Source organism: Saccharopolyspora taberi, assembly GCF_039534165.1.
Taxonomy (GTDB): domain Bacteria; phylum Actinomycetota; class Actinomycetes; order Mycobacteriales; family Pseudonocardiaceae; genus Saccharopolyspora_D; species Saccharopolyspora_D taberi.
Genome location: NZ_BAAAUX010000019.1, coordinates 1 through 111,505, shown reverse-complemented (window position 1 = coordinate 111,505; position 111,505 = coordinate 1). Strand labels below are relative to the sequence as shown.

Here is a 111,505-nt window from a genome sequence, read left to right as displayed (position 1 = left end):
GCAGCTGCTCGTCCAGCGGGATGGTCGGCGCCAGCCCGGCGGCCTGGTGCAGCAACCACAGCAGGGTCTCCATGAAGTTGTCCGGTTGCACCGGGCAACCGGGCACGTTGACGATCGGCAGCCCACCGGCGGAGCGGAAGTCGCCGCCGAGGTAGTCGGCCAGCCCCATGCACCCCGTCGGGTTGCCCGCCATCGCGTGGATGCCGCCGTAGGTGGCGCAGGTGCCCGCCGCCAGCACGGCCCACGCCTTCGGGGCGAGCCGGTCGAGCCATTCGTTGAGGGTGCGCGGTTCACCGGTCTCCGGATCGTTGCCCATGGAGGTCCAGTAGCCGTCACCGTTGATCCGCTCGTTGGGGATCGAACCCTCCACGACGAGGATGAACGGCCCCAGCTCGCCGCGGTCGGCCTGGTGGAACGCGGCCATGAACTCCGCGCCGGTCTCGTAGGAGAGGACCTTGTTGTGCAGATGCACCTTCGGGATCCCCGGAACCGTTCCCCGCACCACGTCCTCGATGCTGGGCAACGTCGCGTTGGTCACCGACACGGTGTCGCCGTCGCAGCTCATGCCCTCCGAAGTCCAGAGGATGTGGACCTCGTCGAGGTTGGGCGATGCACTCATACGCCACCCCGGATCCTCCGGTCCTCGCCGCGCGCTCCGCTGGGTCGGCTCCCCCTGTCGGCCGACGGCGGCGGCGAGGTCACCGACACACCGTAAGGCCGTTTGCCCGGCGCAGCAGCGGGATCATGCCTCCTGGGCGACCGAAGCGACGAGGTTCCGAACGGTGATCACGGCCGCGGGCACCGATTCCGCCACTTGTTCGGTGAGTCCCCACCGGTACGAGCAGTCCGCGGGTTCGCAGCCGACCACGAGAACCCTGCCCAGCGGAACGCCGAGTCCTCGGCAGCAGGTGAGGACCGAGTCCGGGTTCATGCCGTGGGCGTCCATCCCGGGCGAGGGGTCGATCGCGGCGAGGTCGGGCTCGATCACCGAGACGGTCCCGGGCACCTCGCCCCGTGCGACCGCGTCGACGAGGACCAGCACGTCGTACCCGTTCATGAGTTCGTACGCGAGATGCACTCCCCGGATGCCGAAGTCCTCGACCCGCGCGCCCGCGGGAGGATCGCCGGCCAGCCGGTCGGCGACGGCGACGCCGAAGCCGTCGTCGCCGAGGAAGACGTTGCCCACGCCTGCGACGAGGATCTTCATTCCGGGCTCTCCGGGTACCGGAGCGTGCCGTGCATCTTCAGCAGGGACTCCGCGGTGAGCTGTTCGGCCCGGTCGACGACGGCCGCCGCTCTGGGGTCGGTCTGCCGGGCCTCCCGCTTCTCCTCCTCGGTGAGGGTCAGGGTGCGCAGGGTCAGGATCTCGTCGATCTCCGTCGCGTCGAAGGAGTCTCCTGCGCTCTGCGGTGCGATGGCCGGGTGGTCGTAGAGGATGATCGGCGCGGACAACATGACGTCGCACTGGCCCGGTTCCCCGACCAGCACCGGCCAGGTGTGCTCGTTGCGGCACGCCTGCGTGGCCTCGCGAGCTGCCTCGGGCGGATCGACGAGTGAGAGGAAATGTCCACCGCGCAGCGCAAGAACCACATGCGTCGAGACCAGCGAGCGCCGCAGCATCTCCTCGCGGGAGGCGGGTTCGTATCGGGTGCGGTTCTCAACGACCACGGTGAGCCGGTTGAAACCTCCTGCGACTGCGGTCAGGTCGATTCCGATCGCCCCGGACAGCGGAAGCCAGCGCGAACGATCGTCCGCCCCGCCGGGAATCCCGAACAGGATTTCCCTTCCTTGCTGGAGAGAATCGAGCTCGACGGTCGCGTCGACCTCGCGCAGTTCGCCTTCGTCCCAGCTCGGTTCGTCCCGACGAGTGCGCAGTTGCAGGCACCGCACCAGAACGTCCAGCTTTGCACCGGGATCCGCGACGCACAGACATTCGGTGCGCGCGAACGACGGCTCAGCTTCCTCGTCCTTCGGGGCGAGAACGCCGAACTGCCAGCGCATCCGGTTCTTCAACGCCGAAGCCCGGTACGGGTAGAGCAAATACCCTTCGAGCAGAACGGCATCGGCCACCGCACGTGCGTTGTCCACGGTCATGACCACTCCGTCCGTTGGCAGCACGGACTTGGAGTGTCGGCCAGATTTCGCCGCCCGGCACCTCAGCGCGCTCCGGTCGGTTGTGATGGCCGGGCGCGTGGCAATCCCTCGGCAGTCGGGCAGGCTGGACCAAGCACTGCCGCTACCCGAACGGATCCCCGCCCGAACGTGGTCCGCCGATGAGCCGAGAAATCACCGCCGAATCTCGGCCTCGATGACGTGGCACAGCGCGGAGGCGATGGGCGCGGAACCGGTGTAGGCGAGCCCCGCCTGCTCGAACAGGTCCGCGAACTGCGACTCGTGGCGCTCGCCGCCGCCGAACCTGACGAACATGTCGAGATCATTGAGCGCCTGCCACGAGGACGAGTGCTCGTCGGAATCGAGAAGCATGTCCAGGGCGATGACGCGGGCTCCCGGACGTCCCGCCTCGGCGCACTGGGAGAGGATGCGCACGCAGGTGTCGTCGTCCCAGTTGTGCAGCACGAAGGACAGCAGGTACGCGTCGGCGCCGGTCGGCATCGCGATGCGTGCGTCACCCGCCACGATCTCGCAGCGATCCGCGAGCGGCCCGCTGCGCAGTTCCGGCACGGCGGCCTCCAACGTTTCCGGCAGGTCGAACAGCACTCCCCGAACACCGGGGTGGGCGACGAGGATGTCCCGAAGAAGGTAACCGCGGCCTCCGCCGACGTCGACAATTCTGCTCACCCCGCGGAGATCGAGGTGCTTGAGCAGTTCAGGTGTCTCCTCCAGAACCGCGCCCAGGCCATCGTGGAATTCCGAGAGCCGTTCCGGTCTGGTGGCCAGGTAGGCGTAGAAGTCGACGCCGTGCGTCGTGGCGAAGGGGCTCTTGCCCGTGCGCACGCCGTCGGCGAGATTCCCCCACGCCTCCCACAGCTTCTCGTCGGTGACCACGTCGTTGAGCAAGCAGCCCTTGGCGGTGGACATGAGCTCCCGGGAAACCGGGTTGTGCTGGTATCGGCCATCGCCCGCGTACTGGATGAATCCGCAGGCGCTCATCGCCGTCAGCAGCCGCGCCAGGGTGCCGGGGTCGGTGTCGGTGCGGCGGGCGATCTCGGCCACCGGCAACGGCTCGTCCGCCACCGCGTCGGGCACCCCCAGCTGCAACGCCGCTCGCAGCAGGTACGTGGACAGCAGGTGCTCCATCACATCGTCGGCGACCTGAACTGATGGGTCCGCACTCATGGCAATACCTCCGAAAATCATTCCGATTCAGGCGCGGTGTTCGAACAGAGCAGAATTTCTCCCTATCGGGGTAACGAATTCGTGTTCGGGCTTACCCTCGATCAGGCAGTGTTTCGAAGCGGCGCTTTCGAAATTTCCCGCCAATACTAAGGTTTCCCCTGCTGGCTGTCGCGTGTCCCCACCCTGAGGAGAGTTTCGATGGCGGTTCCGCACGTGGGCGATGGACTCGCCCCCGCCTCCCTCGCGGGGATTCCGACCTGGCATTTCCCGATGCTCAACGACGGGGAGCGGAATGCGTGCTACGAACGGGCGATTCGCGCCGCCGTGCGGCCGGGTGACCTGGTGCTTGACATCGGCGCGGGCAGCGGTCTGCTCGCGATGATCGCGGCCTCCTGCGGCGCGCGGCAGGTCGTTTCGTGCGAGGTGGTTCCGCAGATCGCGGACGTGGCGCGCGAGATCGTCCGCGCCAACGGGTGCGACGACGTGGTGACGATCGTGAACAAGCGCTCCACCGATCTCGTCGTGGGCGAGGACCTCCCGGCGAGAGCCGATGTGGTCGTCACCGAGACGGTGGATTTCGGGCTTCTCGGCGAGGGAATCCTCCCCGCGATGCGCCACGCCCGGACGTGTCTCGCGGGTCCGGACGCGAGCATCATTCCTTTTGGTGCGACGCTCATCGGTGCGCCGGTGGAGAGCGCCGCCCTGTGCGGCCTGAACCACGTCACGACCGCGTGCGGTTACGACGTGAGCCTCTTCAACGAGTTCGCGCAGCCCGGTTACATCGAGGCCAGGCTGGCAGAGCACGTGCACCGGCTGATCGCCGAGCCGCGGCCGCTGGCCTCGTTCGACTTCGGCTCGGACCCGCTCACCGCGGATGTGCGGACGACGGAGTTCACCGCGGAGACCAGCGGGCGGTGCGACGGAGTCGTGTTCTGGTTCGAACTGGCCCTCGACACCAGAACGGGTCTCAGCAACAGCCCGGAACGGCACGACTCCCACTGGCCCCAGTCGTTCTTCCGGTTCGCCGAACCGCTCGCGGTCGAGCTGGGCACCCGCGTGGCGGTCGCCGCTTCCTGGTCCGACCACTCGATCGCCTTCGAGCCGGTGGCTGCCCCGCAGCGGTCGACGGCAGGAGACGCCACGTGAGCGCACTCGCCGGTGCGGTGCGGGAATGGCGCGACGTCGTGGGTGATTCGCACGTGAGCACCGATCCGTCCGTGCTCGCCGCGATGGGAACGACAACCTACGCCACCGAGCAGGCGGTCACCGCGGTCGTTCACCCGGGTTCACGCGACGAGGTCCGGGAGTGCCTGCGCATCGCCGCTCGCCACCACGTCCCGGTGTACCCGGTCAGCACCGGCAAGAACTGGGGCTACGGCTCGACGGTCCCACCCCGGGACGGCTGCGCGCTCCTCGGTCTCGGCCGGCTCAACCGGATCGTCGACTTCGACGAGGACCTGGCCTACGTGACCGTCGAGCCGGGCGTCACCCAAGCCGATCTGCACGCGTTCCTGCGCTCCCGCCGCTCGCGGCTGCGTCCGAGCGTCACGGGCAGCAGCCCGGATTCCAGCCTGGTGGGCAACGTGGTCGAACGAGGGCTCGGGGAAGGGCTCTACGGCGACCGGTTCTCCCACGTCTGCGGGATGGAGGTCGTCATCCCCACCGGCGAAGTGCTCCGGATGGGTTTCACCCGCTACGCCGGCGCCCGGACGGGGCCGCTGCACCGCTGGGGCGTGGGGCCGTGGCTGGACGGCCTGTTCACCCAGTCCAACCTCGGTGTGGTCACGCGGATGACGCTCTGGTTGGCGCCTCGGGCGCGGAACTTCCTGAGCTTCCGGTTCGCCGCCGCCGAGACCGATCTGGGCGCGCTTGCCGACGCGGTGCGTGAGCTGCGGTTGGCCGGAGTGCTCGGCAGTGGGTTCGTCATCGCCAACGACGTCCGCGCTCTTTCCGGGCACCAGCAGTACCCGCGGGATCTGTGCGGAAACCAAACCCCGTTGCCCGAATCCGCGCGTCGCAAGCTTCGCGAGCACTGGGGCCTGTCCGCCTGGAACGGCGAAGGATCACTGCACGCGGTCGACGCGGCACATGGCCGCGCGCTGCGCGAGGTGGTCAGCCGATTCCTGGGGCCGCACACCGAATCCCTGTCGTTCGAGGCGGGCGAGCGGGACACGATCCAGTGCGGCGTACCCGTTGAAGACCACCTCGCCATGGCTTACTGGCGCAAACCCGCGCCGCGCCCCGAACGCGATCTCGATCCGGACCGCGACCGGTGCGGGCTGATCTGGATCACCCCGGTCGTGCCGATGACCGGTCGCGACGTCGTGGCGGCCGTGGCCACGATCGAGCGCACCAGCACCGAGTTCGGCTTCGAACCCAACATCGGCCTGAACCTGGTCTCCGAGCGCACCGCCACCGTCACCACTGCGCTGGTCTACGACCGGGACGAACCCGGGCAGGACGACCGGGCACGCGCCTGCCACCGGCGGATGAGCTCCCAGCTCGTCGCGCAGGGCTACCCGCCGTACCGGTACACCGCCCACTCGGCTCCCGAGCTGACCGCCACCGACGACTCCGCGTCGGTCATCGCACGGCTGAAGTCCGCGGTCGATCCCATCGGAGTGCTGGCACCCGGCCGCTACGAGCTCTTGTCGCCGAACGAGTACGCGTCGCATCCAACCCGGTAGGAGGTTCCATGCTCAACAGTTTCGACGAGTGGTCGCCGCTCAAGGAGGTCATCGTCGGTTCCGGGCTCAACCACGGCAGCCACGAGATGGAGCTGTCGTTCAAGCTCTTCTTCCACGACGAGGCGTACGCGGCCTTCTACTACCCGACGTACCAGGTGGCGAAGGAGAAGGAGGCGAACAACGGCTCGCGCCGGCTCAAGCAGCGCTACGTCGAGGAACTGACCGAGGACGTCGAGGAGTTCGTGGCGGCGCTGACCGGTCTGGGTGTGAAGGTGCGGCGCCCGCTTCCGCTGTCGCGGCCCGCCACCTTCAACACGCCGTACTGGAGCGGAACCTGCCTGCCCGCGCTCAACGTCCGCGACCAGGCGATCGTGTTCGGCGACGAACTCATCGAGACGCCCCCGCAGGTGCGCACCCGGTACTTCGAGAACGACCTGCTCAAGCCGGTGTTCTACGACTACTTCCACGCCGGGGCGCGGTGGACGACGATGCCGCGGCCGGTGATGACCGACCGGTCCTTCGACACCTCCTACGTCTCGGGGCAGAACACCCCGGCGCTGCAGGAGATCGCGGAGCCCGCGGAGTCCGAGTTCGACGTGGGCCACGAGATGATGTTCGACGCCGCGCAGTGCATCCGGTTCGGCCGCGACGTCCTGGTCAACGTCGCCACCCGCAACCACGCGCTCGGCGTCGAGTGGCTGCGCCGCCACCTCGGCGACCGGTTCCGCTTCCACGTGCTGGAGCGCTTCGCCGACAACCACATCGACAGCCTCGTCCTGCCGCTGCGCCCGGGCACGCTGCTGCTGCGCCACCCGGGGCTGGTCGACCACCTGCCGGAGAAGCTGCGGTCCTGGGACCGGATCTACCCGCCGGAGCCGAACGAGAACATCTTCCCGACCTACGAGGACGACGACCTCGTGCTCACCAGCAAGTACATCGACCTCAACGTGCTGTCGGTGGACGAGGAAACCGTCATCGCGAACTCGCTGTTCCCGGAACTGGTCAAGACCCTGGAGAAGCAGGGGTTCACGGTCGTCCCGGTCCGCCACCGGCATCGGCGGCTGTTCGGCGGCGGCTTCCACTGCTTCACCCTCGACACCGTCCGGGAGGGGTCGGTCCCCGAAAGCTACTTCGACTGACCGGGAGAGCTGCCCATGAGCCTCGACGACCAGTTCACCTTCCCGTTCGGCGACTACGAAGCCGACCTCTCGCCGGTGTGCGAGCGGCTCGTCAGGGAGGAGCCGGTGGTGCGCGTGCGCCGCCCCGACGGCGACACGGCCTGGCTGGTGACCGGCTACGAAGAGGCCAAGCAAGCCCTCAGCGACCCGCGGCTGAACCTGCTGGAGGTGAGCACCCCGGGGAGCAGGAGGCTGGAGTCCACCGAGGTGGGCCCGTTCGAGGTCGATCTCATGGAGGTGGTGCAGGGCACCTCCCTGCGCAAGCGCATCGCCCAGTCATTGACGCCCAAGGCCGCGGAGACCTACGAGCGCCGCTTGGAACCCAGGATCGCGGACCTGATTGACGCTCTCGTCGCCGCGGGGCCTCCGGCGGAACTGCTGCACGGCCTCTACGCGCCGATCACGGCGGAGTTCGTGTCGGAGTGGCTCGGCGTCGACCCGGCCGATGCGCGAAGACTCCACGACCAGGCCCACGTGGCGATCAACTTCGACACGCACTCGGATGACGAGCTCGACTCGGTGTTCGCGACGGCCGACGCGTTCTTCCAGGACCTGATCGCATCGAAGAGAAGCACTCCGGACGGCCGGCTCTTCAGCGATCTCGTCGCGGACAACGACGCCGAGGGTTCGTTCAGCGACGAGGAGATGGCCAAGCTGGGTTTCTCCTTGCTGACCAACGGTTACGACACGCCGTTGAACGCTGTCGTGCTCCTGACGATCCGGTTGTTCGCCGAGCCGTCCGCGTTCGGTCATCTGCGGCAGAACCCCGACGAACTCCCGGACGTGCTGGAGGAGATGATGCGGCGCACTCCGCTGGGCCCCAGCGGGGTCACGGTCCAGCGGGTCGCGACCGAAGACGTGGTGCTGCACGAGAAGCTGATCCGGCCCGGCGAGCTGGTGCTCATCGCGACCGATGTGGCCAACCGCGATCCCCGGGTGTTCGCACCGTCCTGCCCGGCCAGGAACCCGGACCAGGCCCAGCTCTGGTTCGGCCACGGCCGTCTTTCCTGCCCGGGACGCGCGATCGCGCGGATGTTGCTGGAGATGGTCCTGCACCACCTGCTCCGGCGGATACCGGCGATCGAACCCGCCAAACCGCTCGACTCGCTGCCATGGCGCCGCGGACTGCTGCTCCGAGGAGTAGGCGAGCTTCCCGTGACCTGGTGACTCCACTTAGGACAGGAGAACGACATGACCGAACCCGACCGCGTGGAACTGTTCCTCACCCTGGACTCCTGCGACACCGGGATGGACGAGCACCGCTACCAGGAGTCCGACGAACTCACCGGCAGCGCGCTGGACCTCTTCGGCGAGGGGCCGGAACCGGCATTGCGCCTGGAGTTCGCCGAGGACAGCCAGGTGATCTGGCAGCGGCGCGGAGAACAGCCGCAGAAGGCCCGCTACACCTCCGCGGAGCTGCGCCCGGACCTCTACTTCATCGACTGGCTCCTGCCCGACGACTCGCGGTCCTCCGCGTCGATCATCCTGGACCGGAAGGAAGGCAACGCCACCGCGCTGTGGCACAGCCTTCCCGAACCGGCCCGCGCCAAGCCCAACCTCTACGAGCGCATCGTGGAGACCGGCGACCTCAGCGCCGCACGGGTTCACCAGGAGCATCTGGGAGTGGGCGGTCCCCGCAGCCGCCCTGAACCGCCGTTCACCAGGGACCTGATCGGCAAACGCCTGCTGTGCGACTACGGAACCGACGTCTACGAGCACATCTACCTCAACGAGTGGCTGTACTGCTGGCACTGCATCAGCGGCGTGGGCGGCGGAGCGGCCGAAGTGGACGAATGCAGCTACCACCTGATGGCTGAGAACCTGTACTTGCTGATATGGCGCGAGAAACTGGCGCCGGCCGTCGGCATCGTGCTGCTCGACCTGGACCGGATGCGTTCGACAGGCAAGCTGCACTACCAGAAGCTCACCCGGCACGAGTCGTTCGTCAACTGCGTGGTCGGCGCCCGCCTGGAACTGCTCAACGAGACCCGCTACCCGGCGCCCCGGAGCACGTGATGCTGTTCGACCCGTTCTCCGAGGAGTTCATCGCGGATCCGTTCCCGGCTTACCGGGCACTGCGCGAGCAAGGCCCGGTCTGCTACCACGAACCGACCGGCACCTGGCTCGTCGGCCGCTACGAGGACGTCAAGCGATTGTTGCGCGACCACCGGCTCGTAGCAGCGCACCGCGGCGGGTCGCTCTCGGCGCCGGGCGCGCCACCTGGCCTCCAAGAATCCCTGGATCAGCTGCTGGCCGGATGCCCCACGGTACGGCCGGAGCAGGCGGACCGGTCCATGAAGCTGGTCCGGCACGCGTTCTCGGCTCCGCAGGTCGCAGCACTGCGCTCGCGTTGGGAACGAGTGGCCGAGGAACTCGTGGACGGACTCGTGCGAGCCGGCGGGGGCGATTTGATGGCGGGTGTGACCCGTCCGTTGGCGCTGACCGTCATGTCCGACCTGATCGGTGTACCCCGGGACGATCGCGAGCGCGTTGGGCGGTGGGCATCCCTGATCACGGCCTGCTTCGGAATCGGTCCGCAGGTCGACACCGCACTCGCGGTGAGCACGTCCGCCGAGTTCACCGACTACATGCTGGAACTGGTCGCACACCGACGCACGGCTCCCGAGAACGACCTGCTCAGCGCTCTCGCCGACGCCGAGCGCGGCGGAGGACTTCCGGACCAGGAGATCGCCTCCGCCGCGGCCATGTTGCTCGTGTTCAGCGTGACCTGCCCGAATCTGTCGAACGCGATCGGTTTCCTGACCCTGCACCGGCATCCGGACCAGTGGGCGCTGCTCCGGCGGAAGCCCGAGCTGATGCCCACCGCCGTCCAGGAACTGCTGCGGTTCGACGCCTCGGTCCACAAGTTCGACCGCACCGCGCGGGAGGACATCGCCGTCGGCGACGCGCGGATCGCGCGCGGTGCTCAGGTCGGCATCCTGTTCGCCTCCGCGAACCACGATCCCGCGCGGTTCACCGAACCCGACCGACTCGACATCAACCGCAGTCCCAATCCTCACCTGGCGTTCGGAGCCGGGCGCCACCACTGCCCCGGCGCGCACCTGGCGTCCGTGCAGATGTCAGCCGTGTACTCCGCCCTCATCCGCAAAGCTCCGAACTGCCGCGTGATCGCCGAACCGCAGTGGGACGACGCGGCAGGCATTCGCGGCCCGCGGGAGCTGTCAGTGGCCGCCTGAGGTCGGAGCACCGCATCTGCCGGTGTGCCGGGAGAAACTCGCGCCTGTCTGGAACTGCTCAACGAGATCCGCTATCCGTCCCCCCTGGAGCACGTGATGCTGTTCGACCCGCTTTCCGAGGAGTTCGTCGCCGATCCGTTCCCGGCGTACCGGGAACTGCGCGAGCAGTACCCGGTCTGCTACCACGAGCCGACCGACCAGTGGCTCATCTCCCGCTACGACGACGTCAAGGCGGTGCTGACCGACCGCCGGATCGTGCACACCTACCGCCACTGCGCGACCGACGAGGAGATGGGGCGAACGCCCCCTCCGGAGTGGCAGGCGCCGTTGTGGCGGGTCGTCTACGGGAGCCTCGCGGCCGAACCGCCGGTCCACGACCGGATCCGGCGCCAGCTCAATCCCGCGTTCCAGGCGCGCAGAACCGACCGGTTGCGCGCGCGGAGCGCGGAACTGGCGGACCAGCTCGTGGACCGGTTCGTCCGCGACGGCGAGGGCGACCTGATGGCTCAGGTCACCGAGCCGCTGGCGCTGACCGTGATCGGCGAGATCATCGGGATTCCGGCGGCCGACCGGAGGATGGTTCGGGCGTGGGCGAAGGACCCCATCGACGTCGCGTCACCGAAGACGACCGACGACGACCTCGCGCGTGCCGTGAACTCGGCGAGCGAGCTCGAGCGCTACCTGCTGGACCTGGTGGACTGGCGCCGGAACCGCCCCGCCGAGCCCGATCTCCTCGGCTCGCTGCTGGAGGCCGAGGCCGCCGGGAAGATGGAGGCGGTGGAGATCGCGCACAGCGTGGCCATGCTCGCCATGGGCGGCGTGGATTCGGTGCACAGGTCGAACGCGGTGAGCTGCGTCAGCCTGCACCGCCACCCCGACCAGTGGGAACTGCTCCGCGACGATCCGGGTCTGCTGCCGAACGCGGTGCGGGAGCTGATCCGCTACGACACGTCGGTGCACAGCTTCGAGCGCTACGCCCTGGAGGACTTCCCGCTGCGCGGCAGGAACATCCCCAAAGGCGCGCAGTTGGCGGTCCTGTTCGTCTCCGCCAACCGGGATCCGGCCAACTTCGACGATCCCGATCGCCTGGACATCACCCGCGAGCCGAGCGCGAACCTGGCTTTCGGGGCCGGACTGCACTACTGCCTCGCGGCACGGCTCGCCGAGGTCCAGATGGCAGCGCTGCACTCGGCCCTGCTCCGCAAGGCGCCGCAGTGGAAACTGCTGAGCGAGCCGCAGTGGGGGCCGACGTTCGAACTCCGAGGCCCGATGTCCCTGCACGTGTCGACCTGATCGACCGCGGCGGACGACAGGGGACGGCTCGATGACCGGACGCCGGGTGGGCGTGCTCGTGGTCCTGTGCCTGAGCATGCTGCTGATGGCGGTGGACATGACGGTCCTGTTCACCGCCCTGCCCACGATCGCGCGCGAGCTCGGGCCCAGTTCCACGCAGTTGCTGTGGATCGTCGACGTCTACGCCCTGGTCTCCGCGCCGCTGCTCATCACGTTCGGCACGCTGGGCGACCGCTTCGGCCGTCGCCGGGTGCTGCTGATCGGTTATGTCGTGTTCGGCGCGGCCTCGGCCCTGGCCGCGTCCGCGGGGCACGTGGTGGTGCTCATCCTGGCGCGCGCCCTGCTCGGGCTCGGCAGCGCGATGATCATGCCGATGACGCTGTCGCTGACCCGGCACACGTTCCCCGACCCGGGGGAGCGGGCCTGGGCGGTCAGCGCGTGGTCCGCCGTCGCGGGATCCGGGATGCTCATCGGTCCGCTGCTCGGCGGGGTGCTCGTCGAGCACTTCGGGTGGAACTCGGTGTTCCTGATCAACGTGCCCGCCATGGCACTCGCCGTGGTGGCCGCCCGGTGGCTCGTACCGGAGTCGCGCAACACCGGCGGAGGTCGGTGGGATCTGCCGAGCGCACTGCTGGTCACCGCCGGGGTCCTGGGGGTCGCCTACGCGATCAAGGAGTCCGGCCACGGTGCTTTGCTCGCGCTGCCGACGCTGGGCTGCGGGGTGATCGGTGCGGTGCTGCTGGTGCTCTTCGTCCGTCGCCAGCGTCGCTTGCGCCACCCGCTGCTCGACCTGGGGCTGTTCGCCGATCCGATGCTCAGGACGGCGGTGATCGCGGTGTTCGTGGCCGCGGCGTCCACCGTGGGCGTTGAGCTGCTGATCACCCAGTACCTCCAGCTGGTGCTGGGGGAGGGGCCGCTGGGAGCGGGACTGCGGATGCTTCCGCTGGCCGGCGCGATGGTCCTCGGCAGCCTGGCCGCCGCCCCGCTGCTGCGGCGTGCGGGCTCGCGGGGCGCGATCACCGCCGGTCTCGCAACCGTCGCGGTTTCCCTGGGGATCCTGGTCCTGCTGTCCGTGCAGGACAGGCCGGTGCTGTTGGCGCTTTCCCTGGCGGGGCAGGGGCTGGGCACCGCGGCGGCCCTCGCGGCCGCGTCGAACGCGATCATGAGCGCGGCGCCGAGCGACCAGGCGGGCCAGGCGGCGTCGATCGACGAAACCGCCATGAACCTCGGCGAGGGTTTCGGAGTGGCGATCCTGGGCACGATCGCAGCCGCGAGCTACACCGGTCTCTTCCCCGCCCTGGCCCAGGTGCCACCGGATACGCGCCACCACGCGGCGCAGTCGTTGCCCGAAGCCGTCCAGGTCGCCGCGACCCTGCCCGAAGCACTCGGCACCACGGTCCTGGACGCCGCGGAGAAAGCCTTCGTCGGCGGTCTGCACACGACGGCCGTGGTGGCCGCGGGACTCCTCGTCCTGACCGCGTTGGCCACGCTGCTCCGCCGGTCGTCGCGTGCGCTCGGCTGGAGGAGCGTGACGGCCGAGCCCGACAACACCGGGCGAGGCGAACCGTAGGGCGTTGGTGGTGACGGCGTCGAGCGCGGTGTGAGCCGTCTCCGGCATATCAGGGCAGCGATCGGATGCCCCAGACCTTTTCGAGCACCTGCGGGGTCAGGACATCACCGGGCGCGCCCGCGGCGGTCAGCTGTCCATCGTGGAGTACCAGGCAGTGGTCCGCGCGCATCGCTTCGGCGAAGTCGTGGGTCACCTGGACCACGGTCGTCCCCAGTGCTTTGGTGTTCTCCAGCGCCTCGGTGATCAAGCGCCGTGCTTCGGCGTCCAGTCCCGCGCCCGGTTCGTCGAGCAGGAGCAGTTCGGACTCCTGGGCCAGCCCCTGCGCCAGCAGGGCGCGCTGGCGCTGGCCGCCGGACAGCGAGCCGAGCCGGCGGGCGGCCAGCGGGAGGAGTTCCAGGCGGGCCATGCACTCTTCGACCACGGCCCGGTCCTGGGCGGTCAGGCGACGCCACGGCCCGCGATGCGCCCACCGGCCCATGGACACGGTGTCGCGGACACTGATCGGCAGGGAATCCGACACCGCACTCCGTTGCGCGACGAACGCGGGAGAGCTGCTGGTCGCGCGTTCGACCGAGCCCGCGGCCGGGCGCAGCACGCCCGCGATCACTCCGAGCAGGGTCGATTTCCCCGAACCGTTCGGACCGACGACGGCCGTCATGCGCCCGCGCGGGAACGTGGCGCTCAGGCCGTGCAGCACCGGTTCGCGGCCGTAGCCGACTGTCAGGTCGCGGATGGTGATCTCCGGTTGGTCGCTCAAGGCACTCCTCGCGCAGTGGTCGGTGTCACCCGAATCTAACTACAGTGATAATCATTTTCACTATAGGGTGTTTCGTCATGGACTGGTTATTCGTCCCGTTTGAGGTGTCCTTCGTGGCGCGGGCGCTGTGGGCCGGGGTGTTGGTCTCGGCGATCTGCGCCCTGGTCGGCACGTGGGTCGTCCTGCGCGGCATGGCTTTCCTCGGCGACGCCATGTCGCACGGCATGCTCCCCGGGGTCGCGCTGGCCTCGCTCCTGGGCGGAAACCTGCTCGTCGGCGCGGCGCTCAGCGCCGGCGCGATGACGCTCGGCGTGACCGCGCTCGGCCGGTCGTCGCGGCTGTCGCAGGACACCGCGATCGGGCTGTTGTTCGTCGGGATGCTGTCGCTGGGCGTGATCATCGTCTCGCATTCGCAGTCCTTCGCGGTCGATCTGACCGGCTTCCTGTTCGGCGACGTCCTGGCAGTGCGGGTGCAGGACCTCGGCTACCTCGCTGTCGCGCTGGTCGTCGCCGCCGTGGTGTCGGTGCTCGGCCACCGGGCGTTCGTCGCGCTCGCCTTCGATCCGCGGAAAGCGCACACGCTCGGCCTGCGGCCCCGCCTCGCGCACGCCTGCCTGCTGGGCCTGGTCACGCTGGCGATCGTCGCGTCGTTCCACGTGGTCGGAACGCTGCTGGTGTTCAGCCTGCTCATCGCGCCGCCTGCCGCGGCTGCCCTCTGGGCGGGCCGGATTCCCGCGATCATGCTCGGCGCAGCGGTGCTCGGCACGGTCGCGACGGTCATCGGGCTGGTCGGCTCGTGGCACTGGGGCACCGCGGCCGGAGCGACGATCTCGGCGGCTGCGGTCGCGCTGTTCTTCCTCTCCGCGCTCGGTGCGGAACTCCGCCACCGCATGCAGCGGATCCCAACCACGTCAGGCGGAACCGAGAGGTGATCGTGAACCGAAGGAAGAAATCCGTCGTCATCGCGGGATGGTCGGTGGCGGCGATGGTCCTGGCGGGGTGCGCGCAAGCGCCGCCCCCACCGGCCGAAGAAGTCCCGCACGGTTACGTGGAAGGTGCCGAGGAGGCCGCCGAAGCGCAGTCGCGCCTGGTCGTCACCGACGCGGATTCCGGCGCCGTGCGCGTGCTGGACCTGATCACCGGTGACGTCACCGAGGCCGGCCACGCGCACGGTGTCGAGGAGATCGCCGGTGACGGGCGATTCGCCTATCTGGCGTCGGGTCCGGAGGTCCGGATCGTCGACAGCGGTTCCTGGATGGTCGATCACGGCGATCACGTGCACTACTACCGCGCTGCCGTCCGCGAGGTCGGCGCGATCGCGGGAACCGGGCCGGTGCGAGCGCACAGCGATCCAGCGGTCGTCGCCGTGTCGTTCGCCGACGGCACGGCCTCCTTGCTGGATCGCGCCAAGCTGGATGCGGGCACTATCACCGAGACCGGCAAGATCCGGGACGTGGCGCGCGGGGCCGCGGTGATGCCCCACGACGGCCACGTCCTCGTGCCGGTCGAGGCGGGTGCGGTGCAGGTTCGGAGCCGGGACGGGGGCCCGGTCACGACCATCGACCAGCCCTGCCCCGGCCCGGCCGGTTCTGCGGTGACCAGGCGGGGTGTCGTTTTCGGTTGCGCCGACGGCGCTCTGCTCGTCAGCTCGAAGGACGGTGTGTTCAGCGGCGAGAAGATCCCGTATCCGCGGCCGGTTTCCGAGCACGAGCGCGCGCGGGAGTTCGACCACCGGCCGGGAAGCGACACGCTTGCGGCGAAGGCGGGGGAGAACGGCGTCTGGTCGCTCGACGTCGCACACCGCGCGTGGACGTTCGTCCCCACCGGGCCGGTGCTGGCAGCCAACGCGGTCGGCGCGGGCGGGCCGGTGCTGGCCCTCACCGCGGACGGCGCTCTGCACGCGTTCGACAGCGAAACGGGCCAGGAGACGGCAGTTGTCCCGCTTTTGAGCAATCCCGGTGCCGCGCCTGCGATCGAGATCGACACCAGCCGCGCGTACGTCAACGACGCGACTGCCGGCGTCGTCCACGAGATCGACTACAACGACAATCTCCGCCGCGCTCGCACCTTCGAACTCGGTGGCCGGATTGCTCACATGGTGGAGACAGGACGATGAGCGGCGCATCGTGGAAGGGCGGCCGACTGCTGGTCGCTTTGGGAATCGCAGCCCTGCTCGCACTCACCGGCTGCACGGCGGCGGACCGTGATCGATCGGGTGTGGTCGTCACGACCAACATCCTCGGTGACATCACGCGGAACATCATCGGTGACCAGGCCGACGTGACGGTGTTGATGAAGCCCGATGCCGACCCGCACTCCTTCGGGATTTCGGCGCAGCAGGCGGCGAGTCTGGAGCAGGCCGGGCTCGTGGTCCACAACGGACTGGGGCTGGAGGAGGGCGTTGCCCGCAACGTCGAGGCGGCGCAGGCGGCCGGGGTTCCGGCCATCGCGGTGGGGGCCGAGGTCGATCCCCTCCGGCACACCGCCGCGGGTGCGGACGGCCAGCTCGACCCGCACTTCTGGACCGACCCCCGGCGGGTGAGCCGGGCGGTCGACGTGATCGCCGAGCAGGTCATCGCCCACGTCGACGGCGTGGACCCGCAGGCCGTGCGTGCCAACGCCGCGCGGTACCGGGCCGAGGTGGACCGGCTCGACGCGGAGATGGGGCAGCAGTTCGCCGCCGTTCCCGCCGAGCGCCGCAAGCTCGTGACGAACCACCACGTGTTCGGATATCTGGCTCAGCGGTACGACTTCCAGGTCGTCGGTGCGGTGATCCCCAGCGGAACGACGCTCGCCTCGCCCAGCGCGTCGGACCTGAAATCCCTCGCGGACACGATCCGCGCGGCCGGTGTGCCCGCGGTCTTCGCGGACTCCTCGCAGCCCGACCGCCTCGCGCAGGTCCTCGCCGACCAGGCCGGACTCCACGTCGCGGTCGTGCCGCTGTTCTCCGAATCGCTGAGCCCGCCGGGGCAGGGGGCCGGCGACTACCTGGAAATGATGCGGTCCAACACCGAGTCGATCGTCCGCGGGCTCGGCCGAGGCTGAACCGCGCATCCGTCCGTCCGAAATGGAATGGTGATGATGAGTACCAGTTCGAGCAAGAAGATCGCGGCCGGGGTCCTGTCCCTGGCGGTCGTGCTGGGGGCCTGCGGCACCACGCAGGCTCCGTCCCAGGCGGACGTAACACCGCCCACGGTGGCTGATCCGATTGCCGTCACCTACGACGGCGGCATCCACGTCCTCGACGGCACGACGCTCAAGGTCGTCAAGGACCTGCCGCTGGAGGGCTTCAACCGCCTCAACCCGGCGGGCGACGGCAGCCACGTCCTGGTCTCCACGGCAACGGGTTTCCGCGTGCTCGACGCGGCGAGCGCGACCCTGACCGACGTCGAGTTCAAGGGCGCCAAGCCCGGCCACGTCGTGCGGCACGCGGGCAGGACCGTGCTCTTCTCCGACGGCACCGGCGAGGTCACCACCTTCGATCCGAAGGCGCTCGGCTCCGGCGTGCCGCCGACCGAGACCTACCGCGCGCCGGAACCGCACCACGGCGTCGCGATCGAGCTGGCCAACGGTGAACTCGTGGTCACGGTCGGCAACGAGGAGGAGCGGACCGGCATCGTGGTGCTCGACGCCGCGCGCAAGGAGATCGCCCGCAACGAGGACTGCCCCGGCGTGCACGGCGAGGCGACCGCGATGGGCGAGGCCGTCGTGATCGGCTGCGAGAACGGGGTGCTGATCTACCGCGGCGGCACCATCGCGAAGGTCGCCAGCCCCACCGAGTACGGCCGGGTCGGCAACCAGGCGGGCTCCGAGGCGTCGCCGATCGTGCTGGGCGACTACAAGAAGGACGAGCACGCCGAGCTGGAGCGCCCCGAGCAGGTCTCGCTCATCGACACCACCAACGGCAGCCTGCGGCTGGTCGACCTCGGCACCAGCTACACCTTCCGCTCCCTGGCCAGGGGACCGCAGGGCGAGGCGTTGGTCCTGGGCACCGACGGGAAGATCCACCAGATCGACCCGGTGACCGCCCAGGTGACGCGGACGATCCCGGTCATGGACCCGTGGCAGGAGCCGCTGGAGTGGCAGCAGCCGCGGCCGGCGATCTTCGTCCGCGGCGGTACCGCCTACGTCACGGACCCGTCGAAGAAGAAGATCCACGCGATCGACCTGGCCTCGGGCAGCATCCGCACCACCGGGGACCTTCCCGGTGTCCCGAACGAACTCAGCGGCGTGCTCTCCTGACCTTCCGCGGCGGTGAGGGCCCGGTGGCCGGGCCCTCACCGCTGATCACCCCTCGCCGAGGTACCAGTCGCGCGGCGGGTTGGACACGCTGGGCGCGGCCCGGTCGACGCCGGGCCGCGCGGCCCACCGGATCCCGTTGGCCAGGACGCGGCGGATCTCCGGCCGGTTGTAGACCGGGTAGCGCTCGTCGCCGGGGCTGAAGTAGAACAGGCGCCCCTTGCCGCGCCGGAACGTCACCCCGGAGCGGAACACCTCGCCGCCGCTGAACGAGCTGATGAAGACCAGCTCGTCCGGTGCCGGGATGTCGAAGAACTCGCCGTAGGTCTCCTGCTCGGGGATCACCAGCGGGCTGGGCACGCCCTCGGCGATCGGGTGGGTCGGGTCGACCGTCCAGACCAGCTCGCGTTCGGCGGCGTTGCGCCAGCTCAGCGAGCACGTGGTGCCCAGCAGCCGGGTGAAGATCTTCGAGAAGTGCCCGGAGTGCAGGACCAGCAGGCCCATCCCGGACAGGACGTGCCGCTGGACGCGGTCGACCACTTCGTCGCAGACCTGCCCGTGCGCTTTGTGACCCCACCACAGCAGGACGTCGGTGTCCTCCAGCACCGGCTCCGGCAGCCCGTGCTCGGCGTCGCTGAGCAGCGCGGTGCGCACGGTGGCGTCCGGGATCTGCTCGCGGACGCCCTCGGCGATGGCGCCGTGGATGCCTTCGGGGTAGTACTCGGACATCCCGGCGGGGTCCTGAGTGGACTCGTGGACGCCTTCGTTCCAGACGGTGACGCGCAGCGGGCTCATTCGACCGTGATCTCCCTCTTCTCGGCGGCGGACTGGTAGCAGGCGTCGATCACCCGGGCGCGCTTCAGGGCGAGCGAGCCGTCGTTGGCGGTCCACTCGGCTGGAGTGCGCAGGACGCGGACGAAGTTCTCCACGACACCGGCGTGCGCCAGGCCCGGTTCGGCCGTCGGCGTGTAGTCCGCGATCTCGCCGTCGACGTCCCGGTAGACGTGCAGGTCGCCGACCACGGCCTTGGTCGCGCCGACCGCCTTCAGCTCGGCGCCGCCTTCGGTGCCGAGCACGCTGAAGTCGATCAGGTCGGTCGGGCTGCGGAACGCCGCCCACGAGGTCTCCAGCGCGAGCGTCCCGCCTCCCTCCAGCCGGATGAAGGCCGCGGCGAAGTCCTCGACCTCGAACTTCGAGTCCGTGCCGGTCTTGTCGCCCGCCTTCGTCTCGCCGATGTTGCGGGGCCCCAGCTCGGAGTAGGTGACCGCGTTGACCGACGTGACGCGCGGTTCGCCAAGCAGGAACAGCGCGTAGTCGAGCACGTGGACGCCGATGTCGGCCAGCGGGCCGCCGCCGGACATCTCCTGGTTGGTGAACCAGCTGCCCAGGCTCGGGATGCCGCGCCGCCGCATCCAGGACGCCTTCGCGTAGTAGGCCCGGCCCAGCTCGCCGCGGTGGATGATCCCGGCCAGCGCCTGGATGTCGCCGCGCAGCCGGTGGTTGAACACCACGTCGAGCACCCGGCCCGCCGCGCGGGCGGTGTCGACCATCTGCTGGCCTTCGACGGCGTTGCGCGCGAGCGGTTTCTCGCTGAGCACGTGCAGACCGCGCTTGAGCGCGGCGATCGCGATCGGGGCGTGCAGGAAGGTCGGCACCGCGATGCTGACCGCGTCGAGGCCGGGCGCTTCGAGGAGTTCCTCCCAGTTCTCGAACAGCAGCGCGGCGCCGTACTCCTCGCCCAGCGAGTCCAGGAGTTCGCGTTCCTTCCCGGCGATCGCCACGATCTCGACGTCCGGCAGCGCGCGGTAGGCGGCCAGGTGCTGCTGGCCGGCCCAGCCGACGCCGATGACTCCGACCCGAAGCGTGGGGTCATTCATGTGCGGTGCTCCTTCGTCCGTGACAGGTTGGGGTTCAGCCCTTGATCGCGCCGGCGGTGAGACCGGCCACGATGCGTTTCTGGAAGACCAGCACCACGACCAGCAGCGGGATCGTGACGAGCACCGAGGCCGCGCTGATGGTGCCGACCGGCTGGTCGAACTCGCTGGTGCCGGTGAAGAACGCGATCGCGACCGGGACGGTGCGCGCCGCGGGTGTCGAGGTGAGCGTGACGCCGAGCAGGAACTCGTTCCAGACCGAGATGAAGACCAGGATCGCGGTGGTGGCGATGCCGGGAACGGCCAGCGGCAGGATGATCTTGCGGAACGCCTGGAACGGGGTGGCGCCGTCGATGAGCGCTGATTCCTCCAGCTCGAACGGGATCTCGCGGAAGAACGAGGTGAGCACGAAGATCGCCATGGGCAGCGCGAAGGTGAGCTTCGGGATGATCAGCCCGGCCAGGGTGTCGTAGAGGCCGAGGTCGCTCCAGATCTTGAACATCGGGGCCGCGATGGCGATCACCGGGAACGTCGTCACCGACAGCACCGCCGCGAGGATCAGGCCCTTGCGGGGGAGCTTGAGCCGCGCCAGGGCGTAGGCGGCGAACGACGCGAGCACCAGCGCCAGCGTCGTCGTGACGACACCGACGATGACGGAATTGCCCAGCGCGGTCAGGAAGTTGCCGTTGTGGATGACGTCCAGGTAGTTCTGCAGCGACGGGTTGGTGGGGTAGAGGGTGCCGGAGGACAGGTCGGCACCGGCTTTCAGCGAGGTGTTGATCAGCCAGTAGAACGGCACCAGCGAGGCCAGCATCACCAGGACCACGAACGTCAGCGTCAGCGGGCGCAACCTGTTGGTGCTGCGGCGTTTGCGCGGTGCCGCCGTTGGTGCCGGAGCGGGCTTCGCGGTTTCGAGGATCGTCATCACTTCTCCCCAGCGACGTCGCGGATGTTGCCTCCGCCGAACCGGATGTAGACCAGCGAGACGACCATGACCGTGGCGAAGGTCAGGATCGACAGCGCCGAGCCCTGCCCGATCAGCCTGCCCTCGCGCAGTTCCTGGTAGGCGAGCATCGACATGGTCTGCGTCCCGTTGGCGCCCTTGGTGAGCACGAACGGCAGGTCGAAGATCCGCAGCGCGTCGAGCAGCCGGAAGATCGCGGCCAGCGCGATCGCCGGGCGCAGCAGCGGCAGCGTGACCTGCCAGAAGGTCTGCCACCGCCCGGCCCCGTCGAGGTCGGCGGCCTCGTAGACCTCGCCGGGGATGACCTGCAACCCGGCCAGCACCAGCAGTGCGACGAACGGAGCGGTCTTCCAGACGTCGGCGACGATGATCACCGCCATCGCGTGGCCCGGTTCGCTCAGCCACACCAGCTCGCCGCCCGGCAGGCCCAGCGCCCGCAGGACCCCGGTCACCAGGCCGAGGTTCGACTCGAACATCGCCTGCCAGGTGATCGCGCTGACCACGGTGAGCACGGCGTAGGGGACGAGCAGCGTCGAACGCAGCAGCCCCCGCCCGCGGAACGCCATGTTGAGCAGCAGCGCCATCGCGGTTCCGAGGACCACCTCCAGGCCCACCGAGACGAACGCGAAGAAGAACGTCTGCCCGAACGCCTGCCACCAGGCCGAGGAGATCAGCGCCTCCCAGTAGTTGCTCAGGCCGACGAACTTCGACAGGCCAGCCTGCCGCACGCTGTAGACGTTGAGCGACAGCCAGATCGCGTAGCCGATCGGCACGGCCGCCACCAGGAACATCACGATCAGCGCGGGGCTGACCATCCACACCGCGGTGCGTCGCTGCTGGAAGTCGACGCTCTGCTTGTTCTGCTTGGTTGCCATGGTGATCAGAACGTCTCCTGAGCGGTCTTGATGTCGGCGGCCATCTTCCGCACCGCGGTCTCGACGTCGACCTCGCCGGCGAGCACCGGGTAGACGTTGCTGTGGATGGCCTTCGAGATCTGCGCGTACACCGAGGACTTCGGGCGCGGTTTGGCGCTGAGCACCGACTGCCTGAGCTGGTCGATGAACGGGATCTTGGCCCGGACCTCGGGGTTGTCGTAGACCGAGGCGACCACGGGCGCCTGCGCGTGCTTGACCGCCATCGTCTTCTGGAACTCCGCGCTGGTGGCGTAGTCGATCAGCGCCACGGCTCCGCCGGTGTTGTCCGAACTCGCGGCGATGGCGAGGTTCCAGCCGCCGAGCACGGCCGCGGGCCTGGTGTGCTCGTCGAAGGCGGGCAGCGGCGCGACCGCGGTGGCCGGACCGGCGCCGGTCTGCTGGATCAGCTTGTAGGCGCTGGGCCACTGGCGGAGCTGCCCGGCCGCTCCGGACTCGTAGGCGCGCCGCGAGCCGTCCTCCTCGTAGGTCAGCGACGCGCGGTCGACCGCGCCGGACCTGATGCCCTCGGCCATCGTGGTCAGCACCGCGCGGGTCTGCGGCGAGTCGACGGTGATGCCGCCCCGCTCGTCGAGCACCGAACCGCCCGCGGAGTACAGCATCTCCAGGAAGTTCACCGTCAGGCCCTCGTACTGCTTGGCCTGCATCTCGACCTGGTTCTGCGGGTGCAGCCGGGCCTGCTCGTAGACCTGCTTCCAGGTCGTCGGCGGCGGGACGCGGTCGCTGCGGTAGAACATCAGGCCCGCGTTGGTGTAGAAGGGCGTGCCCCAGTGGCGGCCGTCGTAGCGCGCGGTATCCAAAGTGGACGGTATGAGGTCGTCCCCGCGCTGCTCCACCAGCCTGCTCTGGTCCTGGACCCAGCTCTGGGCCGCCCACTCGCCGGTCCAGGTCACGTCCATCAGGTAGAGGTCGCACTCGGCCGAGCCGCCTTCGAGGCGCTGGATGGCCTGCGCGCGGGTGATGTCGGTGTCCTGGCCCAGCTCGACGTAGCGGGCGGTGACGCCGGTCGCCCTGGCGTTGAAGGAATCCGTGAGCGTCTTGAACACCCCGGTGTCGCGGTGTCCGCAGATGGTCACGTCGCCGCTGGCGCCCCGGGCGGAGGCGGGGTCGGTAACCGTGCCTTCCGGGGCCCGTTCGGGGGCCGGGGCGGTGGTGCCGGTGCCGACGCAGCCGGTGAGCGCGATGGACAGGGTGGTGAGGGTGGCCAGTGATCTCGCACGGGCGAACTGCATGGTCGTCTCCGCTTCGCGTTCCTCGTGGGTGTGTCGGCCGCGCGAGCGCGGTCGGTTGCCGGTCAGAACTGCGGCGTGAGACGGGTCAAATATTCAGCTGCGCGACGGGAAGTGTCAAGCCTGAGCGGGTATCAGGGCTCGGACCTCGGGCGGTGGCATCATCCGCGGCAGTCCACTGTGGTCCTTTTCGAGGTCCGCGACCGTGTCCGATTTTTCGCCGATTAATGACTGGAAAGAAAATAAATCACAGATCTTGCCGCTTTAATACCGACGACCTAGTTTTAACCATGACGAAATTCGGGCGTGAGACACCCGTCCTTGTCAACCGGTCCGACCGAACGAGCCCGCCCGGGTGTTCGACCGGCCTCGCCGGTGGTGTACTCCTCGAGTGCTGACCGTTCTGCTGAACGGGCTATCGAGAAGATCGTTCGTTTCGACGAACGACCTGGGAGGGGTGCTGAGTGGAGACCGAGTCGGTGCGGGACATGCTGGCGGCGAACCTGCGCCGGGCCAGGGTCGAGCTGGGGCTGTCGCTGTCGGAGGTGTCGCGGCGGTCCTCGATCGGCAAGTCGACGCTGTCGCAGCTGGAGGCCGGGACCGGCAACCCGACCATCGAGACCGTGTTCAGCCTGTCGCGGGCGCTGGAGCTGCCGATCTCCGAGCTGCTCGACGCCCGCGGCGGCAGCGGGATGACCGTGGTGCGCGCCGCCGACCTCGACGTGCTCAGCGGCGAGGCCGTGGATTTGCGGATGCTGCGCCGGATCGAGCTCGACGACGCGATCGTCGAGGTCTACGACCAGCAGGTCCGGGACGAGGGCAGCCAGCGCTCGCTGGGGCACGTCGGCACCGAGCACACCATCGTGCAAGCCGGCAGGCTGCGGGTCGAAGTGCAGGGCAGCGCCGCCGACCTCGGGCCGGGCGACTGCGTGGCCTTCGACGCCACCCAGCCGCACAGCTACACCGCGCTGGACGGTCCGGTGCGTTCGGTGCTGCTGCTCCAGTACCGGCCGGGCAACCGGCTCGACCTGTCGGGCAGGCACGGCCTGGTCGCCGAACAGTGACCGTTGACACTCCCGTGAGTTGAGCCATAGCCTCCCGTCGTTCGTTTTACAGAACGTCGGGGGTTTGATGAACCGAACGCGGATCGTGGTGCTGGGTGCCGGCGTCGTCGGTTCGGCCTGCGCACGGGAGCTCGCCGCCGGCGGTTTCGAGGTCGTCGTGGTGGACCGCCACCGGCCCGCCGGGGCCACGACCGCGCACGGCGAGGGCAACGTGCTGGTGTCGGACAAGGCCGACGGCCCGGAGCTGCGGCTGGCGCGGCTGTCCCGGCGGCTGTGGCCGGAAGTGCTGGCCGAGCTGGACGCCGACATCGAGTGGGACCCGAAGGGCGGCATCGTGGTCGCCACGACCGACGCGGGCGCGTCCGACCTGGCGGCCTTCGCCGCCGGACAGCGCGCTGCGGGCGTGACCGCCGAACCGCTGGACCCCGCCGACCTGGCCGCGGCCGAACCGCACCTGACCCGCGAGGTGGCCGCGGCCTACCACTACCCCGAGGACGCCCAGGTGCAGCCGGTCGCAGCGGCGACCGCGCTGCTCTCGGCTGCGATCGAGGCGGGCACGACACTGCGCACCGGGTGCGAGGTGACCGGCGCGATCACGCGCGGCGGCCGGATCACCGGCGTGCGCACCTCTCAAGGAGATGTGCGGGCCGACGCGGTGGTCAACGCCGCCGGTCCGTGGTCGGGGGAGGTGTCGGCCGCGCTGGGCGCGCCGGTGGACGTCCGCCCGCGCCGGGGCGAGGTGCTGGTGACGACCCCGCTGCCGCCCACGGTGTTCCACAAGGTCTACGACGCCGACTACGTCGGTGCGGTCGGCAGCAGCGACGCTGCGTTGCAGACGTCGGCGGTCGTGGAGTCGACGCGGGGCGGAACGCTGCTGCTCGGTTCTTCCCGCCGCCAGGTGGGTTTCGACGACCGGATGAGGCCGCACGTGCTGTCGGCGATCGCCTCGCGCGCCCTGCGATTGTTCCCGGGACTGGCCGGGGTTCCGGTCATGCGCGCCTACGGCGGGTTCCGCCCGTACGTGCCGGATCACCTGCCGCTGATCGGGGAGGACCCGCGGATTCCCGGGCTGTGGCACAGCACCGGGCACGAGGGCGCCGGTATCGGGCTGTCCGTCGGGACGGCCCGGGTGCTGCACGACCTGATCAGCGGCCGGGCTCCCGAGATCGACGCGGAGCCGTTCCGGGTGGACCGGCCCGCGGTGCTGACCGAAGGAGGAGCGCGGTGAGCCCACGTCTCGTACCCGGCCGCGACGACCGGGTCGGCAGGAATGACGTGCCGGTGCGGATCAGCTTCGACGGCGATCCCGTCGAGGGCATCGACGGGCAGACGATCGCGGGAGTTCTGCTCGGATCGGGCAGGCAGACCTGGCGGACCGGGGTTTCCGGCGGTGCCAGGGGCGTGTTCTGCGGCATCGGAGTGTGCTTCGACTGCCTGGTCACGGTCAACGAGGAGCGCGACGTGCGCGCGTGCCGCCGCCGCGCCCGCGATGGCGACGACGTGCGGACGCAGTCCAGGGCGGAGGACGCCCGATGAGGCGCGTGGTCGTGGTCGGCGCGGGGCCCGCGGGCCTGGCAGCGGCGGAGAAGGCGTTGCTCGCGGGCGCGTCGGTGACCCTCGTCGACGCCGCCGACCAGCCCGGCGGGCAGTACCACCGGATGCTGCCCGAGGCGTATGCCGCGCGCTACCCGAAGCGGTTGCACCACGGCTGGGACTCGTTCGACCGGCAGCGCCGGTTCGTCCTGGAGCATCGCCGGTGCACGTGGTTGTCTCGGACTTCGGTGTGGGCGCTGGAAAAGCTCGACGATGGCCCGCCGTCGGTGCAACTGCTGCGCGGCGGGGTGGACGGCGAGGGGCGCACCCGCGAGACGATCAGGCCGGACGCGCTCGTGCTCGCTCCGGGAGCCCACGACCGGGTTCTTCCCTTCCCGGGCTGGGATCTGCCCGGTGTCCACACCGCGGGCGCGGCCCAGGCGCTGGCCAAGGGAGAGCGGATCGTCGTCGGCGACCGGGTGGTCGTCGCGGGGACGGGACCGTTCCTGCTCCCGGTCGCGGCATCGCTGCTGGAAGCGGGATCGCGGGTGGTCGAAGTGCTGGAAGCGAACTCACCATCCACTGTGTCCAGGGGATGGCTCCGGCGTGCATGGGAACTGCTGCCACAGTACGGAAAAGCCCTCGAACTGGCCGAGTACGCGGTCGGCCAGCTGTGCCACCGGACGCCGTACCGGATGGGCCGGGCGGTCGTCGAAGCCAGGGGCGACGGCCGGGTGGAGGAGGTCGTGACCGCCCGGCTGCGGCCGGACTGGTCGCCGGTTCCCGGCACCGAACGCACGGTCCCGGTCGACGCGCTCTGCGTCGGGCACGGCTTCACCCCGCAGCTGGAGCTGTTCGTCTCCGCCGGGTGCACCCTGCGCGACGGGTTCGTCCAGGTCGACGGCAACCAGCGCACGAGTGCCGCGGGGGTGTTCGCCGCGGGCGAGGTCACCGGGATCGCCGGTGCTCCGGCCGCACGGGCCGAAGGCGCGGTGGCCGGATGGGTTGCGGCCGGCGGTGATCCGGCCGCCATCCGGGCCGAGCGCAGGAAACGCGACGCGGGCAGGGATTTCGCGCGGCGGCTGGAGCGGGCACACCCGATCGGCGCGGCGTGGCCGGACTGGCTCCGGCGGAACACGGTGGTGTGCCGCTGCGAGGAGACCTCCTACGGCGACCTCCAAGCGGCGCTGACGCAGCCCGCCGGGAGCGGGTCACGGGCGGTCAAACTCGGCACGCGAGCCGGGCTCGGGCCATGTCAGGGGCGGGTGTGCGGGACTAACGTCGCGGAGCTTTCCGCACGGCTCGGGGGAGAAACGGCGTCAGTCCACAACAGACCGATCGCGCAGCCGATCCGGCTGGGCGAACTGGCAGGGCAACCAGAGGAGGAGACGCGCTGATGGGTGTTGAGAACGCGGGCCTGGGCGGAGTCGTCGTGGCCACCGCGCTGCCCTACGCCGAGGACGCGAGCGCTCCGGCCGGGCTCGCGGTCGACTACGACCGCTACGCCGAGCACTGCCGCTGGCTGGTCGACAACGGCTGCCGCGGTGTCGGGCCGAACGGATCGCTGGGCGAGTACTCGGCGCTGACCGACGAGGAGCGTCGCCGGGTCGCCAGGACGGCGATCGAGGCGGTCGGCTCCGACGGCGTGGTGGTCGTCGGCGTGCACGGCGCGGGCGCGCACCAGGCCCGGCACTGGGCCGAGCTGGCCGCCGAGGACGGCGCGGACGGCGTGCTGTGCCTGCCGCCGACGATGTACCGGGCGAACCGCCACGAGGTGCTGGCGCACTACGCGGCGGTGGCCGAGGTCGGGCTGCCGGTCATGGTCTACAACAACCCGATCGACACCAAGGTCGACCTGACCCCCGGCCTGCTGGCCGAGATCGCGCAGCTGGACAACGTGGTGGCGGTCAAGGAGTTCTCCGGCGACGTCCGCCGGGTGCTGGAGATCAGGGAGCTGGCGCCGGACCTGGAGGTGATCGGCGGCGCCGACGACGTCGTGCTGGAGAGCCTGCTGATGGGAGCCACCGGCTGGTTCGCCGGATTCCCCAACGTCTTCCCGGCGGAGTCGGTCGAGCTGTTCGAGCTGGCGACGGCGGGCAAGCTCGCCGAGGCGCGGGCGCTGTACGAGCCGCTGGTGGCGGCGTTCCGCTGGGACTCGCGGACCGAGTTCGTGCAGGCGATCAAGCTGGGCATGGAGCAGGTCGGCCGCTATGGCGGCCCGTGCCGCCCGCCGCGCGGACCGCTGGTCCCCGAGCACCGGGACCAGGTCCGGGCCGACATGGCGCGCGCGATCGCCGCGCTCCAGGAGCGTTCGTGATGCGCTCGGTCCGGACGATCAGCGCGGTGGACTCCCACACCGAGGGGATGCCCACCAGGGTGGTGACCGGCGGGGTGCCGCCGGTGCCGGGCGCGAGCATGGCCGAGCGCCGCCGGTACTTCGTCGAGCACCTCGACGACCTGCGGCGGTTCCTGGTCGACGAGCCGCGCGGGCACTCGGCGATGAGCGGGGCGATCCTGCAACCGCCGATCCGGCCGGAAGCCGACTGGGGCGTGCTCTTCGTCGAGGTCAGCGGCCTGCTGCCGATGTGCGGTCACGGGACGATCGGAGTCGCGACCGTGCTGGTGGAAACCGGGATGGTCACCGTCACCGAGCCGGCGACGGTGGTGCGGCTGGACACCCCGGCCGGACTGGTCGAGGCGCGGGTGGAGGTCCGCGACGGCGTCGCCAAGCAGGTGACGCTGCGCAACGTCGACTCCTTCGCGCTCGAACTCGACGCCGAGGTCCCGGTGCCGGGGCTGGGCCGGATCCGCTACGACATGGCCTACGGCGGCAACTTCTACGCCGTCGTCGGGATCGACAGCATCGGGCTGCCCTTCGACCGCGCCCGCAAGGGCGAGATCCTCGACGCGGGCCTGAAGATCATGGCCGCGGTCAACGAGCACAACCGACCGCAGCACCCGGTCGACGAGCTGGTCGGCGGGTGCAAGCACGTGCAGTTCGTGTCCGAGGACTCGACCGCCCGGCACTCGCGCAACGCGATGGCGATCCACCCCGGCTGGTTCGACCGTTCTCCCTGCGGCACCGGAACTTCCGCCCGGATGGCCCAGCTGCACGCGCGGGGCGAGCTGGAACTGGGCACCGAGTTCGTCAACGAGTCGTTCATCGGTACCCGGTTCACCGGGCGGCTCGTCGGCACCGCCACCGTGGGCGGGCTGCCCGCCGTGGTGCCGGAGTTCTCCGGCCGCGCCTGGATCACCGGGACCGCGAACTACCTGCTCGACCCCGAAGATCCGTTCCCGGCCGGTTTCACGGTCTGACCTTGCGTTGTGGTGCGACCGGGGTTTCGCCACCTCGGGAGCCTGTCCTGTCCAACTGACCGGAAAGGGGCCGACATGTCCCTGGTGAACCGGGCGGACGACGCCGGACCGAGAGCGCGACTGCTGTCCCGCTCGGGGATCTTCCGGCTGAAGCCGATCGGGTCCGACGAGCCGGAAACCGGTGGTTTCCAGCGCAGCATGGGCTTGTGGCAGCTGGTGGCGCTCAGCCTCGGCGGCCTGGTGGGCGCCGGGGTGTTCTCCCTCGCCGGTGTCGTGGCCAACGAGGACGCCGGGCCGGGCGTGCTGATCTCCTTCCTGATCGCGATCGTGGCGAGCGCCGCCGCGGCCCTGTGCTACGCGGAGTTCGCCGGCATGATCCCGAAATCCGGGTCGGCCTACACCTACGTCTACGCCTCGCTCGGCGAGGTTGTCGGCTGGCTGGTCGGCTGGGACCTGCTGCTGGAGTACACCGCGATCGTCGCCGTGGTGGCGATCGCGGTGTCCGGTTACTTCTCCTACATCCTCGAACAGGTCGGGATCGACCTGCCCGCGTGGATGCTCGGCGCTCCGGGTACCGGTGCCGGGCACAAGGTCGACCTGTTCGCCGCGCTGCTGTGCATGCTGCTGGCGTTCGTGCTTTCCCGCGGTACCAAGGAATCCGCGCGCTTCGAGACCGTCCTGGTGGTGCTCAAGATCCTGATCGTCGCGGTCGTGGTGGTGGCCGGGGCCTTCCACATCTCGGCCGGGAACTACAGCCCGTTCCTGCCCTACGGCATCGGCGGCGCGGTCACCGGCGCGGCGACGGTGTTCTTCGCCGTCTACGGCTACGACGCGATGAGCGCGGCGGCGGAGGAGAGCCGGGAGGCCAAGAAGCTGCTGCCGAAGGCGATCGTCCTCTCGCTCGGCATCGCCGCGGTCATCTACCTGCTGGTGTGCCTGGTGCTGCTGGGCATGCAGAACCACCGCGACATCGACGTTTCCAGCCCGTTCTCCAGCGCGCTGGCCTCGGTGGGGCTGGCGGGCCTGGGTACGGTGGTCGCGGTGGGCGGCATCCTCGGCATCACGACGTCGGCGTTCGCCAACATGCTGGCGGTGTCGCGGGTGTGGTTCGCGATGAGCCGCGACGGGCTGCTGCCCGCGTACTTCGCGCGCAACCACCCGAGGCGGCACGTGCCCACCCGCGTCATCTGGCCGGTCGGGGTGGGCTCGGCGCTGATCGCCGGGCTGCTGCCGATCCGGGAGGCCGCCGAGCTGACCAACATCGGGATCCTGGCGGCGTTCACGCTGGTCGCCATCGCCGTCGTGGTGCTGCGCCGGACCAGGCCGGACCAGCCCCGGCAGTTCCGCACCCCGCTGGTGCCGCTGGTGCCCGCGATCGGGGTGGCGTTCTCACTGTGGCTGATCAGCAATCTGGAATGGGTGACCTGGCTGCGGTTCGGTGCCTGGATGGTCGTGGGCCTGGTGCTCTACGGCCTGTTCGGGTACCACCGCTCCGTCGAGAACAGGAAGGCGACGACACGATGAACGAGACCGTGCAGGCCGCGCGCCGATGGGCGGCGACCGCACCGGCGGATCGGGCGTCCAAACTGGACGCTGTGGCCGACGCTCTGGAAGCCGAGCGCGCCGAGCTGGTCAGGCTCGCCGACGCGGAGACCCACCTCGGCGAACCGAGGCTGAACGGGGAGCTCACGCGGACCACGTTCCAGCTCCGGTCGTTCGCGGAGGTCGCGCGGGCCGGGGAGTTCCTCGACGTGCGCATCGACCGCGCGGACGCGCAGTGGCCCCCGGCTCCTCGCCCGGACCTGCGGCGCTACCGCACTGCGGTCGGGCCGGTCCTGGTGTTCGCGGCGAGCAACTTCCCGTTCGCCTTCAGCGTCGCGGGCGGGGACACCGCCTCGGCGCTGGCCGCCGGATGTCCGGTGGTGGTCAAGGCGCACCCCGGCCACCCGGAACTGTCCCGCCGGGTGGCCGGAATCCTGCGCGGCGTGTTGGGCGAGGGGGTGTTCGGGCTCGTCGAAGGCGAGCAGGAAGGCGTGGAGGCGTTGCGGGCACCGGAAATCCGGGCGGCCGCGTTCACCGGCTCGGTCCGGGGCGGTCTCGCGTTGGCGCGCATCGCCGCCGAGCGACCCGAACCGATCCCGTTCTACGGCGAGCTGGGCAGCGTCAACCCGGTGGTCGTCACCCCGGGTGCGGCTCGCCGGTCGGCGGAGATCGCGGAGGGGTACGTGGGTTCGCTGACCTTGGGCGCGGGCCAGTTCTGCACCAATCCGGGGCTCCTGTTCGCACCCGAGGGCACCGATCTGGTCGAGCGGATCGCGGAGGGACTGCGCGGGGTCACCGCGGCTCCGATGCTCAACGAGCGCATCGCGGCCGGGTTCGTCGACGGGGCGACGAGATCGGCGGCGTTGCCGGGAGCCCGGAAGGTGGTCTGGCCGGAGGAACCGCTCGCACCCCGGCTGCTGGCGATGGACCTCGACTCGTTCTCCCGCGACGTGGCCGAGGAATGCTTCGGGCCGCTGGGAATCGTGGTGACCTACCGGCGTTTGGCGGACCTGACCGCCGTGGTGGCGGCGATGCCCGGTCAGCTGACCACCTCGCTGCACGCCGACGTCGGCGAAGCCGTCGGCGACCTCGCCGTGGTGCTGGCCGACCGGAGCGGCCGGGTGCTCTGGAACGAGTGGCCGACCGGGGTCGCGGTGACCGCCGCGATGCAGCACGGCGGCCCGTTCCCGGCCACGACCGCACCGGCGACCACGTCGGTCGGCACCGCGGCCGTCGAGCGGTTCCTCCGCCCGGTGGCCTACCAGGGCTGGCCGGAGGAACTGCTTCCGGAGCCGCTGCGGGACGCCAACCCGTGGCGGGTCCCGCAGCGCTTCGGCTGACGCTCGGCGCTCCACCGTGTCTGACACCGTCCTCGGTGTTTCGTTCCCCCGAACCGCCGACCCAGGCGTCGTCGGCCCCACGGTCGGTGTGCTCGGGGGAATGGGCCCGGCGGCCACCGCCGACTTCTACGCCAAGCTCATCCGCGCGACCCCGGCCGACACCGACCAGGAACACCTGCGCGTGATCATCTGGTCCGACCCGACAACCCCCGACCGCACCCGGGCCCTGCTCGAAGGCGGTACCGACCCCACCCCGTGGCTGACCTACGGCGCCCGCGTGCTCGCCGCCGGCGGCGCCGACGTGATCGCCGTCCCCTGCAACACCGCGCACGCGTTCCTGCCCGCGGTCATCGAGCGCGTCGGCGTCCCCTTGGTGCACATGATCGAGCGGACGAGCCGTCACCTGGCTGCTCTCCGGCCGCCGGTCCGCGAGGTCGGTCTGCTGGCCACGACCGGCACCGTGCGCGCCGGGCTGTACGGGGAGTGGCTGGCCGCTGCCGGGGTCGCGCTGCTGGAACCCGACGCCGCGTCGCAGGCCGACGAGGTGATGGCCGCGATCCGGTTGATCAAGGCGGGCAGGCGAGATCCGGGCCTGCTGGCGAGCGCGGCGCGGCGGCTCGTCGAGCGGGGAGCGCAGGCCGTCATCGCCGGATGCACCGAGGTTCCGCTCGGCCTCCGCGCCGATGACCTGCCCGTGCCCCTGGTGGACCCGACCCAGGTCCTCGCCGAGGCCGTCATCGCTCATGCGCGGGCGGCGAAGGGCAGCAGCTGACAGCGGTTAGATTGGACGCGCTATGGCGCGGTGGGATGAAGCGCCGGTCGAACGGCCGCGCATGAGCGACGCAGCCTACGAACGGCTCAAGGACGCGATCGTCAGCGGCGAACTCGCTCCGGGGGAGAAGATCAGGGACGCCGAGGTCGCCCAGCGCCTCGGGCTCAGCCGCACGCCGGTCCGCGAAGCGCTCACCCGCCTAACCGACACCGGGCTCGTCGAGGCCAAGCCCGGCGTCTACGCCCGGATCACGACGCTGAACCGCCACGACGTCGCGGCCACCCTGGTCGTGCTCCGGTCGCTGGACGAACTCGCCGTCCGGACCGGGGTTCCGCACATGACCGCCGATCATCTCGACCGCATGCGCCGCGCCAACGACGACTTCGCGCGAGCCGTCGAGCAGCACGACATCACCGGCGCCTTCGCCGCCGACGACGCCTTCCACGGGGTGGCCATCGACGCGGCCGGGAACCCCGTCCTGCGCAGGGTGATCGACCAGCTGCACCCCCAAGTGCACCGGATCCTGCACCGCAAGTTCTCCACCCTGCTCGGCGGCCATGACACCGTCAACCACCACGCCGAGCTGGTCGAGCTGTGCGCACGCGGGGACGCGGACGCCGCCGCGGTGCTCTCCGCCGAGCACTGGACGCATCTCGGCGGGCTCATCGACGACCTCTTCGAAGCCGACGAGCTCGACGCCTGAACGACCGGCTCTTCGAGCGGTTGGCCTCGCGGAGGCCGTCCGGCCGTCGACCGACCGGGTCGCCTTCGGCATCACGGCGCTGCTGGTCCTGTTCTTCCTCGGCTGACGTCGTGCCTTCAGCTGGTGGCCGTCCGATGCCAAGCACGCCAGGCGAGTTGCGTGAACGGAACGATCACCAGCAGGTCGACGACGTAGGCGACCCAGTCGAGGCGGAGGACCCGGCCCAGCGGAAAGGCGATCGCGGCAACGCAGATCAGGACGGCGACCCACCACGGGGACATCCGGGTCCAGCCGACGAGCATGCCGAACACCAGCAGGGACAACGGGAAAGCCGGTCCCGGTAGCCACAGCACGAAGACGCTCTGCGGCGGGTAGTCCTCCAGCTGGGCGAGTCCCGCCCGGCCGCCCACGCCGAACACCCCTTCGAAAAAGCCCTGCAGCCCGAAGGCGATGCTGCCGAACATCCCGATCAACAACAGCAACAACCACAGCCCGGCGAGGCGCGGGACGCGTTCGCGCAGCCGCTCGTACTCGCCGATCAGTCCGTACACCCAGGGCACCATCGACAGCGCGATCAACATCCCGCCGGTCACGCCGTAATGCCCGTCGATCCAGAAGAACGGCGACGCGGCGAAGACGACCGGGCCGAGGAGGAGCGCTGCCGCCTGCAATCGTGGCACGAGCATCGATGGAGGCTAGGTGCGCTGGTACCGGCCCGCAACCGCGACGTCCGGCACCGGAATTCCCGGCCAGCCCGTGGAAGTCATCGCACCAGGCCGACCTCGTCCGGCGCCGGATGGCCGATGCGCAGGCAGGACAGCCCCGCGCGGTGCAGGACGAGCGGGTCCAGGAGGTTTCGGGTGTCGATGACGGAACGGCCCGCGACCAGACCGGCGATCCGGTCCCAGTCGAGGCCGCGGAACTCGGGCCAGTCGGTCAGCAGCACCACGGCCGCCGCGCCCATCGCCGCGTGGTAGGCGGTCTCGGCGACCTGGACCCGATCGGTCGCGCCCGGCACCGGGCCGTCGACGGCCGGGTCGTAGCCGACCAGTTCCGCGCCTTCGGCCGCCATCCGGTCGGCGATCTCCAGCGCGGGGGAGTCCCGCAGATCGTCCGTGCCCGCCTTGAACGTCAGCCCGAGCAGGCCGACCCGGACGCCCGCCAACCGGCCGCCGACCGCTTGGCGGACCTTGTCCACCACCAGGTCGTGCTGGTGCACGTTGGTGTCGATCGCGGCGCGCAGCACCGGGAAACCACAGCCCGCGTCCTCCGCCACCCGCAGCAGCGCGTGGGTGTCCTTCGACAGGCAGGAACCGCCCCACCCCGGACCGGGTTGCAGGAACGACCTGCCGATCCGCGGGTCGTAGCCCATGCCCGCGGTCACGTCGCCGATGTCGGCACCGAGATGCTCGCACAACTCGGCGATGGTGTTCACATAGGACAGACGGGTGGCCAGGTAGCAGTTGGACGCGTACTTGATCATCTCCGCGCTGGCGGAATCGGTCAGCAGGACGGGTGCGCTCAGGTTCCCGTACAGCGCGGCGACCCGCTTGGCCGCGTCCGGGTCGTCCGAGCCGATCACGATCCGGTCCGGCCCCAGGAAGTCGCGGACCGCCATTCCCTCCCGCAGGAACTCCGGGTTGGACACCACCGCGACGTCGGCCCGGTCGAGCAGGCCGGCGACCCGGACGGCTGTTCCCACCGGAACCGTCGACTTGTTCACCACCACGCAGTCGGGCAGGAGCCCCCGGCGCAGCTCCGTCACGACGGACTCGAGGGCGGACAGATCCGCCGCGCCGTCGGGGCCCATCGGTGTTGGCACGCACAGGAAAACGATCCCGGCCTCGGGTATCGCGGCACTCGCGCCGAGCACGAACTTCAGCCGTTGCGCCGCGAGCCCGTCCACGACCAGTTCGCAGATCCCGGGCTCCTGGATCGTCGTCTCACCGCGGCATAACGCGTTCACCTTGGCCCGGTTGACATCCGCGCACACGACCTCGTGCCCCAGCGACGCCAGGCAGGCCGCTGTCGTCAGTCCCACATACCCGGCGCCCACCACCGCGACTTTGGAATCGCGCATCGAACTCATCCCTTCGCTCCCCCTGGCCCGCGCGCCGTCGCCGGAGGGCCGCGCCCCCCGGTTCGGCGGCGGGAAACGATCGAAACTCCGCGAACTTCCGGCAAGGACCGAAACGGCGCCGGTGCTACGCGTCGGCCGGGAGGATTCGGATTCCCTTGTACGGGGTTTCCTTGTCCAGGTAGTCGACGGATTCGAACAGGCCGACGGCGTGCATCGGGTAGCGGGCACCGGTTTCGGCGACGAAGACGCAGGGCAGGATCCGTTTGCGTTCGGCGGCGGCTGATTCGCTGCTGTTGCGGATGTGCTTGTGGGTGTGGATCAGGATGGGCATGAACCCGCCGCCGAGGAAGGAGCCCTTCTGCAGGATCGCTCCGCCGACGCAGTCGATCACGCAGCCTTTGCCGATGATCGCGTCCCGGCCCTGGTAGTAGTAGGACGGGTCGGCCAGTGTTCCGTGCTCGACGTGGAACACTCCGGCGGCCAGGCCGATGATCGAGCGGCCACTGATCCGCAGCACCGACCGGTAGAAGTCGACCAGGATCGGCCGCACGGTGGTGTCGGGCAGCTTGCACTCCGGGGCAAGCAGGACGATCCGCATCAGCTCGGCGAGCGTGAGATTGGCGCCGTGCACGCCCGGGAACTCCTGGTCCCAGACAACCAGGTAGTCCGACGGTGCGATCATGTTCGTCCCGACGTCCTCGGCGATCAGCCGTTGTGCCTCGGTCTCCGGTGCCCCCACGTGCTCGCCGACTCCGAGGATCCGGCTGGCCAGCCAGTACCGGCTTTCCAGGGTCTTGAGCTTGCTGGCGGCCACCAGCAGATCGATCCGGCCCGCCGCGGTCTCCGGGATGTCGAAGAGGTGGTCGATCCCGTCCGTCGGTATGTTGATCTTCGTCTCCGTGGACCGGAGGGGAAGCGGCTCGAACGAGTCCACCACGTCCTGGAGGGCACCCGCGAACTCGCCGGGTCCGAGGCGGACGAGTTCCTCGGCGGCCAGCGCCCGGTAGTCGTAGGGAATGGCGGTGGAGGTGGACAGCACGATCTCGGCCAGCATGGCGCGGTAGTGCTGGTCGTCCAGCGACGCGGCGGCCAGTTCCAACGACAGGTACGGGGCCCTCTCGCCCGGCCCGTGTATCCAGCTCCCGACGTAGGGAGCGTCGAACCGGCACGCGTCGGTGAACAGCTGGTAGTCGGCGTCGTCGGACTTGATCCGGCTCTCGACCCGGGTCCGGGCCGATTCCGCGTCGGTGACCTCGGCCAGTATGTCGGAGGTCAAGCGCAGCATCGTCGCGAAGTCCTTGGTCGTCTGCATCGTCCCTCACTTCCAAATCATGCGAGTTTCTCGTACAGGTCTGTTTCAAGCGGCCACAGGAAGCCGCCCGCGGCCGCGGCGAGACCGAGCCCCGCCATGTACTGGTGCTCGGCCAGCCGCAGCACGGAAGTGCCCTCCGCCGCGTTGTGCAGCAGGTCCAGCTGCCGCAGGATCGCGTCGTTGAAGTGGTTGCCGGAGAACGTGAAATGCCGCTGGGACTCGGTGTCGCGCAGGTGGACGGCGTGCTTGTTCCGGTGGTCGACGGCCGTTCCGTGCCACGGCTCGAACACCAGCGTCACGTGCCTGCCGATCCTGAACTCCACGTCGGCGAACCGGTAGCGCAGGTCCGCTCCGTAGGGAATCCGCGAACGGGCGAGGTAGTGCCTCGACTCGCTCGCGGAGAAGGCGAACCCGGCCAGGTGGCCGAACCCGACGGCCCCCGTCGAGGACGCGTACAGCTCGATCTCCGGGAGGTTCGCTGCCAGCGTCCGCACCCGCAACTCCGGCGTCACCAGCACCGGGACCGTTCGCAGGTAGGTCTCGTACCGGTCGGCCGGAACGATCGACCGCAGGATGCTGAGCATGTGGAAGAACTCGTAACCGGCCTCGCCGTACTGGGTGTCGACGAACCTCCCGTTGGCGACGTCGAGCTCGCGGTTCTTCGTGAACTCCATGGTGATCTTCATGATCTGGTCGAAGTCACCGGACCCGCGGACCACCTCGGCGAACCGCTGCACGGCCCCGCTGTAGGCGTACACGTCGTTGACCACGACCCTGGAGCGCGGGTGGCTCCGGATGGTCCGCAGGAGATCGGCGAGGTCGGCCGGGTAGCAGGCGGGTTTCTCCAGCAGGATGTGCGCGTCCGGCCGGGAGCGCAGGATCTCGTCGACCACCGCGAGGTGGCTGGCGGTCGGCGTGGCGACGACCCACGCGTCGACGTTCGACGGGTCCGGCACCCGGTCCACCCGGTCCGCGTCCGCGCCCGCCCTGCGGTCCACGGTGATCACCTCGTGGCCTGCCTGCCCGAAGCAGGCGACGTGCCGCGATCCGATCGTCCCGATACCGGCTATCACGATTCTCATGTCGGCTCGCAACTTCCTCGAGGTGTCCAGGACCTTCGGCGCGGTCAGTTCCCACCGGTTCGGACAGCGTGTTCGGCGGCGCGCCTTCCGGCCGAGCGCCCCAGCACGGCACCCGCCATCAGCCCGGTTCCACCCGGATATCCCTGGTCGTAAAGACCGCCGACGATCTCGCCCGCGGCGAAGAGCCCGCTGATCGGTTCTTCTCCGGAGCGCACCTCGGCGTCGGTGCTGACCGACAGCCCGCCGTAGGTGAAGGTCAGCCCGCAGACCACGGGGGTGAACAGGTACGGCGGTGTGTCGATGCGCTTGGGCGTGCGGGTCGCGGAATCCCGTTCACCAGGAACGAGATCGACGCCTCCGTTGTTGAGCCGCCTGATCTCGTCGAGCAGGTTCTCCTCGTCGATGGCGAGCCTGCCGGCCCCCTCTTCGATCGAGTCCACGACGACAGACGCCGGATCGGAGAGGTAGCCGTCCGGCAGCAGACCGGCCCGCACCACCTTGTTGTCGAAGATCTGGAAGGCGATCCTGCCCGGCTGCTCCTGGATCCGCTGCCCCAGCGTGACGTAGGAGAGGTTGCTGTAGTCGCCGGACTCGTCGAAGAACCGGCGTCCGTCCCGGTTGACGACGATCCCCCGGGGGAACGCGTAACGCGCCAGGCCGTGCGATTTGTGCATCTGCCCGGGCATCATGTAGTCCGGCAGCGCCGTTCCCTGCGGCGTGGTGTGGCAGTTCCTCCAGTTGCCCGCGGTGTCGGCACCGAGCGCGACGGCCGCCTCCAGCGGCGCGCCTTCGTTGAACGGCACTCCCCGCAGCTTCACGTCCCGCCACTGCGCGCCGAGGTGGCGCTCCCGCATCCGCGCGTTCCCCTCGAAGCCGCCCGAGGCCAGCACGAGCGCGTGGCAGACGACCGGGAACGCCGGGCCCGAGCCTCTGAGGACGTAGCGCCCGTCGGCGGCGACCTCGATGTCTTCCACGGAACTGTCGTAGAAGACCGTTCCCCCCAGGCGTTCGAACCGGCTGAAGTTCCTGTTCTGCAGCCCCTGCCCGCCTCCGTCGAGGATGACGGGCACATCGCCGGGCAGCGGGTTCGGACGCGGCGCCCAGCTCTGCCCGAACTCCGACATCCACGCGATGGTGCTGTTCGACCGGCTGATGATCGACTCGATGAGCGGGACGTCCACCTGACCGCCGGACACCCGCAGCCAGTCGTCGAGGTACTGGTCCTCGGTGTACTCGGTCTGCCCGGCGAGGATCTCGTCGACGCGGTCCCGGTCGCTGTCCCGGAGCAGGTTGGCGATGTAAGACGTTTCACGCCAAGAGAAGCGCATGGTCTTGGTAAGCGAGCTGTTCCCGCCGCGAAGCTCCTCCGGGGCGGAGTCGAGGATGGCGACCGACGTCGCTCCCGCCTGAATTGCCGCTATACCGGCACAAAGACCCGCGTTGCCCGCTCCGACGATTACTACGTGCAACTGGTGTAACGGACTTCGTCGGCTGTTCATACAGAACGCTCCTAGGTCAGATTCCCGCCGAGTGGGTGCCCGCCGATGTCGACAGGTGTTCTCGAAGATCTTTGATGGCTGGGCACGCCAGGTTTTTCGCGATGACCGGATGATCTGTTGGTCGCCGGATGCGGCCGCCCCCAAGAATGATCCGGTGTTGCAACGGTGTTCTGGCGGCACCGTCGAGCGACGAGGGAAGTTTTCTCGACAGCGCAACCATAGATGAGCGGACAGGCGAGTGCGACCCCTGACTCGGCACCGTTTGTGGTTGCATCCGTTGGTCCTGGTGCCGGGGGTTGGAGGCTGGGGCAGTGGAGGGCCGATCGGCCCTATTTTGCCTGGCTGTGCCTGACGATCCTGTCAGTGCCGGGCGCAGTCGCGCGGCGGACGTCGTCATGGGGGTGGGATGAGCGTTTCCCTTGGCGCCGGGGATGACTTCGGCGATATCCGCGCAGAATTTCCTGGCAGCAAGGCGAATTCGACCGAGGGTCAGGTCGAGGACAGGATTTCCCGCAGCCGCCGTCATGCCGGTGAGGATTTGGCGGCGAGGTTCGATGCGCGGCATCCGCTCGCTGATCCCGAGATCCCCTTGCCGGTCAAGGATTTCGACGATTTCGGCGGGTAGGAACAGCGGCTCGCCCTCGGCCGGTTCGGCGATGCTGTGGCATTGGCCGGTGAGTTCGCGGATGACGCCGGTCGGGTTGGAACTCAGCCGGAGGTGGACCGGCGCAGCAGGTCGGCGACCTCGGCCTCGGTGACAGCGGGGAAGAAGAGGTAGGACTGCCGGAACGAGCCGGGTTCGCTCGTGGAGGCCAGGCACACCTGTTCGTCCGTGACTTCCTCCAAGCGCTCCAAGGCGTGCGGCGGGGCGAAGGGCACGGCGAGCACGACCTCCGTCGCGCCCAGCTCGTGCGCTGTGCGGCAGGCGGTGTGCGCGGTGGAGCCGGTGGCGATTCCGTCGTCGACCACGATGGCGCTCCGGCCCCGCACCCGCGCCCGCGGCCGACCGGCGCGGAGCCGCGCGGCCAACCGGTCGACCTCGGCGCGCGCGGCACCCACCGCCCGGCTGATCTCGTCCGCGCTCACCCCGGTTCGCCACAGCACCTCGTCGTTGATGATGCGCACGTCGTCCTCGCCCACGGCCCCCATGCCGAGCTCGGGGTGGGAGCCGACGTCGAGCTTGCGGACCACGATCACGTCCAGCGCCACGCGCAGCGCCCTGGCGACCTCGAAGGCGACGGGCACACCGCCCAGCGGCACGCCCAGGACGACCGCATCCGAATCGCGGAAGCGGGAAAGCCGGCTCCCCAGCCGGCCCCCGGCGTCCGCTCGATCGGCGAACAGCGACATCATCGCCTGCCCTTCCGCACGGCCGGCTACCGCACCACGGCCACCGGGCATTCGGCGTAGTGGACCACGGTGTGGCTGACGGAGCCGAGCAGCCCGGACCTGACAACGCCGCGTCCACGAGTACCGACCACTAGCAGGTCGGCTTCGGATGCCACGCCCAGCAACACATCGGCCGCGCGCTCGGCCTGCTCCACGACCTCGTGCACCATGACGTCGGGGTAGATCTGCGCCCATCCCGCCAGCGCTTCGGCCAGTTCCTTCCGGCAGGCGTCGACGGTGCCGGAGTCGCCCGGCGCCCACTCGTCCGGCGGTGCTTCGGTGAGCATCGCGGTGAGCCCGGCGCCGTGCCGGTCGGCGAAGTCGTAGGCGAACTCGACCGCTCGCGCATTGGACGCCGAACCGTCGACTCCCACGACGACCCGGCGAATCGCGGGTGCCGGCTCCTCAGCGTGTTCTCCCCGAACGAACACGACCGGCACGTGCGCCGTGCGCGCGACCTCGGCCGCGGTCGACCCCAGCAGCACGCGCCGTACTCGGCTCAGCGCTGGGGGACCAAGCACGAGCACGCTCGCATCGGTGGACGCGTCGACGAGCACGGTCGCGGGATGGCCCAAACGCACCTCGGTTCGCACGTCCAGCCCCGGCATGCGCTGGCGGCACTCGGACGCGACGGCCGCCAGCGTCTGTTCCGAGTTGTCGCGCAAGGATTCGAAGGTGAACGCCTCGCTGGACAGATCCCTGTAGGCCGACTCGTATACCGGGACCGGGAAGGCGTGGACCAGCACGAGCGGCTGGTTGCGTGTGACGGCTTCCAGGGCGGCCCACCACAGAGCACGCCGCGAGCTCGTCGAACCGTCGTACCCGGCCACCACAGCGCCTGTTCGCGATGAACCCATGTGCACAGGATGGGCGGCTCGGCTCCGCGGCGCAGACCGCGCTGGGGCCGAAGGTCCTCTGCCGGGCGGCCGGTGGACGTGCGCATTCATGGCCTGGTGACCATCTCCTCTATCCTCGGCCGCATCGCCGAGGTGAGGGTCGGTGTTGGAAGCCGAGGGGGTGGGCGATGCACTACTGGGACGGCGATGACGCGGGCCCGTGGGGATTCGTGTTCATGTCGGTGAGCATGCTGCTGTTCTGGGCTCTGATCCTCGTGGCGATCATCGCGTTGGTGCGGTACCTGGGCCGCACGGGCCGGGCCGATCGGGGAACCGAGTCGGCCGAGGCGCTGCTGGCCGAGCGGTTCGCACGCGGCGAGATCGACGAGGAGGAGTACCGCGGACGCCTGCGCGCTCTGTCGGAGCGGCGGCGCGGCCGATCAGCTTGACCGGGGGTGGCGGGTGGCTTCGGTCTGCTCACGCAGGATGTCGCTGTGGCCTGCGTGGCGGGCGAATTCCTGGATCATGAGCAGGTAGATCCAGCGCAGGCTGACGGTGCCGACGGAAGGGTGCTGCCGGGTGGCGTCGAGGTCGACCTCCGCGGCGATCGTTCGTGCGCGGTCGCTTGCGCGCTCGAACTCGGCGATCACGTCGGCGACCGTTTCGTCGTCGCTGACCAGGAAACTGGCCTCGCCGACCATCGCACCGTCGCATTCGGACTCCGGCAACCCTCCCAGGATGTGCTGGAACCACTTCCTTTCCGCGAACGCGGCGTGCTTGAGCAGTCCGATCGACGTCGTCATGGACGGGACGAGACGGCGGCGGGCCTGCGTTTCGGAGAGGCCGCGGACCGTGCCGATCAGTTCGGCCCGGGTGTGGTCGAGGATGTATTCGAGCATCTGACGCTCGGGGCAGTCGGTGATGCGAGTCGGGACCTTCATGTCGTGTGCTTCCTTTCGTGGACAGCGTGGGAGGCCACGGTTCCAACGGGCCGTGGCGATGTCGCGCGGCTTCGGTGTGGCCGAACGCGAATCGGATGCCGACCGGGATTCCTGGCCGAGAGGGATGTCGACGGCCAGCATCTGGGCCATCGAGACGACGAGACCGGCTTCTCCCCGAACGTCGCGTCCGGGCTGCCGCAGAGGCCCCGCCGGGGATCAACTCTAGCTCGGCGGACGAGACGAGTCCATGTTCGTGGGGCGCGGCCGGCGGTGCGGAGTCGAACGCGATGACGAAATGCCCTGTGTGCCCAGGGAACCGCCGCGCACTGTGGACCTTGAACTACGAGTGTTCGGGGAGCGAGCGGATGCGGCGCGGATGGTTGTGGGCCCATACCTGCTGGCTCGGCCACGCGCTGGGCGCGGCGGGCAACCCGTTGCGGCGAGGCGCCGACCGGTTGGTGGCGTGGCTGACCGTCGCACTCGTCGTGGCCGGGCTGCTGGCTGTCCCGTTCGCGGCCACCTGGGCGAGCATGAGCTACGAGTGGGAACTGGCCGTGGCCGCGCGGGAAGCGGCCAGCAGGCACGAGGTGCAGGCGGTCGCGACCGGGCCGGTCGAGTTGCGCGAGGCCGCGTCCGGTCCGCACAGCGCCCAGCCCGAGCAGATCTGGGCGCTCGTCTCGTGGCAGGGCCGGGACGGCTCACCCAGGTCGGAACCGGTCGAGGTCGGCGTGAACACCGTGGCCGGTGCCCGGGTGCCGCTGTGGGTCGACGACCAGGACCGGGTCACCGGACCACCGCGGACCGCCGATCAGGTCGTCGTGTCGGCCTGGACGAACGGCGTGGCCGGGTGGCTGGTCCTGGTGACCGGATGTGCGGCGCTGATTGCACTCGTCCGCTGGGCAGCCGAGGCCGCCGCCAGCAGGAACTGGGAACGGGAGTGGGATGTCGTCGAACCGACGTGGACCCGGCGGCTGCAGTGACCGGAACGCGAGGTGATCGCCGTGACCGGATTCGGCCCGCTCGTCGTCGGCATCGACGGATCCGACGCCAGCTCGCGCGCTCTGCGCTGGGCGCTGGCGGAGGCTCGGCGCCGGTCCGTCCCGGTGCGGGTCGTCATGGTCTGGGAATCGCACGCCGTCATGTCCGGTCCCGCGCCGCTGCTGCTGCATCCGGAGCTGGCGCCGTACGAGATCCGGCAGAAGCACCGCGAGGAGTTGATGCGCGTCGTCCGCGAGTCGCTGGCGGGGGAGGCCGAGCCCGAGGTCCAGGCGGAACTGGTCGAAGGACATGCCGCCGAGGTCCTGGTCCGGAAGGCCGCTGACGCGGCGATGCTGGTCCTGGGCAGCTCCGGGCACGGCCGGTTCACCGGGGCGTTGGGCAGCACCGCGCTGCGGTGCGCTCACAAGGCGCGGTGCCCGGTGGTGATCGTGCCTGCCGGCATGGAGATCGGGGGCGGGACCGCGGGCGGGGGAGAGACCTCGGTGGCCGGTGATCCGGCGCTGGGCTGAGCACGAGCGCTTTTCGACGCGGTGCCGGAGGGATCGCCGACCGGCCACCTGCCGCGCCCGCCGGGAGCCGTGGCAGCGGGATCGGCGGTCGCGGATCTGACGCGCAGCCGCATGCGGTTCACCATGGACAAGCAGGAGGTGGATCCACGATGGCTGGCATGGGGCGTGACGCGGTCGTCGTCGGCTACGACCTGTCGGACGCGTCGCGCAGGGCGGTGTGGTGGGCCGCTCGGGAGGCGGCGAGCCGGCATCGCAGGCTGCTGCTGGTGCACGTCTTCGTCTGGCCCTTCTCCGAGCGGGTCCCGGTGACGGTGCCTGCCCAGGAGGAGGTCGTGGAGCCGCTCCAGCAGGCCCTGCGCCGCGAGCTGGCAGTGCTGGTCGAAGGCTGCCGGGAGATCGGCCCGGGTCTCGACATCGGCAGCGAGCTGCCCTTCGGGGATCCGAGCGAGGTGCTGGCCGCGACCGCGCAGGACGCCGCGCTGCTGGTGCTGGGGGCGGTGGGTGCTGGTGGCGTGGCCAGTCACCTGGGATCGACCGCGGCGGAGCTGCTGGCGCGCGGCTCGGGCGCCCCGGTGGTCGTCGTGCGGGGACGCGGACCCGAGCCGGGCACCGGTCCTGTCGTGGTGGGCGTGGACGGTTCGGCGGTCAGCGAGAAGGCCGTCCAGTTCGCGTTCGACTTCGCCTCCCGCCACGAGGCGGTCCTGGTGGCCGCGCACTCGTGGAGCGACGCCCCGCTCGATCCGTACGCGCGGGTTCAGCATTGGGAGGTGCCGTGGACCGAGATGCGCGACGACGCGCTCGAACTGCTCTCCCGGTCCTTGGCCGGATGGGCCGAGCAGTACCCGGACGTGACGGTGCGGCGTGCCGTCTCCGCCGCGCAGGCGGCGCACACGCTGGTGGAGGAAGCCGAAGGCGCGAGCCTGCTGGTCGTCGGCAGCCACGGCCGCGGACGGGTCCGCCGGTTGCTGCTCGGCTCGGTGAGCCACGCCGTGGTGCACCACGCGCCCTGCCCGGTCGCCGTCATCCCCGCCGGTCGCTGACGAGGCCGCGGTGAAGGCCACCGTCCCGCTCGGCACCGTCGCAGGGGTGCGGATCGGCCTGCACTGGAGCGTCGTCGGCATCGTCGTGCTGGTGATCATCGGGCTGGCCGGGTACCAGCTCCCGCGGGCGTACCCGGGGCATTCCCCGGTCGGCTACGTGCTCGGCGGGGTCGTGGCCGCGGTGCTGCTGGTCGTCTCGCTGCTGGCGCACGAGCTGTCGCACGCGGTCGTGGCGAGGCGCAACGGGGTGGAGGTGGACGGCATCACCCTGTGGCTGCTCGGCGGCGTGGCCCGGCTGCGCGGCGAAGCCGCAACCCCCGGCCGAGAGCTGCGGATCGCGGTGGTGGGCCCGGTCGCGAGCCTCGTCATGGCCGTGCTGTTCGGCGTCGCGGCACTGGCGGGCGGCCTGCTCTCGGGCGACGCGCTCGGCATCGCGGTGCTCGGGTACCTCACGGCGCTGAACCTGGTGATCGCGGTGTTCAACATGGTTCCCGCCGCGCCGCTGGACGGCGGGCGGGTGCTGCGCGCCGTGCTGTGGATGTGGAGCGGAGACCGGTACCGCGCCGCGGTGTGGTCGGCGCGGGCAGGACGCGGGCTGGGCTTCCTGCTCGTCGCGCTCGGGTTCGTGGAACTGCTTGCCCGTGGCGCCGGAGGGCTGTGGTGGGTGCTACTGGGCTGGTTCCTCGCCAGCGTCGCCGGCGCCGAGGAACAGCAGGCGAAGGTCCGCATCGCGTTGGCCGGGGTCCGGGTGCGGGACGTCATGTCCAGCCCGGTCGAAACGGCCGACGGGCGGCTCACCGTGGAACGGTTCCTCCAGGACGTCGCCCTGCAAAGCCGGCACTCGACCTTCCCGCTGCTCGACGACGCGGGACGTTTCGCCGGCCTGGTCACGCTCGGACGTCTGCGCGGCGTTCCCCGCCAGGAGCGCGAGCACACGACGGTCGGCGAGGTCGCCCGCGCGGCGGACCGCGTTCCCGCTGCAGGCGCGGAAGAACCGCTGGCGGAGGTCCTCCCGCGCCTGTCCACCACCGAGGACGGGCGCCTGGTGGTGCTGCGGGACGGAGAGCTGGTCGGCATCGTCTCGCCGTCGGACATCAGCCGCGTGGTCGCCGACCGCGGGATCGGCCTGCCCGGCGACACCGGTCCCGGCGGGAGCAGCCCCGAGCCGCCGCCCTCGGGTTGGTGGTACCCCGGGCAGGACCGGTGATCACCGGCGCGAGGTCACTTTCCCTTGCGGGCGACCGGGATCTCCCTGCTCACCTCGGTCTCCCGGCGCGGGATGCGGATGGTCAGGACGCCGTTCTCGTACTCGGCGTTGATGTCGTCGGTGTTGCAGCTCGCGGGCAGCAGCATCGTGCGGCTGAGGGAGCCGTAGTAGAACTCGCTGTAGCGTTCGGCCCGCTCCTCGTGCCTGCGCTCGGCGTCGATCTTGAGCTGGTTGCCTTCGACGTTGATGTGGATGTCCTCGTCGGGGTTCACCCCCGGCAGTTCGCATCGGACGACGAAGGCGCCCTCGTCGGTGAACGTCTCCATCCGCATCGAGTGGTGCTCGCCGAACGGCCACTCGCCCTCGAACATCCGGAACAGATCCGGAATTCCCATGCCCGATCGGGGCCGCAAGCTGGTCATCGTGTTCCTCCCGGTGGTTTGTCCCCAGCGCATGTACTGGTGGCGGACAGCCGGCGGGCGGTCCGTCCCACCTGGCACGTACCCGTCCCGAGGCGGGCTCGAAACCGGGCGTGACCGCCCGGGACCGGACGCCCATCATGGACGGTGACGTCGGTGTGGGAGGGCGGCGGTCATGACTGGCAGCACTGAGCCGGACCGGACCGAGGAGGTCGTCCGGGAACGGCTGCCGCGGGCGGTTTACGAGAAGGAGCTGTTCCGCTTGCAGGCGGAACTGGTCAAGCTGCAGGAGTGGGTCCGCGACGAGGGCGCCCGGCTGGCCGTGGTGTTCGAGGGCCGCGACGCGGCGGGCAAGGGCAGCACGATCAAACGCGTCTCCGAGTACCTCAATCCGCGCGTGGCGCGCATCGTCGCCTTGCCGGTACCGACGGAGCGGGAGCGCACGCAGTGGTACTTCCAGCGCTACGTCGCGCAACTGCCCGCCGCGGGCGAGATCGTGCTGTTCGACCGGAGCTGGTACAACCGCGCGGGCGTGGAACACGTCATGGGCTTCTGCAGCGAGGACGAGCACCAGCGGTTCCTGCGGCAGTGCCCGGTGTTCGAGCGGCTGCTGGTCGACGACGGCCTGCTGCTGCGCAAGTACTGGTTCTCGGTGAGCCGGGCCGAGCAGGAACGGCGTCTGCGCAGGCGCAGCGAGGACCCGATGCGGCGGTGGAAGCTGTCCCGGATGGACGTGGAGTCGATGGCCCGCTGGCAGGAGTACTCGGACGCGCGGGACGAGATGCTGGCGGCCACCGACACCGCGGAATCTCCTTGGTACCTGGTCGAAAGCGAGGACAAGCGGCGCGCGCGGCTGAACATGATCGCGCACCTGTTGTCGACGGTGCCGTACCACGAGGTGCCACGCCCGGTCTTCGACCTGCCTTCCGCACCGCGATCGGACGACTACGCGCAACCGCCCCGGGGGCACCACCACTACGTACCGGATCACGCGGCCAGTTGCGCGCGGCGCTAGCGCCAGCCGTGCATGCCCAGTGGGTGAGCACCGGGCAGGAGGCGCTGGGGCTGGCCGGCCTGGCTGGAAGCCGCGCACGCCGGGATCGCGGCATCGAGCTGGGCGCGGGAAGCAGCGGGAATGGCGCGGCTTCCCGGGAAAAGGCCACTCGGCCCTAGCTGCCGCGGCACCGGTCGACGGACCGTGACGTCGGGCTTGAAGGGAGTGCCAATGGTGAGCGACGCACCTCCGAAACCGGTTGTGACGGGTGTCGACGGGTCGTCGGCGGCACTCCACGCGGTGCGGTGGGCAGCGGCGGAGGCGCAGCGCAGGAAAGCGCACCTGCACCTGGTCTTCGCCGACGTGTTCTCGTTGGTCTACCTCCCGGAGCTGCCGACCGTCCCGCTTCCCGAGTCGTACGCGACGGCGGTCCAGCGGCAGGCGAAGCAATGGCTGCGGCAGGCCGCCGACGTCGCCGCGGGCCAGGCTCCCGAACTCGTGGTGGAAACCGAGATCCGCACCGGGCAGGCGGGTGCGGTGCTGGTCAACCAGTCCCGCGACGCGCAACTGGTCGTGGTGGGAAGCCGCGGTCTGGGCGGGTTCACCGGCGTGATCGTCGGGTCGATCGCGGTGGCCCTGAGCGCGCACGGTCACTGCCCGGTCGCGGTGGTGCGCGGCCCTGACACGGCGTTGCCCGACGCCCCGGTGGTCGTCGGCGTGGACGGTTCGTCAGGCAGTGACAGGGCGTTGACCCTCGCGTTCGAGCACGCGTTGCGGCGCCATGTCGTGCTGCGGGTCGTGCACACCTGGCCTTCGGTGAACAACGGCAAGGCGTGGTGGGGAGGGGACCAGGACACCGCGCAGACCGACGAGGAGCGGTGGCTGGCCGAGCTGATGGCGGGGTGGAGCGAGAACTTCCCCGATGTCGAGGTGCAGCGCTTCGTCGCCCAGGACAAGCCCGCGCGGGCGCTGCTCCAGCACGCGCGGGCTTCCCAGCTCGTGGTGGTCGGTGCCCGGGGACGGGGCGGATTCACCGGTTTGCTGCTGGGGTCGACGAGCCAGCAGTTGCTGCAGCACTCGCCGTGCCCGGTGATCGTCGCCCGGTGACGACATGGCCGCAACGGCGACGATGAGGGCGTGGCGAGCGGAGAAGCCCGGCCCGCTGGGCCGCACGCCGCTGTCGCTGCGCGCTCTCCCGGTACCGGCACCGGCTCCTGACGAACTCGTCGTGCGGGTGGCGGTGTGCGGGGTTTGCCGGACCGATCTGCATGTCGTCGAAGGTGACCTTCCCACCCACAAGGCAGGAGTGGTCCCGGGCCACGAGGTCGTCGGCGAGGTGGTGGAGCGGGGGCCGGAGGTGGCCGGGGTCGCCTGCGGTGACCGCGTCGGGATCGCCTGGTTGCGCCGCACCTGCGGTGTTTGCGCGTACTGCCGGGCGGGGAAGGAGAACCTCTGCCCGGACTCGCAGTACACCGGGTGGGACGCGGACGGCGGATACGCCGAATACACGACAGTTCCCGCTGAGTACGCGTACTCCCTGCCTGCGGGCTACTCCGACGAAGAGCTGGCGCCCCTGCTGTGCGCCGGTTTGATCGGCTACCGGGCGTGGCTGCGGGCACGTGTCCCGGAGGGCGGCCGGCTGGGCATCTACGGCTTCGGCGCCAGCGCCCACCTCACAGCACAGGTCGCCATCGCCAACGGCGCCACGGTCCACGTGCTGACCCGGTCCGAGGCCGCGCGGGCACTGGCGTTGGAGCTCGGGGCCGCGTCCGCGCGCGGTGCGGACGACGCTCCTCCCGAATTACTGGACTCCGCGGTGCTGTTCGCTCCGTCCGGGGACCTCGTCCCGGTGGCGCTGGAGGCCCTGGACCGAGGCGGCGCCCTGGCGATCGCGGGCATACACCTGTCCGAGGTTCCACCGCTGGACTACCAGCGCCACCTGTTCTTCGAGCGGAACCTGTGCAGCGTCACCGCGAACACGCGCCAGGACGGCAGGGACTTCTTCCGGTTCGCCGCCCGGCATCGCCTCCGCGTCACGACAACGCCGTACGCGTTCGAGGAGGCCGACCGCGCACTGCGCGACCTGGCAGGCGACCGGGTGCGCGGCGCTGCCGTCCTGCGCTTGCCCGGCTGACCACCGCTCTACCCGGCTCGCCGTTTGACCTCCTCGATGACGGCCGGGAGCACCTCGTGCACGTCGCCGATCACCGCGTACGCGGCGCGGGTGACCATCGGTGCCTGGTCGTCGGTGTTGATGGCCAGGATGGTCTTGGCGTCCATGCAGCCCACCCAGTGCTGGGTCGCGCCGCTGATGCCGCAGGCGATGTAGAGGTCCGGGGAGATCTTCGTGCCGGTCAGGCCGACCTGGTTGGTGTGCGGGCGCCAGCCGTTGTTGGTGGCGACCCGGGAGCAGCCGACGGCGCCGCCGATCAGTTCGGCGAGCTGTTCCAGCGTGGCGAAGCCTTCCGCACTGCCCACGCCGCGTCCGCCGGAGACCACCACCTTGGCCGTCGCGAGCGTGACGCCGGTGTCGCCCGCGGTGCGGTCCACGAGCTCGGTGTGCACCATGCCCTCGTCGAGGTCCGGCCTGCACGTGACCACCTCGATTTCACCGTCGGCCGGATCGGGTGGCGTGGTGTCCGCACCGCCGGGGGCCAGGGTGACCAGCTTGACCGGCGCGTGCAGTTCCGCGTCTTCGAGCAGCACGCCGCCGACGCGTTGCCGGGTGAGCGTCCACGGCTCACCGGGTGTCACGGTGACGCAGTTGGTCGCCAGCGGAAGTCCGGTGCGGGCCGCTGCCTGGGCCATCACCTCGGTGCTCTCGTCGGACGCCGGGGCGAGCACACCGGCGGGTTCGAGCTGCCGGAGCAACGCCGCCAGCGCCTCGCCCCAGCGCTCCGGCGAGTACTCGGCCAGCAGCTCGTGGTCGAGCACGTACGCCGTGCCCACGCCGTGCTTGGCCAGGTCCGAGGTGAGGTCTTCGCTCGCCGCGAAGGTCACCGCGGCGACCGGCACGCCGAGCTCACCGGCCAATGCGTGCGCCCGCGCCACCGCGCCCGCCGAAGCCGCGGTGAGGGCGCCGTCGCCGGTCTCGATCAGTGTCAGCAGCATGATCACACCACCCCGAGGTCTTCGAGCACGTCCACCACCCGTCCGGCGGCCTCCGCGCCACGGCCGAGCACCACCGTCTCCCGCTCCGCCTCCGGCGGCGGGCGCAACCGCACCTTGCGCAGGCCCCCGGCCGCCAGCTCGGGCCGGATGGTCCGCAGCTGCGTCTTCTTCGCGCGCAGCCTGCCCTTGATGCTGGGATAGCGCGGCAGGTTCAGGCCCTCCTTGACCGCGACGGCCGACGGCAGCGGCGCCTGGTACACCTCGACCCCGTCGCCGACCGGGCGGCGGAACGTCGCGCGCCCCGCCTCCTGGTCGAGGTCGATTCCCTTGACACCGCCGACGATCGGCCGCCCCAGCGCGTGCGCCACGCGGATCCCGACCTGGTAGTTGCCCGCGTCGGCGGACTCGGTGCCGAACATGATCAGGTCGAACCGCCCGGCATCGGACTCCAGCTCCCGGATCGCCGCCGTGATCGCCGTCGCCGTCGCCTGGGCGTCGGTCTCGCCCGGCCCCGTCTCCACCAGCACGCCGTGGTCCGCGCCCATGGACAGGGCGTAGCGCAGCTGCTCGTCCGCCTCCGGCGGGCCGACGGTGAGCACGGTCGTGCTACCGCCGGACCGCTCGACGATGCGCACGGCCTCCTCGACCGCGCACTCCTCGTGCGGGCCGATGGTGAAGCCGAGGTGGCGGGTGTCGACGTCCGTCCCGTCCTCGGTGAGCGGGATCTTCGCCCCGGTGGCCGGTACTCGTTTGACGCATACGAGCACGTTCATCGCCGAACCTCATTTCCTCGGTGCGTTCAGGCCTTCATCCGCTCGTCGCTCGGGTCGAACAGAGGTGTGCGACCGACCCGCGCCACGGTCACCGGATAGCGATTTCCCATGTACTGCACGGCAAGCCGAGTGCCTTCCACCGCGTGCTCCGGAGGGAGGTAGACCATCAGCAGGTAGGCACCGAGCGACGGCGCGGCCCCGGCGGAGGTCACGTAGGACGGCCGGCCCCTGTTGTCGACGATCCGGTCCCCGGCCGGGGTGAGGACCGGTTCGCCGCCCTGCGGGTACCGGCGCGTGCCGGACGGGTCGGTGTGGTCGTCCACGGTGAGCGTGCACATGACCGCCGTGGGCTTCTGGTCGCGGGCGCGCAGGTACGCCTCCTTGCCGATGAAGTCGGCAGGCTTCACCTTGGGCAGCGCCAGATCGGCCTCGACCGGGTCGTACTCGGACTCCAGCTCGGCGCCCATCAGGCGGTAGCCCTTCTCCAGCCGCCCGGTGGTGCCGTACACGCCGATCCCGGCCGGCACCACGCCGAACGGCTGCCCGGCCTCCCACAGCGCGTCCCACAACCGCAGGCCCTGCTCGAAGGGGGCGTGCAGCTCCCAGCCGAGATCGCCCACATAGGACAGCCGCAGGGCCAGGACCGGTACTCCGTCCACCTCGATCCACCGGCCGGTGCCGAACGGGAAGCCCTCGTTGGACACGTCGTCCTCGGTGGCCGCGGCCAGCAGGTCGCGGGCCCGGGGACCCCACAGGCCGATCGTGCACACCGCCGAGGTCACGTCGGCGAATCCCACGCTGCCGTCCCCGGGCAGGTGGTCGGTGAACCACTTGCGGTCGCGGGCTCCGTCCGCGCCGCCGGTGACGATGCGGAAGCGGTCCCGCGCGAGGCGGACCACCGTCAGGTCGCTGCGGAAACCGCCGTTGGCGCCCAGCACCGGGGTGTAGATCACGCGGCCGACCGGGCGGTCCACCTGCGCCACCACCATCCGCTGGACGTAGTCGAGCGCCCCCGGCCCGGACACCTCGAACTGGGCGAACGCGGTGAGGTCGATCATCGCGACCCGTTCGCGCATGGCCAGGTGCTCGGCGTTGGTGATCGGCGACCACCACCGCGCGTCCCACTCGTGCGGCCGGTCCTCGACGGCGAACTCGTCGAGCAGCGGGCGGTTCGACTCGTACCAGTGCGGCCGTTCCCAGCCGCCCACCTCGAAGAACCGCGCGCCCAGCGCCACTTCGCGGGGGTGGAAGGGCGAAAGCCGCTGCTGGCGATTGGACTCCCACTGCTCGCGCGGGTGCACGATGCCGTAGGTCTTGTTGAACCCCTCCGAGGCGCGGGCCCGCACGTGGTGGCGGGTGCGCTGGTGCGGGTAGAAGCGGGCGATGTCCGCGGAGTGCAGGTCGATCTCGGCGTGGCCGTCGGTCATCCACTGCGCCACCATCCGGCCGACTCCCGGGCCCTCCTTGATCCACACCGCCGCGGCCGACCACAGCCCGCGCACCTCGGGCGTCTCGCCGAGCAGGGGGCCGCCGTCCGGGGTCAGCGAGAGCAGCCCGTTGATCGCGTGCCGGACACCGGCGCCCTCGGTGGCGAGGACGTCCGGGAAGAGCTCCAGCGCGTCGTGCATCTGCTGGTCGAAGTCGTCGGCCGTGAACGGCAGCTGGGTGGGGGAGAGCTGGGCCGCGGCGATCGACGGGATCTCGTCGGGCTCGTGCAGGATCGGCCGGTGGGCGTAGGAACCCACTTCGAGATCGGCGCCGCTCTGCCGCTCGTACATGAGCGTGTCCATGTCGCGGACGATCGGGTAGGCGATCTCGGTGCCGGTCGCCTCCAGCTCGGGGATCGGGCCGACGTCGATCATCTGGTGCACCGCGGGAGTCAGCGGGATGGCGGCTCCGGCCATCCGGGCGATCCGCGGGCTCCACACCCCGCAGGCGATCACCACGGTGTCGGTCTCGATGTCTCCCCGGTCGGTGCGCACCTTCGACACGCGGCCCCGCTCGGTGTCGATCCCGAGCACCTCGGTGTGCGGCGAGATCGTGAGCGCGCCGAGTTCGGTGGCCCGCTCGCGCATCAGCGCACCGGTCTGCAGCGGATCGACCACGGCCACCGACGGCGTCCAGAACCCCAGCCGGACGATGCTCTTGTCGATGAACGGGACCAGCTCGGCGACCCGGTCGGGCGTGATGAGCTCGGCGTGGATTCCCCAGGAGGTGGCCGCCGACATCCGCCTGTGCAGCTCCTCGACCCGGGCCGGTTCCCTGGCGACCTCGATGCCGCCGCAGGTGGTCAGGGTGCCGAACTTCTCGTACTGGCGCATGGAGTCCAGCGTCAGCGAGGTGATCTCCTTGGAGTGGTCGACGGGGAAGATGAAGTTCGACGCGTGCCCGGTGGAACCACCGGGATCGGGCAGCGGTCCCTTGTCCAGCAGCACGATGTCGCGCCAGCCGAGGTCGGCCAGGTGGTGGGTCACCGAGTTGCCGACGATCCCGGCTCCGACCACGACGACGTCGGCGCGGTCCGGAAGGCTGCTCATGATTTCCTCCGTGGGGTCCGTGGGTTTTCAGAGCACGGCGCGGATCTGGCGTTCGAAGTCGGCGACGTGCCGGCGCATGATCCGCTCGGCGGAGTCCGCGTCCCCGCCGCGAACCGCGGCGAGCAGGTCGAGGTGTTCGGACACCGCGTGTTCCAGGTGGGCCAGGCGGTCGAGCACGAGGAACCACAACCGCAGGCTGTGGACGAAGTAGTCCTCGAGCGTCGCCGCCAGGAAGGGGTTGTGGGTCGCCCGGTACACCAGCCGGTGCACCTGTTGGTCGAGCCGCATCAGCTCGCGCTGGTCGGCCGCGACGGTGTCGCGGAGCTCGGCCAGCAGCTCGGTGATGCCCGCGAGGTCCTGGTTCGTCGCTCGCGTGGCCGCGAGCCGCCCGGCGTGTCCTTCGAGCTCGACCCTGACCTCGCTGATCGACCGGAGGTCACCGAGATCGACGTGGCTGGCGAACATGCCCCGCCGCGGCACCACCTCCACCAGCCGGTCGTCGGCCAGCCTGCGCAGCGCCTCCCGGATGGGAGTGCGCCCCAGGCCGAGCTCGTGCTGCAACGCCCGCTCGTCGATGGTCGAGCCGGGAGCCAGGTCCAGCGTGATCAGCCGGTCGCGGAGCAGGTAGTAGGCCTTCTCGCTCAGGCTGCCGACGCTGCGGATCCCGGGTTCGAGCGTGGTCAGCTCCGGCAGTGCGTGCCTGCCGCGGAGTGTCGACGACGGCTTTCCGACCACTGATACATCGTAGATATATCAGCACATCGCGCAACACCCTCCGCAATGCGGAACAACTCGGACGGGTGATGGGCGGTTGCGGAGCCCGTCCGTTCTCCGAGCGCGCCCCGGAAGCTGAACCAGGGCAGGATCAGCGGTGCATGATCGTCGGCGGCCGGGTTTTCCCTCGCGCATTCCGACCGGACACGGCACAGCAGAAATCCGATGTGGGCTCCGCATCGGACATGCGGAGCCCACATCGGTCCGGGATCAACCGTTCGATCCGGGCTTCCCGGGCGCCCCGGTCTTGGCGGGCAATCCGTCCAGCGCACTGGGCAGATCGGCCACCGGGGTGCCCGGCACCCCGTCCACCTTCGGCGGCCACTCGGCGTTCGCGACGCCGGCGGCGCCCATCAGAAGCGCTGCGGACAACCCTGCGATGGCGAACAGCTTCGCCACGGTCCGAGACATCGCCGTCTCCTTTCGGTGTTCACGACGGCGATCAACTTTCCGCACGCGCGCTGGGTCTTCCACGGCCATCACGCTGCCGAGCGTCCCCCTGCCGCGCAGCGGACGGGCGGGTCAGCTCCGAGGCCGACCCGCCCGTGGCTCACTTGGAGTGCGCGTCACCGCCGTCACCGCCGGTGCCTTCGCCACCGTGGCCGCTGCCGCCGTGGCCGTCACCGCCGCTGCCGCCGTCGCCGCCGTCACCTCCGCTGCCGCCGGCGCCCCCGGCACCGCCCTCGCCTCCGCCGGCGCCGCCTCCGGTACCGCCACCTGCGCCGCCCTTGCCGCCGGTGGCCTGGTTGTTGTCACCGGTCAGCGCATCCAGCCAGCCGCGGTGCGAGAGGGCGAAGGTCGTCAGGACGGTGCGCGCGGGCAGCAACTCGACGCGCTCGTTCTCCAGCTCGGAAAGGCTCAATTCGCGAGACACCGTTTTCTCCTCCGTCGATGAATGTTGGAGGACCGGGGCGAATCATCGAACAGTCGTGGTCCCCAGGCCCCCGTCCCAGCGGCCCCAGTCGATTTGGTGCCGGGGCAGATGGTAGGGGCCGGTATCCCCGCGTGCAGTGCGATACCCGGAAGGGGAGGGTGTCGCCCCTTCGCCAGGGCATGTCGGCCCTTATCATCTGCGCGGCTCACACGGAACTGGGGCCGTTGGAATGGGAATCGGGGAACACGTGAGCGGTTCTTGGTTTTCCGGTCTTCCGGCATTTCTCTATCGAGGAGGAAACGTTGTCTCTTGAGTTGAGCATTTCCGAGCTGGAGAACGAGCGCGTCGAGCTGCTCCCGGCGCGGACGGTGCTGACGGCGCTCATACCGCTGCTCGGGCCGCGTTGGGTCTGGGACGCGGTGACCGGTGACAACAGCGAGGCCACGGGCGGCGAAGCAGGCACCGGCGGCGGCACCGGCGGGGGCAACGGCGGTGGTGACGGCGGTGACGGGGGCAACGGCGGCAGTGGCGGTGACGGCGGCGACGGTGGTGACGGCGGCGACGGCATCGGTGGCGACGGCATCGGCGGTCCCGGCACCGGTGGTGACGGTGGCGACGCGTTCGCCAAGTGACGGCATGCCGGAGCGGCAGCCGCTGCCCTTCCGGTAGCAGGAAGCCTGCCGCGGGCACCAGCACCGGACTCGCTGGTGCCCGCGGGGTTCCACCGATCTGTCAGGGGGGATCGCCATCACCGCCGCGTCTGATGAGCACGGGTCCGGGGACGTCGCCACCCGCGTGGTACCCGAGCTGGGAGCCGGTGTCGAGCTGATCGGCGAGTACCAGGGCTCGGGCTACCAGGACCCGCCGTACCTGGCCCGTCGAGCCGACGGCCAGGTCGTCCAGCTGTCCCGGCTGCTGTACCTGGTCGCAGTCCGGCTCGACGGCCGCCGCACCTACGAGCGGCTCGCCACCGAACTCGGTGCCGAGTACGGCCGCGGCATCACCGCCGAGCAGGTCCTGTTCCTCGTCGACAACCGGCTCCGGCCCGCCGGGATGGTCGAAAGCGGCGGGTCCGGGCACCCCGCACCGCTGGTCCGCGGGAAGCCCGACCGGTTGCTGGCGCTGCGGTTCCGGGTCGCGCTCCTGCCGGAGCGGGTGGCCGGACGCATCGCGCGGGTGTTCCAGCCGTTGTTCTGGCCACCGGTGGTGATCGCAGCGCTGGTGGCGCTGGTGCTCGGCGATACCTGGTTGATCACGAGCGGAGGATCCGGCGAAGTCCTGGCGAGCGCGCACGCCCTGATCAACCAACCCTCGCAAACCCTGCTGGTGCTCGGGATCCTGCTGCTGGCCGGGATCTTCCACGAGTGCGGCCACGTCGCCGCGTGCCGTTACGGCGGTGCGACCCCCGGAGCGATGGGCGTGGGCATCTACCTGGTGTGGCCCGCGATGTACAGCACCGTCACCGACGCCTACCGGCTCAGCCGCCGCGGCAGGCTGCGCACCGACCTCGGCGGCGTCTACTTCAACGCGCTGGCCCTGCTCGTCATGCTCGCGGCCTACGCCCGGACCGGCCAGCCGTGGCTGCTGGTGACGATCATCGCCTGGCACGCCGCGACCGCCTGGCAGTTCCTGCCTTCGATCCGGCTGGACGGCTACTACATCCTCAGCGACCTGGTCGGCGTGCCCGACCTGTTCGACCGCATGCTGCCGACCCTGCGCAGCCTGGTTCCGGGCCGGGAGATGGATCCGCGGGTGCGGGAGCTCAAGCCGTGGGCCAGGCGCGTGATCGCGTTGTGGGTCGTGCTGGTGATCCCGTGCCTGGCCTACTGGCTCGTCGCTTTCCTGCTGCTCGCACCGCGCGTGCTGCCGACGGTCTGGCAGTCGCTGATGCACCTGGGAGACGGGGTGGTGCGGGCAGGGGATCCGGCGACGGCCGTGGTCGGCGTGATCCAGATCCTCCTGCTGTTGCTGCCCTGGGCGGGTGCGGCGCTGATCATCGGGGGCCTCGTCCGCCGTCTCGTCCGCTGGGCGCGGCGGTTCCGGACCGCGGGTTAGGTCCTGCTCCGCAGCACGCCGATTTCCGGAAAGGTCGCCACCGGCGTGCCGACGTCCTTCAGGATTGCCGCCGCGTTCGGCGTGAAGGGCCAGGCCCGCGCCGCGCTGTCGTCCTCGATGCCCTGCGGCAGCGGGGTTTCCGCCGCGCCCGTGGTGTCGGATTCCTCCGGGGCCGGACGCTCCGGCGTGTTCACCGCGCGCCTTCCGGAGGCGGGCAGCGACTTCTCCTGCGGGCGTCCTCCGACGCTGACGTGGGGGAGACCGAGGGCGCCGTTGGTGCCGTCGCGACCGTTCTGCTTGTTGATCGTGGCGGTTCCGGTCAGGTCGCTGACCTTGCCGGTGTCGGGTGCCCCGCCGGCCGCGGCGGTACCGCCGCCACCTCCGACGAAGCCGACCCCGGCCACGTCGTCGACCCGAGTGGCGCCGGCGACACCGCCCTTGCCGCCGTTTCCTCCGTCGCCGCCGCGGACGGTGACCACGTCGTGCCCGGCGCTGAGGATGGTGCCGGACGGGCCGTTGCCGGGACCGGCGGCACTGGTGGTCCTGGAGGTGCCGCCTCCGCCGTTGCCCCCGTTCCCGCCGTTGCCCCCGATGCTCGCGTTGTTGCCGTTGCCGCCGGCGCCGCCGTCCCCACCGATTCCGTTGGAGCCACCGGTGACCTCGATGGTGTTGTTGCCATCGCCGCCGGAGATCCGGCCGAGGTTGCCGGCGCCCCCGGTGCCCGCGTTGCCGCCCGCGCCCCCGTTCCCGCCGCCGTAGGCGAGCAGTTCGGCCGCTGAGCCGGACCCGCCCGCGCCTCCGTCGCCGCCGTTGCCACCGTGACCGCCGGTGACCGTGATCTTGTCGTCGCCTTGCCCGGTGTCGATGAAACCGGCGGGCGACACGCCCGCGCTCCCGCTGCCGCCGTGGCCACCGGTCCCGGCGTCCCTGCCGGTTCCGGTCGGCCCTTCGCCGATGCCCAGCCTGCCGTTGGCCGACGGGCCGGCGTCGCCGCCGTTCACGCCGAGCCTGCCGTTGCCGCCGTTGCCCCCGTCACCGCCGCGGGCTCCGGTGACGGTGATCGTGTCGTCGCCCGGACCGGACAGGATGGTGCCGACCACGCTGCCGACGACGGTGACGCGGTCCTTGCCCGGGGTGCCCACGAGCGTGTGACCGGCCAGAACTCCCTGCGGGCAGTAGATGTCCTCGCCGGACCCGTTGGGCGTGCGGGCGCAGCCGTCGGGCGTGGCCTGCGCGGTCGGCAACGTCAGGAGGCCGAAGCTCGCGGCGAGCATCCCGGCGCTCGACAACGTCGCCCAGCGGCGGAGCGCGCCGGACCGCGTGTCCGAATGACCCATGAATCCACTCCTTGTAGAGCAAGATCGATAGCGCTGAACAGCGCTGGACATTAGGCCAAACGGATCGGTCCGGTGGTGTTTCGCGTGGTTATGTCGGGGGAAATCGCCGAAGGACCTCGCGTGCCGCGGACGACGCTCGCGTGCGTCCCGGGCCTTCCTCCTTCAAGGAACAGGACCCCGGCCGTGCTACTCGTTGCGGCCGAACGCCCTGATCTCGTCCGCCTCCTCCCGGGTGAGCTGGCGGGGGACCTCGCCGTGGGCGAGCTTGTCGCTCTGGATGTGGTGCCGGATCTCCTCGACGACCTCGGGATTGGCCAGCGTCGAGACGTCACCGACGTCGGCGAAGTTGGAGATTCCGGCGATGACCCGGCGCATGATCTTGCCGGAGCGGGTCTTGGGCATGTCGCTGACGATCCAGACGTTCTTCGGGCGGGCGATCTTGCCGATCTCGCGCTCGATCGCGTCCGACACCGCGTGCTCGGTTTCCGCGCTGGGCGCCAGTCCCGGCTTGAGCGCCACGTACATCTCCACCGCCCGGCCGCGCAGTTCGTCGACGACCGGGACCGCGGCGGCTTCGGCGACCTCCCCGACGGTCAGGGACGCCGATTCGAGTTCCTTGGTGCCCAGCCGGTGCCCGGCCACGTTGATGACGTCGTCGACGCGGCCGAGGATCCGGAAGTAACCGTCGGCGGCCTGCACGGCTCCGTCACCCGCGAAGTACGGCCAGTCCCGCCAGTCCGTGCTGTCCGGGTTCCGGCAGTACTTCTCGTAGTAGATCTGCCGGAACCGTTCGGGCTGGCCCCAGATGGTCTGGAAGATCCCGGGCCACGGGTTGCGGATGCAGATGTTGCCCGCGCTGCCGCTGCCCGCTTCGACGGTGTTGCCGTCCTCGTCGTAGATCACCGGGTACACCCCGAGCACGCCAGGGCCGCAGCTGCCGGGCTTCATCGGTTGCAGCGCGGGCAGCGTGCTCCCGAGGAACCCGCCGTTCTCGGTCTGCCACCAGGTGTCGACCACGACCGCTTCGCCCTTGCCCGCCACGTCGTGGTACCAGCGCCACACCTCCGGTTCGATGGGTTCGCCGACGGTGGTCATGTGCTTGAGGTGGTAGTCGTACTTGCCGGGTTCGTCGGGGCCGAGCTTGCGCAGCATGCGGATCGTGGTGGGGGCGGTGTGGAAGATGTTCACCCCGAGCCGTTCGGCGATCCGCCAGACCCGGCCGGGGTCCGGGTGGGTCGGCGAGCCCTCGTAGATCACGCTGGTGGTGCCCAGAGCCAGCGGCCCGTAGACGATGTAGGAGTGGCCGGTGATCCACCCGATGTCGGCGCAGCACCAGTAGGTGTCCTCGGGGTGGATGTCCTGGTAGTACTTCGAGGTCCCGGCGACGTAGGACAGGTACCCGCCGGTGGAGTGCTGGCAGCCCTTCGGCCGTGCGGTGGTGCCGCTGGTGTACATGAGGAACAACGGTGCTTCCGAGGGCATCGAGACGGGCGTGACCACCGCCCCGCGGTGTTCGGTGAGGAGTTCGTCGACGAAGAAGTCGCGGCCGTCCACCATCGCGGCCTGCGAGCTGCAGCGGTCGGCGTGACGCCGCCAGACCAGCACCGAGTCGACCGGCTGGCCGCGTTCGGCGGCGGTTCGCACGGCTTCGTCGGCTTTGGTCTTGTGGTCGACGAGCTGACCGTTGCGGTAGTAGCCGTCCATGGTCACCAGGACGCGGCTGCCGGAATCGGCGATCCGCTCGCCGCACGCGGTGCCGCTGAAACCGCCGAACACCTCGGAGTGGATCACGCCCAGCCGGGCGCAGGCCAGCATCGCGACGGGCAGTTCGGGAACCATCGGCAGGTGGAACGTGACCCGGTCGCCCGGTCGCACCCCGCAGAACTCCCGGAGCAGCGAGGCGAACTCGTTGACCTGCCGGTGGAGCTCCTGGTAGGTGATCGTCCGGGTGTCCTCGGCCTCCGGCTCCGGAACCCAGATCAGGGCCGCCTTGCTGCGGTCGGCGGCCAGGTGCCGGTCGACGCAGTTGTAGCAGGCGTTGAGCCGTCCGCCCGCGAACCACTTCCAGAACGGCGGGTTGCTGGTGTCCAGCGTGGTGTGCCAGTAGCTGTCCCAGCTGAGCAGGTCCGCGTACTCCTTGAAGCAGTCGGGGAAACGCTCTTCGGCGAAGCGGCGGAAGATCTCGGGGTCGGCCGCGTTGGCCTGGCCGATGAACTTCGCAGGCGGCTGGTAGTAGTCCTCCTCCCGCCAGTGCACGGAGATCTGCGCTTCGGAGACCTGCGGTTCGTGTGCTGTGGTCATCGCTGCACCTCCTGACCGAGCGGGCCGGCGCCAGGACCACCACGGAGGTCAACAGGTACTGCTGGGGCATCGCCACTGCCCAGCGCAGATGTCCACGACGTGTTGGCTGCGCCGGTCGCTTCTCCCCAGCTTGGGGAGAACCCCATCGTAAATCTGCGGGCGGCTTCGGGAGCATCCGTCACGGAGCGCAGCCGGCGGGTGGTCAGCGACCGCTGGTGAGGCGGTGTCGCAGGGCGTCGAGCTCGTCGTGCAGGGCGGCCGGGAGCTTGCCGCCGATCCTGGCGAACCACTCCTCGATCAGCGGCAGTTCCGCCCGCCACTCCTCGGTGTCGACCGCGAGCGCCCGGTCCACTTCGGATGGATCGAGGTCCAGGCCGGTGAGGTCCAGGTCGGCTGCGGAGGGGACGAGTCCGACGGGCGTGCCGGTCGCGTTCGCGGTGCCCTCGACGCGTTCGACGATCCATTTGAGGACGCGGGAGTTCTCGCGGAACCCGGGCCAGAGGAAGCGGCGGTCGTCTCCCCGGCGGAACCAGTTGACGTGGAAGATCTTCGGCAGCGCGGCGGCGTTGTCGGCCATGGTCAGCCAGTGCCGGAAGTAGTCGCCCGCGTGGTAGCCCATGAACGGCAGCATGGCCATCGGGTCGCGGCGCACGACGCCGACCTGGCCGGTGGCCGCCGCGGTGGTCTCCGACGACAGGGTGGCGCCCATGAACACGCCGTGCTGCCAGCTGCGGGATTCGGTGACCAGCGGGATGGTGGTGGCGCGCCGTCCGCCGAACAGGATCGCCGAGATCGGCACGCCCGCGGGGTCGTTCCACTCCGGGGCGATGATCGGGCACTGCTCGGTGGGGGTGCAGAACCGGGAGTTGGGGTGCGCGGCGGGCTCGCCCGACTCGGGTGTCCAGTCGCGGCCCTTCCAGTCGGTCAGGTGTGCCGGGGGCTGTTCGGTCATGCCTTCCCACCAGACGTCGCCGTCGTCGGTGAGGGCGACGTTGGTGAAGATCGTGTTGCCCTGCTCGACGGTCCGCATCGCGATCGGGTTGGTGTGGTAGCCGGTTCCGGGGGCGACGCCGAAGAAGCCGAACTCGGGGTTGACCGCGTACAGCCGCCCGTCCGGTCCCGGGCGCATCCAGGCGATGTCGTCACCGAGGGTTTCGGCCCGCCACCCGGGCACGGTGGGTTGCAGCATCGCGAGGTTGGTCTTGCCGCAGGCGCTGGGGAAAGCGGCCGCGATGTAGTGCACGCTGCCGGTGGGCGAGATGAGCTTGAGGATGAGCATGTGCTCGGCGAGCCAGCCCTCGTCGCGGGCCATCGCCGAGGCGATGCGCAGCGAGTAGCACTTCTTGCCCAGCAGGGAGTTGCCGCCGTAGCCGGAGCCGTAGCTCCAGATCGTGCGCTCCTCCGGGAAGTGGGAGATGTACTTCGTCGGGTTGCACGGCCACGGCACGTCCTGCTCGCCGGACTTGAGGGGCGATCCGACGGAGTGCAGGGCCTTGACGAACTCCCGTTCGCTCCCGTCGGCGCGGACGAACTTCGCCAGCGCTTTGGTGCCCATGCGGGTCATCACGCGCATGGAGAGAACGACGTAGGCGGAGTCGGTGATCTCCACTCCGAGCTTGGGATCATCGTCGTCGAGCGGGCCCATGCAGAACGGGATGACGTACATGGTGCGGCCTGCCATGCTGCCCCGGTAACGCTCGGTCATGATGGCCTTCATGTCGGCCGGGTCCATCCAGTTGTTGGTGGGGCCCGCGTCGTCTTCGCGCCGGGAGCAGATGAAGGTGCGGTCCTCCACGCGTGCGACGTCGCTGGGGTCGGAGGCGGCCCAGAACGAGTTCGGCTTGCCGGACAGCCGCACCAGGGTGCCTGTCGCGACGAGTTCGGTGGTCAGCCGCCGCCACTCCGCGTCGGAGCCGTCGCACCACGCCACCCGCCGGGGCGTGGTCAGCTCGGCGACCTCGCGCACCCACTTCAGCAGGGACCGGTGGGTGGTCGGGGCCTGATCCAGCCCGGGGATTTCGAGGGTGGTCATGGCGATCTCCTTGCGCGGCCTGGCGGTAGTGGCCTCTCCGTCCTTTTCGGACCTTCAGCTGCTGGCGGGTCCGAACCTCGCCGGTGGATCGGCGAAGACGCCCTGGAGCATGCCGGTGGCCTGGCCGATCTCGATCAGGTAGCCGTCGGGATCCCGCATGTAGCAGCGGATCTCGGCCTTGCGGTCGATGGGCTCGGTGACGAACTCGGCGCCCTTGCGGCGTGCTTCGGCGTAGAAGGCGGCGATGTCGGCCACCCGCACGTTCATGAAGGCCGACACCGTGCTGGGCCTGTCGGGCGGCTCCAGGGTGATGCCGGGCTTGTCGGGGGTGGGGCCGCCGCCCGGGTTCATGATGATCCAGGAGTTCGCGACCTTGACGATCGCGGGGTTCTCGGCAAGGACCACGTGGCCGCCGAAGACGTCGGCGTAGAACTGCCGCGAGCGGGCGACGTCGCGCACGGTCAGGAACTGCGTGATGACGAGGCCCTCTTCGGGCGTCGGCCAGTCCTGTTGTCGCATGTGGCCCTCCCGGGATCGAACAGGTGTGTTCCGGACGGGCGGTCGGCAGACCACCGGCAGAACCATGGAACTCCCCGTTCCCGGGCGACGCAGCACGAGCGGAGCACCGGGGGCCGGCCGTCGGTCGCTGCGAGGGGAGCGGCCGGGGTCGCCAACCTGTTCGACCCGCTACCCGCCCTGCTGCCGACGCACGATCTCGGCGATCCAGGTGGGCGCGAACGGCGAGGTGCAGTTCGGGGGCGTCGGGTAGTCCTTGAGCACCCAGCCTACGAGCCAGAATTCGAAAGCGCTTCGGAACCGGGTCGCCTTATGCTCATCGTCCTGTCCAATCGCGTCATGGAGGCAATGTGCTGTTCGCCGATCTTGTAGCGCGCACGCTCCAGTTGGCCATGGGGCCACGGTTGAAGGCCGAGCTGCGCTTCGGTGAGGTTCCCGGGCGCACGCGCAGCCTCGAAGTACCGACGCGGCACGGGAACGTCCCCTGCACCGTGTACCGTCCTCCGTCCGGCGATGCGGGCACCGGCGTGTACGTGAACCTCCACGGCGGCGGCTTCGTGGTGGAGCATCCCGAGCAGGACGACCCGTGGTGCAGGTACCTGGCGGCGAAAGCCGGAGTCGCGGTGCTGAACGTGGACTACGCGGTCGCGCCGCAGCACCGCTTTCCCGTGGCGGTGGAGCAAGCCTTCGACGTCGTGACGTGGGCGGCGCGTGGCGAGCACGACTGGGACGGGAGCCGCCTGTGCGTCGGAGGGCAGAGCGCCGGTGGCAGCCTGGCGTCCGCCGCCGCGCGCCTGGCCTGGGAGAACGGCGGTCCCCGCATCGCCTTGCAGGTCCTGCAGTACCCGCCGCTCGACCTGGTCACGCACCTGCGGGACAAGTCATCCACAGTGGACAAGCCGGTCATGCGGCCCTGGATGTCCGATGTGTTCGACCGCGCCTACGTGCCGGATCCGGCTGTCCGGCGCGACCGCCTCGTCTCACCGGCCTGGGGTGCCAACGCGGAGGGGCTTGCCGGAATCGCGCCCGCGCTCATCATCACGTGCGAGTTCGACCGGCTGCGAGAGGAAGCCATCCGCTACGCCGAAGCGCTCAAGGCCGTCGGCGCTCTCGCCGAGCATCACGATGTCCCCGGAACCGATCACGGCTACAACATCCTCGGCTTCGGAACCCGTGCGCAGACCGAGCGCACGTACGACAGGATCGTCGACCACGTGCGCCGCGCGGTAGGAGTGGCCGGGCCAACGGCGTGACTCAGCGGCTGAGCCGCTACATCTCGCCATGCTCGTGCCCCACATGATGACGTGCTTGTCGTCCGGCATGTCCTCGCTGTCCGGAGCGTTCTCGGTGGTAGCGCTGTACTGCCAGTCGAGGTTGTTGAGATCGGTCCACTTCTTCCTGGTGATGTAGGCGCCGACGGCGATGGCGGCGATGGCGCAGGCGGGCGAGCCGATCGTCACAGCATTGCCGTGCCGCGCAAGCAGGTTGTCGTCGCCCCGCCGACCCAGACGGTTCCGTCGGCCTCGGCGGTGATCGTGATGTCTCCCGCCCGGCCCAGCCGCGCGCCCTGGGAGACCCGGTAGTGGGCGGGTGCCGCATCCGTCCTGATCAGCCACTGCGCGACCGAAGCGTTCATGCTGCCGCAGACCGGATCTTCGGCCACCCCTGCGCCGGGAGCGAAGGTGCGCAGCTCGAACGCGTGCTCCGATCCTCGCGGATAGGCGCCGAGCGCTCCGACCATGGCCGTCGGGATCCGCGACAGGTCGGGCTCCAGGTCGAGCACGTCCTGGGCGGTGGCGAGCCGGACGACCGCCCAGCCGGGGCCGTTGTCGACCCACTGGTGGGCGAGTACCTGGTCGCGGTCGATGCCGAACGCCGCCACGACCTGGTCCAGGTACTCCTCGTCCAGGTCGCCGGTGCGCCGGGTGGGCGGGGCGGCGAAGGACAGGGTGCCCTCGCCGCGGCGGACCTCCACCAGGCCCGCTGCGCACTCCTGCACGACGCGGTCTTCGCGGCGGGGGTTCCCGCCGTGTTCGAGCCAGGCGTGGGCGGAGCCGAGCGTGGGATGGCCGGCGAACGGGAGCTCTCCACCCGGAGTGAAGATCCGCAGCCGGTAGTCGGCTTCCGGGTTCGCGGGCGGGAGCACGAACGTCGTCTCCGACAGGTTCGTCCAGCGGGCGAGGCGTTGCATCGCCTGGTCGTCCAGTCCGGACGCGTCGAGCACGACGGCCACCGGGTTCCCCAGGTAGGGGGTCGGCGAGAACACGTCGACCTGGGCGAAATCACGAGCACGAGACACGGGAACCTCCCGAAAGCTGGGGCTGTCCCTTGGGAGGCTAACCGGAAATCGGCCTTGGAACCGATGGCCAATTCCGAGAGGGTGGACTGGGTGTCCTCAGCTGTCGGACGCGGGCCGGGTAACGTAGTACGTCCCGGTCTCGGCCACGGTGATGAACACCTCGCGCATCCGCTCGATGTAGCGCGACATGTTCTTGTAGGCCAGATCCGTGTTGGGGTACCGCGACGCGAGGTAGACGCCGTCGGGAGTCCGCAGGACCCAGATGTAGACCTCGTCGCCCAGGGAGACCTTGCCGAAGGTCTGCGCGTTCCACGTCCGCCACCGGTCGGCACCGGCCACCTGGCGAACGTCCATGTAGGACACTGCCGACCGCGGCAGGAACAGCCCGCCGAGCAGTTCGCACACCCGCGCCAGCGGTACTTCCGCCAGGTGCTTCGCGGCCCGGGTCTCGTCGCTCGCGGCGCGCACGAGATCTCGGAAGTCGGCGGTTTCCGCAGTGGACAGTTCGAACGGCGCCAGGCCGACGTACCAGCCGAGCGACGCCGCCCAGCGCTGGTGCGAGCGGGTGTGGAACGGAACGACCGTCCGGTAGACCTCGGTGTCGCCCAGTTCGGAGGCCGCGATGGCGGCTGTGGCCAGGACACCGGACAGGAAGCTGCCGCCGCTTTGCTTGCACGCCGCGTTGAACCGTTCGGCTTCGGCGCTGTCCAGGAGCCAGTCCGCCTCACTGCGCTGCGCCGGAGGAGGGCCCGGCGGCACGTCCAGCTCCAGCGGGAACACCGGCTGCTCGCCTCCGCTGTCCCGCAGGAACTCCCGCCAGCGCGCGACGGCGGCGTCGTCGGCACCGACATCGGCGGCGCGGATGCGTTCGGCCGCGCAGAAGTCCGGGTAGCTGCCGACCTCGGGCAGTTCCGGTGGGCGGCCCGCGAGCGCCGCCGAGTAGAGCTCGTTGAACTCGTCTGCGATCAGGAACAGCGAGTAACCGTCGACATTGGTGTGGTCGAAGGCGAGGTAGATCGTGGCCCGGTCGGGCCCGTGCACGGTGAAGATCAGGTACGGCGGCCAGTCGAGCGGGCTGGTTCCCCGATCGAAGCGGTCCTCCAGATAGCGGTGCAGTTCATCGGGGTCGGCGATTTCGCCGATGTCGTGGGGTTCGAAGGACATCGCGTTCAGGGTGAATCGCCGCAACCCCGTGCCGGAGAACCGGAATCGGCTGCGCAGGGTCTCGTGGCGGGTGGTCCATCCGGCCAGGGCGGTGCGCAGGGCGTGCTGGTCGAGCCCGCCGGGGAGGTCGAAGGCGGTGGCCAGCCAGGTCGGCGCGTGCACACCCGCGGCGTGCTGGGCCGCTGCCACGCGCACGTGCTGTTCCTGCAGGTAGGACGGTGGGCGCGGGTCCGCAGCGGGCGTGGCCGGGCGCGGTCGCCACTCCGTGACCGTTCCGCCCCGCGCGTCGTACGCCGAAAGCTCCGTGATCTTCATGGTGCGCGCCTCGGATTCATCCAGGTGTGAAATTCCACAGAAACAACGCGGGTGCGGCGAATCCGATATTGCTCACCCCGGATTCGGAGTTTCAGACGCTAGTGATCGTTTTTGGGGCGTGCAAGCCGTCCGATCGTGAGACAACTCACCGAATCCAGGGCTTCGCACTGCCGGTTACGGCGCCCAGGCGGAGAAGAAAACAAATTGTTCACCCATCGGCAATAACGGATGGAGAGCGGAAAGTCGGGCTCGTTTTCCGCGTGCGGGCAGCAGAGCGGCGGCAGCCTCGCTGATCGTCGAAAGCGACGCCGCGATCACCGGGTGCTCGCGCGCCGCGCAGGGGATCGCGCTGGGCGCGGCGACCGGGGCGGCGGGCGTTCTGATCGCCGGGAGTGCTCGTGGGTCACCGCTGCCGCCGCCGGTCTCGTCCCGCTGGCCGGTGTGGCGGTCGGTTCCGTCAGGGGCAGGATGGCGGTATGACTCGACTTCGGCGCTGGCCGTCATTCCCCGCGCAGCTCCCGGACTTCGACACCAGCGAGGTGCCGTCGGCGCCGCACGAGCTGTTTCTCACGTGGCTGGCGGAAGCGGGGGAGCAGGTGCTCGCCCCGCACGCGGTCACGTTGTCCACAGTGGATGCTGAAGGTGCTCCTGACGCCCGTGTGGTGATTCTCCGGGATGTCGACGAGCACGGCTTCTACGTCTCCAGCAGCGCCGAGAGCCCGAAGGGGCAGCAGTTGCAGGCGAACCCCCGGGCGGCGCTGACTTTCTTCTGGCCGGGCGTCGGCCGTCAGGTCCGGGCGCGGGGTCCGGTCAGCGCGGAGACCTCGGCGGCGGACTACCGCGACCGCTCGCCCGCGTCCCGGGCCGAGGTGCTGGTCGGTCGGCAGTCGGAAGTGCTTGCCGATCCGGACGAATTGCTGCGCGCGGCCGACGAAGCCGACCAGCTGGTGCAGCGGAATCAGGATCAGCCGCCGGAATCCTGGACCCGCTACCGCGTCGAACCCACCACTGTGGAGTTCTGGCAGGCCGCCCAGGACCGTCGACACGTCCGGCTGCGCTACCGCCGTCTCGGGGCGGGCTGGGTGACCGAGCGGCTGTGGCCTTAGGGGTGATCCGTTCGCAGGCAGCCATCGCCACGAAGCGGCGGTTGCCGCCACGGTCGAGAATGGTGCTCCGGGCGCACGGGAAGGCATCGGATGAGCACCGCGATCGTGGTCGGCAGCGGGCCCAACGGGCTCTCCGCCGCCGCTGTGCTGGCCCGGGCCGGGGTGGAGGTGACCGTGCTGGAGGCGGCCGGCGAGATCGGCGGCGGAACCCGCACGGTCGAGGCGATCGTGCCCGGCCTGCTGCACGACCGCTGCTCGGCGGCGCATCCGCTGGCCGTTGGCTCGCGCGCCCTGCGCGGGCTCGATCGGTACGGACTGCGCTGGCGGCTGCCGGAGATCGACTGCGCGCACCCGCTCGACGACGGCACCGCCGGTGTCCTGCACCGCTCGGTCACTGAGACGGCCGCCGGGCTCGGGCCCGATGGCCGCACCTGGCGTGCGCTGTTCGGGCGGTCCGCGCGGGACTACGACGTGCTCAGCGAGGACATCCTGCGCCCGCTTCTGCGGATACCACGGCATCCTTTGCGGCTGGCCAGGTTCGGCATACCGGCACTCGCACCCGCTGCGGCGCTTGCGCGGCTGTTCCGAACCGAGCAGGCGCGCGCGTTGTGGCTGGGGGTGGCCGCGCATGCGCTCCGGCCGCTCGACCTGCCGTTGTCCTCGGCCATCGGGATCGGCATCCTGACCGCCGGGCACCGGCATGGCTGGGCGGTCGCCGAAGGCGGCTCGCGCGCCATCACCGACGCGCTGGCGGCGTTGGTGCGCGACCACGGCGGGAAGATCGAGACCGGGGTTCGGGTCCGCTCGGCGGCGCAGCTGCCGCCATCGGATGTCGTGGTGTGGGACGCCGCTCCCTCCGCATTGCCCTGCCTGCTGGGAGATCAGTTGCCGTCGCGGATAGCTCGGGCTTACCGCCGGTTCCGCTACGGGCCCGCCGCGGTCAAGGTGGATTTCGCCGTGGAGGGCGGAGTTCCCTGGACGGCAGAGGGAGCGCGGCGGGCCGGTTCGGTGCATGTCTGCGGTTCGGAGGTCGCCAGAGCGGAACGGGAGATCCATAGTGGACGGATGCCCGATCGTCCGTTCGTCCTGGTCGGTCAGCAGTACCTGGCAGATCCGCAGCGCTCGATGGGAAACGTGCACCCGGTGTGGGTCTATGCGCACGTCCCCAACGGCTACGCCGGTGACGCGACCTCGGCGATCATCGCGCAGATCGAGCGGTTCGCCCCGGGGTTCCGCGACCGGATCCTCGGCGCGGCGGTGCGCGCTCCGGCAGATCTCGCCGAGGAGAACGCCAACTTCGCCGGCGGCAACATCCTGACCGGTGCGAAGGATGTCCGGCAGCTGGTCTTCGGGCCGCGGATCACGTTGCAGCCCTACGACGTCGGGGTGCCGGGCCACTTCCTGTGCTCAGCGGCGACCCCGCCCGGACCGGGTGCGCACGGGATGTGCGGCGCGCACGCGGCGGAGCGGGCGTTGCTCCACCTTCGCGGAAGGTGGAGCTGAACGCGCGCCGCGGCAACTAGTTGAACCGTGGTACAAATAGAACGATAGTTCAACTACTGCGCGGGAGCTGCGATGATGCTGGAACGGCCCGCACGTGCCGGGTGGCGGGAGTGGGGTGGCCTCGCGTTGCTGGCGCTGCCGACCATGCTGTTGGGCCTCGACGTGACGGCGCTCTACCTCGTCGTCCCGAGCCTTGCCGCGGACCTGAACCCGACCGCGACCGAGACGTTGTGGATCATGGACGCCTACGGTTTCCTCATCGCCGGTTTCCTGATCACCATGGGCACGCTGGGCGACCGGATCGGACGGCGCCGCCTGCTGATGATCGGAACGGCGGCGTTCGGCGTGGCCTCGGTCTGCGCGGCGTTCGCTCCCAGCGCCCTGTGGTTGATCGCGGCTCGGGCGCTGCTCGGAGTGGCCGGGGCGACGCTGATGCCCTCGACGCTGTCGCTGATCAGCGACATGTTCACCGACGCGCGGCAGCGAGCCCTGGCGATCGGCGTGTGGGCCACGATGTTCGCGCTGGGGATGGCGGCGGGCCCGGTCGTCGGCGGCGCGCTGGTCGCCGGCTTCTGGTGGGGTGCGGTCTTTCTCCTCGCCGTACCGGTCGCTGCGCTGGTTCTGGCTGGTGCACCGGTCCTGCTGCCGGAGTTTCGGGCCCGCGCCTGCCGTCTCGACCTGCTGAGCGCCGGGTTGTCGCTGGCGGCGATGTTGCCGATCGTCTACGCGATCAAGCACGTCGCGGCTCACGGCTTCGACGTCCAGGCGCTGGTCGCTGTTCTCCTCGGTGGTGGCTCGACAGTCGCCTTCCTCCGGCGCCAGCTCCGCCTGACAACACCACTGCTCGACGTGAAGCTGTTCACCAGCCGGGCGTTCTCCGCGGCTTTGACCGTTCTCCTGATCGGCCTGGTCGGCTTCGGCGGGGTGATGTTCCTGGTCACGCAGTACCTGCAGCTCGTCGAGGGACTCCCGCCGACGGCAGCGGGGCTGTGGATGGGGCCGCCCGCACTGGCGATGCTCGTCGGAGCGATCGGTGCGCCCCTGGTGGCCGGTCGCGCATCACCCGGCGTCGTCATGGCCGCCACCTTGGCGCTGTCGCTCGTCGGGTACGCCTTCCTCGCCCTGGCTGGTACCGGCAGCACGCTGACCGTGGTCGCCGGGTTCGCCTTCGTCTACCTCGGACTCGGGGTGATCGCCGCACTCGGTACCGACATCGTCGTGGGCGCGGCACCAGCGGAGAAGTCCGGATCTGCCGCGCGGCTGCTTCGCTGGTCTGCTTCGCGACATTGCGACACGTGCGGCCCCTCGGCGACGCCGCCTCTGAGGCGATGGCCCTCGACTCGCGGGAGCGGTGATAGCGATGCCCACCATGTCCCGGTCCGGGGCTGGATCGCCGGGCTCGTCCTCGGCATGGCGTGTCGGTGAGCGAGCTGGGACGCACCCTGGGCAGGATCGACACCCAACAGCTCGCCGACAGCTTCCACGTGATCTCGCGGACCAACCTCCGGCAGTCGATCCCGTCAATTCCAGCGGTTGTGCGCCTTGAGCACCTGGCCTTGCCTGCACGCCCCTACCCCGCGGGAGCGTCGTCGCGAGGCAAGCCCAGCATGCGCTCGCCGATGACGTTGAGCTGGACCTCGGTCGTCCCGCCGTAGATCGTCATCGCGCGGCAGGAGATCACCTGCTCCATCCACTTGTCGCTCGGCTCGCCGCGGACCGACACGACGCCGGCGGCGCCGAGTTCGCCGAGGCAGAACTCCGCGATCTGCTGGCCGAAGCGCATGTTGAGGAACTTGCCGACGCTGGCGGTCGTGCTGCTGTCGGCACCGGAGAGCTGCTGGAGCACCGAGCGCGCCCCGAGCAGGCCGATCACCTGGTTGTCGCAGGCGAACGCGCCGATCCGCTGCAACGCGTGGTCGTCGAGCTCCCGGCCCGCCGCGAACGCCAGCAGGTCGGACAGCTGCGGGTAGGACGCGTTGCCGCGCCCGAGTGCGACCCGCTCGCTGGACAGCGTCGCCCGCGCCACGGTCCACCCCTTGCCGACCTCGCCGACCACGCAGTCGTCCGGGATGAACACGTCGTCCAGGAACACCTCGTTGAACAGCTCCGACCCGGTGGCCTCGCGCAGCGGGCGCACGGTGACGCCGGGTGTGGACATGTCGAGGATGAAGTACGTGATGCCGTCGTGCTTCGGTGCCGCGGGATCGGTCCGCGCGATCAGCATGGCCCAGTCGGAGAACTGCGCGACCGTGGTCCAGATCTTCTGCCCGTTGACCTTCCAGCCGCCTTCCACGCGCTCGGCCTTCGTGCTCAGGGAGGCGAGGTCCGAACCGGCGCCCGGTTCGGAAAACAGCTGGCACCAAACGATTTCCCCGCGCAGCGTCGGCACCACCACGCGCTGCTTCTGCTCCTCGGTGCCGTAGGCGACGACCGCGGGCACCGCCCAGCCGCCCATGAGCAGTTCCGGCAGCTGCACGCCCGCGCGCTTGAGCTCTTCGGAGATGACGACCTGCTCCAGCGGTCCGGCACCGCGGCCGAACGGTCGCGGCAGGTGCGGCTGCACCCAGCCGTCGTCGCCGAGGCGGCGCAGCTGCTCCGCCGCACCGAGCCCGGTGAGCTCGGCGACCTCGCCGCGCACCCGCTCGCGGATCGACTCGGTTCCCTCGGGCAGGTCGATCTCCGCACTGCGGCTCACACCGTCGAGCGCCTGCCGGGCGACATGCGCGCTCCAGTCGGAGCTGCGGCCCAGCAGTCCCCGCAGCGTCAGCGCACGGCGGTAGTACAGGTGCGCGTCGTGTTCCCAGGTGAAGCCGATCCCGCCCAGGACCTGGATGCAGTCCGCCGCGCACTGCACCGCGGAATCCGGCGCGACGACTGCCGCGGCCGAAGCAGCGAACTGCGCCGTCTCGTCCCCGGAATCGAGGGCCCGCGCCGCGTCCCACACGACCGACCGCGCCGCCTCCAACGCGATGCCCATGTGCGCGCACTTGTGCTTGACGCCCTGGAACTGGCCGATCGGCCGTCCGAACTGGACCCGCGTCTGCGCGTACTCGGCCGCGGTGGACACGCACCAGGAAGCGACACCGACCGCTTCCGCACCGAACACGACGGCGGCCAGCGCGCGCACGTCCTCGGAACCGAGCGCGTCCAGCACGCGATCCGCGGAAATCCGGACATCCTCCGCGGTCACGCTCGCCGAGGCCCTGGTCACGTCCAGGCTGTCCTGCTCGACGACCCGCACCTCCGCCCGGTCGATCGCCGCCCATCGCGTGGTGCCGTCGATGCTGACGGGCAGCAGCAGGACGTCGGCGGCGGAACCGCCGAGCACCGCGACGGTCGAGCCCGACACCGTCACGTCTCCGCCGGTGGCGGTGCCGGTGAGCGGGCAGACGAGTCCGACCGCCGCCGTCCGGGAACCGTCGGCCAGACCCGGCAGCAGCTCCGCGCCGACCTTGGCGTCCGCGGCGACGAGCATGGCCGACGCCAGCACGGTCGGCACGAACAGGCCCGGAACGGCCGCGCGCCCCAGCGCCTCCAGCGCGACGGCCAGTTCGAGCAGACCGGCTCCCTGACCGCCGTGCTCCTCCGGGACGTGGAGTCCGAGCAGTCCCAGCTCGGCGAGCGACGGCCAGAACGGCACGGCCGCGTCGCCGTCCACCGTCGCGCGCAGGACCTCCTTCGTGACGTGGCGATCGGTGAAACCGCGGACCGACTCGGCGAGCGCCCGGTGTTCATCGCTGAGGCCGATGCCGAGTTCGTAGCCCTTGCTGGACATGGGTGTCTCCTCCCCGGTTGGCCCTCAGGTGGTGAGCTGCGCGTGGATGTCGTCGATGTTCCAGGGACCGTCGGTCTGCGCGGTGCGCACTTCGTGCCACCCGCCGAGCTCGGAGATCGCGCCGCCCTGGACGGCGAAGAGCTTGCCGGTGAAGGGGCACTTCTCCCCGGCGAGGTAGGCGACCATCGGCGAGATGTTCGCCGGGCTGAAGGCGTCGAACTCGCCCTCGGCCACCTCCTGGGCGAACAGCGCGCCCATGCCGGGGGTGGCCAGGGTCAGGCGGGTGCGCGCGATCGGCGCGATCGCGTTGACCCGCACGCCGTAGCGGTCCAGTTCCTCGGCCGCGACCTGGGTGAGCGCGGCGATCCCGGCCTTCGCGGCGCCGTAGTTGGCCTGGCCGGCGTTGGGCAGGAACGTCCCGGAGGCCGACGCGGTGTTCACGACGGCGGCGTTGACCGCCTCGCCCGCTTTGGCGCGGGCCCTCCAGTGCGCGGCGGCGTGCCGCAGCGGGGCGAAGTGCCCCTTGAGGTGGACGGAGATGACCGCGTCCCACTGCGATTCGTCCATGCCGGCGATGAACGCGTCCCGCAGGATTCCGGCGTTGTTGACCAGGACGTCGAGCCTGCCGAAGGTCTCGACGGCGAGCTCGACGAGGTCAGCGGCGCCCCGCCAGTCCGCGACGTCGCCGGTGCTGGCCACCGCCTTGCCTCCGGCGGCGGTGATCTCGTCGACGACCCGCTGCGCCGGTCCGGTGTCGGAACCGCTGCCGTCGTTGGCTCCTCCGAGGTCGTTGACCACGACCGAGGCGCCTTCGCGCGCGAACAGCAGCGCGTGCTCGCGCCCGATTCCGCGGCCGGCGCCGGTGATGATCGCGACTCGTCCGTCCAAGGACCCCATTCGTGCTCCGTTCGAGTAGTGGTCAGTCGGCGATGACGGCGAGCCCGTCCTTGATGACCGCTTCGCCCGCCGCGGTGGTCTCGTACGAGTAGGTCGTGCCTTGCGGGGAAACGGCGCCGCGCCACATCCGGACCGTGATGTCCTGGCCGGGCAGCACGGGCTTGGCGAACCGCACGGCGAGGCGGCGCAGCCGCCGGGTGTCACCGCCCGCGAACTCGGTGAGCAGCGCCCACGACGTGAACGCCATCGTGCACATGCCGTGCACGATGATCCCGGGAAGACCGGCCATCCTGGCCATTTCCTCGTCCAGGTGGATGGGCATCGGGTCGCCGGACGCGGGGGCGTAGCGGAAGGTCTGGTCGCCGTCGATGTGCGCGGTGACCTCCGCCGCCGGGGGTTTCGCCCGAAGGGACTCGTCGAACCGGTGCGGTGGGGCCGGATGACCGACGCTGCGGCCCGCGTCGACCTTGCGGAAGAACGCCGTCATCCACTGCTCGTTGACCGGTTCGCCGTCCTCGCGGCGGGTTTCGGTGCGGACCGCGACCGTCGTGCCCGCGGGCTTGGCAGTGAAGCCGACCGGCTTCGCGCGGGAGACCAGGCGGTCGCCGGGCAGGATCGGCCGGTGGAAGCGGAAGTCGTGCTTGCCGTGCACGAGCCTGCCGAGCAGCTCGGGCGGGGCGACCGACAGGGCCGCGGGCACCAGCGCGCCGAACACCGGCACGATCCCGAAGACCGGCGGTGCGATCTCCCCGGCGCGGTGCCGGGGAATAGGATCGTTGGTCGCCGCGGCGTACTCGCCGAGGTGTCGCGCGGTCACCTCGAAGGTCTCCTCCTCGGTCCACCGCCCGAGGCCCGCTTCCTGGAAAACCGGTTCGCCCATCGGTTCACGCGACCAGTTCGGCGAGCTTGGCCAGCGACTTCTCCAGTTCCGACCGGGTGCTCCTGCCGACCGCGTTGCCGATCGGGCCGACGATCATCTGCCCGGAGAACTCGGCGTCGATCTCGGCGACGCTGCCGTCCCCGTCGGGACGGACCGACAGCGTGAAGGCGACCTTCACCCCGGCCATGCCGGTGCCGCTGATCTTCAGCGAGCGCGGCTGGTCGTACTCCTCGACCGTCCACTCGATCTTGTTGGCCATGCCCATCACCGACACCACCTCGGTGATCCTGGACCCGACGCCGACCTCGGCGGGCAGTTCGCCCTTCCAGCTCTGGTGGATCGTCAGCCACTCCTCGAAGCGGCCAAGGTCGGACACCGCCGACCACGCCTTCTCAGGGGAGCAGGGCAGCGTACCGGGAACGTTGACGGCGACCATCGTTTGGTCCTCCTTCTTTCGCGGGTGAGGGGAAAATCAGCGGTTCGCGGGCCGGTAGGCGGTCACCACGACCGCACCGCCGAGCCCGATGTTGTGCTGCAGGGCCACTTCCGCTCCGGGCACCTGCCGCCCGCCCGCGGTGCCGCGCAGCTGCCAGGTGAGCTCGGCGCACTGCGCCAGTCCGGTCGCTCCCAGCGGGTGGCCCTTCGAGATCAGGCCGCCCGACGGGTTGACGACCCAGCGGCCTCCATAGGTGGTGTCGCCGGAGTCGACGAGCTTGCCGCCCTCGCCTTCGGCGCACAGGCCCAGCGCCTCGTAGGTGATCAGCTCGTTGGTGGAGAAGCAGTCGTGCAGCTCGATCACGTCCACATCGGACGGTCCGATTCCGGCCTGCTCGTACACCTGCCGCGCGGCGACCCGGGTCATCCCGGCGCCGACGAGGCTGATCGCGCTGCGGTCCTCGAACGTGCCCGGCAGGTCGGTGACCATGGACTGCCCCGCGATCTCCACCGCCTGGTCGGCGAGCCCGTGTTCGTCCACGAAGGACTCGCCAGCGATGATCGCCGCGCCGGAGCCGTCCGAGGTCGGCGAGCACTGCAGCCTGGTCAGGGGCGCGTACACCTCCGGCGCGGCCAGGATCTCGTCCAGCTCGTAGACGTCCTGGAACTGCGCGTAGGGGTTGTTCGCCGAATGCCGGTGGTTCTTCACGCCGATCTTCGCGAACTGCTCGGCCGTGGTGCCGTAGCGGCGCATGTGCTCGCGGCCCGCGGCGCCGAACATGTAGGGCGCGGGCGGCATCGCGAACTCCTCCAGTTCGGCCAGCGCCAGCAGGTGCCGCATCATCGGCTGCTCGCGGTCCTCGAACGTGGCACCCAGCGAGCCCGGCTGCATCTTCTCGAACCCCAGCGCCAGTGCGCAGTCCACGGCCCCGCCGCGCACCGCCTGCGTCGCGAGGAACAGGGCAGTGGATCCGGTCGAGCAGTTGTTGTTGACGTTGACCACCGGGATCCCGGTCAGCCCCAGCTCGTACACCGAGCGCTGGCCCGAGGTCGACTCGCCGTAGACGTAACCGACGTAGGCCTGCCGCACCCGCGAGTACTCGATCCCGGCGTCGGCCAGCGCGTTCGTGCCCGCCTCCCGGGCCATGGCGGGGTAGTCCCAGTCCTCGCGGCGGCCGGGCTTCTCGAACTTCGTCATGCCCACACCGATCACGTACGCCTTGGCAGCCATCGGATCTCCTCGCTCGCCGGACTCTGCGTGTGACACCATGTCGCATGCAGTTTCGTGAGACAAGATGTCCCACTAATTTTTCCGGCAGTATCGTCTGGGGGATGGTCAATGCCACGGGGGTGAACCCCGACGCCGACGGGAGGGCGACCCGCTGGGACGCGCACAAGGCGCAGCGCCGCCTCCACGTGCTCGACGCCGCGATCGCGGCGATCGAGCAGGAGGGGCCCGCGGTCGGCGTCAAGGTGATCGCCGAGCGCGCCGGGCTGCCGAGATCGGTGGTGTACCGGCACTTCGACGACCGGTCCGACCTCGACGAGCAGATCCGCCAGCGCATCATCGACTCGCTCATGGCGGAGCTGGCGCCGACGCTGCGTCCGGCAGGCACGCCGAAGGAGGCCATCCGGCGTTCGGTGACCGTCTACCTCGGCTGGATCGAACGGCACCCGCGGCTGCACGCCTTCCTCGGGGCGCGGTCCGGCGCCACGCTCGCGACGTCGTCCCGGGTGGTCTCCGGCACCAAGACCGCCATCGCCGCCGAGGCGGCGGGGCTGTTCGAGCAGGTCCTGCGCAAGTTCGGCAAGGACACCAGCCTGAGCACGCCGCTCGCGTCGGCGCTCGTGGGTCTGGTGGACGCCACCGTCAACCGCTGGCTGGCCGATCGCGGGAACGGCGTCACGACCGACCAGCTCGCCGAGTTCCTCACCAGGTCCATCTGGCTGGTCCTGGACGGCAATCTCCGGGCGCTCGGGCTGGAGCTTCCCCCGGACACACCGGTCAGTGAACTGCTCGACGACTGACGGACGCGCCTGAAGGAGGCGGAGCGGATGAAGATCCTCGCCCTGCACCAGAAGATCTACCAAGGTTCCAGCGGTCTCGTGGGACACCGCCTGCTCGGCGTGCCGACGTTGCTGCTGCACACCACCGGACGCCGCACGGGCCGGCCCCGCACCAGTGCGCTCGTGTACGCCCGGGACGGAGACCGCTACCTCGTGGTCGCGTCAGCGGGCGGCGCCGATCGCGCGCCCGGCTGGTTCCACAACCTCCAAGCCGAGCCGCAGGTCGAGATTCGCGTAGGGCGCACCCTTCGACGCGCGACCGCGCGCGCGATCTGGCCGGACGACCCCGACTACCCCCGGAACTTCGAGCTCGTCAACGCGGTGAACCGCGACCGCTACCGCGCCTACGCGGCCAAGACGCCCCGCCCGATCCCGATCATCGCGCTCACGCCGCAGACCTGATCGAGCCCCGGGGCGACCGGGTGCGACACCGATGTAATTATTCCAATGGTCATTGACACAGTGATCGGTGTCATTGAAACTGCTTGTTACTCGCCAGTTGCACCTGCGCGACGGATCAGCCCGCCCTCGCCTTCACAGGAGCGTCTAATGAGCAGCAGCATCGCCCAGGACCACGCGGGGACGCCACAGCCGGACCGCCACGAGATGGCGGATCGCCTGCTGCGCTCGTCGGAGATCCTCTCCTACGACCCGATCCAGGAAGTGGACTGGGAGACGCCGCTCGACACCAGCTACCACGGCGCGAGCCCGGAGTGGAGCACGCTCTACGGGACGGCGTACTGGGACGAGATGACGCCGGAGCAGCAGCGCGAGCTGACCAGGCAGGAAGCCGCGTCGGTGGCCAGCACCGGCATCTGGTTCGAGATGATCCTGCAGCAGATGGTGCTGCGGGACTTCTACGCCAAGGACCCGACCGACCCCGCTTTCCAGTGGGCGCTGACCGAAATCGCCGACGAGTGCAGGCACTCGATCATGTTCGCCCGCGGCGCGAAGAAGCTGCGCGCCCCGGCGTACCGGCCCAAGCGCGCGGTGGTCGAACTCGGCCGCGTGTTCAAGGCCACCGCCTTCGGCGAGGCCGCCTACGCCGCGATCCTGGTCGCCGAGGAAGTCCTCGACGTCATGCAGCGGGACTGGATGCGCGACGAGCGGGTCGTCCCGTTCGTGCGGACCGTCAACAACATCCACGTGGTCGAGGAGTCGCGGCACATGAAGTTCGCCCGTGAGGAGACCAAGGCCCGGCTGGAAGGAGCCGGCTGGCTGCGCAAGCAGATCAACGCCTTCGTGGTCGCCGTCGCCTCGTACTTCATCGTGACCAGCATGGTCAACGACAAGGTGTACGCCAACGCCGGTCTCGACTCCAAGCGCGCGATCCGCGAGGCGAAGGCCAACGAGCACCACAAGTCGATGCTGCGCTCCAGCTGCGCGGGCCTGATGGAGTTCCTCAACTCCGCGGGGCTGCTCACCAAGCCGGCGCAGTGGTTCTACAAGCGCGCGAACCTGATCTGAGCACATGCCGTACGCGATCACCCAAACCTGCTGCAACGACGCGACCTGCGTGAAGGTCTGCCCGGTCAACTGCATCCACCCGACGCCGGACGAGCCGGGCTTCGGCAGCGCGGAGATGCTCTACATCGACCCGGACACCTGCATCGACTGCGGCGCGTGCGCGGACGCGTGCCCGGTCGACGCGATCTTCCCGGTGGAGAACCTGACCGCGAGCCTCAAGCCGTACGCGGAGGTCAACGCCGCCTACTACGCGACCGGGACTCCCGCGGCGGCCAGGCCCAGCCCGCGGCCGAACTTCCACGAGTGGGGGCCGCCGGTGTTCCACCGCAACATCCCCAGCGACTTCGCGCCGCTGGACGTCGCGGTGGTCGGCACCGGGCCCGCGGGCATGTACGCGGTGGAGGACCTGCTCCTGCACACCAACTGCCGGGTCACCCTGATCGACCGGCTCCCGGTCGCCGGTGGACTCGTGCGCTTCGGCGTGGCGCCGGACCACCCGTCCACCAAGAAGATCAGCGAGACCTTCACCCGGTTCCACACCCACCCCAGGCTTCGCATGCGCCTGGGCGTCGAGGTCGGCAGGGACGTCACGGCGGCCGAGCTGGCCGCGGAGCACGACGCCGTGATCTACGCCGTCGGCGCCTCCTCCGCGCGCAGGCTCGGAATTCCCGGTGAGGACCTGCCCGGCAGCACCACGGCCACCAACGTGGTCGCCTGGTACAACGGGCACCCGGACGTCCCCGCCGACGCGATCGACCTCTCGGCGGAGCGGATCGCGGTCATCGGCAACGGCAACGTCGCCCTCGACGTCGCCAGAATCCTGACCGCCGACCCGGACTCCCTGGAGAACACCACGATTTCCCGCGCGGCCCTGGACCGGTTGCGGTCGAGCAAGGTCCGGGAAGTCGTGGTCCTGGGACGCCGCGGACCGGATGACGCCGCCTACACGACGCCGGAACTGCTCGCGCTCGCGCAGCAGGAGGACGTCGAACTCGTTGTGGACACCCATGATCCGCGGCTCGAGACGCTGATCGACACCGCACCGGACGGCTCGAAGGCCCGGCTGCTCCAGGGCGTTGCGCGCGAGGCCGTCGACTGGTCCGCGCCGCCACCGCACGGGAATCGCCGCATCGTGCTCCGATTCCACTCGGCGCCACGGGAAATCCTCGGCGACTCGCAGGTCCGAGCGCTTCGCGCGTCGGGTCCTGGTGAGGACGTGGACATCGCGGCGGGCCGGGTGGTGCGCGCGGTCGGTTACCGGGGCGTCAGGCTCGCGGGCCTGCCCTTCGACGAGAACACGGGAACCATTCCGCACACCGGAGGTCGGGTGGCGCCCGGCACCTACGTCGTCGGCTGGATCAAACGCGGTCCCAGCGGCGGCATCGGCGCGAACCGGGTCTGCGCCAAGGAAACGGTCGGCACGCTGCTCTCGGATGCCATCGCGGGCGAACTGCCGCGCCGGCAGGACCGGGGCACGTCGTTCTTCCGGCTCTTGCGGCAGTGGTCGGCTTGATCGGGGGCCGGTGGTTGGTCGGGCCGTCGCTTGAGCAGTGGTCCGTCTGATCGAGGGCAGATGGTTGGTCTGGCCGCCGCTTGGGTAGCGGCCCGCCTGCCCGAGGGCCGCGGACTGGTCAGGCTGTCGCCGCGGAAGCGGTCCGTCTGACTGATCGCCGAGGGCCGATGACCGGTCAGGCCGTCGCCTCGGCAGCGGCCCGCCCGGCCTGGCGGCCGGAGAACAGGCAGCCGCCGAGGAAGGTGCCTTCGAGCGCGCGGTAGCCGTGCACCCCGCCACCGCCGAAGCCCGACACCTCACCCGCCGCGTACAGCCCGGGGACGGGGTTGGCCCGCGCGTCCAGGACCCGGCCGGACAGGTCGGTCTGGAGCCCGCCGAGCGTCTTGCGGGTCAGGATGTTCATCCTGATGGCGATCAGCGGACCCGCGCTCGGGTCCAGGATCTTGTGCAGGGGAGTGGTGCGCACGATGCTGTCGCCCGCGTAGGCCAGCGAGTTGCGGATCCCCATGATCTGCTCGTCCTTGGTGAAGTTGTTGTCCACCTGGAGGTCGCGCGCGACGATCTGGCGTTCCAGGTCGGCGGGGTCGACGAGGCCGGAACCGGCCAGCCGGTTCATCCCGGCCACCAGCTCCGGCAGGGTCTTCGCGATGACGAAGTCCTCGCCCCGGTCCAGGAACGCCTTGATCGGCGGCGGGGTGTCGTGCAGCAGCCTGCTCGCCAGGTAGGCGGCCAGATCTTTCCGGGTCAGCTCGGGGTTCTGCTCGGAGCCGGAGAGGACGAACTCCTTGTCGATGATCTTCTTGTTCAGCACGAACCAGGAGTGGTCGTAGCCGGTGTCCTTGATCAGCTTGAGCGTTCCGAGGGTGTCGTAGCTCGGGATGCCGGGGCTCGGGAACCGGCGACCGCGCGCGTCGAACCAGAGCGAGGACGGCGCGGCGAGCACCCGGATGCCGTGCTCGGGCCAGATCGGGCTGTGGTTGGCCAGTCCCTCGGTGTAGTGCCACATCCGGTCGCGGTTGACCAGCCGGGCGCCGGCCCGCTCGCTGATCGCCAGCATCCGGCCGTCAACGTGCGCCGGAACTCCGGTCACCATGCGCTTGGGCGGTGCGCCCAGCCGGTCCGGCCAGTTCTGCCGGACGAGGTCCTGGTTGCCGCCGATACCACCGGAGGTCACGATCACGACCGGGGCGTGCAGCTCGAATTCTCCGATCCTGGTGCGGGAACTCGGCGTGCCGCGCGGTGCGTCGCTGGGCTCCAGGACACCGCCCCGAACACCGTCCACGGCGCCGTTGGTGACGGTGAGCTCGTCCACCTGGTGGCGGAACCGGAACGACACCAGGCCGCGCGCGGCGGCGTCGCGCACCTGCTTCTCGAACGGCTCCATGACGCCGGGACCGGTGCCGAGCGTGAGGTGGAAGCGGGGGACGGAGTTGCCCGGCCCGTCGGCGAGCCCGCCGCCCCGCTCGGCCCAGCCGACGATGGGCACCCACCGCACGCCCATCCCGTGCAGCCACTCCCGCTTCTCGGTCGCGGCGAACTCCAGGTAGGCGTCGGCCCAGCGGGCGGCCCAGTAGTCCTCGCCGAGCGGATCCTCGGTGCCGCGGTCGAAACCGGCGTTGCCGAACCAGTCCGCGCGGGCCAGTTCCAGCGAGTCGTGGATGCCCGCCAGCCGCTGCTCTTCGGAGTCGACGAAGAACAGCCCGCCGAGCGACCAGAACGCCTGCCCGCCGAGGCTCGCCTCGGGTTCCTGGTCCAGGAGAAGGACTTTCCGGCCAGCGGCGGCCAGCTCCGCGGTGGCCACCAGCCCGGCCAGCCCGCCGCCCACCACGATCGCGTCGGCGTCGGATGCGCGGCGCGGAGCGGCCGAGGCGCTCGCGGGCCAGGCGGCACTCGCCGCGACCGCACCTCCGGTGATGAGCATGGAGCGCCGGCTGATCCGGCCGTTCCCACGAGAGTTCACAAGCAGCTCCTGCGCCCGTTCGGTCTTGTCCGGCCGGTTACCCACGGGTAAACGGTCTGGCTACCATGCTGGACTCCGCGGGAGGGGAGTGGCGGTGGTGAATTGTCCAGTCTTGGGAGGTCGTCGTTGTGATCGAATCCAACGCGCCTGAGCTCCGCTGGCGCGGTGCGCCGCTGCACGAGGCCCTCGCCGCGGCCACGCCGGGGCTGGTGCCCGCCGTGCTTGCGGGTGTGATCGCCGAACTGCCCGCCTACGCCGAACTGCCGGACGAGGAGCTGCGCGGGGACATCACCCGGATCATCGAGCGGGGCATGGCGATGGTCGGGCGGATGCTGCGCAACGGCGGCGTCCCAGACCCGGAGTCGCTGAACGAGCTGCGCGAGGACATCCTGCACCGGGCAGAGGAAGGCGTACCGATCGAGGCGGTCCTCAATGCGCACAACGTCGGCGTCCGGGTGGCGTGGGAGCACTTCCAGGCGCAGGCCGGACCCGAGGACATGCGGGCGCTCGTCGGAATTGTGGGCCTGCTGCTCCGCTACCTGCGCGAGATCACCTCGGTGGCCTCGGCCGTGTACTTCCAGGAGCGGGACACCTTCCTGGCCGACGCGCACGCCGCGAAGCAGGCCCTGCTGTCGGCGCTGCTCGCCGGAGGCGACACGACCGACGCGGCGGACCGGCTGGGAATGCGGCTCGCCGGAAGCTACGCGGTGCTCGACGTGGAGATCGCGGCGCACCCGGACGAGTCCGCCCCGGGCACCAACGCGACCGTGGCCAGATGGCGCAAGCTCCGCCGGTTCCGCGCGGAGCTGGAACGCCGGTCACCGCAACCACTGCTGTCCCGGCTCAACGGCCACGGCGGCGTGGTCCTGCTGGCACGCGACGACACGCCCGACCCGGACCGCCACGTCCACGACATGGTCCTGGCCGCGGGCACGGCGGCGGGCGCCGACGTGACGGTGGGCGCGGTATCGGCATCGGTGCCCGCCATCCCCCAGGCCGCGCGGACCGCGCACGAACTCCGCAAGCTCGCGGTGGCCGCGCATCCACCGGGCATCTACACGCTCGACGAACTCGCCCTGGACTACCAGCTCACCCGCCCCGGCCCAGCCCGCGACGTGCTGGCGGGCAAACTTCGAGCGATCGAGGACGAGCCCGACCTGCTGGACACGCTGCGCACCCACCTCGGCACCGGCCTCAACCGCCGTCGCACCGCCAGCCTGCTGCACGTCCACCCGAACACTGTGGACTACCGGGTGCGCAAGATCGCCGAGCTCACCGGGCTCAACCCCGCCGACCCCACCGACGCAGCACACCTGCGGGCGGCACTTGTCGCTCGGACTCCGTACTGACGCCGCCGTCACGACGGAAGGGTGGCCATCGCGGTGTCCGCGGGCCGCGGGCGGTACCGGTGCTTCCAAGAAGGCGCCACCGCCCGCGGCCCAGCGATCAGCGCAGTGTCGGGCGCACTGCGGCGGTCGCGCTGATCATGTTCTTCAGCGCGGCGTTGACCTCGGTGTAGCCGCGGGTCTTCAGGCCGCAGTCGGGGTTGACCCACAGTCGTTGGGCCGGCACGGCTTCCAGTGCCGCGCGCAGGAGGGCCGTGACCTCTTCGGTCTCGGGCACGCGCGGCGAGTGGATGTCGTACACGCCCGGGCCGACGCCCTTGGCGAAGCCGACCGCGTTGAGGTCGGCCAGCACCTCCATGCGGGAGCGGGCCGCCTCGATGCTGGTGACGTCGGCTTCCAGGGCGACGATCGCGTTGATCACGTCGCCGAACTCCGAGTAGCACAGGTGGGTGTGGATCTGCGTGGAGTCGGCGACTCCGGAGGTGGCCAGGCGGAACGACTCCACCGCCCAGTCCAGGTACTCCTTGTGCTGGACCGACCGCAGCGGCAGCAGTTCGCGCAGGGCGGGCTCGTCGACCTGGACCACGCGGATGCCCGCAGCCTCCAGGTCGTGCACCTCGTCGCGGATGGCCAGGGCCACCTGCTTGGCGGTGTCGGCCAGCGGCTGGTCGTCGCGGACGAACGACCACGCCAGGATCGTCACCGGGCCGGTGAGCATGCCCTTGACCGGCTTCTCGGTCAGCTTCTGGGCGTAGGTGGCCCATTCGACGGTCATCGGCTTCGGGCGGGAGACGTCGCCGAACAGGATCGGCGGGCGCACGCAGCGTGAACCGTAGGACTGCACCCAGCCCTTGTGGGTGCTGACGAATCCCTCCAGCAGCTCCGAGAAGTACTGGACCATGTCGTTGCGCTCGGGCTCGCCGTGCACCAGCACGTCCAGGCCGAGGTCCTCCTGCAGTTTGATGACGCGCTGGATCTCGTCGCGCATGCGCTGCTTGTAGGCCGCGTCGTCGATGGTGCCGTTGCGCAGTTCCGCGCGGGCCTTGCGGACATCGGTCGTCTGTGGGAAGGAACCGATCGTCGTCGTCGGCAGCGGCGGAAGCCGCAGCGACTTCTCCTGCGCCTGCTGGCGAAGCGCGTAGTCGTTGCGGCGCGAGTGCTCGGGCCGCAGGGACTGGAGCCGGGCCCGGACCCGGTTGTTGCGGATGCGCTCCGCACCGGCCCGGTCGGCGACCGCGGCTGCTGCCTCGGCGAGGTCGTCGGCGACGGCGTCGCGACCCTCGCGCAGCGCGCGGCCCAGCACGACCACCTCGCGCACCTTCTGCGCCGCGAAGGCCAGCCAGGACTTCACCTGCGGGTCGATCTGCGCCTCCGCCTCGACGTCGTAGGGCACGTGCAGCAGCGAGCAGGACGTGCTGACCGCGAGCTCGCCGGCCAGGCCCAGCAGGGTCGCGCCGGTGGTCAGCGCCCGGTCCAGATTGGTGCGCCAGATGTTGCGCCCGTCGACGAGCCCGGCGACCAGCGTCTTGTCCCGCAGGCCGGACAGCGTGGACAACTTGTCCACTGTGGAGGTTCCGGCGACGAGGTCGACGCCGAGCGCCTCGACCGGCGCGGAGGCAAGCACCTCCAGCGCGTCGCCGAGATCGCCGAAGTAGCCGGTCACCAGCAGGTTCGGCCGCTCCTGGAGGTCACCCAGCTTGCGGTAGGCGGCGCGCAGCGCGTCCAGCTCGGCTTGCGTGCGGTCGGCGGCGAACGCGGGCTCGTCGAGCTGCACCCACTCCGCCCCGGCGCGCTTGAGCTCGCCGAGCAGTTCGGCGTAGGCGGCCAGGAGCTCGTCGAGCTTGTCCAGCGGCCGGAACGAGCCGGGAGCGCCTTCGGCGGACTTGGACAGCAGCAGGAACGTCAGCGGACCGACCAGCACCGGGCGCGTGGTGACGCCCAGCTCCGCGGCCTCCAGGTACTGCTCGACCGGCGTCCGGTCGCTCAGCGCGAACCGGGTGTCCGGGCCGATTTCCGGAACCAGGTAGTGGTAGTTGGTGTCGAACCACTTCGTCATCTCCAGCGGCGGGGTGGACTCCACACCGCGGGCCATCGCGAAGTAGGTGTCGAGCGGGTTCAGCCCCAGCTCGGTGTAGCGGGCGGGCACGGCTCCGAAGGTGACCGCGGTGTCGAGCACCTGGTCGTAGTAGGAGAACGTGTTGCCGGGCACCGAGTCCAGGCCCGCGTCCTTCAGCGAGCGCCAGGTGTCCACGCGGAGCTGACGGGCCACGTCGCGCAGCTCGGTCTCGCTGCTGCGGGAGGCCCAGTAGCTTTCCAGCGCGCGCTTGAGTTCCCGGTTCGGTCCGATCCGGGGGTAGCCGAGTACGGTCGATCCGATCTTGGTGGTCAAAACCCTCTCCTCGCGAGCTCGACAGCGGTGGCTCCGAGGTCGCGGCGGAGGCGCGCGGGTCGGCGGCGGGCGGCCCGTCGGGACGGCTCCGGCCGATGCATCCGCAAGGTCCTCCCTCGAGACCTCGGAACAGCGCGCACGGGTTGTGCGCGCACCGATGGCAGGTCTTCGGACTCGCGGGCGCCTCCCGGCCTGGCCGGACGTTCCTACTGGCCGTCGCTTCCCGGGCCGTGCGGCCCAGTGCTTGTCCCGGTCGTGCTGACCGGTGACGGCGGTCGTTCCCGCTCACCGCTGCGGGGCAGTCCCGGATTCCCACCGGGTTCCCTCTTGCCTCGCCCGCTCCCGGCCGAAGACCAGGGGCGGACGAACCACCAGCACCACCAAGGCTAGTGATCCGGGGTGGCTTGGCAAGGGCGTCCCGCTCCCGCCGCCTGTGCGGGCCCGAGCGGGACATCCGCTCTGAAGTCGGTATACGCATCTCTGCATGGCGGAATTGTGATGCCGGACACCGGCGGCTCACATGGTCAGGCGCAGCACGAAGGCGATGAGCCCGAGCAGGCCCGCGGCGGTGGTGGCGGCGCGGGCGACGGCCCACAGTTCCCACAGCCGGGTCCGGGCCGTGATGACGCTGTCCACCCACACCAGGACCAGCAGGACGGACAGCACGGCGCCCAGCACGCACACTCCGCTCCACCCGAAGTTCGAGTGCACCACGCCGGTCAGAGCCGAACCGATCGCACCACCGGCGAAGTAGCACGTCATGTACGCGGAGGTGATGCGGCCGCGCGCGTTCGGTCGCAGCGCGTAGATCAGCGACTGGTTGGTGATGTGCACGCCTTGATGTGCGAGGTCGAGGAGCACGATTCCGCCGAGCAACGCGGCCAGGCTGTGTTCGCCGAGCGCCAGCAGACCCCAGGAGCCGAGCAGGACCAGCCCGCTGACGACCGTGGTCAGCTTCGTCCGTCCGCGGTCGGCCAGGCGACCGGCCAGCTGGGCGGCGATCGCGCCCGCCACACCGACCAGTCCGAACGTTCCGATCTCGGCGTCCGACAAGCCGTAACCCGGACCGGACAGCAGGAAAGCCAGGGATGTCCACAGAACGCTGAAGCAGGCGAAGGCCAACAGGCCGATCGCCGCGCGCGCCCGCAGCACGGGTTCGTCGGCCAGCAGTCGGGCGGTGGAGGCGAGCAGCCGTCCATAAGGCAGTCCGGCGTTTCCGCGGTACTGGGGGAGCGCCCGGTGCATCGCGACGGTCAGGGCGATCATGACCACTGCGGCGGCCCAGTACACAGTGCGCCAGCCGCCGATCGTGGCGATCGCTCCGGAGGCGGTGCGGGCGAGCAGCATGCCCATCACCAGGCCGCTCATCACCGTCCCCACGACCTGGCCGCGCCGGTGGGGAGCGGCCAGGTCCGCGGCGAACGGCAGCAGGACCTGCGCGGTGACCGACAGCAGGCCGGTGATCGCGGTGCCCGCCAGCAGCAGCCCGGCGTCGGGCGCGCTCGCGGTCAGGGCCAGGGAGAACGCGGTGGCCAGGGTCAGCCCGCACACCAGGCGGCGTCGTTCGACCAGGTCGCCCAGCGGCAGGACGAGGACCAGGCCGAGGGCGTAGCCGACCTGCGCGCCGGTGACCACCAGCGAGGCCGACCCGGACGACAGGTGCAGCTCGCGGGCGATGGTGTCGAGCAGGGGCTGCGCGTAGTAGTTGCTCGCCACGCACAGCCCGACGGCCACCGACATCAGCAGGAACGTGCCGCGTCCCGGGCCGTCGGCGCGATGATCGGCCGCACTCTTCGGCGCTACCGGTTGAGAGGAAGCCACGTTTTCCTTCCGAGGCGTGTTCGCGGGCTGTTGTTGTTCATGGTTTCGGCTCTGGGTACATGAGTCCAACAGATGCTTGTCATGCGAGTCATCGCGAAACACGATGGCCTTCGTGGAACTCCGCCAGATCACCTACGCCGTCGCGGTCGCCGAGACCGGAAGCTTCACCCGCGCCGCGCACCGCTGCTTCGTCGTGCAGTCCGCGCTCAGCCACCAGATCGCGCGGTTGGAGGAGGAGCTGGGGGCGCGCCTGTTCGAGCGCGGCAGCCGAGGGGTCCAGGTCACCGCGGCAGGCGAGGCGTTCCTCGGGCCGGCGCGCGACGCCCTTGCCGCGATCGAGCGGGCTCGCGGTGAGGTCGCCGCCGAGGGCAGCCAGGTGCGTGGCCGGCTGAGCATCGGCACGATCACCCCGCTCGTCGCGGTGGACCTGCCCGAACTGCTCGCCGTCTACCGGGAGCGGTATCCGGCGGTGCAGGTCACGCTGCGCGCCCGGCTGGTCCGGGACCTGCTGCACGAGGTCCGCGAGCACGCCTGCGACATCGCTTTCGTCGACACGGCCAGCCTTTCGCGCGGGCTGACCGGGCGGGTCCTGGCGCACGAGGACCTGGCCGCGATCGTTCCTCGCGGGCATCCGCTGGCAGGGGAGGCGCGGACCACTCCGTCACGGCTCGCGGAGGAGGACATGGTCGACATGCCGCCGGGCTCGGGCATCCGCAAGCACAACGACGCCGCGTTCGAAGCAGCTGGTGCCACTCGTACGGTCGCTTTCGAGGCCGACACCATCGCTCTGCTGGAACAGCTCGTCGCCCGCGGCCTCGGCGTCGGTCTGGTTCCCGCGGGCGCGGCGCGGGGTATGTCCACAGTGGCCAGTGTGGCGATGACGGGCGTTCCCCGGCGGACGGTGCAGGCGGTCTGGTCGGCTTCCGGATCTTCACCCGCCGCCCGCGCTTTCCTGCAGCTGCTGCACGAACGCGTTGCTTAGGTGCCCGGCGGGCGGCATGCCGGAGGGTGACATCTGTTTGGCGGGATTGTGTCCGAGGTCCAGGCCATCCGGGGCGGGGAACTGCGCGGGGTCGCGGCGGGCAGGGGCGCCGTGACGACGCCGGACAGCTGCGCGCGGCGCTGGAGAAGGCCGCACCGGACGGCGTCGACGCAGCGAGATCACCTACGACCAGATGATCTACGAGGACTTCGGCATCGATCCATAGTGGACTTTTAGGGGTTGCGGGGCGCGATAGTTCGACCGCGCCGCTTGACCGGGCCCTGCGGTTGAGAAACGCTGGGTGCATGGTGACCGATCCGGCCGACGTCCCGGCGCGATTCGCCCAGGCGTGGAACGAGGGCGATGCGGACGGCATCGCGGCGCTGTTCGCCGAGGACGCGGACTTCGTCAACGTCGTCGGGCTGTGGTGGCGCAAACGTTCAGCCATCCGGAAAGCCCATGACTACGGCCTGCGCACCTTCTTCGCCGGATCGACCCTGAGCATTCGCCGTGTCGAGGTCCGCCAGCTGTCCGACGATATCGCCGTCGTGCACGGTAAGTGGCGGTTGGAGGGCCAGCGCGCATCCGGTGGAGGCGCCGGCGGCCAACGTACGGGGATCATGGTGTTCGTGACGCGGCGGCTCGCGGGTTCGTGGACGGTCGTCACCGCTCAGAACACCGACATCGTCCCCGGGGCGGAGAGCATCGTCGCCGACGGTCCACGGCGGTTCGCGGTGGACTACCGGACGCACGAGCCTTAGAGATCCGTCGTCGGCGGGCCGTCACGGACGGGTGGGGAGACCGCGGTCGGCGATCCCGAGCCCCTTTGCCGGTCACCGGCGCGGTGCTCGTGCCGAACTCGTTCATCCGCGAGCCAGCGAATAGGCGTCGATCGCGAACCGCGCGATCGTCCGGCACGCCGTTGGGGTCTGGAGCAGGTCGGGATCGGCGGCGAGGGCCGTTGCCAGAGATTCCGCGTGGCGCAGCCGCATCGACTCCTCATACTCCCGCAGGGCAGGTGATTCGTCGATCATGCGCCAGATCGGGGCGGCGTCCTCCGCCGTGCAGTGCCGCACCAGGGCCCGGATCTCGTGGCGCAGGGCGGCGTCCGCGATCTTCTGGCGGGTCGCGGCCTTCTTTCGCTCACGGCGTCCGGCTCGGCGGTCCGGACGTCCTGCGGCTCGTGCCGAGGCGCCGCACGCGGGGCCAGGTCATGTGCGCATCGCCGTGCGGCTGGCGGGCGTGAACCCCGTCGACTGGCGGATCCGTGAAGGCCAGTTCCAGGAGACCCATCCGATCGAGTTGCCCGCCGGAGTCGGGCAGGACGCCGCCGGAGTGGTGGACGAGATCGGCGCGGGTGCGGCAGCTCGGCCACGTCGACGCGGCTCTCGATCTGGCGGGCTCGGGCGTGATCCGCGAGCTCGTCGAGCTGACCGGGGATCCGCGGAAGGTGATCTCCATCGCCGATCTCGGTGTCCGCAGCTCGGTGTCCGGTTCTCCGGCGTGGCCGGGAGCATGCCGGAAGCGCTCGCCGAGGCCGCCGGGCTCATCTCGCGGGGAAAGCTCCGCATCCCGATCGAGAAGTCGTACTCGCTCGCCGAGGCCGCCGGGCTCATCTCGCGGGGAAAGCTCCGCATCCCGGTCGAGAAGTCGTACTCGCTCGCCGAGGTTGCGGCGGCGCACATCGACAGCCGTGCCGGTCACACGCGCGGACGCCGAGTAGTGGTCGTCGCTTGGCCAACACCGTGCTATGCAGGTTTCGTGCGAATTCTGTTCAGCGCGACCCCCGCATACGGCCATGTTCTGCCGATGGGCCCGTTGATGCGGGCTGCGGTCCAGGCAGGGCATACCGTCGCGCTCGCGACCAGCGAGGACGTACGGGACCAGGTCGGGCCGGAGCTGGCCGCCGAGGTGGAGTTCCTGGGCGTAGGGCCTACGGCGATGGAGTTCACCGATGACGCCGCCCGCCGGACCGGTGAGGATCCCTTCCGGCCGGGGCCCGAACTCATCGGGGAGATCTTCGGCGGCTCCCGCGTGGATCTCGGCGGTGGCGACGCGATCAGCCTCGGCCGCGAGTGGGCGCCCGACCTGATCGTGGCCGAGATGTACGACGCGATCGGGCCGATGGTCGCGGCTGCGCTCGGCATCCCCTGGTACCAGGTGGGAATCGGTCCCGCGACGCCTGCCGTGATCACCGAGATCGAGCGCGTCGCGGCTTCGCGTTACCGGGGCGCCGGGCTGGACTTCATCGGGCCGCTGAGCTACGTCGACCCGTGCCCGCCGCTGTTCCAGGATCCCGAGTGGTCCAGCAGTGTTCCCGTGCTGCCGCTGCGCGCGCAGGCCCACCGACGCCCCCGTGACACGGCTTTCGAACCGCCTGCCTTCGCGGACCCGGCCAAGCCGACGGTGCTGGTCACCCTCGGCACGATCTTCTCCGACCCGGACGTGCTCGACGCGACGGTGGGGGCGATGGCAGGCGACGAGGTCAACGTGATCGCCACTGTGGGCTCTTCGCTGAGGAATCCGGGCACGGACGGCGCCCGGCCGAGCCGGCGACCCGGCGGTGCCGAGGTGCACTACGTACCGTTCGTGCCGCTTGGCCAGCTTCTCGACCGCGCGGATCTTGTCGTCGGTGCCGGCGGTTCCGGCACGGTCCTCGGTGCCTTGGCGCACGGCATTCCCATGGTGCTGTGGCCGCAGGGCGCCGATCAGCCGATCAACGCCGCCCGCGCCACTGCTGCCGGAGCGGCGATCAGCGTTGCCGGCGCGGACGAGATCTTTCCCGCGGTGCGGCGGGTGTTGGGGGAGGACGCCTTCCGCGATCGGGCCAAGGCCGTCGCCGCCGAGAACGCCGCTCGTCCCAGCCCCGCCGACGTCGTCGAGCAGATCGCAGGTGGCCGCGGGCGCTGAACCTGGTGATCGCCAACCACTACCGCTTCCCAAGGCGCCTCGGCGGGCATGCCCGGCATGGCCGTGCTAACGATCGTCGACGGTGGTCTGGCGTCGCTCTGCGTCCCCGTCAGGCCAGGGACTGCACGAGGTCGGCGAGTTGGGCGAGGTTGCGGCACTCGGCCATCTCCACCCGGTCCGCGTAGACGGGCGCGGCCGAGTCGCCGGTACCCCAGGCGGCGCGGGGCTCGGGATTGAGCCACAACGTGCGGCGGCACCGGTCTGCCAGGCGGCCCAGGGCTTCGGGCACGGGGTCGTAGTGGTTGTTGCGCGCGTCGCCGAGGATGACGAGGACGGTGCGGGGTGTGAGCACGTCGGCGTGGTCAGCGGCGAAGTGGTTGAACACGCGGGCGTGGTCGGTGCCGGTGCCCGGGAGCTGGAGGGTGTCGCGTCGGACCGCGGCCAGGGCTTCGGCGGCGTCGCGGCCGTGCCGGAGGTGGTCGGTGACCTCGTGGACGTCGCGGACGAAAGTGAACGCGCGGGTGCGGGAGAACACCTCGTGCAGCGCGTACACCAGCAGCAGGGCGAAGTGCGAGAAAGTCGCGACCGAGGACGAGACGTCGCAGAGCACGACGAGTTCGGGTTTGTGCGGTCGGTGCGGCCTGAAGTGGGGTGACATCGGGACGCCCCCGGTGGCCAGCGCGGCTCGCAGGGTGCGGCGGAAGTCCAGCATCGCGCTGCGGGTGCCGTTGCGGCGCCTGCGGTTGATGCGGGTGGCGAGCTGTCGGGCGAGGGGGCGGATGGCCCGGCGCATCGCCGCCAGGTCGGCCTGCGAGGCGCTTTGGAACGACACCTGGTCCGGCCCGGGTTTGGTCAGGTGGTCGGCGACGTACCGCTGGCCCTTCTGCTCGGCGATGCGCCGGTGGGCTTCGGCGTTGACGAGCTGTTTGAACCGGTCGATGCGGCCGGTGAAGCGGGAGCGCGTCGCGGTTCCGGTGGTGCCAATGGGTTGCCCCTCGGCGGTGCGTACCAGGCCCGCCAGCAGCGTTGTCGGATCCAGCTGCTCCAGGACGGTGCCCGGTGACCACGAGCCGGGCCTTCCGCCCGCGCCGGGGACGCGGCCGTAGCGGGCGACGCCGCGGCGGGCGATCTGGCCCAGCGCAGCGTCGTCGCCGGTGAACAGCGCCTGGGCGAGTTCGGTTCGCACGGCGTGGATCTCGGGGGAGGTGCCGTAGGCGCCGGTGACCTCCACTGCGGGCCCGGCGTCGGTGGGCTCGGTGGCGTGGCCGTCGCCGAGGGCCGGTGGGAACCACAGGTCGAACAACGCGTCGAAGACCGCTACGTCCCCATGCCGTTTGACCAGCGTGGCCGCGTAGGCGACGCGCACCGCGTCGCGATCGAGGAGATCGACGGCGGCCAGGGCGTTGGCGGCATCGATGCCCTCGGCGGTGGAGACGGCGATGCCGTGCTCGCGCAGCGCTGCGAGGAAATCGGCGTGCCGGTCGAGCAGGCTCATCGCCGCGGTGCCTCCGCGCCGCGCAGTCCCAGCCCGGCCACGGCGCGCTCGTGGTCGCCGGGGTGTTTGAGCACCACCCCGAGCGTGGTCTCCAGCGCCGGGTCGTCGAGGTCGTCGATGCCCAGCGCCAGCAGCGAGCGGGCCCAGTCGACCGTCTCGGCGATCGACGGTGCCTTGGTCAGCTCCAGGTTCCGCAGCGCGGCCACGACCTCGGTGAGCTTGCCCGCCAGTGTTTCGCCCAGCGCGGGCACGTGGGTGAGCACGATGTCGCGTTCGCGCTCCGGGGTGGGGTAGTCCATGTGCAGGTAGAGGCAGCGCCGCTTGAGCGCCTCGGAGAGTTCGCGGGCGGCGTTGGAGGTCAGCACGACGAACGGGCGGTGCTGGGCCCGCATCGTGCCCAGCTCGGGCACGGTGACCTGGAAGTCCGACAGGATCTCCAGCAGCAGCGCCTCGAATTCCAGGTCGGCCTTGTCCACCTCGTCGATGAGCAGCACCGTCGGTCCCTCGCGGCGGATCGCCGCCAGCAGCGGGCGCTCCAGCAGGAACTCGGGGGTGAAGATGTCGGCGCGGGTGCGCTGCCAGTCCGCGTCCCGCCCGGCCTGGATGCGCAGCAGCTGCGTGGCGTAGTTCCACTCGTACAGGGCGCGGGCCTCGTCCAGGCCCTCATAGCACTGCAACCGGATCAGCTCCGCGCCGGTGGCGGCGGCGACCGCCTGCGCCAGCCCGGTCTTGCCCACCCCGGCGGGCCCCTCGATCAGCAACGGCTTGCCGAGCCGGTCGGCCAGGAAAACCGTCGTCGCGGTGGCCGCGCCCGCCAGGTAGTCCACTGTGGCCAGTCGTGCGCCGACGTCGTCGGAGGTGTCGAACACGCCCACGTCCCTTCCCCTCTCTTACCGGCCAGTAGCCTGACACGGCGTGGGCGCGGGCGGTAGTGGGCGGGCGCGAATCACTGCTCCAGGCCGAGCGTCATCGGGCCGGAAGCGGCCTGCGGCGCGAGATCTCCTTGGCGGGGTTGCCTTCCCACTGCGCGCGCGGCGGCATTTCCTCGCCTTTCATGAGGAAGGCGTCCGAGGTGACGATCGCGCCGTCGCCCATGGTCACGCCGTAGTGGACGAGGGCGTTGACGCCAACGGTGCAGCCGGAGCCGAGCGTGCTGTAGTCGGCTTTGAAGGCGCCGTCCTCCTGGGAGTGGCACTGGATTCTGCTGCCGATGTTGAGGGTGCAGTCGTCTCCGATGGTGACCATCGTGCGCTCGGACAGGTAGCAGCCGTCGTCGAAGACCCGCTTGCCGATCCGGACACCCAGCATCCGCCACACCAGGTTCTTGAACGGGGTGCCGTTGAAGAAGTGGAAGTAGGTGGTCAGCGGCACCTTCCAGAATCGTTCGTGCCGCCAGAAGCGCTTGTCGTAGATCGAGCAGAACACCGTGCGCAGCGGGTGGATCGCGGTGAGAGCCCGCTCCACGACGGCGTAGAAGACCACGGTGAGCAGCAGGCTTGACACGGTCGCGAACGCGATCGCCGGCGGTCCCAGCCAGTGGTAGAAGTCGGCTGCCGCCGAGGCGATCAGGGCGATGCCGAACAGGTGCAGCCACCGCACGAACAGGTAGACGCCCATGCTCGCGAGGTTGTGCTTGTTCTTGGCCGCCAGGCAGCTGCGCAGGTCGGCCCGGCGTTCGGGATGGACGTGGTCGCTGTCGCGCTGGACGGTCCGCGGGATCGGAATGCTGGGTGCGCCAAGCAGCCCGGTCCCTTCGCGCACGGGTCCATCGGTGGGGACCATGACCTTGGTGGCGAGCAGGCAGTCGTCGCCCGTCCTCCCGCCGGGCGGGTAGACGATGTGGTTGCCGAGGAAGTTGTGCGGCCCGATCGCGGTGCGGGACATGCGGAACGACGTGCTGGAGTACTCGGCGTTGATCACCGACAGCCCGTCGGCGACCATCGTGGCGGAACCCACCCCGGTCAGGTACGGGGTGTCGTGCTTGACCTCGGTGCCGAAGTTCGAGCCGGTCTGCTGGACCTGCGAGAGGTCGTACCCCAGAGCCCGCAGGTAGTGGACGATGTAGGAGCTGTCGCCGAACAGCATCGTGAAGAACTTGACGTTGGTCATCCGCGCGATCACCCGGTGGGCGAAGTACTGCACGCCGTAGAGGCGGTAGACCTTCCCGGGTTCGATGATCAGGTTGATCAGCCGGGGAACGGTGAGGACCGATACCAGGCCGATGACCGCGGAGCCGAGGAACAGCACGAGCGATGCCACCAGCGCGTCGGTGTAGAACGCCGAGGTGGTCAGCGCCGTCGGTCCGGGTTCCAGCAGGGCCGCCAGCTGCGGGACCGCGGCCAGCAGCATGACGACGCCGCCGATCACCACGGGCAGTTGCAGGGCGAGCAGCGCGACCAGGCGCAGGACGCTGTAGACGACGCGGCGCGGTGTTCCGCATGGCGCCGGGGCGATGATGTCGAAGTCCGCGTGGGCGCGCTGCGCCGGAGTGCCGTGCCAGACCTCGCCCGCGGGTACCGCCTGCCCGGGGTGCAGCGAGGAGGCGCGGCCGAGCTGGGCACCGTCGCCCATGGAGGTGCCGATGTCGAGCACCGCGGCTTCGCCGACGTGGACGCGCTCGCCGAGGGTGACGGTTCCGGTCTGGATGCGGCCGGCGTGGGCGCGGTAGCCGTTGAGGTAGGAGTCCTTGCGGATGACCGCGTCGTCGCCGACGGACAGCAGATCGGTGCACACGGGAAGCATCCGCGACAGCACGACCACGCGGCGGCCGATCCTGGCACCGAGCGCCCGCAGGTAGAGCGGGTACAGCGGGGTACCGGTGAACAGCACCACCGGGTTGGCGCGCAACAACGTCTTGACGATCCAGAAGCGGACGTAGCCCAGGCTCCAGACCGGGATCTCCCGCTCCTTCCAGCGGCCGACGAGCACCCACTTCACGAGCACCGGAAGCAGGCACACCCCCGCGAAGCCCGCACCGGCGAACGCCGCGGAGCGCAGGTAGATCTCCAGTTCCCCGGAGGCGGCCGAGATCCACTCGTATCCGAGGGCGAGTACCTGCGCCGCGAGCAGGGAGTAGCCGAGGAAGAACAGCAGTTGCAGCGCACCGCACAGGACGTACCGCGCGGAGCTGACGCGCAGCGGTTCCTCGGGCGGCTCGGGTGTCTCGGCGGCCGTGGGCTCGGTCTCGGCAACAGCGGTCGCGAGGTCGTGCGCTGTCGGGAACCGGTAGACGTCTTTGATGGAGACGGAGGGAAGGTCGTCGCGCTTGCGGACTCGCGCGCAGAAGCGAGCCATCAGCATGGAGTCAGCGCCCAGATCGTCGAAGAAGTTGGAGTCGACCGAAACCTGTTCAGCGCCTACGACATCGGACAGCACTTCAGCGAACATCACCTCGGTATTGGTTTTGATATTGGCGAACCTGTCGGCTGGTTTGGGAGATATTCCCGCCACGACACTCCCTAAAGCGGAGATTGCTATGCCCCTTAGTAGAGGGTGCTATCCCGCTTAGTAGAAGGGACGAAGTGCCTTGGTGGCGGTCAGCCGGCGAACGGGAGTCCGGCGAACAGCGTCACGGCCGCGAACAGCAGGCCGGTGCCCGCGACGGTCAGGACGACGGTGGTGGCCAGCGCGGCGATGCTGGAGGTCAGCGCGCGCTTGGCCGGGCTCGATCCCAGCGTGGAGGTTTCGAGGTGGCTCAGGCGCAGGCCGACGTTCCCTTCGCCCATGCTGAGGGAGTTGGCCGGCGCTGACGGGCCTCCGCGATGCTTGGTCAGGGTGAGCAGCGCTGTGCGTACGGCCGTGGCGCCGTGGGAGCGGGCGGCGACGCGGTCGGCGGCGAGTTCGACGGCCGCGCGGACCAGGCTCGGCGAGTGGCGCATCAGCGGAACCCAAGGTGCGGAGTTCGCCAATGCCTGGGCCAAGCCGACGAGGACGTGGTGGCGACCGCGGAGGTGCGCGCGCTCGTGTTCGAGGACCGCGGCGATGTCGCCGCTGCGGAGTTGTTCCCGCACACCTCGGGTTGCCACGACCAACGACGGTGTTCCCGCGACGCTGTAGGCCAGCGGTTCGGAGGCAGGCAGCCACATCGTGGTGAGGCTCCCGGTTTCCGGACTGGCCGTGATCCGCAGGAGGTCCAGGTGGCGGCGGTGGAGTCTCCGCTGTTCTCGCGTGTACCTGACCAGCCCGCGGCAGGCGAGGGTTGACACCACGGCGACCGGGATGAGCAGCAGGGCACCGCTGAGCTCGTGGATCGGGAACGAGCCGTGGTCGAAATTCGCGTAGTTGTGCGCGAACCGCATGAGCAGCAGCATCGGCCCGTGCGTCGGCAGGACGATGATCACCAGCGTGCCGACGGTCGTCAGGAAAGTCGCACCCACGAGAACCGCCCACACGACGAGGACGACCTGCGGGTCGGTGCGCACTTCGAGCAGCTTCCGCAGGACCGCCGGTGCGACGATGGCCAGCAGTGCCGCACCGAACAGGAGAGCGAGCGCGCCGATCATTGGCTTGACCGTTGCCGCAGACCTCGCCGGATCACGGCGTCCTCGTCATCGGAGGCGGACTGGGCGAAGTGCAGCAGCACCGCCTTCGGGTCACCGCTGGATTCGAGGAGCTCCCGCAGCACCCGTGTGGTCGCCTCTTCCCGGTTCTCCCGCGGTGTGTACAGGTATGCCCGGTTCTGCAACTCGCGTGCGACCCAGTTCTTGCGGTGGAGGTTGTCGAGAACCGTCATGACGGTCGTGTAGGCGAGGGCGCGGGTGCTGTTCAACTCGGTCAGCACCTCGCGCACCGACATCGCCCTTCCGGACCGCCACAGGACATCCATCACCGCACCTTCGAGATCACCCAAACCCTGCATGATGCCCCCTCACGCCTCTTTCCAGAGGGTACGAGCCGATGCGTGGCCGAACAAAGACGAAAGACCCGCATCGCGATGCGGATTTGCCCGTCAGAACAGGTTGAGGCTCGAAATCCGGTCGATCACGTACCAGATGACGAACGCGGCGGCGGCGAGGGCCAGGACCAGCATGATGATCAGCGGGCCGCAGCCGCCCAGATCCAGCCTGCGTTTTTCTTCGTGATTCGGCGTTTCGGGAGAGGTCACCGAAGCCTCCAGATCAACTAGGAAGCTTAGTAGCACTAACTCCGGTAGTAGAGACGCCATGGAGCAGGTGGGACCAGGTCGGAAGGACTCTTTTGTTCCCGTTCCGGCAGGGAACTGAGCGACGGGTGCGATGAGCCAGTCAGCAGCACCCGTCGTTCTCCGGGCGGTTGGTGGCTTTGCCCGCGATGGCCGGCTGCCGGACCGGAGCGGTGGGAGCGGGCGGGGCGCCGGGCAGTGGCCGGGTGCGGGCGGCGCGGATGGCGTTGCCGATGACGAGGACCTCGGCCAGTTCGTGCACGAACACGACGGTCGCCAGGCCGAGCACGCCGAAGGCGGCGAGCGGGATCAGCGCCGTGATGATCGCCAGCGAGAGCCCGAGGTTCTGCACCATCACGGCGCGGGCGTGGCGGGCGTGGGCCAGGACCTGGGGGAGGTGGCGGAGGTCTTCGCCCATGAGCGCGACATCGGCGGTGTCGATCGCGACGTCGGTGCCCATCGTGCCCATGGCGATGCCCACGTCCGCGGTGGCGAGGGCGGGGGCGTCGTTGATGCCGTCGCCGACCATCGCGATCGTGCGGCCGTTGCTCAGCGAGCCGAGCAGGCGCGCTTTGTCCTCCGGGAGCAGCTCGGCGTGCACGGTGGCGATACCGGCCTGTTGTGCGAGTGCGGCGGCGGTGCGGGTGTTGTCGCCGGTGAGCATCGCGGTGTCGATGCCCAGGGCGTGCAGCTGCCGGATGGTTTCGGGGGCTTCGCCGCGGAGTTCGTCGCGGACCGCGATCGCCCCGAGCAGGGTGGCGTCGCGTTCGACGAGGACGACGGTGGCGCCGTCCTGCTGCAACCGTTCGACGTCGCCTGCCAGCCCGCCTGTGGTGATCCAGCCCGGCTTGCCCAAGCGCAGCGGGACGCCGTCGAGGTGCCCGCGCAGTCCGTGACCGGGCACTGCGGTGACGTCCTGGGCAGCCGATGGCGGGTCTGCGGCGGCGAGGATCGCCCGCGCCAGCGGATGCTCGCTGCGGGATTCCAGCGCGGCGGCGGTGCCCAGCACCTCGTCCTCAGTGACGCCCGCCGCGGAAACGATCTCCACCACTCCTGGTTCGTTGCGCGTGAGGGTGCCGGTCTTGTCGACCGCGACGGTGCCGACGCGGCCGAGTTCCTCCAACGCCGCGCCGCCCTTGATCAACGCTCCGGTGCGGCTGGCCGCGCCAACCGCCGCGACGACCGTCAGCGGCACGGAGATCGCCAGGGCGCACGGTGAAGCGGCCACCAGCACGACGAGCGCTCGTTCGATCCACAGCAGCGGATCGCCCAGGACCGCGCCCAGCGCGGCGATGACCGCCGCGAGGACCATGATGGCGGGCACGAGCGGCCGGGCGATGCGGTCGGCGAGCCGCTGCCCCCTGCCCTTGCGGTCCTGGGCTTCCTCGACGATGTGCACGATGCGCGCGAGCGAGGAATCCGAGGCCGCAGCGGTGGCCTCGACCTCGACGGCACCACCGCCGTTGATCGCGCCCGCGTAGGCGTTGTCGCCGGGGCCCGCCTCGACCGGCACGGATTCGCCGGTGATCGCCGAGAGGTCCAGGTTCGTGCGGCCGGAGCGGATCACACCGTCGGTGGCCGCGCGTTCACCGGGCCGCAGCAGCATCCGATCGCCCACGGCCAGCTCGTCGGGGACCACCTGGAGTTCGGCGCCGTTGCGCAGCACGGTGACCTTCGGCGGGACCAGGGCCAGCAGAGCCCGCAGGCCGCGCCGGGTGCGGGCGACGGCGTAGTGCTCGAGTCCTTCGGCGATCGAGAACAGCACTCCCAGCAGAGCCGCCTCGGCGAACTGCCCCAGCGCCACCGCCCCGATGGCGGCGATGGTCATCAACGTGCCCACGCCCACCCGGCGACGCAACGCGTTGCGCAGGGCTCCCGGCACGAACGAGAACGCGCCGACCACCGCGGCACCCAGTTCGAACCCGAGACCGACCGGGACGGCACCCGCACGGCCGAGCAGCCAGCCGGTGGTCAGCAGCAACGCCGCCCCCACGGCCAGTTGCAGCTCACGGACCTGCCACAACCGGCCCGAGCCCCGGCTGCCTGCGGCCTCGCCGGCCTGGGTACCGCAGCACTCCGCTCCCACGCCTCAACCCTCCGCTGGTCTGCCGGTCGCCGCGAGGGAGTCGCCCAGGACGGCGGTGGCCAGCACCCGGCCCCGCTCGGTCAACCCGTACATCACGAGCTTGCCGTCACGGCGGGAGGTCACCAGACCGGCCGTCCTGAGCTGGCGCAGGTGGTGCGACGCGAGGTTCTGGGCATGTCCGACCACCCAGGACACGTCGCACACGCACAGCTCGCCACCGGAGAGCAGCGCAGCGGCGATGCGCAGCCGCGTCGGATCGCCCAGGGCCCGGGCCGCCGCGGCGGCGGGCTCGACGGCCGCGAGCTCCGGGAGGCCGCCGCGGATCTCCTCGGCGTGCGGCAGGTCCAGGCACAGCAGGTCGCAGCTGTCGTCACGTTCCACAGTCACATCAACATACTAACGCTCATTGGATTGTTGGCGAGCCCGGACGGCCACCGGCGGGCAGCGCACCGGCAAGCTGTGGATGGTCGTGGAGGACGAATGCCAGGGGAGAGCGCGGTGTCGGAGCAAGCGCGGGGTCTGGTCGCCGGCATGGAACGGCACCAGGTCGCGGTCTACGTCGCGGCGATGGCGGCGGGTGCGCTGGTGGGCCTGGTCGTCCCGGCCATCGCGCCGGGACTGGAGCGCGCGATCAACCCGGTGCTCGCGGCCCTGCTGTACGTGACCTTCCTGCAGGTACCCGCCGCCGAGATCGGCCGCTCGCTGCGGGCAGGCCGGTTCCTGGCCGCCGCGCTGGTGGTCAACTTCCTCGTCGCGCCGCTGGTGGTCGCGGCGATGTTCACCTTCCTGCCCGCCGACCAAGCCGTGCGGATGGGTGTGCTGCTGGTCCTGCTCACCCCGTGTGTCGACTACGTGATCGTTTTCAGCTCCATGGCAGGCGGCAGCGGTCAGCGGCTGCTGGCCGCGACTCCGCTGCTGCTGCTCGCCCAGATGATCCTCCTGCCGGGATACCTCTACCTGTTCATGGGCTCGGAGCTGGCTGCCATCGTCGAGCCCGGACCGTTCGTCGAGGCGTTCCTCGTGCTGATCGTCATCCCGCTGGCGCTGGCCTGGCTCACCCAGGCGTCGGCCGCCCGCCGCACGACCGGCCGGAAGGCCGCCGACGCCGCGAGCACGGCGATGGTGCCTCTGATGGCCGCGACGCTGCTGGCGGTCGTCGGCTCGCAGGTGCCCAAGCTGGACGACAACCTCGCCGACATCACCCGGCTCCTGCCCGTCTACGCGCTCTTCCTGCTCGTCATGGCCTTCGCCGGACTCGCCGTCTCCCGCCTGCTGCGCCTTGACGTGCCCGACAGCCGAGCCATCGTGTTCACCGGTGCGACCCGCAACTCGCTGGTGGTCCTCCCGCTGGCGCTGGCGCTGCCGGACCACCTCGCCATCGCCGCGGTCGTCGTGGTCACCCAAACCCTCGTCGAGGTCATCGGCATGGTGATCTACGTGCGCGCGATCCCCCGGCTGCTGCCCGCCCGCTGAGCGTCGGCGAGCTCGTGCTCGACGGTGCGCAGGATGTGCTGCTGCACTTGGCGCAAGGGCTCGGTCGACTGGTGGGCGCGGCAGAGCAGCATCGCTCCTTCGAAGCTGCTGAGCATCACGGTGGCGAGGTCGGGGGCAGCGCTTTCGGTCACGCCATGGCCGACGAGCCCGTCGGTGAGCGCGCTCAGCCAGCGGTCGTAGGCACCTCGGCAGGCGGCGGTCAGGCCGGGCGAGCCAGGTGCGGAATCCAGGGTGACGGTGGAGACCGGGCATCCCTGGGTGAAGCCCGAATCCCGCAGCGAGGCGGCGAAGTGGTCGGCCATCGCGTTGATCCATTCACGGGCCGTTCCGGTCGCCTGGTGGGCGGTTCGGATCAGGGCGTCGAACTCCGCGCCGGAGGCGTCGATCGCCTCCGTCGCGATCTGCTCCTTGCCGCCGGGGAACAGGAAGTAGGTCGATCCGCGCGGGCCGCCGCTCTCCTCGATGATCTGCGCCAGCCGGGTGCCGCGATAGCCCTGGCGGCGCAGCAGGTCCTGCGCCCCTCTGACGATCTTGCTCCGCGAGTCGGACCGGGTTCTGGGCATCCGCTGCACTCCGGAATCTTCTCGGCTTCGTTGGGATCTTCTCGGCGTCGTTCCAATACTATGTTGGTCAGCATACCTACTGCGGAGGAGAGGCGATGCGAGCTTTCGTGACCGGCGGCTCCGGGTTCGTGGGACGGCGTCTGATCGGGCGGCTGGTCCAGGACGGGCACGCCGTGCGGGCGCTGGCCCGCTCGGACGCCGCGGCGAACCGGGTCGCCGAGGTCGGTGCCGAGCCGGTGTCCGGTGACCTGTCTGACCCGGTGGGGCTCGGCGAAGCGATGAGCGGGAGCGAGGTCGTCTTCCACTCGGCGGCCCGCACCACGCGCGGCGGCGGGTGGAAAGCGTTCGAGCGGGACAACATCACCGGCACCCGCAACCTGCTGGACGGCGCGCGCCGCGCGGGCGTGCGACGGGTCGTGCACGTGGGCACCGAAGCGGCGCTGATGGCAGGCCAGGCGCTGGTCGGCGTCGATGAGACCGCCCCGCTGCGGCCGGACTCACCCGCGGCGTATCCGGCGTCGAAGGCGCGAGCGGAGCGGGCGGTCATCGATGCGAACGGTGTCGGCCTGGAGACGGTGGTGCTGCGCCCCCGCCTGGTCTGGGGCGCGGGCGACACCACGGTCCTGCCCGAGCTGGTCGCCGCGGTCCGGGCGGGGCGGTTCGCCTGGATCGGTGGCGGGCGGCATCTGACCGACACCACGCACGTCGACAACGTCGTGCGGGGACTGCTGCTGGCGGCCGAGCACGGGCGTCCCGGCGAGGCGTACTTCGTCACCGATGGCGAGCCGGTGGTCTTCCGTGACTTCGTCACCGATCTGCTGGCGACCCGGGGGATCGCTCCTCCCGGCCGATCCGTGCCCGCGCTGCCCGCCCGCCTCCTGACCCGGGTCGCCGAAGGGACCTGGAGCACGTTCCGGCTGCGGGGGACGCCGCCGCTGGACTACATGTCGCTCTGGCTCTCCAGCCAGGAGTGCACGATCGACATCACGAAAGCCCGCGACGAGCTGGGCTACGCACCGGTGCGCACTCGGGCGCAGGGGTTCGCCGAACTGCTGGACGCGGCTGGCGGCTGAGGGTGCTACACAAGCGGTGAAACGTTCTTGTCGGAACGCGCTCGGAGGGCCTGATGGCAACCGATGTCCTGCGCGAGTTGCTGGACCGCAATGACGTCGCGGGCATGCAGCGGTGGCTGGCCGAACGCCAGCCCTACGAGGTCGCCGACGAACTCGGCCGCCAGGATCCGATCACCGCGGTGCTGCTGTTCCGCCTGCTCGACAAGGACCGCGCGCTGACGGTCTTCGAGGAGCTCGATCCGGTCGACCAGCAGCACGTGCTTTCCGGACTGCGCGACCAGGCGTTCCACGACCTGGTCGAGGCGATGGATCCCGACGACCGCGCGCGTCTGCTCGGCGAGGCTCCCGCGAAGTTCGCCCAGCGCGTCCTGGCCGGCCTGAGCCTGCGGGAACGGCAGATGACCGCGGACCTGCTCGGCTATCCCGAAGGCTCGGTCGGCCGCTACATGAGTCCCGAGGTCGTGCCGCTGCGCCAGGGGCTCACCGCGAGCCAGGCCCTCGGCTCGGTACGGGCCAAGGGCGCTGATGCCGAGACCGTCTACACCCTGCCCGTCGTCGACGACCACCGCCGCCTCCAGGGCGTGGTCACGCTGCGGCGGCTGGTGCTCAGCCCGCCGGACCGGCAGGTCACCGAGCTGGTCACGGCCGACACGCCGCACGCCTACGCCACCGACGACGCCGAGTCCGCCGCCCGGCTGATGCAGCAGGCCAACCTGCTCGCCCTGCCCGTGGTCGACAGCGAGAACCGCGTCGTGGGCCTGCTGACGATCGATGACGCCGTCGAACTCATCGAAGCCGCCGACACCGAGGACATCGCCCGCCAGTCGGCCACGACGCCGTGGCCGGGCCACTACATGGCCGCCAGCGTCACCCAGCTCGCCCGGTCCCGCGTGGTCTGGCTGCTGCTGCTCATCGTCGCCGCCACGCTGACGGTCAACGTGCTGCAGATCTTCGAGACCACCCTGGCCGAGGTCACCGCGCTGGCCCTGTTCATCCCGCTGCTTGTCGGCACCGGCGGCAACGCCGGTTCCCAGGCCGCCACCGCGGCCGTCCGCGCCCTCGCCGTCGGCGAGGTCCGCACCGGTGACGTGCTGCGCGTGGCCTGGCGCGAGTGCCGGGTCGGGCTCCTGCTCGGTGCCATGCTCGCCGTCGTCGGGCTGCTCATCGGTGCGTTGCTGGTCGATTTCCCCGTTGCCGTGACCGTAGCGTTGTCGGTGGTGGTCATCTGCTCGTGGGCGGCGGTCGTCGGAGCCGCCATGCCGCTGCTGGCGAAACGGATCGGCATCGATCCCGCGGTGGTGTCGGCCCCGTTGGTGACCACGCTCGTCGATGCCACGGGCCTGATCATCTACTTCCTCATCGCCAGGGCCGTCCTCGGCGTCTGAGGGTTGACACCTCCGGAGGTGCTTGAGACCGTCGAACCGCTACCGCGTCCTGCGGATTGAGCCGTGCAGTGCCAAAGCTGCGACGAGAGGGACGCCCGTTCCCTGCGGACGCGGGTTTCCCTTCCTGGAGCGGACTCGGTGCGAGTCCTGGCCGTGAGGGAGGTGTGGGATGAAGCCCAGCCACAGTCCGGTTGCCGATCCCGTCGCTTCCCGCCCGATCACGGCCGGTTCCCACGCTGTGCGGCCGTAGGCGAGTTCCCACCGCCCGGCGGCGACTCGTGCCGCCGCGTGGACGACTCCTGCCGCGATTCGGGCTCTCCGCAAGGAGGTCCGTGATGATCCTGGAACTCACCTGGCAGATTCCCAGCGGTGCAACCGGAAAACTCACCATCGAGATGGGCTCCGGGCAGACCGGCGTCCGGCCGCTGGCGCTCACTCTCGCGGACATCTCGGGCCTGGGACTGGTGTCCAGGCTCGCATTCGCCGCCAGTGACCTCTTCCGCAGCGCGGTGAGGAGATGAACCGGGCCGGCCGGGCCTCGGGGTGGGGCGCGACGAGTCCAAGGTGGTCAGCGAGCCTGGTGCGGTGGCCGCTCCGGGCTTGCGGTGGGTGGGTGTTCGCCGCCGCCGAAGCGGCCCCGTACGGTGGGGCCTCGCGCGTTCGCGCACCTACTCGTCGCCAAACCGAAGCACCCCGTGAAGTAAGGACGGACCATGACCTCTTCAGACGATCGCACCCAGGCGGAGGACGCCGTCGCCGACGAGACCGAGGCGGTTCTGCAGGAGCTCGCGACCAGCGTCGCGCTGCTGCCGCAGGCCCCTGCCGAGGAGGGGGAGGAACAGCCCGAGGGCGCGATCTCGATCCCGGTCATCGAGCAGGAGGGCCAGCAGTACATCCCGGTCTTCACCTCGGAGGAAGCGCTGCGGGAAGCCGGAGCCGACGTCGAGTCCGCCGTCGAGCTGCCGATCGCCGAGCTGGCCGCCAACTGGCCGTCGGACGAGATGTGGCTCGCGGTGAACCCGGCCAGCGAGGACGGCATCGGTCTTCCTGCCGAGGTGGTGCGGATGCTGCCCGTCTACGCCGGCTCCTCGGACGAGGACGAGGTCTGATCCGGGAGGGGCACCGAGGGTGCGGCGGTCGCGTCGAGCCGCCGCACCCGGGGTGATCCGCGGGCAGCGAACGCCCGTGGACAAGCCCGGCGAGCTGCGCCGGTACTTCCCCCGCCGCCGGGAAATCCGGGCGGTTTCGAGCCGGAGTTGACCAGGTGCGGTGCCGGGCCGCCGGTTAGCGTGAAGGTGGCCGGTTCATCGACGTGGGGGCTGCGCAATGGCATTCGCCGAGGCGGGCGGCTGAGCGGACGTGCCCGCGGACAACGGAGAGCCGCGTTTCGACGGCCTGCGTGCGTTGTACGTCAACTGCACGCTGAAGCGGTCGCCGGAACGCAGCCACACCGAAGGACTCATCGGGGTCAGCACCGCGATCATGCGGCGGTACGGCGTCGAGGTCGACGTCGTGCGCGCGGTGGATCACGACATCGCCACCGGTGTGTGGCCGGACATGACCGAACACGGCTGGTCGGCCGACGCGTGGCCGGAGATTTTCCGGGCCGTGCTCGCCACCGACATCCTGGTGCTGTGCGGGCCGATCTGGCTGGGGGACAACAGTTCGGTGATGAAGCGGGTCGTCGAGCGGCTGTACGGGTGTTCGCACCTGCTCAACGACGCCGGGCAGTACGCGTACTACGGCCGGACGGGCGGCTGCCTGATCACTGGCAACGAGGACGGCGCGAAGCACTGCGCGATGAACGTCCTCTACAGCCTCCAACACCTCGGGTACACCATCCCGCCGCAGGCCGATGCCGGGTGGGTCGGTGAAGCCGGGCCGGGCCCGTCGTACTCGGATCCCGGTTCGGGCGGGCCGGACAACGATTTCACCAACCGCAACACCACGTTCATGACGTTCAACCTGATGCACCTAGCGGCGATGCTGCGGCGAGCGGGCGGGATTCCGGCGTACGGCAACCAGCGTTCGGAGTGGGACGCGGGCTGTCACGTGGGGTTCGACAACCCCGACTACCGGTGATCCCTCGCTGCTTTAGTTCTGGTTGGAGCGGTGGGCGTTCTGGAGCCGCCGCAGGCGTCGGGGGAGTGATTCGACCTCCAGCGGGCGGGTTTCGAGCCAGCGGGTCAGCTCCGCGACGTCCTCGGCGGTTTCCACGGGGCCGACGAGGATGACGGGCCCCAGCGGCCTGCGGGTGTCGGTGCACCGCTGCACCAGCACGACCTGGCCCGCGCCGTACGGTGCCGAGATCTTCCTGGTGTGACACCACATCCGGCCCAGCGGGCAGGTCGTGCGCAGGAGCACCGCGTGCGGAAGGCGTCGAATCGTTTCCCTGAGCGCTGCAAGCAACGGACGCTCCCCGCTGTCCCCGCAGCTGTCGCAGACGATCGCGGTGAGGCCGCTGCGGGAATCGTTCTCGGTGCTGTGGCGTGCTTGTGTGGCCATGGATGTCCCTGGTTGCTGCCCGCGGCCGGGTCTGTGTGGTTCCAGTTAAAATGATAACCATTGTCATCAAGCTCGGGCAACCCGCACCGCCGGTCGATGTCTCTTGTGGACAGAACCCATGCTGCCGAGAAGCGGCCACTCGACTCCGTCCTCCGATCGCACTAGTGTCGGAACGTGGTGCTCGGGGACTGCGCAGGTGGCGTGGAGTGAGGTCGGGGGTGTACCTCGATCGCGCGGGCGGTGCGGTCGCCGTGGTCGACGCCAACGGTGTCCGGGCGTCGGCAGCCGTCGATACCCCGACGTCTGACGTGGCGGGTGCGCTTCGAGCCCTGCTGCGCCGGTTGCCGGAGCAGCTCGCCCCGACGTCGGTCTCCATAGCGACGAGCCGGTTTTCCGACGCGCTCGCGGACGCGTCGGAGCTCGCGCCGGTCGCGGTGCTGCGGCTCGCGCACTCCGACCGCAGTGTCCTCCCGCCGCTGTCCGGCTGGCCCGGGCGGTTGTGCTCGGCGGTGCGGGGCTGGTCCGCCGTGCTGCCCGGCGGCTTCGACCTCACCGGCCGCGCGCTCGGCGATCTCGACCTCCCCGCCGTGCTGCGCTTCGCCGAGGACGCCGCGAACCGCGGAGCCCGCGGCCTGACCGTCACCGCTGTCGGCTCGCCGATCCGCGCCGAGCAGGAGATCGCGGTCGCCGAGGCGGTGCACCACGCAGTACCCGAACTGCCGGTGACGCTGTCCCACGAGATCGGCGGCCTCGGCCTTCTCGCCAGGGAGAACACCGCCGTGCTCAACGCGGCGTCCCGCCCGCTCGCGGAACGCGTCGCCGACGAGTGCCGCGCGGTGGTCGACGAGCTGCTGCCCGGCGCCGCCACGCTGTTCACCCGGCACGACGCCGCCGCGATGAACACCGAGTACCTGCGCCGGTTCCCGTTGGCGGCGCTGGAGGCCGACACCGCTGCCGCGCTGCGCGGAGCTGCCGTGCTCGCCGAGACCGGCGACGCCGTCGTCGTGGACCTGCGCGCGGACCGCGCCCGGGCCGGGCTGGTCGACAACGGCTTCCCCCGGCGAGCCACCGACGCCGGGGTGCCGCCGCTGAGCCTTCCGCTGCCCGATGTCGCGGTGGCCGACGACATCGGGCGGACGGTGTCCAGGCTGCGCGGAGCGGCCGAACCCCGTCCGGTCGTGGTCACCGGGACGCCGGAGCGGGCGGCTCGGGTCGCCTCCGCGCTCGGCGCGCGGTGCCCGGCGGACGGCGTCGTCGCCGGAGCCGTCGGCGCCGCGTGGGCGCAGCCCGCGGCCGAGGTGGACCGCGTGGTCGTGGAGTCCGACGACCTGGACCTGGCCACCGCGATCGACCGGGCGGGCGAGGAGGCGATGGTCCGCGCGGTCAGCGCGGGCGCCCGGCCGGACTCGGTGCGGATCGCCGAGGTGCGCACCGGTTCGGTCGCCTACCTGCCGGGCAGCGTGTACCGGGTGCAGGTGCGGGCCACCGGGGTCGCCGCCGAGGTGGTGCGCCCATGACCTGGCAGCCCGCCGGATCGGTCGGACCGGAGGACGTCGACGCGCTGTTCGCGGGCGCGCAGCTGTTCACCTCCGGCGGCGGAGGGGACGGCGGGCGGTTGAGCGTGCCGGTGGAGTGGTTGCGGTCGGTGCTGGCGGGGTCAGGACCGGTGCCGCTGCTGTCCGCGCGGGACGTTCCGGACGGGTGGTGCGCGGCCGTCGGGTTCGTCGGCGCACCGTTCCTGATGGGCGAGCAACTGCCCACCGGCGACGAGGTGCTGCGGGCGATGGGGCGGCTCGAACGCTGGACCGGCCGGTCGTGCACGGCGGTCGCGCCGCTCAACGTCGCCGGGGAGAACGCGCTGCTGCCGGTGCTCGCCGCCGCCGAGCTGGGCGTTCCGCTGCTCGACGTGGACGGGATGGGCCGGGTGTTCCCACTGGTCGAGCAGACCACCTTCGCCCTGGGCGGGGTGTCGCCGACGCCGTTGGCCGCGGCGGGCAGCGGCGGCGAGGTCGTGGTGCTGGACTGCCCGCAGCCGCGCCTGGAGCTCCTGCTCCGGCAGACCGTGCTCAGCTGCGGCGGCTGGGTGGTGTGCGCGTGCTACCCGGCCACCCCGGCGCAGCTGGCGGCGACCGGTGTTCCGGGCGGTGTCAGCCGGGCGCTGGAGGTGGGCCGGCTGCTCACCCGCGCGGCGGTCTCCGGCGACGCGGTCGCCCGCAGGCTCGGCGGCGGGCTGCTCGGGCAGGGCCGGGTGATCGACATCGAGCACCGCACCGCGCGCTGGCGCGAGCGGCGGCTGCCAGCGGGCGCGTCGAGCGTGCTGATCCGCGAGTCCGGTGAGCGCGGGCGGGTGCTGCGGCTCGAAGTGCACAACGAGGTGCTGCTCGTCCTCGCCGACGGCGGCGCGGTGGCGTCGGTGCCGGACGTGATCGGCCTGCTCGGGTTGCCGGACCGGCGGGTGCTCGGGGTCGAGGACGTCGGGATCGGCATGGAGGTGGAGGTGCTGGTGCTGCCCGCCGCGCCGCCGTGGCGCACCCCGGAGGGCATGGCGCTGGCCGGCCCGGAGGCGTTCGGGCTCCCGGACCTGGTGGTCCGGTGAGCGGCGCGGACCCGCTGACCGTCGCCGAGCTCGTCGGCGGCGGACCGCTGAGCGGGGCGACCGAGATCGGCGACGCACCGCTGCGCGCGCAGGTGCACGCGGTGCGCCTGGTGGACGAGCTGGAGGAGATCAGCTCCGGTCTTCCGCACACCGCGCTGGTGCTGACCGAGTCCGCAGCGCGGGGCGGCTGGGCGGTCGAGGTCGCGTTGCGGCGGGCCTGGGAGCGCGCCGCC

Annotated in this window: 103 protein-coding genes, 3 pseudogenes and 1 riboswitch (1 of these 107 cut by a window edge); of the genes and pseudogenes, 55 read left to right on the top strand and 51 right to left on the bottom strand. The window is 70.4% G+C overall.

Translation table 11 applies throughout. The features are described from left to right. From ABD691_RS22290 to ABD691_RS22275, 4 genes are all read right to left on the bottom strand, one after another. A protein-coding gene (locus ABD691_RS22290; RefSeq protein ID WP_344682737.1) for an NADH-quinone oxidoreductase subunit B family protein crosses the window boundary here: on the bottom strand, positions 1-619 show its 5' portion. It extends 407 nt beyond the left edge of the window; only the first 619 of its 1,026 coding nucleotides appear in the window; the start codon lies at positions 617-619; its stop codon lies off the left edge, out of view. A gap of 123 nt (positions 620-742) precedes the next feature. Continuing rightward, positions 743-1,207 carry a hydrogenase maturation protease gene (locus tag ABD691_RS22285; RefSeq protein WP_344682735.1) on the bottom strand — a complete coding sequence of 155 codons (465 nt, stop codon included), beginning with the start codon at positions 1,205-1,207 and terminating at the stop codon, positions 743-745. Next, positions 1,204-2,094: a hypothetical protein gene (locus ABD691_RS22280; protein ID WP_344682733.1), complete on the bottom strand. Its 891-nt coding sequence runs from the start codon at positions 2,092-2,094 to the stop codon at positions 1,204-1,206. The genes ABD691_RS22285 and ABD691_RS22280 overlap by 4 nt, the downstream gene beginning before the upstream one ends. A 192-nt stretch (positions 2,095-2,286) precedes the next feature. After that, the gene (locus ABD691_RS22275) at positions 2,287-3,297 is read right to left on the bottom strand and encodes a methyltransferase (protein WP_344682732.1); all 1,011 of its coding nucleotides are present in this window, start codon (positions 3,295-3,297) and stop codon (positions 2,287-2,289) included. 198 nt (positions 3,298-3,495) lie between these two features. Between ABD691_RS22275 and ABD691_RS22270 the strand changes: the two genes are divergently transcribed. Genes ABD691_RS22270 through ABD691_RS22235 form a run of 8 tightly spaced genes read left to right on the top strand, consistent with a single transcriptional unit; the run spans position 3,496 to position 13,222 of the window. Beyond that, complete coding sequence (locus ABD691_RS22270; RefSeq protein ID WP_344682731.1) at positions 3,496-4,443, top strand: class I SAM-dependent methyltransferase; 948 nt, start codon at positions 3,496-3,498, stop codon at positions 4,441-4,443. After that, positions 4,440-5,984, top strand: a complete 1,545-nt coding sequence (locus tag ABD691_RS22265; protein WP_344682729.1) for an FAD-binding oxidoreductase — start codon at positions 4,440-4,442, stop codon at positions 5,982-5,984. The genes ABD691_RS22270 and ABD691_RS22265 overlap by 4 nt, the downstream gene beginning before the upstream one ends. Before the next feature lie 8 nt (positions 5,985-5,992). Continuing rightward, the gene (locus tag ABD691_RS22260; RefSeq protein WP_344682727.1) at positions 5,993-7,123 is read left to right on the top strand and encodes a glycine amidinotransferase; all 1,131 of its coding nucleotides are present in this window, start codon (positions 5,993-5,995) and stop codon (positions 7,121-7,123) included. 15 nt (positions 7,124-7,138) lie between these two features. Continuing rightward, positions 7,139-8,329: a cytochrome P450 gene (locus ABD691_RS22255; protein WP_344682725.1), complete on the top strand. Its 1,191-nt coding sequence runs from the start codon at positions 7,139-7,141 to the stop codon at positions 8,327-8,329. 24 nt (positions 8,330-8,353) lie between these two features. Then, the gene (locus tag ABD691_RS22250) at positions 8,354-9,178 is read left to right on the top strand and encodes a MoaF C-terminal domain-containing protein (RefSeq protein ID WP_344682723.1); all 825 of its coding nucleotides are present in this window, start codon (positions 8,354-8,356) and stop codon (positions 9,176-9,178) included. Next, positions 9,178-10,359: a cytochrome P450 gene (locus ABD691_RS22245; RefSeq protein WP_344682722.1), complete on the top strand. Its 1,182-nt coding sequence runs from the start codon at positions 9,178-9,180 to the stop codon at positions 10,357-10,359. Before ABD691_RS22250 ends, ABD691_RS22245 begins: the two co-directional genes overlap by 1 nt. A gap of 24 nt (positions 10,360-10,383) precedes the next feature. After that, the gene (locus ABD691_RS22240; protein WP_344682721.1) at positions 10,384-11,652 is read left to right on the top strand and encodes a cytochrome P450; all 1,269 of its coding nucleotides are present in this window, start codon (positions 10,384-10,386) and stop codon (positions 11,650-11,652) included. Between the two features lie 31 nt (positions 11,653-11,683). Further along, on the top strand, positions 11,684-13,222 hold the full coding sequence (locus tag ABD691_RS22235; protein ID WP_344682720.1) for an MFS transporter: 1,539 nt from the start codon (positions 11,684-11,686) through the stop codon (positions 13,220-13,222). Between the two features lie 49 nt (positions 13,223-13,271). On the opposite strand, the gene aztA is transcribed toward ABD691_RS22235, so the two are convergent. After that, on the bottom strand, positions 13,272-13,979 hold the full coding sequence (gene aztA / locus ABD691_RS22230) for a zinc ABC transporter ATP-binding protein AztA (protein ID WP_344682719.1): 708 nt from the start codon (positions 13,977-13,979) through the stop codon (positions 13,272-13,274). A 77-nt stretch (positions 13,980-14,056) separates the two neighbouring features. Here aztA and aztB point away from each other — a divergent pair, with 77 nt between their 5' ends. Genes aztB through aztD form a run of 4 tightly spaced genes read left to right on the top strand, consistent with a single transcriptional unit; the run spans position 14,057 to position 18,221 of the window. Then, positions 14,057-14,911, top strand: coding sequence for a zinc ABC transporter permease AztB (gene aztB / locus ABD691_RS22225; protein ID WP_344682717.1), 855 nt, complete (start codon positions 14,057-14,059; stop codon positions 14,909-14,911). Positions 14,912-14,913: 2 nt separating this feature from the next. Continuing rightward, positions 14,914-16,095 carry a hypothetical protein gene (locus ABD691_RS22220; protein ID WP_344682716.1) on the top strand — a complete coding sequence of 394 codons (1,182 nt, stop codon included), beginning with the start codon at positions 14,914-14,916 and terminating at the stop codon, positions 16,093-16,095. Continuing rightward, a complete protein-coding gene (gene aztC / locus ABD691_RS22215; protein WP_344682715.1) occupies positions 16,092-17,024 on the top strand; it encodes a zinc ABC transporter substrate-binding protein AztC in 933 nt (310 codons plus the stop codon). The genes ABD691_RS22220 and aztC overlap by 4 nt, the downstream gene beginning before the upstream one ends. Positions 17,025-17,057: 33 nt before the next feature. Further along, positions 17,058-18,221 (top strand): zinc metallochaperone AztD, encoded by a 1,164-nt coding sequence (aztD, locus tag ABD691_RS22210; RefSeq protein ID WP_344682713.1) that lies wholly within the window; start codon positions 17,058-17,060, stop codon positions 18,219-18,221. Between the two features lie 45 nt (positions 18,222-18,266). Here the strand turns inward: aztD and ABD691_RS22205 are convergent, their stop codons facing one another. The 5 genes from ABD691_RS22205 to ABD691_RS22185 all read right to left on the bottom strand — a co-directional run bounded on the left by ABD691_RS22205 (position 18,267) and on the right by ABD691_RS22185 (position 23,220). Beyond that, positions 18,267-19,013 (bottom strand): ThuA domain-containing protein, encoded by a 747-nt coding sequence (locus tag ABD691_RS22205; protein WP_344682711.1) that lies wholly within the window; start codon positions 19,011-19,013, stop codon positions 18,267-18,269. After that, complete coding sequence (locus tag ABD691_RS22200; RefSeq protein ID WP_344682709.1) at positions 19,010-20,095, bottom strand: Gfo/Idh/MocA family protein; 1,086 nt, start codon at positions 20,093-20,095, stop codon at positions 19,010-19,012. Before ABD691_RS22200 ends, ABD691_RS22205 begins: the two co-directional genes overlap by 4 nt. A gap of 34 nt (positions 20,096-20,129) precedes the next feature. After that, positions 20,130-20,906 carry a carbohydrate ABC transporter permease gene (locus tag ABD691_RS22195; protein ID WP_344683500.1) on the bottom strand — a complete coding sequence of 259 codons (777 nt, stop codon included), beginning with the start codon at positions 20,904-20,906 and terminating at the stop codon, positions 20,130-20,132. Between the two features lie 110 nt (positions 20,907-21,016). After that, a complete protein-coding gene (locus ABD691_RS22190; RefSeq protein ID WP_344682707.1) occupies positions 21,017-21,931 on the bottom strand; it encodes a carbohydrate ABC transporter permease in 915 nt (304 codons plus the stop codon). A 5-nt stretch (positions 21,932-21,936) separates the two neighbouring features. After that, positions 21,937-23,220 carry an ABC transporter substrate-binding protein gene (locus ABD691_RS22185; protein WP_344682705.1) on the bottom strand — a complete coding sequence of 428 codons (1,284 nt, stop codon included), beginning with the start codon at positions 23,218-23,220 and terminating at the stop codon, positions 21,937-21,939. A gap of 485 nt (positions 23,221-23,705) precedes the next feature. On the opposite strand from ABD691_RS22185, the gene ABD691_RS22180 reads away from it, so the two are divergent. The 10 genes from ABD691_RS22180 to ABD691_RS22135 all read left to right on the top strand — a co-directional run bounded on the left by ABD691_RS22180 (position 23,706) and on the right by ABD691_RS22135 (position 33,489). After that, positions 23,706-24,281: a helix-turn-helix domain-containing protein gene (locus ABD691_RS22180; RefSeq protein ID WP_344683498.1), complete on the top strand. Its 576-nt coding sequence runs from the start codon at positions 23,706-23,708 to the stop codon at positions 24,279-24,281. Between the two features lie 67 nt (positions 24,282-24,348). Beyond that, entirely contained in the window at positions 24,349-25,509 is a 1,161-nt protein-coding gene (locus ABD691_RS22175; RefSeq protein WP_344682703.1) for an NAD(P)/FAD-dependent oxidoreductase, read from the top strand. Further along, a complete protein-coding gene (locus tag ABD691_RS22170) occupies positions 25,506-25,817 on the top strand; it encodes a (2Fe-2S)-binding protein (RefSeq protein WP_344682701.1) in 312 nt (103 codons plus the stop codon). Before ABD691_RS22175 ends, ABD691_RS22170 begins: the two co-directional genes overlap by 4 nt. Further along, complete coding sequence (locus ABD691_RS22165; protein ID WP_344682699.1) at positions 25,814-27,211, top strand: FAD/NAD(P)-dependent oxidoreductase; 1,398 nt, start codon at positions 25,814-25,816, stop codon at positions 27,209-27,211. Before ABD691_RS22170 ends, ABD691_RS22165 begins: the two co-directional genes overlap by 4 nt. Continuing rightward, positions 27,211-28,131, top strand: coding sequence for a dihydrodipicolinate synthase family protein (locus tag ABD691_RS22160; protein ID WP_344682697.1), 921 nt, complete (start codon positions 27,211-27,213; stop codon positions 28,129-28,131). Before ABD691_RS22165 ends, ABD691_RS22160 begins: the two co-directional genes overlap by 1 nt. Next, positions 28,131-29,132, top strand: a complete 1,002-nt coding sequence (locus tag ABD691_RS22155) for a proline racemase family protein (protein WP_344682695.1) — start codon at positions 28,131-28,133, stop codon at positions 29,130-29,132. Before ABD691_RS22160 ends, ABD691_RS22155 begins: the two co-directional genes overlap by 1 nt. Positions 29,133-29,207: 75 nt before the next feature. After that, complete coding sequence (locus ABD691_RS22150) at positions 29,208-30,656, top strand: amino acid permease (protein ID WP_344682693.1); 1,449 nt, start codon at positions 29,208-29,210, stop codon at positions 30,654-30,656. After that, positions 30,653-32,014 (top strand): aldehyde dehydrogenase (NADP(+)), encoded by a 1,362-nt coding sequence (locus tag ABD691_RS22145; RefSeq protein WP_344682691.1) that lies wholly within the window; start codon positions 30,653-30,655, stop codon positions 32,012-32,014. Before ABD691_RS22150 ends, ABD691_RS22145 begins: the two co-directional genes overlap by 4 nt. A gap of 16 nt (positions 32,015-32,030) precedes the next feature. Then, positions 32,031-32,786 carry a cysteate racemase gene (gene cuyB / locus ABD691_RS22140; RefSeq protein WP_344682689.1) on the top strand — a complete coding sequence of 252 codons (756 nt, stop codon included), beginning with the start codon at positions 32,031-32,033 and terminating at the stop codon, positions 32,784-32,786. A gap of 61 nt (positions 32,787-32,847) precedes the next feature. Next, the gene (locus ABD691_RS22135; protein ID WP_344682687.1) at positions 32,848-33,489 is read left to right on the top strand and encodes a GntR family transcriptional regulator; all 642 of its coding nucleotides are present in this window, start codon (positions 32,848-32,850) and stop codon (positions 33,487-33,489) included. A gap of 116 nt (positions 33,490-33,605) precedes the next feature. On the opposite strand, the gene ABD691_RS22130 is transcribed toward ABD691_RS22135, so the two are convergent. From ABD691_RS22130 to ABD691_RS22110, 5 genes are all read right to left on the bottom strand, one after another. Next, positions 33,606-34,175, bottom strand: coding sequence for a hypothetical protein (locus tag ABD691_RS22130; protein WP_344682686.1), 570 nt, complete (start codon positions 34,173-34,175; stop codon positions 33,606-33,608). A gap of 77 nt (positions 34,176-34,252) precedes the next feature. Next, positions 34,253-35,569: a UDP-glucose dehydrogenase family protein gene (locus ABD691_RS22125; RefSeq protein ID WP_344682685.1), complete on the bottom strand. Its 1,317-nt coding sequence runs from the start codon at positions 35,567-35,569 to the stop codon at positions 34,253-34,255. 124 nt (positions 35,570-35,693) lie between these two features. After that, on the bottom strand, positions 35,694-36,881 hold the full coding sequence (locus ABD691_RS22120; protein ID WP_344682684.1) for a hypothetical protein: 1,188 nt from the start codon (positions 36,879-36,881) through the stop codon (positions 35,694-35,696). 17 nt (positions 36,882-36,898) lie between these two features. Next, positions 36,899-37,963, bottom strand: coding sequence for a Gfo/Idh/MocA family oxidoreductase (locus ABD691_RS22115; protein WP_344682682.1), 1,065 nt, complete (start codon positions 37,961-37,963; stop codon positions 36,899-36,901). Positions 37,964-38,007: 44 nt separating this feature from the next. After that, positions 38,008-39,291 (bottom strand): FAD-binding protein, encoded by a 1,284-nt coding sequence (locus ABD691_RS22110; RefSeq protein ID WP_344682680.1) that lies wholly within the window; start codon positions 39,289-39,291, stop codon positions 38,008-38,010. A 577-nt stretch (positions 39,292-39,868) separates the two neighbouring features. Here ABD691_RS22110 and ABD691_RS22105 point away from each other — a divergent pair. Further along, positions 39,869-40,087, top strand: coding sequence for a hypothetical protein (locus ABD691_RS22105; protein WP_344682678.1), 219 nt, complete (start codon positions 39,869-39,871; stop codon positions 40,085-40,087). A gap of 83 nt (positions 40,088-40,170) precedes the next feature. On the opposite strand, the gene ABD691_RS22100 is transcribed toward ABD691_RS22105, so the two are convergent. Then, positions 40,171-40,815, bottom strand: coding sequence for a phosphoribosyltransferase (locus ABD691_RS22100; protein ID WP_344682675.1), 645 nt, complete (start codon positions 40,813-40,815; stop codon positions 40,171-40,173). Positions 40,816-40,838: 23 nt separating this feature from the next. After that, complete coding sequence (locus ABD691_RS22095) at positions 40,839-41,708, bottom strand: universal stress protein (RefSeq protein ID WP_344682674.1); 870 nt, start codon at positions 41,706-41,708, stop codon at positions 40,839-40,841. A gap of 167 nt (positions 41,709-41,875) precedes the next feature. On the opposite strand from ABD691_RS22095, the gene ABD691_RS22090 reads away from it, so the two are divergent. After that, on the top strand, positions 41,876-42,136 hold the full coding sequence (locus ABD691_RS22090; protein WP_344682672.1) for an SHOCT domain-containing protein: 261 nt from the start codon (positions 41,876-41,878) through the stop codon (positions 42,134-42,136). On the opposite strand, the gene ABD691_RS22085 is transcribed toward ABD691_RS22090, so the two are convergent. Further along, on the bottom strand, positions 42,128-42,778 hold the full coding sequence (locus ABD691_RS22085) for a DinB family protein (RefSeq protein ID WP_344682670.1): 651 nt from the start codon (positions 42,776-42,778) through the stop codon (positions 42,128-42,130). The genes ABD691_RS22090 and ABD691_RS22085 overlap by 9 nt on opposite strands. 215 nt (positions 42,779-42,993) lie before the next feature. Between ABD691_RS22085 and ABD691_RS22080 the strand changes: the two genes are divergently transcribed. The 4 genes from ABD691_RS22080 (at position 42,994) to ABD691_RS22065 (ending at position 46,383) form a co-directional block, all read left to right on the top strand. After that, the gene (locus tag ABD691_RS22080) at positions 42,994-43,608 is read left to right on the top strand and encodes an Rv1733c family protein (RefSeq protein ID WP_344682668.1); all 615 of its coding nucleotides are present in this window, start codon (positions 42,994-42,996) and stop codon (positions 43,606-43,608) included. Positions 43,609-43,629: 21 nt separating this feature from the next. Continuing rightward, positions 43,630-44,136 carry a universal stress protein gene (locus tag ABD691_RS22075; protein WP_344682666.1) on the top strand — a complete coding sequence of 169 codons (507 nt, stop codon included), beginning with the start codon at positions 43,630-43,632 and terminating at the stop codon, positions 44,134-44,136. Positions 44,137-44,294: 158 nt separating this feature from the next. Beyond that, positions 44,295-45,176 (top strand): universal stress protein, encoded by an 882-nt coding sequence (locus tag ABD691_RS22070; RefSeq protein ID WP_344682664.1) that lies wholly within the window; start codon positions 44,295-44,297, stop codon positions 45,174-45,176. Between the two features lie 10 nt (positions 45,177-45,186). After that, positions 45,187-46,383 (top strand): site-2 protease family protein, encoded by a 1,197-nt coding sequence (locus ABD691_RS22065; protein ID WP_344682662.1) that lies wholly within the window; start codon positions 45,187-45,189, stop codon positions 46,381-46,383. Positions 46,384-46,397: 14 nt separating this feature from the next. Here the strand turns inward: ABD691_RS22065 and ABD691_RS22060 are convergent, their stop codons facing one another. Next, entirely contained in the window at positions 46,398-46,805 is a 408-nt protein-coding gene (locus tag ABD691_RS22060; RefSeq protein ID WP_344682661.1) for an Hsp20/alpha crystallin family protein, read from the bottom strand. A 172-nt stretch (positions 46,806-46,977) separates the two neighbouring features. Here ABD691_RS22060 and ppk2 point away from each other — a divergent pair, with 172 nt between their 5' ends. From ppk2 to ABD691_RS22045, 3 genes are all read left to right on the top strand, one after another. Continuing rightward, complete coding sequence (gene ppk2, locus ABD691_RS22055) at positions 46,978-47,817, top strand: polyphosphate kinase 2 (RefSeq protein WP_344682659.1); 840 nt, start codon at positions 46,978-46,980, stop codon at positions 47,815-47,817. A gap of 213 nt (positions 47,818-48,030) precedes the next feature. Beyond that, positions 48,031-48,903, top strand: a complete 873-nt coding sequence (locus ABD691_RS22050; RefSeq protein WP_425565137.1) for a universal stress protein — start codon at positions 48,031-48,033, stop codon at positions 48,901-48,903. A gap of 22 nt (positions 48,904-48,925) precedes the next feature. Next, complete coding sequence (locus tag ABD691_RS22045; RefSeq protein WP_344683496.1) at positions 48,926-49,930, top strand: zinc-binding alcohol dehydrogenase family protein; 1,005 nt, start codon at positions 48,926-48,928, stop codon at positions 49,928-49,930. 8 nt (positions 49,931-49,938) lie between these two features. Here ABD691_RS22045 and ABD691_RS22040 read toward each other — a convergent pair whose 3' ends face one another. The 6 genes from ABD691_RS22040 to ABD691_RS22015 form a co-directional block, all read right to left on the bottom strand. Next, positions 49,939-50,907, bottom strand: a complete 969-nt coding sequence (locus ABD691_RS22040; protein WP_344682655.1) for an electron transfer flavoprotein subunit alpha/FixB family protein — start codon at positions 50,905-50,907, stop codon at positions 49,939-49,941. 2 nt (positions 50,908-50,909) lie between these two features. After that, on the bottom strand, positions 50,910-51,680 hold the full coding sequence (locus tag ABD691_RS22035; protein WP_344682653.1) for an electron transfer flavoprotein subunit beta/FixA family protein: 771 nt from the start codon (positions 51,678-51,680) through the stop codon (positions 50,910-50,912). Positions 51,681-51,706: 26 nt separating this feature from the next. Continuing rightward, positions 51,707-54,217, bottom strand: a complete 2,511-nt coding sequence (locus ABD691_RS22030; RefSeq protein WP_344682651.1) for a GcvT family protein — start codon at positions 54,215-54,217, stop codon at positions 51,707-51,709. Positions 54,218-54,244: 27 nt separating this feature from the next. Further along, positions 54,245-54,952, bottom strand: coding sequence for a GntR family transcriptional regulator (locus ABD691_RS22025; protein ID WP_344682649.1), 708 nt, complete (start codon positions 54,950-54,952; stop codon positions 54,245-54,247). Between the two features lie 249 nt (positions 54,953-55,201). Continuing rightward, complete coding sequence (locus ABD691_RS22020; protein WP_344682647.1) at positions 55,202-55,402, bottom strand: hypothetical protein; 201 nt, start codon at positions 55,400-55,402, stop codon at positions 55,202-55,204. 139 nt (positions 55,403-55,541) lie between these two features. Beyond that, positions 55,542-55,865, bottom strand: a complete 324-nt coding sequence (locus ABD691_RS22015; protein ID WP_344682645.1) for a hypothetical protein — start codon at positions 55,863-55,865, stop codon at positions 55,542-55,544. A 302-nt stretch (positions 55,866-56,167) separates the two neighbouring features. On the opposite strand from ABD691_RS22015, the gene ABD691_RS22010 reads away from it, so the two are divergent. Together ABD691_RS22010 and ABD691_RS22005 are read left to right on the top strand one after the other, a co-directional pair. Then, positions 56,168-56,497, top strand: coding sequence for a hypothetical protein (locus tag ABD691_RS22010; protein ID WP_344682643.1), 330 nt, complete (start codon positions 56,168-56,170; stop codon positions 56,495-56,497). Between the two features lie 163 nt (positions 56,498-56,660). Then, entirely contained in the window at positions 56,661-57,920 is a 1,260-nt protein-coding gene (locus ABD691_RS22005; protein ID WP_344682641.1) for a hypothetical protein, read from the top strand. Here the strand turns inward: ABD691_RS22005 and ABD691_RS22000 are convergent. The 5 genes and pseudogenes from ABD691_RS22000 to ABD691_RS21980 form a co-directional block, all read right to left on the bottom strand. Next, positions 57,917-59,257: a hypothetical protein gene (locus ABD691_RS22000; protein ID WP_344682639.1), complete on the bottom strand. Its 1,341-nt coding sequence runs from the start codon at positions 59,255-59,257 to the stop codon at positions 57,917-57,919. The genes ABD691_RS22005 and ABD691_RS22000 overlap by 4 nt on opposite strands. 186 nt (positions 59,258-59,443) lie before the next feature. Then, positions 59,444-61,558: an acetate--CoA ligase gene (gene acs / locus ABD691_RS21995; RefSeq protein WP_344682638.1), complete on the bottom strand. Its 2,115-nt coding sequence runs from the start codon at positions 61,556-61,558 to the stop codon at positions 59,444-59,446. A gap of 202 nt (positions 61,559-61,760) precedes the next feature. Beyond that, positions 61,761-63,590, bottom strand: coding sequence for a phosphoenolpyruvate carboxykinase (GTP) (locus ABD691_RS21990; protein ID WP_344682636.1), 1,830 nt, complete (start codon positions 63,588-63,590; stop codon positions 61,761-61,763). Positions 63,591-63,644: 54 nt separating this feature from the next. After that, positions 63,645-64,109: a VOC family protein gene (locus ABD691_RS21985; protein WP_344682634.1), complete on the bottom strand. Its 465-nt coding sequence runs from the start codon at positions 64,107-64,109 to the stop codon at positions 63,645-63,647. A gap of 168 nt (positions 64,110-64,277) precedes the next feature. Further along, positions 64,278-64,370, bottom strand: a pseudogene (locus ABD691_RS21980) (DNA alkylation repair protein); the annotation flags it as partial. Positions 64,371-64,498: 128 nt separating this feature from the next. On the opposite strand from ABD691_RS21980, the gene ABD691_RS21975 reads away from it, so the two are divergent. Continuing rightward, positions 64,499-65,359, top strand: coding sequence for an alpha/beta hydrolase (locus ABD691_RS21975; RefSeq protein WP_344682632.1), 861 nt, complete (start codon positions 64,499-64,501; stop codon positions 65,357-65,359). A 203-nt stretch (positions 65,360-65,562) separates the two neighbouring features. Here the strand turns inward: ABD691_RS21975 and ABD691_RS21970 are convergent, their stop codons facing one another. Together ABD691_RS21970 and ABD691_RS21965 are read right to left on the bottom strand one after the other, a co-directional pair. Further along, positions 65,563-66,405, bottom strand: a complete 843-nt coding sequence (locus ABD691_RS21970) for a PhzF family phenazine biosynthesis protein (protein ID WP_344682631.1) — start codon at positions 66,403-66,405, stop codon at positions 65,563-65,565. Positions 66,406-66,501: 96 nt separating this feature from the next. Continuing rightward, entirely contained in the window at positions 66,502-67,884 is a 1,383-nt protein-coding gene (locus ABD691_RS21965; protein ID WP_344682629.1) for a condensation domain-containing protein, read from the bottom strand. Positions 67,885-68,360: 476 nt separating this feature from the next. Here ABD691_RS21965 and ABD691_RS21960 point away from each other — a divergent pair, with 476 nt between their 5' ends. The 3 genes from ABD691_RS21960 to ABD691_RS21950 all read left to right on the top strand — a co-directional run bounded on the left by ABD691_RS21960 (position 68,361) and on the right by ABD691_RS21950 (position 71,918). Continuing rightward, complete coding sequence (locus ABD691_RS21960; protein WP_344682627.1) at positions 68,361-68,990, top strand: pyridoxine/pyridoxamine 5'-phosphate oxidase; 630 nt, start codon at positions 68,361-68,363, stop codon at positions 68,988-68,990. 90 nt (positions 68,991-69,080) lie between these two features. Continuing rightward, complete coding sequence (locus ABD691_RS21955) at positions 69,081-70,493, top strand: phytoene desaturase family protein (protein WP_344682625.1); 1,413 nt, start codon at positions 69,081-69,083, stop codon at positions 70,491-70,493. 72 nt (positions 70,494-70,565) lie between these two features. Beyond that, positions 70,566-71,918, top strand: a complete 1,353-nt coding sequence (locus ABD691_RS21950) for an MFS transporter (protein WP_344682623.1) — start codon at positions 70,566-70,568, stop codon at positions 71,916-71,918. 145 nt (positions 71,919-72,063) lie between these two features. On the opposite strand, the gene ABD691_RS21945 is transcribed toward ABD691_RS21950, so the two are convergent. Genes ABD691_RS21945 through ABD691_RS21925 form a run of 5 tightly spaced genes read right to left on the bottom strand, consistent with a single transcriptional unit; the run spans position 72,064 to position 77,711 of the window. Then, a complete protein-coding gene (locus ABD691_RS21945) occupies positions 72,064-74,268 on the bottom strand; it encodes an acyl-CoA dehydrogenase family protein (RefSeq protein ID WP_344682622.1) in 2,205 nt (734 codons plus the stop codon). A gap of 24 nt (positions 74,269-74,292) precedes the next feature. Further along, on the bottom strand, positions 74,293-75,165 hold the full coding sequence (locus tag ABD691_RS21940; protein ID WP_344682620.1) for an SDR family oxidoreductase: 873 nt from the start codon (positions 75,163-75,165) through the stop codon (positions 74,293-74,295). Positions 75,166-75,187: 22 nt separating this feature from the next. Continuing rightward, entirely contained in the window at positions 75,188-76,045 is an 858-nt protein-coding gene (locus ABD691_RS21935; RefSeq protein ID WP_344682618.1) for a MaoC/PaaZ C-terminal domain-containing protein, read from the bottom strand. Positions 76,046-76,049: 4 nt separating this feature from the next. Continuing rightward, positions 76,050-76,481 carry a type II toxin-antitoxin system Rv0910 family toxin gene (locus ABD691_RS21930; RefSeq protein WP_344682616.1) on the bottom strand — a complete coding sequence of 144 codons (432 nt, stop codon included), beginning with the start codon at positions 76,479-76,481 and terminating at the stop codon, positions 76,050-76,052. 36 nt (positions 76,482-76,517) lie between these two features. Next, complete coding sequence (locus tag ABD691_RS21925) at positions 76,518-77,711, bottom strand: lipid-transfer protein (protein ID WP_344682615.1); 1,194 nt, start codon at positions 77,709-77,711, stop codon at positions 76,518-76,520. A 101-nt stretch (positions 77,712-77,812) separates the two neighbouring features. Between ABD691_RS21925 and ABD691_RS21920 the strand changes: the two genes are divergently transcribed. The 4 genes from ABD691_RS21920 (at position 77,813) to ABD691_RS21905 (ending at position 81,527) form a co-directional block, all read left to right on the top strand. Further along, the gene (locus ABD691_RS21920) at positions 77,813-78,508 is read left to right on the top strand and encodes a TetR/AcrR family transcriptional regulator (RefSeq protein ID WP_344682613.1); all 696 of its coding nucleotides are present in this window, start codon (positions 77,813-77,815) and stop codon (positions 78,506-78,508) included. 27 nt (positions 78,509-78,535) lie between these two features. Beyond that, complete coding sequence (locus ABD691_RS21915) at positions 78,536-78,949, top strand: nitroreductase family deazaflavin-dependent oxidoreductase (protein ID WP_344682611.1); 414 nt, start codon at positions 78,536-78,538, stop codon at positions 78,947-78,949. 147 nt (positions 78,950-79,096) lie between these two features. Next, positions 79,097-80,014 (top strand): AurF N-oxygenase family protein, encoded by a 918-nt coding sequence (locus ABD691_RS21910; RefSeq protein WP_344682609.1) that lies wholly within the window; start codon positions 79,097-79,099, stop codon positions 80,012-80,014. Positions 80,015-80,018: 4 nt separating this feature from the next. Beyond that, positions 80,019-81,527: an FAD-dependent oxidoreductase gene (locus ABD691_RS21905; protein WP_344682607.1), complete on the top strand. Its 1,509-nt coding sequence runs from the start codon at positions 80,019-80,021 to the stop codon at positions 81,525-81,527. A 175-nt stretch (positions 81,528-81,702) separates the two neighbouring features. Here ABD691_RS21905 and ABD691_RS21900 read toward each other — a convergent pair whose 3' ends face one another. Beyond that, entirely contained in the window at positions 81,703-83,448 is a 1,746-nt protein-coding gene (locus ABD691_RS21900; RefSeq protein ID WP_344683494.1) for an FAD-binding dehydrogenase, read from the bottom strand. Positions 83,449-83,615: 167 nt separating this feature from the next. Here ABD691_RS21900 and ABD691_RS21895 point away from each other — a divergent pair, with 167 nt between their 5' ends. Beyond that, a complete protein-coding gene (locus ABD691_RS21895) occupies positions 83,616-84,836 on the top strand; it encodes a PucR family transcriptional regulator (RefSeq protein ID WP_344682605.1) in 1,221 nt (406 codons plus the stop codon). Positions 84,837-84,933: 97 nt separating this feature from the next. Here the strand turns inward: ABD691_RS21895 and metE are convergent, their stop codons facing one another. Both metE and ABD691_RS21885 read right to left on the bottom strand, forming a co-directional pair. Then, positions 84,934-87,222, bottom strand: coding sequence for a 5-methyltetrahydropteroyltriglutamate--homocysteine S-methyltransferase (gene metE / locus ABD691_RS21890; protein WP_344682603.1), 2,289 nt, complete (start codon positions 87,220-87,222; stop codon positions 84,934-84,936). 142 nt (positions 87,223-87,364) lie between these two features. Next, positions 87,365-87,610, bottom strand: a riboswitch (cobalamin riboswitch). 128 nt (positions 87,611-87,738) lie between these two features. Further along, positions 87,739-89,043, bottom strand: a complete 1,305-nt coding sequence (locus ABD691_RS21885) for an MFS transporter (RefSeq protein ID WP_344682601.1) — start codon at positions 89,041-89,043, stop codon at positions 87,739-87,741. Between the two features lie 112 nt (positions 89,044-89,155). On the opposite strand from ABD691_RS21885, the gene ABD691_RS21880 reads away from it, so the two are divergent. Both ABD691_RS21880 and ABD691_RS21875 read left to right on the top strand, forming a co-directional pair. Beyond that, a complete protein-coding gene (locus ABD691_RS21880) occupies positions 89,156-90,025 on the top strand; it encodes a LysR family transcriptional regulator (protein ID WP_344682600.1) in 870 nt (289 codons plus the stop codon). Between the two features lie 305 nt (positions 90,026-90,330). Next, positions 90,331-90,786: an SgcJ/EcaC family oxidoreductase gene (locus ABD691_RS21875; protein ID WP_344682599.1), complete on the top strand. Its 456-nt coding sequence runs from the start codon at positions 90,331-90,333 to the stop codon at positions 90,784-90,786. A 102-nt stretch (positions 90,787-90,888) separates the two neighbouring features. Here ABD691_RS21875 and ABD691_RS21870 read toward each other — a convergent pair whose 3' ends face one another. After that, positions 90,889-91,059: a hypothetical protein gene (locus ABD691_RS21870; RefSeq protein WP_425565136.1), complete on the bottom strand. Its 171-nt coding sequence runs from the start codon at positions 91,057-91,059 to the stop codon at positions 90,889-90,891. A 140-nt stretch (positions 91,060-91,199) separates the two neighbouring features. On the opposite strand from ABD691_RS21870, the pseudogene ABD691_RS21865 reads away from it, so the two are divergent. After that, positions 91,200-91,756, top strand: a pseudogene (locus ABD691_RS21865) (zinc-binding dehydrogenase); the annotation flags it as partial. A gap of 78 nt (positions 91,757-91,834) precedes the next feature. Beyond that, complete coding sequence (locus ABD691_RS21860) at positions 91,835-92,935, top strand: glycosyltransferase (RefSeq protein ID WP_344683492.1); 1,101 nt, start codon at positions 91,835-91,837, stop codon at positions 92,933-92,935. 109 nt (positions 92,936-93,044) lie between these two features. Here ABD691_RS21860 and ABD691_RS21855 read toward each other — a convergent pair whose 3' ends face one another. The 8 genes from ABD691_RS21855 to ABD691_RS21820 all read right to left on the bottom strand — a co-directional run bounded on the left by ABD691_RS21855 (position 93,045) and on the right by ABD691_RS21820 (position 102,037). After that, positions 93,045-94,430 (bottom strand): vWA domain-containing protein, encoded by a 1,386-nt coding sequence (locus ABD691_RS21855; protein ID WP_344682598.1) that lies wholly within the window; start codon positions 94,428-94,430, stop codon positions 93,045-93,047. Beyond that, complete coding sequence (locus tag ABD691_RS21850) at positions 94,427-95,305, bottom strand: AAA family ATPase (RefSeq protein WP_344682596.1); 879 nt, start codon at positions 95,303-95,305, stop codon at positions 94,427-94,429. The genes ABD691_RS21855 and ABD691_RS21850 overlap by 4 nt, the downstream gene beginning before the upstream one ends. A gap of 91 nt (positions 95,306-95,396) precedes the next feature. Beyond that, the gene (locus ABD691_RS21845; protein WP_344682594.1) at positions 95,397-97,817 is read right to left on the bottom strand and encodes a Pls/PosA family non-ribosomal peptide synthetase; all 2,421 of its coding nucleotides are present in this window, start codon (positions 97,815-97,817) and stop codon (positions 95,397-95,399) included. Between the two features lie 149 nt (positions 97,818-97,966). Further along, positions 97,967-98,932: a M56 family metallopeptidase gene (locus ABD691_RS21840; protein WP_344682592.1), complete on the bottom strand. Its 966-nt coding sequence runs from the start codon at positions 98,930-98,932 to the stop codon at positions 97,967-97,969. Continuing rightward, on the bottom strand, positions 98,929-99,288 hold the full coding sequence (locus ABD691_RS21835; protein ID WP_344682590.1) for a BlaI/MecI/CopY family transcriptional regulator: 360 nt from the start codon (positions 99,286-99,288) through the stop codon (positions 98,929-98,931). The genes ABD691_RS21840 and ABD691_RS21835 overlap by 4 nt, the downstream gene beginning before the upstream one ends. Positions 99,289-99,378: 90 nt before the next feature. After that, complete coding sequence (locus ABD691_RS21830; RefSeq protein WP_344682588.1) at positions 99,379-99,534, bottom strand: hypothetical protein; 156 nt, start codon at positions 99,532-99,534, stop codon at positions 99,379-99,381. 139 nt (positions 99,535-99,673) lie between these two features. Then, on the bottom strand, positions 99,674-101,656 hold the full coding sequence (locus ABD691_RS21825; protein WP_344682586.1) for a heavy metal translocating P-type ATPase: 1,983 nt from the start codon (positions 101,654-101,656) through the stop codon (positions 99,674-99,676). A 3-nt stretch (positions 101,657-101,659) separates the two neighbouring features. Continuing rightward, positions 101,660-102,037: an ArsR/SmtB family transcription factor gene (locus tag ABD691_RS21820; RefSeq protein ID WP_425565149.1), complete on the bottom strand. Its 378-nt coding sequence runs from the start codon at positions 102,035-102,037 to the stop codon at positions 101,660-101,662. A gap of 150 nt (positions 102,038-102,187) precedes the next feature. Between ABD691_RS21820 and ABD691_RS21815 the strand changes: the two genes are divergently transcribed. After that, positions 102,188-103,129, top strand: coding sequence for an arsenic resistance protein (locus ABD691_RS21815; RefSeq protein ID WP_344683489.1), 942 nt, complete (start codon positions 102,188-102,190; stop codon positions 103,127-103,129). Here the strand turns inward: ABD691_RS21815 and ABD691_RS21810 are convergent. Then, positions 103,090-103,713 (bottom strand): TetR/AcrR family transcriptional regulator, encoded by a 624-nt coding sequence (locus ABD691_RS21810; protein ID WP_344682582.1) that lies wholly within the window; start codon positions 103,711-103,713, stop codon positions 103,090-103,092. The genes ABD691_RS21815 and ABD691_RS21810 overlap by 40 nt on opposite strands. Before the next feature lie 95 nt (positions 103,714-103,808). Between ABD691_RS21810 and ABD691_RS21805 the strand changes: the two genes are divergently transcribed. From ABD691_RS21805 to ABD691_RS21785, 5 genes are all read left to right on the top strand, one after another. Then, positions 103,809-104,786, top strand: a complete 978-nt coding sequence (locus ABD691_RS21805) for an NAD-dependent epimerase/dehydratase family protein (RefSeq protein WP_344682580.1) — start codon at positions 103,809-103,811, stop codon at positions 104,784-104,786. Between the two features lie 53 nt (positions 104,787-104,839). Continuing rightward, complete coding sequence (mgtE, locus tag ABD691_RS21800) at positions 104,840-106,171, top strand: magnesium transporter (protein WP_344682578.1); 1,332 nt, start codon at positions 104,840-104,842, stop codon at positions 106,169-106,171. A 335-nt stretch (positions 106,172-106,506) separates the two neighbouring features. Next, positions 106,507-106,692: a hypothetical protein gene (locus ABD691_RS21795; protein WP_344682576.1), complete on the top strand. Its 186-nt coding sequence runs from the start codon at positions 106,507-106,509 to the stop codon at positions 106,690-106,692. Positions 106,693-106,884: 192 nt separating this feature from the next. Next, positions 106,885-107,280, top strand: coding sequence for an SseB family protein (locus ABD691_RS21790; protein WP_344682574.1), 396 nt, complete (start codon positions 106,885-106,887; stop codon positions 107,278-107,280). 250 nt (positions 107,281-107,530) lie between these two features. Further along, on the top strand, positions 107,531-108,253 hold the full coding sequence (locus ABD691_RS21785) for a flavodoxin family protein (RefSeq protein WP_344682572.1): 723 nt from the start codon (positions 107,531-107,533) through the stop codon (positions 108,251-108,253). A gap of 12 nt (positions 108,254-108,265) precedes the next feature. Here ABD691_RS21785 and ABD691_RS21780 read toward each other — a convergent pair whose 3' ends face one another. Then, the gene (locus ABD691_RS21780; protein ID WP_344682570.1) at positions 108,266-108,676 is read right to left on the bottom strand and encodes a hypothetical protein; all 411 of its coding nucleotides are present in this window, start codon (positions 108,674-108,676) and stop codon (positions 108,266-108,268) included. A gap of 206 nt (positions 108,677-108,882) precedes the next feature. Between ABD691_RS21780 and ABD691_RS21775 the strand changes: the two genes are divergently transcribed. From ABD691_RS21775 to ABD691_RS21765, 3 genes and pseudogenes are all read left to right on the top strand, one after another. Then, positions 108,883-110,193, top strand: coding sequence for a hypothetical protein (locus ABD691_RS21775; protein ID WP_344682568.1), 1,311 nt, complete (start codon positions 108,883-108,885; stop codon positions 110,191-110,193). Beyond that, positions 110,190-111,272, top strand: coding sequence for a DUF917 domain-containing protein (locus ABD691_RS21770; protein WP_344682566.1), 1,083 nt, complete (start codon positions 110,190-110,192; stop codon positions 111,270-111,272). Before ABD691_RS21775 ends, ABD691_RS21770 begins: the two co-directional genes overlap by 4 nt. Continuing rightward, positions 111,269-111,505, top strand: a pseudogene (locus ABD691_RS21765) (PucR family transcriptional regulator); the annotation flags it as partial. The gene ABD691_RS21770 and the pseudogene ABD691_RS21765, both read left to right, overlap by 4 nt.

What these genes read in the sequence shown, in the direction of transcription:
- ABD691_RS21870 (WP_425565136.1), bottom strand. Translation starts at nt 91,059, where the DNA reads ATGATCGACGAATCACCTGCCCTGCGGGAGTATGAGGAGTCGATGCGG.
- ABD691_RS21790 (WP_344682574.1), top strand. Translation starts at nt 106,885, where the DNA reads ATGACCTCTTCAGACGATCGCACCCAGGCGGAGGACGCCGTCGCCGAC.
- ABD691_RS22085 (WP_344682670.1), bottom strand. Translation starts at nt 42,778, where the DNA reads ATGGCCCAGATGCTGGCCGTCGACATCCCTCTCGGCCAGGAATCCCGG.
- ABD691_RS22110 (WP_344682680.1), bottom strand. Translation starts at nt 39,291, where the DNA reads ATGCGCTTCTCTTGGCGTGAAACGTCTTACATCGCCAACCTGCTCCGG.
- ABD691_RS22120 (WP_344682684.1), bottom strand. Translation starts at nt 36,881, where the DNA reads ATGCAGACGACCAAGGACTTCGCGACGATGCTGCGCTTGACCTCCGAC.
- ABD691_RS21965 (WP_344682629.1), bottom strand. Translation starts at nt 67,884, where the DNA reads ATGAAGATCACGGAGCTTTCGGCGTACGACGCGCGGGGCGGAACGGTC.
- ABD691_RS21940 (WP_344682620.1), bottom strand. Translation starts at nt 75,165, where the DNA reads ATGGGGTCCTTGGACGGACGAGTCGCGATCATCACCGGCGCCGGCCGC.
- ABD691_RS21920 (WP_344682613.1), top strand. Translation starts at nt 77,813, where the DNA reads ATGGTCAATGCCACGGGGGTGAACCCCGACGCCGACGGGAGGGCGACC.
- ABD691_RS21930 (WP_344682616.1), bottom strand. Translation starts at nt 76,481, where the DNA reads ATGGTCGCCGTCAACGTTCCCGGTACGCTGCCCTGCTCCCCTGAGAAG.
- ABD691_RS22245 (WP_344682722.1), top strand. Translation starts at nt 9,178, where the DNA reads ATGCTGTTCGACCCGTTCTCCGAGGAGTTCATCGCGGATCCGTTCCCG.
- ABD691_RS22040 (WP_344682655.1), bottom strand. Translation starts at nt 50,907, where the DNA reads ATGCTGCTGACACTGATCGAGACCGGCGACGGCGCCCTCACCGCGGCT.
- ABD691_RS22180 (WP_344683498.1), top strand. Translation starts at nt 23,706, where the DNA reads ATGCTGGCGGCGAACCTGCGCCGGGCCAGGGTCGAGCTGGGGCTGTCG.
- ABD691_RS22070 (WP_344682664.1), top strand. Translation starts at nt 44,295, where the DNA reads ATGGGGCGTGACGCGGTCGTCGTCGGCTACGACCTGTCGGACGCGTCG.
- ABD691_RS21960 (WP_344682627.1), top strand. Translation starts at nt 68,361, where the DNA reads ATGACTCGACTTCGGCGCTGGCCGTCATTCCCCGCGCAGCTCCCGGAC.
- ABD691_RS21860 (WP_344683492.1), top strand. Translation starts at nt 91,835, where the DNA reads ATGGGCCCGTTGATGCGGGCTGCGGTCCAGGCAGGGCATACCGTCGCG.
- ABD691_RS22175 (WP_344682703.1), top strand. Translation starts at nt 24,349, where the DNA reads ATGAACCGAACGCGGATCGTGGTGCTGGGTGCCGGCGTCGTCGGTTCG.
- ABD691_RS21915 (WP_344682611.1), top strand. Translation starts at nt 78,536, where the DNA reads ATGAAGATCCTCGCCCTGCACCAGAAGATCTACCAAGGTTCCAGCGGT.
- ABD691_RS21795 (WP_344682576.1), top strand. Translation starts at nt 106,507, where the DNA reads ATGATCCTGGAACTCACCTGGCAGATTCCCAGCGGTGCAACCGGAAAA.
- ABD691_RS21840 (WP_344682592.1), bottom strand. Translation starts at nt 98,932, where the DNA reads ATGATCGGCGCGCTCGCTCTCCTGTTCGGTGCGGCACTGCTGGCCATC.
- aztD (WP_344682713.1), top strand. Translation starts at nt 17,058, where the DNA reads ATGATGAGTACCAGTTCGAGCAAGAAGATCGCGGCCGGGGTCCTGTCC.
- ABD691_RS22035 (WP_344682653.1), bottom strand. Translation starts at nt 51,680, where the DNA reads ATGAACGTGCTCGTATGCGTCAAACGAGTACCGGCCACCGGGGCGAAG.
- ABD691_RS22185 (WP_344682705.1), bottom strand. Translation starts at nt 23,220, where the DNA reads ATGCAGTTCGCCCGTGCGAGATCACTGGCCACCCTCACCACCCTGTCC.
- ABD691_RS22255 (WP_344682725.1), top strand. Translation starts at nt 7,139, where the DNA reads ATGAGCCTCGACGACCAGTTCACCTTCCCGTTCGGCGACTACGAAGCC.
- ABD691_RS21990 (WP_344682636.1), bottom strand. Translation starts at nt 63,590, where the DNA reads ATGACCACCCTCGAAATCCCCGGGCTGGATCAGGCCCCGACCACCCAC.
- ABD691_RS21845 (WP_344682594.1), bottom strand. Translation starts at nt 97,817, where the DNA reads ATGTTCGCTGAAGTGCTGTCCGATGTCGTAGGCGCTGAACAGGTTTCG.
- ABD691_RS22285 (WP_344682735.1), bottom strand. Translation starts at nt 1,207, where the DNA reads ATGAAGATCCTCGTCGCAGGCGTGGGCAACGTCTTCCTCGGCGACGAC.
- ABD691_RS21805 (WP_344682580.1), top strand. Translation starts at nt 103,809, where the DNA reads ATGCGAGCTTTCGTGACCGGCGGCTCCGGGTTCGTGGGACGGCGTCTG.
- ABD691_RS21815 (WP_344683489.1), top strand. Translation starts at nt 102,188, where the DNA reads ATGGAACGGCACCAGGTCGCGGTCTACGTCGCGGCGATGGCGGCGGGT.
- ABD691_RS21770 (WP_344682566.1), top strand. Translation starts at nt 110,190, where the DNA reads ATGACCTGGCAGCCCGCCGGATCGGTCGGACCGGAGGACGTCGACGCG.
- ABD691_RS21955 (WP_344682625.1), top strand. Translation starts at nt 69,081, where the DNA reads ATGAGCACCGCGATCGTGGTCGGCAGCGGGCCCAACGGGCTCTCCGCC.
- ABD691_RS22190 (WP_344682707.1), bottom strand. Translation starts at nt 21,931, where the DNA reads ATGGCAACCAAGCAGAACAAGCAGAGCGTCGACTTCCAGCAGCGACGC.
- ABD691_RS21905 (WP_344682607.1), top strand. Translation starts at nt 80,019, where the DNA reads ATGCCGTACGCGATCACCCAAACCTGCTGCAACGACGCGACCTGCGTG.
- aztB (WP_344682717.1), top strand. Translation starts at nt 14,057, where the DNA reads ATGGACTGGTTATTCGTCCCGTTTGAGGTGTCCTTCGTGGCGCGGGCG.
- ABD691_RS22155 (WP_344682695.1), top strand. Translation starts at nt 28,131, where the DNA reads ATGCGCTCGGTCCGGACGATCAGCGCGGTGGACTCCCACACCGAGGGG.
- ABD691_RS22045 (WP_344683496.1), top strand. Translation starts at nt 48,926, where the DNA reads ATGAGGGCGTGGCGAGCGGAGAAGCCCGGCCCGCTGGGCCGCACGCCG.
- mgtE (WP_344682578.1), top strand. Translation starts at nt 104,840, where the DNA reads ATGGCAACCGATGTCCTGCGCGAGTTGCTGGACCGCAATGACGTCGCG.
- ABD691_RS22105 (WP_344682678.1), top strand. Translation starts at nt 39,869, where the DNA reads ATGAGCGTTTCCCTTGGCGCCGGGGATGACTTCGGCGATATCCGCGCA.
- ABD691_RS22165 (WP_344682699.1), top strand. Translation starts at nt 25,814, where the DNA reads ATGAGGCGCGTGGTCGTGGTCGGCGCGGGGCCCGCGGGCCTGGCAGCG.
- ABD691_RS22150 (WP_344682693.1), top strand. Translation starts at nt 29,208, where the DNA reads ATGTCCCTGGTGAACCGGGCGGACGACGCCGGACCGAGAGCGCGACTG.
- ABD691_RS21950 (WP_344682623.1), top strand. Translation starts at nt 70,566, where the DNA reads ATGATGCTGGAACGGCCCGCACGTGCCGGGTGGCGGGAGTGGGGTGGC.
- ABD691_RS21925 (WP_344682615.1), bottom strand. Translation starts at nt 77,711, where the DNA reads ATGGCTGCCAAGGCGTACGTGATCGGTGTGGGCATGACGAAGTTCGAG.
- ABD691_RS22260 (WP_344682727.1), top strand. Translation starts at nt 5,993, where the DNA reads ATGCTCAACAGTTTCGACGAGTGGTCGCCGCTCAAGGAGGTCATCGTC.
- ABD691_RS22275 (WP_344682732.1), bottom strand. Translation starts at nt 3,297, where the DNA reads ATGAGTGCGGACCCATCAGTTCAGGTCGCCGACGATGTGATGGAGCAC.
- ABD691_RS22095 (WP_344682674.1), bottom strand. Translation starts at nt 41,708, where the DNA reads ATGGGTTCATCGCGAACAGGCGCTGTGGTGGCCGGGTACGACGGTTCG.
- ABD691_RS22020 (WP_344682647.1), bottom strand. Translation starts at nt 55,402, where the DNA reads ATGTCTCGGACCGTGGCGAAGCTGTTCGCCATCGCAGGGTTGTCCGCA.
- aztC (WP_344682715.1), top strand. Translation starts at nt 16,092, where the DNA reads ATGAGCGGCGCATCGTGGAAGGGCGGCCGACTGCTGGTCGCTTTGGGA.
- ABD691_RS21945 (WP_344682622.1), bottom strand. Translation starts at nt 74,268, where the DNA reads ATGTCCAGCAAGGGCTACGAACTCGGCATCGGCCTCAGCGATGAACAC.
- ABD691_RS22200 (WP_344682709.1), bottom strand. Translation starts at nt 20,095, where the DNA reads ATGAATGACCCCACGCTTCGGGTCGGAGTCATCGGCGTCGGCTGGGCC.
- ABD691_RS21835 (WP_344682590.1), bottom strand. Translation starts at nt 99,288, where the DNA reads ATGCAGGGTTTGGGTGATCTCGAAGGTGCGGTGATGGATGTCCTGTGG.
- ABD691_RS22205 (WP_344682711.1), bottom strand. Translation starts at nt 19,013, where the DNA reads ATGAGCCCGCTGCGCGTCACCGTCTGGAACGAAGGCGTCCACGAGTCC.
- ABD691_RS21985 (WP_344682634.1), bottom strand. Translation starts at nt 64,109, where the DNA reads ATGCGACAACAGGACTGGCCGACGCCCGAAGAGGGCCTCGTCATCACG.
- acs (WP_344682638.1), bottom strand. Translation starts at nt 61,558, where the DNA reads ATGACCACAGCACACGAACCGCAGGTCTCCGAAGCGCAGATCTCCGTG.
- ABD691_RS22080 (WP_344682668.1), top strand. Translation starts at nt 42,994, where the DNA reads ATGCGGCGCGGATGGTTGTGGGCCCATACCTGCTGGCTCGGCCACGCG.
- ABD691_RS21935 (WP_344682618.1), bottom strand. Translation starts at nt 76,045, where the DNA reads ATGGGCGAACCGGTTTTCCAGGAAGCGGGCCTCGGGCGGTGGACCGAG.
- ABD691_RS22145 (WP_344682691.1), top strand. Translation starts at nt 30,653, where the DNA reads ATGAACGAGACCGTGCAGGCCGCGCGCCGATGGGCGGCGACCGCACCG.
- ABD691_RS21875 (WP_344682599.1), top strand. Translation starts at nt 90,331, where the DNA reads ATGGTGACCGATCCGGCCGACGTCCCGGCGCGATTCGCCCAGGCGTGG.
- ABD691_RS22235 (WP_344682720.1), top strand. Translation starts at nt 11,684, where the DNA reads ATGACCGGACGCCGGGTGGGCGTGCTCGTGGTCCTGTGCCTGAGCATG.
- ABD691_RS21855 (WP_344682598.1), bottom strand. Translation starts at nt 94,430, where the DNA reads ATGAGCCTGCTCGACCGGCACGCCGATTTCCTCGCAGCGCTGCGCGAG.
- ppk2 (WP_344682659.1), top strand. Translation starts at nt 46,978, where the DNA reads ATGACTGGCAGCACTGAGCCGGACCGGACCGAGGAGGTCGTCCGGGAA.
- ABD691_RS22250 (WP_344682723.1), top strand. Translation starts at nt 8,354, where the DNA reads ATGACCGAACCCGACCGCGTGGAACTGTTCCTCACCCTGGACTCCTGC.
- ABD691_RS22090 (WP_344682672.1), top strand. Translation starts at nt 41,876, where the DNA reads ATGCACTACTGGGACGGCGATGACGCGGGCCCGTGGGGATTCGTGTTC.
- ABD691_RS21975 (WP_344682632.1), top strand. Translation starts at nt 64,499, where the DNA reads ATGGGGCCACGGTTGAAGGCCGAGCTGCGCTTCGGTGAGGTTCCCGGG.
- ABD691_RS21780 (WP_344682570.1), bottom strand. Translation starts at nt 108,676, where the DNA reads ATGGCCACACAAGCACGCCACAGCACCGAGAACGATTCCCGCAGCGGC.
- ABD691_RS22125 (WP_344682685.1), bottom strand. Translation starts at nt 35,569, where the DNA reads ATGCGCGATTCCAAAGTCGCGGTGGTGGGCGCCGGGTATGTGGGACTG.
- ABD691_RS22160 (WP_344682697.1), top strand. Translation starts at nt 27,211, where the DNA reads ATGGGTGTTGAGAACGCGGGCCTGGGCGGAGTCGTCGTGGCCACCGCG.
- ABD691_RS22280 (WP_344682733.1), bottom strand. Translation starts at nt 2,094, where the DNA reads ATGACCGTGGACAACGCACGTGCGGTGGCCGATGCCGTTCTGCTCGAA.
- ABD691_RS22130 (WP_344682686.1), bottom strand. Translation starts at nt 34,175, where the DNA reads ATGCTCGTGCCACGATTGCAGGCGGCAGCGCTCCTCCTCGGCCCGGTC.
- ABD691_RS21810 (WP_344682582.1), bottom strand. Translation starts at nt 103,713, where the DNA reads ATGCCCAGAACCCGGTCCGACTCGCGGAGCAAGATCGTCAGAGGGGCG.
- ABD691_RS22060 (WP_344682661.1), bottom strand. Translation starts at nt 46,805, where the DNA reads ATGACCAGCTTGCGGCCCCGATCGGGCATGGGAATTCCGGATCTGTTC.
- ABD691_RS21910 (WP_344682609.1), top strand. Translation starts at nt 79,097, where the DNA reads ATGAGCAGCAGCATCGCCCAGGACCACGCGGGGACGCCACAGCCGGAC.
- ABD691_RS22000 (WP_344682639.1), bottom strand. Translation starts at nt 59,257, where the DNA reads ATGGGTCATTCGGACACGCGGTCCGGCGCGCTCCGCCGCTGGGCGACG.
- ABD691_RS22100 (WP_344682675.1), bottom strand. Translation starts at nt 40,815, where the DNA reads ATGATGTCGCTGTTCGCCGATCGAGCGGACGCCGGGGGCCGGCTGGGG.
- ABD691_RS22135 (WP_344682687.1), top strand. Translation starts at nt 32,848, where the DNA reads ATGAGCGACGCAGCCTACGAACGGCTCAAGGACGCGATCGTCAGCGGC.
- ABD691_RS22270 (WP_344682731.1), top strand. Translation starts at nt 3,496, where the DNA reads ATGGCGGTTCCGCACGTGGGCGATGGACTCGCCCCCGCCTCCCTCGCG.
- ABD691_RS22195 (WP_344683500.1), bottom strand. Translation starts at nt 20,906, where the DNA reads ATGCTGGCCTCGCTGGTGCCGTTCTACTGGCTGATCAACACCTCGCTG.
- ABD691_RS22030 (WP_344682651.1), bottom strand. Translation starts at nt 54,217, where the DNA reads ATGAGCAGCCTTCCGGACCGCGCCGACGTCGTCGTGGTCGGAGCCGGG.
- ABD691_RS22115 (WP_344682682.1), bottom strand. Translation starts at nt 37,963, where the DNA reads ATGAGAATCGTGATAGCCGGTATCGGGACGATCGGATCGCGGCACGTC.
- ABD691_RS21900 (WP_344683494.1), bottom strand. Translation starts at nt 83,448, where the DNA reads ATGCTCATCACCGGAGGTGCGGTCGCGGCGAGTGCCGCCTGGCCCGCG.